The organism is Bradyrhizobium sp. Leo78, from assembly GCF_059512425.1.
The window spans coordinates 1-90,316 of record NZ_JCAMOT010000035.1; the positions used below are offsets into that span (position 1 = coordinate 1).

Annotated in this window: 88 protein-coding genes, 2 tRNA genes and 2 pseudogenes; 78 read left to right on the forward strand and 14 right to left on the reverse strand. The window is 63.3% G+C overall.

Features of this window, described 5'->3' with window-relative positions:
* Nucleotides 1–356: 356 nt before the first annotated feature.
* Nucleotides 357–818 carry an Arc family DNA-binding protein gene (locus tag AC5ZG1_RS32575; protein WP_456644931.1) on the reverse strand — a complete coding sequence of 154 codons (462 nt, stop codon included), beginning with the start codon at nucleotides 816–818 and terminating at the stop codon, nucleotides 357–359.
* Between the two features lie 292 nt (nucleotides 819–1,110).
* On the opposite strand from AC5ZG1_RS32575, the gene AC5ZG1_RS32580 reads away from it, so the two are divergent.
* Complete coding sequence (locus AC5ZG1_RS32580) at nucleotides 1,111–2,352, forward strand: site-specific integrase (RefSeq protein WP_496135286.1); 1,242 nt, start codon at nucleotides 1,111–1,113, stop codon at nucleotides 2,350–2,352.
* A 57-nt stretch (nucleotides 2,353–2,409) separates the two neighbouring features.
* Here AC5ZG1_RS32580 and AC5ZG1_RS32585 read toward each other — a convergent pair.
* The 4 genes and pseudogenes from AC5ZG1_RS32585 to AC5ZG1_RS32600 form a co-directional block, all read right to left on the reverse strand.
* A tRNA-Gly gene (locus AC5ZG1_RS32585) sits at nucleotides 2,410–2,483 on the reverse strand.
* A gap of 353 nt (nucleotides 2,484–2,836) precedes the next feature.
* Nucleotides 2,837–3,109 (reverse strand): tetratricopeptide repeat protein, encoded by a 273-nt coding sequence (locus AC5ZG1_RS32590; protein WP_496135322.1) that lies wholly within the window; start codon nucleotides 3,107–3,109, stop codon nucleotides 2,837–2,839.
* Nucleotides 3,110–3,265 (reverse strand): annotated as a pseudogene (locus tag AC5ZG1_RS32595) (tetratricopeptide repeat protein); the annotation flags it as partial.
* Nucleotides 3,266–4,308: 1,043 nt separating this feature from the next.
* Nucleotides 4,309–4,434, reverse strand: a pseudogene (locus tag AC5ZG1_RS32600) (winged helix-turn-helix domain-containing protein); the annotation flags it as partial.
* A gap of 406 nt (nucleotides 4,435–4,840) precedes the next feature.
* Here AC5ZG1_RS32600 and AC5ZG1_RS32605 point away from each other — a divergent pair.
* The 8 genes from AC5ZG1_RS32605 (at nucleotide 4,841) to AC5ZG1_RS32640 (ending at nucleotide 14,765) form a co-directional block, all read left to right on the forward strand.
* On the forward strand, nucleotides 4,841–5,797 hold the full coding sequence (locus AC5ZG1_RS32605; RefSeq protein ID WP_496135287.1) for a helix-turn-helix transcriptional regulator: 957 nt from the start codon (nucleotides 4,841–4,843) through the stop codon (nucleotides 5,795–5,797).
* A 182-nt stretch (nucleotides 5,798–5,979) separates the two neighbouring features.
* Nucleotides 5,980–6,216: a hypothetical protein gene (locus tag AC5ZG1_RS32610; RefSeq protein ID WP_496135288.1), complete on the forward strand. Its 237-nt coding sequence runs from the start codon at nucleotides 5,980–5,982 to the stop codon at nucleotides 6,214–6,216.
* Between the two features lie 15 nt (nucleotides 6,217–6,231).
* Complete coding sequence (locus AC5ZG1_RS32615) at nucleotides 6,232–6,552, forward strand: hypothetical protein (protein WP_496135289.1); 321 nt, start codon at nucleotides 6,232–6,234, stop codon at nucleotides 6,550–6,552.
* Nucleotides 6,553–6,802: 250 nt separating this feature from the next.
* A complete protein-coding gene (locus AC5ZG1_RS32620) occupies nucleotides 6,803–7,360 on the forward strand; it encodes a TetR/AcrR family transcriptional regulator (protein ID WP_496135290.1) in 558 nt (185 codons plus the stop codon).
* A 39-nt stretch (nucleotides 7,361–7,399) separates the two neighbouring features.
* The gene (locus AC5ZG1_RS32625) at nucleotides 7,400–8,596 is read left to right on the forward strand and encodes an efflux RND transporter periplasmic adaptor subunit (RefSeq protein ID WP_496135291.1); all 1,197 of its coding nucleotides are present in this window, start codon (nucleotides 7,400–7,402) and stop codon (nucleotides 8,594–8,596) included.
* Nucleotides 8,597–8,600: 4 nt separating this feature from the next.
* Nucleotides 8,601–11,750, forward strand: coding sequence for a multidrug efflux RND transporter permease subunit (locus tag AC5ZG1_RS32630; RefSeq protein WP_496135292.1), 3,150 nt, complete (start codon nucleotides 8,601–8,603; stop codon nucleotides 11,748–11,750).
* Between the two features lie 156 nt (nucleotides 11,751–11,906).
* Entirely contained in the window at nucleotides 11,907–13,229 is a 1,323-nt protein-coding gene (locus AC5ZG1_RS32635) for a glycosyltransferase (protein ID WP_496135293.1), read from the forward strand.
* 213 nt (nucleotides 13,230–13,442) lie between these two features.
* Nucleotides 13,443–14,765, forward strand: a complete 1,323-nt coding sequence (locus AC5ZG1_RS32640; protein WP_496135294.1) for a glycosyltransferase — start codon at nucleotides 13,443–13,445, stop codon at nucleotides 14,763–14,765.
* Between the two features lie 54 nt (nucleotides 14,766–14,819).
* Here AC5ZG1_RS32640 and AC5ZG1_RS32645 read toward each other — a convergent pair whose 3' ends face one another.
* The gene (locus AC5ZG1_RS32645; protein ID WP_496135295.1) at nucleotides 14,820–15,590 is read right to left on the reverse strand and encodes an IclR family transcriptional regulator domain-containing protein; all 771 of its coding nucleotides are present in this window, start codon (nucleotides 15,588–15,590) and stop codon (nucleotides 14,820–14,822) included.
* A 104-nt stretch (nucleotides 15,591–15,694) separates the two neighbouring features.
* Between AC5ZG1_RS32645 and AC5ZG1_RS32650 the strand changes: the two genes are divergently transcribed.
* The 5 genes from AC5ZG1_RS32650 to AC5ZG1_RS32670 all read left to right on the forward strand — a co-directional run bounded on the left by AC5ZG1_RS32650 (nucleotide 15,695) and on the right by AC5ZG1_RS32670 (nucleotide 19,812).
* Nucleotides 15,695–16,186 (forward strand): MaoC family dehydratase, encoded by a 492-nt coding sequence (locus tag AC5ZG1_RS32650; protein ID WP_496135296.1) that lies wholly within the window; start codon nucleotides 15,695–15,697, stop codon nucleotides 16,184–16,186.
* Nucleotides 16,187–16,199: 13 nt separating this feature from the next.
* Entirely contained in the window at nucleotides 16,200–16,649 is a 450-nt protein-coding gene (locus AC5ZG1_RS32655) for a MaoC family dehydratase (protein WP_130225623.1), read from the forward strand.
* A 38-nt stretch (nucleotides 16,650–16,687) separates the two neighbouring features.
* Nucleotides 16,688–17,650: a tripartite tricarboxylate transporter substrate binding protein gene (locus AC5ZG1_RS32660; protein ID WP_496135297.1), complete on the forward strand. Its 963-nt coding sequence runs from the start codon at nucleotides 16,688–16,690 to the stop codon at nucleotides 17,648–17,650.
* Between the two features lie 306 nt (nucleotides 17,651–17,956).
* Nucleotides 17,957–19,186 (forward strand): CaiB/BaiF CoA transferase family protein, encoded by a 1,230-nt coding sequence (locus AC5ZG1_RS32665; protein ID WP_496135298.1) that lies wholly within the window; start codon nucleotides 17,957–17,959, stop codon nucleotides 19,184–19,186.
* Between the two features lie 239 nt (nucleotides 19,187–19,425).
* Nucleotides 19,426–19,812 carry a hypothetical protein gene (locus AC5ZG1_RS32670; RefSeq protein ID WP_155255130.1) on the forward strand — a complete coding sequence of 129 codons (387 nt, stop codon included), beginning with the start codon at nucleotides 19,426–19,428 and terminating at the stop codon, nucleotides 19,810–19,812.
* A gap of 211 nt (nucleotides 19,813–20,023) precedes the next feature.
* On the opposite strand, the gene AC5ZG1_RS32675 is transcribed toward AC5ZG1_RS32670, so the two are convergent.
* The gene (locus AC5ZG1_RS32675; protein WP_028163341.1) at nucleotides 20,024–20,695 is read right to left on the reverse strand and encodes a TetR/AcrR family transcriptional regulator; all 672 of its coding nucleotides are present in this window, start codon (nucleotides 20,693–20,695) and stop codon (nucleotides 20,024–20,026) included.
* Nucleotides 20,696–20,894: 199 nt separating this feature from the next.
* On the opposite strand from AC5ZG1_RS32675, the gene AC5ZG1_RS32680 reads away from it, so the two are divergent.
* The 5 genes from AC5ZG1_RS32680 (at nucleotide 20,895) to AC5ZG1_RS32700 (ending at nucleotide 27,454) form a co-directional block, all read left to right on the forward strand.
* Nucleotides 20,895–22,127, forward strand: coding sequence for an acyl-CoA dehydrogenase family protein (locus AC5ZG1_RS32680; RefSeq protein ID WP_456644948.1), 1,233 nt, complete (start codon nucleotides 20,895–20,897; stop codon nucleotides 22,125–22,127).
* 49 nt (nucleotides 22,128–22,176) lie between these two features.
* Nucleotides 22,177–23,235 carry a phosphotransferase family protein gene (locus AC5ZG1_RS32685; RefSeq protein WP_496135299.1) on the forward strand — a complete coding sequence of 353 codons (1,059 nt, stop codon included), beginning with the start codon at nucleotides 22,177–22,179 and terminating at the stop codon, nucleotides 23,233–23,235.
* 254 nt (nucleotides 23,236–23,489) lie between these two features.
* Nucleotides 23,490–24,401: a DMT family transporter gene (locus AC5ZG1_RS32690; protein WP_496135300.1), complete on the forward strand. Its 912-nt coding sequence runs from the start codon at nucleotides 23,490–23,492 to the stop codon at nucleotides 24,399–24,401.
* Nucleotides 24,402–24,919: 518 nt separating this feature from the next.
* Nucleotides 24,920–26,323: an adenylate/guanylate cyclase domain-containing protein gene (locus tag AC5ZG1_RS32695; RefSeq protein ID WP_496135301.1), complete on the forward strand. Its 1,404-nt coding sequence runs from the start codon at nucleotides 24,920–24,922 to the stop codon at nucleotides 26,321–26,323.
* Between the two features lie 261 nt (nucleotides 26,324–26,584).
* On the forward strand, nucleotides 26,585–27,454 hold the full coding sequence (locus AC5ZG1_RS32700) for a class II fructose-bisphosphate aldolase (protein ID WP_496135302.1): 870 nt from the start codon (nucleotides 26,585–26,587) through the stop codon (nucleotides 27,452–27,454).
* 1,061 nt (nucleotides 27,455–28,515) lie between these two features.
* Here AC5ZG1_RS32700 and AC5ZG1_RS32705 read toward each other — a convergent pair.
* A complete protein-coding gene (locus tag AC5ZG1_RS32705) occupies nucleotides 28,516–29,301 on the reverse strand; it encodes an SDR family NAD(P)-dependent oxidoreductase (protein WP_496135303.1) in 786 nt (261 codons plus the stop codon).
* A gap of 150 nt (nucleotides 29,302–29,451) precedes the next feature.
* Here AC5ZG1_RS32705 and AC5ZG1_RS32710 point away from each other — a divergent pair, with 150 nt between their 5' ends.
* Both AC5ZG1_RS32710 and AC5ZG1_RS32715 read left to right on the forward strand, forming a co-directional pair.
* The gene (locus AC5ZG1_RS32710; protein ID WP_028163348.1) at nucleotides 29,452–30,159 is read left to right on the forward strand and encodes a histidine phosphatase family protein; all 708 of its coding nucleotides are present in this window, start codon (nucleotides 29,452–29,454) and stop codon (nucleotides 30,157–30,159) included.
* A 74-nt stretch (nucleotides 30,160–30,233) separates the two neighbouring features.
* Nucleotides 30,234–31,001, forward strand: a complete 768-nt coding sequence (locus AC5ZG1_RS32715) for an SDR family NAD(P)-dependent oxidoreductase (RefSeq protein ID WP_208827317.1) — start codon at nucleotides 30,234–30,236, stop codon at nucleotides 30,999–31,001.
* 107 nt (nucleotides 31,002–31,108) lie between these two features.
* On the opposite strand, the gene AC5ZG1_RS32720 is transcribed toward AC5ZG1_RS32715, so the two are convergent.
* A complete protein-coding gene (locus AC5ZG1_RS32720) occupies nucleotides 31,109–32,329 on the reverse strand; it encodes a serine hydrolase domain-containing protein (protein ID WP_496135304.1) in 1,221 nt (406 codons plus the stop codon).
* Nucleotides 32,330–32,482: 153 nt separating this feature from the next.
* Here AC5ZG1_RS32720 and AC5ZG1_RS32725 point away from each other — a divergent pair.
* From AC5ZG1_RS32725 to AC5ZG1_RS32780, 12 genes are all read left to right on the forward strand, one after another.
* Nucleotides 32,483–32,558, forward strand: a tRNA-Trp gene (locus tag AC5ZG1_RS32725).
* A 218-nt stretch (nucleotides 32,559–32,776) separates the two neighbouring features.
* Complete coding sequence (gene secE / locus AC5ZG1_RS32730; protein ID WP_016840554.1) at nucleotides 32,777–32,968, forward strand: preprotein translocase subunit SecE; 192 nt, start codon at nucleotides 32,777–32,779, stop codon at nucleotides 32,966–32,968.
* 20 nt (nucleotides 32,969–32,988) lie between these two features.
* Nucleotides 32,989–33,519, forward strand: a complete 531-nt coding sequence (gene nusG, locus AC5ZG1_RS32735) for a transcription termination/antitermination protein NusG (RefSeq protein ID WP_028168538.1) — start codon at nucleotides 32,989–32,991, stop codon at nucleotides 33,517–33,519.
* Between the two features lie 223 nt (nucleotides 33,520–33,742).
* Nucleotides 33,743–34,171, forward strand: a complete 429-nt coding sequence (gene rplK / locus AC5ZG1_RS32740) for a 50S ribosomal protein L11 (protein ID WP_028168539.1) — start codon at nucleotides 33,743–33,745, stop codon at nucleotides 34,169–34,171.
* 6 nt (nucleotides 34,172–34,177) lie between these two features.
* Nucleotides 34,178–34,870, forward strand: a complete 693-nt coding sequence (rplA, locus tag AC5ZG1_RS32745; protein WP_028168540.1) for a 50S ribosomal protein L1 — start codon at nucleotides 34,178–34,180, stop codon at nucleotides 34,868–34,870.
* Nucleotides 34,871–34,969: 99 nt separating this feature from the next.
* Nucleotides 34,970–35,926 (forward strand): 2-hydroxyacid dehydrogenase, encoded by a 957-nt coding sequence (locus AC5ZG1_RS32750; protein WP_496135305.1) that lies wholly within the window; start codon nucleotides 34,970–34,972, stop codon nucleotides 35,924–35,926.
* Between the two features lie 537 nt (nucleotides 35,927–36,463).
* Entirely contained in the window at nucleotides 36,464–36,982 is a 519-nt protein-coding gene (gene rplJ / locus AC5ZG1_RS32755) for a 50S ribosomal protein L10 (RefSeq protein ID WP_028168542.1), read from the forward strand.
* Nucleotides 36,983–37,036: 54 nt separating this feature from the next.
* Nucleotides 37,037–37,414, forward strand: a complete 378-nt coding sequence (gene rplL, locus AC5ZG1_RS32760; protein WP_027520973.1) for a 50S ribosomal protein L7/L12 — start codon at nucleotides 37,037–37,039, stop codon at nucleotides 37,412–37,414.
* Nucleotides 37,415–37,869: 455 nt separating this feature from the next.
* Nucleotides 37,870–41,988 (forward strand): DNA-directed RNA polymerase subunit beta, encoded by a 4,119-nt coding sequence (gene rpoB, locus AC5ZG1_RS32765; RefSeq protein WP_130225568.1) that lies wholly within the window; start codon nucleotides 37,870–37,872, stop codon nucleotides 41,986–41,988.
* A gap of 199 nt (nucleotides 41,989–42,187) precedes the next feature.
* Nucleotides 42,188–46,387, forward strand: coding sequence for a DNA-directed RNA polymerase subunit beta' (gene rpoC / locus AC5ZG1_RS32770; protein WP_028168544.1), 4,200 nt, complete (start codon nucleotides 42,188–42,190; stop codon nucleotides 46,385–46,387).
* A gap of 179 nt (nucleotides 46,388–46,566) precedes the next feature.
* Entirely contained in the window at nucleotides 46,567–48,621 is a 2,055-nt protein-coding gene (locus AC5ZG1_RS32775; RefSeq protein ID WP_496135306.1) for an FAD-dependent oxidoreductase, read from the forward strand.
* A gap of 152 nt (nucleotides 48,622–48,773) precedes the next feature.
* Nucleotides 48,774–50,810: an ABC transporter ATP-binding protein gene (locus tag AC5ZG1_RS32780; RefSeq protein ID WP_496135307.1), complete on the forward strand. Its 2,037-nt coding sequence runs from the start codon at nucleotides 48,774–48,776 to the stop codon at nucleotides 50,808–50,810.
* A 4-nt stretch (nucleotides 50,811–50,814) separates the two neighbouring features.
* On the opposite strand, the gene AC5ZG1_RS32785 is transcribed toward AC5ZG1_RS32780, so the two are convergent.
* Entirely contained in the window at nucleotides 50,815–51,993 is a 1,179-nt protein-coding gene (locus tag AC5ZG1_RS32785; protein WP_496135308.1) for an FAD-dependent oxidoreductase, read from the reverse strand.
* Between the two features lie 155 nt (nucleotides 51,994–52,148).
* Between AC5ZG1_RS32785 and AC5ZG1_RS32790 the strand changes: the two genes are divergently transcribed.
* Nucleotides 52,149–53,372: a GNAT family N-acetyltransferase gene (locus AC5ZG1_RS32790; protein ID WP_496135309.1), complete on the forward strand. Its 1,224-nt coding sequence runs from the start codon at nucleotides 52,149–52,151 to the stop codon at nucleotides 53,370–53,372.
* Between the two features lie 43 nt (nucleotides 53,373–53,415).
* On the opposite strand, the gene AC5ZG1_RS32795 is transcribed toward AC5ZG1_RS32790, so the two are convergent.
* On the reverse strand, nucleotides 53,416–54,423 hold the full coding sequence (locus tag AC5ZG1_RS32795) for an NAD(P)-dependent oxidoreductase (protein WP_456644962.1): 1,008 nt from the start codon (nucleotides 54,421–54,423) through the stop codon (nucleotides 53,416–53,418).
* Between the two features lie 97 nt (nucleotides 54,424–54,520).
* Here AC5ZG1_RS32795 and AC5ZG1_RS32800 point away from each other — a divergent pair, with 97 nt between their 5' ends.
* The 34 genes from AC5ZG1_RS32800 (at nucleotide 54,521) to AC5ZG1_RS32965 (ending at nucleotide 77,771) form a co-directional block, all read left to right on the forward strand.
* On the forward strand, nucleotides 54,521–55,144 hold the full coding sequence (locus AC5ZG1_RS32800; RefSeq protein WP_496135310.1) for a TetR/AcrR family transcriptional regulator: 624 nt from the start codon (nucleotides 54,521–54,523) through the stop codon (nucleotides 55,142–55,144).
* 935 nt (nucleotides 55,145–56,079) lie between these two features.
* Entirely contained in the window at nucleotides 56,080–56,451 is a 372-nt protein-coding gene (gene rpsL / locus AC5ZG1_RS32805) for a 30S ribosomal protein S12 (protein WP_028168167.1), read from the forward strand.
* 15 nt (nucleotides 56,452–56,466) lie between these two features.
* A complete protein-coding gene (gene rpsG, locus AC5ZG1_RS32810; protein WP_028168166.1) occupies nucleotides 56,467–56,937 on the forward strand; it encodes a 30S ribosomal protein S7 in 471 nt (156 codons plus the stop codon).
* A gap of 30 nt (nucleotides 56,938–56,967) precedes the next feature.
* Nucleotides 56,968–59,040 (forward strand): elongation factor G, encoded by a 2,073-nt coding sequence (fusA, locus tag AC5ZG1_RS32815; RefSeq protein WP_028168165.1) that lies wholly within the window; start codon nucleotides 56,968–56,970, stop codon nucleotides 59,038–59,040.
* Nucleotides 59,041–59,080: 40 nt separating this feature from the next.
* Entirely contained in the window at nucleotides 59,081–60,271 is a 1,191-nt protein-coding gene (gene tuf, locus AC5ZG1_RS32820) for an elongation factor Tu (protein ID WP_028168164.1), read from the forward strand.
* 83 nt (nucleotides 60,272–60,354) lie between these two features.
* Entirely contained in the window at nucleotides 60,355–60,663 is a 309-nt protein-coding gene (gene rpsJ, locus AC5ZG1_RS32825; RefSeq protein WP_002712302.1) for a 30S ribosomal protein S10, read from the forward strand.
* A gap of 54 nt (nucleotides 60,664–60,717) precedes the next feature.
* Complete coding sequence (gene rplC, locus AC5ZG1_RS32830) at nucleotides 60,718–61,437, forward strand: 50S ribosomal protein L3 (RefSeq protein WP_130225562.1); 720 nt, start codon at nucleotides 60,718–60,720, stop codon at nucleotides 61,435–61,437.
* A 1-nt stretch (nucleotide 61,438) separates the two neighbouring features.
* Nucleotides 61,439–62,059 (forward strand): 50S ribosomal protein L4, encoded by a 621-nt coding sequence (gene rplD, locus AC5ZG1_RS32835; protein WP_028168162.1) that lies wholly within the window; start codon nucleotides 61,439–61,441, stop codon nucleotides 62,057–62,059.
* On the forward strand, nucleotides 62,056–62,355 hold the full coding sequence (locus AC5ZG1_RS32840) for a 50S ribosomal protein L23 (protein WP_028168161.1): 300 nt from the start codon (nucleotides 62,056–62,058) through the stop codon (nucleotides 62,353–62,355). Before rplD ends, AC5ZG1_RS32840 begins: the two co-directional genes overlap by 4 nt.
* A 13-nt stretch (nucleotides 62,356–62,368) precedes the next feature.
* Nucleotides 62,369–63,202, forward strand: a complete 834-nt coding sequence (gene rplB, locus AC5ZG1_RS32845) for a 50S ribosomal protein L2 (RefSeq protein WP_028168160.1) — start codon at nucleotides 62,369–62,371, stop codon at nucleotides 63,200–63,202.
* Nucleotides 63,203–63,214: 12 nt separating this feature from the next.
* Nucleotides 63,215–63,493, forward strand: coding sequence for a 30S ribosomal protein S19 (gene rpsS, locus AC5ZG1_RS32850; RefSeq protein ID WP_027583256.1), 279 nt, complete (start codon nucleotides 63,215–63,217; stop codon nucleotides 63,491–63,493).
* A 10-nt stretch (nucleotides 63,494–63,503) separates the two neighbouring features.
* Complete coding sequence (gene rplV, locus AC5ZG1_RS32855) at nucleotides 63,504–63,890, forward strand: 50S ribosomal protein L22 (protein WP_028168159.1); 387 nt, start codon at nucleotides 63,504–63,506, stop codon at nucleotides 63,888–63,890.
* A gap of 20 nt (nucleotides 63,891–63,910) precedes the next feature.
* Nucleotides 63,911–64,612 carry a 30S ribosomal protein S3 gene (gene rpsC / locus AC5ZG1_RS32860; protein ID WP_028168158.1) on the forward strand — a complete coding sequence of 234 codons (702 nt, stop codon included), beginning with the start codon at nucleotides 63,911–63,913 and terminating at the stop codon, nucleotides 64,610–64,612.
* A 30-nt stretch (nucleotides 64,613–64,642) separates the two neighbouring features.
* The gene (gene rplP, locus AC5ZG1_RS32865; RefSeq protein WP_028168157.1) at nucleotides 64,643–65,056 is read left to right on the forward strand and encodes a 50S ribosomal protein L16; all 414 of its coding nucleotides are present in this window, start codon (nucleotides 64,643–64,645) and stop codon (nucleotides 65,054–65,056) included.
* Nucleotides 65,057–65,061: 5 nt separating this feature from the next.
* A complete protein-coding gene (gene rpmC / locus AC5ZG1_RS32870) occupies nucleotides 65,062–65,268 on the forward strand; it encodes a 50S ribosomal protein L29 (RefSeq protein WP_028168156.1) in 207 nt (68 codons plus the stop codon).
* Between the two features lie 10 nt (nucleotides 65,269–65,278).
* Nucleotides 65,279–65,527: a 30S ribosomal protein S17 gene (rpsQ, locus tag AC5ZG1_RS32875; RefSeq protein WP_027583261.1), complete on the forward strand. Its 249-nt coding sequence runs from the start codon at nucleotides 65,279–65,281 to the stop codon at nucleotides 65,525–65,527.
* 81 nt (nucleotides 65,528–65,608) lie between these two features.
* Complete coding sequence (gene rplN, locus AC5ZG1_RS32880; protein ID WP_028168155.1) at nucleotides 65,609–65,977, forward strand: 50S ribosomal protein L14; 369 nt, start codon at nucleotides 65,609–65,611, stop codon at nucleotides 65,975–65,977.
* Nucleotides 65,977–66,291 carry a 50S ribosomal protein L24 gene (rplX, locus tag AC5ZG1_RS32885; protein ID WP_028168154.1) on the forward strand — a complete coding sequence of 105 codons (315 nt, stop codon included), beginning with the start codon at nucleotides 65,977–65,979 and terminating at the stop codon, nucleotides 66,289–66,291. Before rplN ends, rplX begins: the two co-directional genes overlap by 1 nt.
* Nucleotides 66,284–66,841 (forward strand): 50S ribosomal protein L5, encoded by a 558-nt coding sequence (gene rplE / locus AC5ZG1_RS32890; protein ID WP_028168153.1) that lies wholly within the window; start codon nucleotides 66,284–66,286, stop codon nucleotides 66,839–66,841. Before rplX ends, rplE begins: the two co-directional genes overlap by 8 nt.
* Before the next feature lie 47 nt (nucleotides 66,842–66,888).
* The gene (rpsN, locus tag AC5ZG1_RS32895) at nucleotides 66,889–67,194 is read left to right on the forward strand and encodes a 30S ribosomal protein S14 (RefSeq protein WP_028168152.1); all 306 of its coding nucleotides are present in this window, start codon (nucleotides 66,889–66,891) and stop codon (nucleotides 67,192–67,194) included.
* Nucleotides 67,195–67,207: 13 nt separating this feature from the next.
* Entirely contained in the window at nucleotides 67,208–67,606 is a 399-nt protein-coding gene (gene rpsH / locus AC5ZG1_RS32900) for a 30S ribosomal protein S8 (RefSeq protein WP_028168151.1), read from the forward strand.
* A 14-nt stretch (nucleotides 67,607–67,620) separates the two neighbouring features.
* Nucleotides 67,621–68,154 carry a 50S ribosomal protein L6 gene (gene rplF, locus AC5ZG1_RS32905; protein ID WP_028168150.1) on the forward strand — a complete coding sequence of 178 codons (534 nt, stop codon included), beginning with the start codon at nucleotides 67,621–67,623 and terminating at the stop codon, nucleotides 68,152–68,154.
* An 11-nt stretch (nucleotides 68,155–68,165) separates the two neighbouring features.
* Complete coding sequence (rplR, locus tag AC5ZG1_RS32910) at nucleotides 68,166–68,525, forward strand: 50S ribosomal protein L18 (RefSeq protein WP_028168149.1); 360 nt, start codon at nucleotides 68,166–68,168, stop codon at nucleotides 68,523–68,525.
* Nucleotides 68,526–68,585: 60 nt separating this feature from the next.
* Nucleotides 68,586–69,158, forward strand: coding sequence for a 30S ribosomal protein S5 (rpsE, locus tag AC5ZG1_RS32915; protein WP_027583269.1), 573 nt, complete (start codon nucleotides 68,586–68,588; stop codon nucleotides 69,156–69,158).
* Between the two features lie 38 nt (nucleotides 69,159–69,196).
* Nucleotides 69,197–69,391 (forward strand): 50S ribosomal protein L30, encoded by a 195-nt coding sequence (gene rpmD, locus AC5ZG1_RS32920; RefSeq protein ID WP_028168147.1) that lies wholly within the window; start codon nucleotides 69,197–69,199, stop codon nucleotides 69,389–69,391.
* Nucleotides 69,392–69,411: 20 nt separating this feature from the next.
* A complete protein-coding gene (gene rplO, locus AC5ZG1_RS32925) occupies nucleotides 69,412–69,900 on the forward strand; it encodes a 50S ribosomal protein L15 (protein WP_028168146.1) in 489 nt (162 codons plus the stop codon).
* A gap of 140 nt (nucleotides 69,901–70,040) precedes the next feature.
* A complete protein-coding gene (gene secY / locus AC5ZG1_RS32930) occupies nucleotides 70,041–71,372 on the forward strand; it encodes a preprotein translocase subunit SecY (RefSeq protein WP_456644965.1) in 1,332 nt (443 codons plus the stop codon).
* A gap of 79 nt (nucleotides 71,373–71,451) precedes the next feature.
* Entirely contained in the window at nucleotides 71,452–72,333 is an 882-nt protein-coding gene (locus AC5ZG1_RS32935; protein WP_496135311.1) for an adenylate kinase, read from the forward strand.
* 187 nt (nucleotides 72,334–72,520) lie between these two features.
* The gene (gene rpsM, locus AC5ZG1_RS32940) at nucleotides 72,521–72,889 is read left to right on the forward strand and encodes a 30S ribosomal protein S13 (protein ID WP_028168143.1); all 369 of its coding nucleotides are present in this window, start codon (nucleotides 72,521–72,523) and stop codon (nucleotides 72,887–72,889) included.
* A gap of 114 nt (nucleotides 72,890–73,003) precedes the next feature.
* Nucleotides 73,004–73,393, forward strand: coding sequence for a 30S ribosomal protein S11 (gene rpsK, locus AC5ZG1_RS32945; RefSeq protein ID WP_006021048.1), 390 nt, complete (start codon nucleotides 73,004–73,006; stop codon nucleotides 73,391–73,393).
* A gap of 111 nt (nucleotides 73,394–73,504) precedes the next feature.
* Nucleotides 73,505–74,536, forward strand: a complete 1,032-nt coding sequence (locus AC5ZG1_RS32950; RefSeq protein WP_035692244.1) for a DNA-directed RNA polymerase subunit alpha — start codon at nucleotides 73,505–73,507, stop codon at nucleotides 74,534–74,536.
* Between the two features lie 177 nt (nucleotides 74,537–74,713).
* Nucleotides 74,714–75,130 (forward strand): 50S ribosomal protein L17, encoded by a 417-nt coding sequence (gene rplQ / locus AC5ZG1_RS32955; RefSeq protein ID WP_028168141.1) that lies wholly within the window; start codon nucleotides 74,714–74,716, stop codon nucleotides 75,128–75,130.
* A gap of 284 nt (nucleotides 75,131–75,414) precedes the next feature.
* The gene (locus tag AC5ZG1_RS32960) at nucleotides 75,415–76,206 is read left to right on the forward strand and encodes an SDR family NAD(P)-dependent oxidoreductase (protein WP_496135312.1); all 792 of its coding nucleotides are present in this window, start codon (nucleotides 75,415–75,417) and stop codon (nucleotides 76,204–76,206) included.
* Nucleotides 76,207–76,442: 236 nt separating this feature from the next.
* Entirely contained in the window at nucleotides 76,443–77,771 is a 1,329-nt protein-coding gene (locus tag AC5ZG1_RS32965) for a chloride channel protein (protein WP_496135313.1), read from the forward strand.
* Between the two features lie 26 nt (nucleotides 77,772–77,797).
* On the opposite strand, the gene AC5ZG1_RS32970 is transcribed toward AC5ZG1_RS32965, so the two are convergent.
* Nucleotides 77,798–78,811, reverse strand: a complete 1,014-nt coding sequence (locus AC5ZG1_RS32970; protein WP_496135314.1) for a zinc-binding alcohol dehydrogenase family protein — start codon at nucleotides 78,809–78,811, stop codon at nucleotides 77,798–77,800.
* Between the two features lie 110 nt (nucleotides 78,812–78,921).
* Here AC5ZG1_RS32970 and AC5ZG1_RS32975 point away from each other — a divergent pair, with 110 nt between their 5' ends.
* The 3 genes from AC5ZG1_RS32975 to AC5ZG1_RS32985 all read left to right on the forward strand — a co-directional run bounded on the left by AC5ZG1_RS32975 (nucleotide 78,922) and on the right by AC5ZG1_RS32985 (nucleotide 82,094).
* On the forward strand, nucleotides 78,922–79,299 hold the full coding sequence (locus tag AC5ZG1_RS32975) for a winged helix-turn-helix transcriptional regulator (protein WP_130225555.1): 378 nt from the start codon (nucleotides 78,922–78,924) through the stop codon (nucleotides 79,297–79,299).
* A 69-nt stretch (nucleotides 79,300–79,368) separates the two neighbouring features.
* A complete protein-coding gene (locus AC5ZG1_RS32980) occupies nucleotides 79,369–80,760 on the forward strand; it encodes a DegQ family serine endoprotease (RefSeq protein ID WP_130225554.1) in 1,392 nt (463 codons plus the stop codon).
* A complete protein-coding gene (locus AC5ZG1_RS32985) occupies nucleotides 80,757–82,094 on the forward strand; it encodes a replication-associated recombination protein A (protein ID WP_496135315.1) in 1,338 nt (445 codons plus the stop codon). Before AC5ZG1_RS32980 ends, AC5ZG1_RS32985 begins: the two co-directional genes overlap by 4 nt.
* Nucleotides 82,095–82,116: 22 nt before the next feature.
* Here the strand turns inward: AC5ZG1_RS32985 and AC5ZG1_RS32990 are convergent, their stop codons facing one another.
* A complete protein-coding gene (locus AC5ZG1_RS32990; protein WP_456644969.1) occupies nucleotides 82,117–82,917 on the reverse strand; it encodes an LON peptidase substrate-binding domain-containing protein in 801 nt (266 codons plus the stop codon).
* A 316-nt stretch (nucleotides 82,918–83,233) separates the two neighbouring features.
* Between AC5ZG1_RS32990 and AC5ZG1_RS32995 the strand changes: the two genes are divergently transcribed.
* The 6 genes from AC5ZG1_RS32995 to AC5ZG1_RS33020 all read left to right on the forward strand — a co-directional run bounded on the left by AC5ZG1_RS32995 (nucleotide 83,234) and on the right by AC5ZG1_RS33020 (nucleotide 89,171).
* Nucleotides 83,234–84,439, forward strand: a complete 1,206-nt coding sequence (locus AC5ZG1_RS32995; protein WP_028168135.1) for an RluA family pseudouridine synthase — start codon at nucleotides 83,234–83,236, stop codon at nucleotides 84,437–84,439.
* Between the two features lie 440 nt (nucleotides 84,440–84,879).
* A complete protein-coding gene (locus AC5ZG1_RS33000) occupies nucleotides 84,880–85,653 on the forward strand; it encodes an ATP12 family chaperone protein (RefSeq protein ID WP_496135316.1) in 774 nt (257 codons plus the stop codon).
* A gap of 89 nt (nucleotides 85,654–85,742) precedes the next feature.
* A complete protein-coding gene (gene fliK / locus AC5ZG1_RS33005) occupies nucleotides 85,743–87,281 on the forward strand; it encodes a flagellar hook-length control protein FliK (RefSeq protein WP_496135317.1) in 1,539 nt (512 codons plus the stop codon).
* Nucleotides 87,278–87,544, forward strand: coding sequence for an EscU/YscU/HrcU family type III secretion system export apparatus switch protein (locus AC5ZG1_RS33010; RefSeq protein ID WP_496135318.1), 267 nt, complete (start codon nucleotides 87,278–87,280; stop codon nucleotides 87,542–87,544). The genes fliK and AC5ZG1_RS33010 overlap by 4 nt, the downstream gene beginning before the upstream one ends.
* A 68-nt stretch (nucleotides 87,545–87,612) precedes the next feature.
* Nucleotides 87,613–88,431 (forward strand): class D beta-lactamase, encoded by an 819-nt coding sequence (gene blaOXA, locus AC5ZG1_RS33015; protein WP_496135319.1) that lies wholly within the window; start codon nucleotides 87,613–87,615, stop codon nucleotides 88,429–88,431.
* A gap of 86 nt (nucleotides 88,432–88,517) precedes the next feature.
* A complete protein-coding gene (locus AC5ZG1_RS33020) occupies nucleotides 88,518–89,171 on the forward strand; it encodes a carboxymuconolactone decarboxylase family protein (RefSeq protein ID WP_496135320.1) in 654 nt (217 codons plus the stop codon).
* Between the two features lie 57 nt (nucleotides 89,172–89,228).
* On the opposite strand, the gene AC5ZG1_RS33025 is transcribed toward AC5ZG1_RS33020, so the two are convergent.
* Nucleotides 89,229–89,639 (reverse strand): DUF4260 domain-containing protein, encoded by a 411-nt coding sequence (locus AC5ZG1_RS33025; RefSeq protein ID WP_130225549.1) that lies wholly within the window; start codon nucleotides 89,637–89,639, stop codon nucleotides 89,229–89,231.
* Between the two features lie 146 nt (nucleotides 89,640–89,785).
* On the opposite strand from AC5ZG1_RS33025, the gene AC5ZG1_RS33030 reads away from it, so the two are divergent.
* A partial coding sequence (locus AC5ZG1_RS33030) for a carboxyl transferase domain-containing protein (RefSeq protein ID WP_496135321.1) occupies nucleotides 89,786–90,316 on the forward strand: 531 nt, incomplete at its 3' end.

Here is a 90,316-nt window from a genome sequence, read left to right on the forward strand (position 1 = left end):
GCGCCTTCGGGGCAAAGGTGAGAACCGCGACGATGGCGAAGCGCTAAGGTTTCGCCGGAGGGCATCAGGCCTCGGGCCTGCACTCCGGGCAGGTGTTGCCGATGGAATCGAGCACTTCCGCGATGGCGACAGCCGCAGCTTGCGCCGAGACGCCCGGCGGAGGTGCCGATAACCCGCGCAGAGCGGGCCTGCTGTTTCATTTTCGTCCGATTGTGACGGCGGTGATCACGCGCGGCTTTGGAGCCTCGGTGAACATGCATGGGTCGACATTCCCGGCCGCTGCCAATAGTGCCTCTATTTCGCGCGTCGTGAGGCGTAGCAAGATGGAGTTTCCTTTGCCGTCCTGTGGTGTCGGTTCACGCCGACGGATTTTTTTTGCTTTCAGAACCATATCCGTGCTCATCAAGGTAGGCGCGCAGGATCTTGCGGATGGCCTCCGTTCGCGTCAGGCTGAACCCTTGGTCGCGCTGATCGGATATGAAGCCATCGAGATCAACGTCTCGGATGTCGAACAAGATGCTATCCAGCGCGAGCGCGGCAGCCTCGAATCGCTTCGACATTTGGATTAGGCCTTCCTCGCTGAGCATGATTGCGTCGTTGAGCTTACTAAGCTCGTTTTTGATTGTGGTCTCATCAGGCTCACCGCCGCGCGCGATGTGGATTTCCAGCGCGGTGACGACCTCGGCGTTCGTCGACTTGCCGTGAAGCTCGGCCATACGGCCAAGGCGCTTTCGCATTCCATCCGGAAGCCGAACAATGATCTTGTCCGAATCTCTATTGGTAGAAGTATCGGTCCGCTTTTTTACTCTCGCTGCCATGTTTCCCCAGTGCCATATTTTACTTGCGTCGGATATGGCACTGGGGTATATACCAGTCTAAGGAACATATCTAGAAAGAATTAGACATGCCCCGCCGTCCAGCCAACGTGAATCAAGCCGACGTGCAGCGGATCATCCGCGCATGCCAGCGCGAGAAGGTGCCGTTTCGCCTCACGCTTCAGCCGAACGGGGCTGCAGTGTTTGATGCCCCCGCCAAGCAGACCGAGACATCTGAGGCTGAGACATCTGAAGACATTCGGAAGCTGTTGTGACAAAGCCGCCCCGATCCGCCTTGCCACTGCCCAGGTATGTGGAGCGCAAGCCGCTTAAGAGCGGCGGGTGGGGTTATTTCTTTCACGTGCCATCATGGGCCAAGAAGGCGGGCTGCACGATGCAGAACGAACGGCTTGGTGCAGACTATGCTGCGGCGGTCTCGCGATGTGAGACCATCCTACTGCCCGCCTTCGATGAATGGCGCACCGGCGGGGCGAGCATCGCTCCTACAGCGTCGCAAGCCGCGGCTGCACCGCAAACACTCGATTGGGTATTTGCGGAATACCGTTCCGACCGTCGCTACACCAAGCTCGACCCAAAGACTCAGCGCAATCACGAAACCGGATTCAAGCTGGTCGGCGGCTACATCCTGAAGGATGGCAAGCGCCTTGGCGAGAAACGCCTGACCACGATCGACACGGCCCTCGCTGACGATCTCTACGACAAGTTGCTGGTCGTCAAGGTCGCCAGCAAAGATGGCGTGGTGGTCGAGCGCGAGCGCCGCACGACCGTCAACCATGCGATGAAGAGCTGCCGTCGTGCCTGGAACGTCTGCGCGCGACGCAATCCCGGAAAGGTGCCGCAGGTCAATCCGTTTGCCAAGATGGGCTTGCAGGGCTCGACGCGCGAGACACCGACCGCGACCTATAAGGAACTGCTCACGTTTCGTGCCAAGGCGGTGGAGCTTGGCCTGTCATCGCTGGCGACTGCTGCCCTGATCGCATGGGAATGGCTGCAGCGAGAGACCGACATCTTCGCTACGTTCGACGTCTCGCACTATCGACCGAAAGAGCACCCCAACATGGTGCGCGTGATCGATGAAAAGACGCGCGCCGAAAGCTGGGTTCCTTTGCTCGATGATGCTGGTGTCGCTCTCTATCCGGAGTTGATGGACGAACTCGACGCTATCAAGCGCCAGCGCATCGGCGGCCTCATGCTGCGGCGGGACTGGGGTGAACGCGGCCCGTGGCCGACATGGCCAAAGCCTGACATGCCAGACTTCACGCACATGAGCCGAAAGGTGAAAGAGGTCATCCGGGCCGCCAACGTGCGCGACGAGCTTTCATTCGCCTCGTTCAGGCACGGTGGCCTAACCGAGACCGGCGACGCCGAACTGACCGATCGCGAGATCTTGGCGCAGAGCAGGCATACCACGGTCAAGGTGTTGCCGAAGTACGTCAAGCGCACCACGAACCAGATTGCCACCGGCACCAAGAAGCGACGCGCCGTGCGAACGAAAGCCGGACATTTGTCCGAATGAGCATCAGCCAGCTTGTCCGAATGAAATATTGGGAGCGTCGTAAGTGATTGAAAACATTGGAGCGGGTGAAGGGAATCGAACCCTCGTATTCAGCTTGGAAGGCTGCTGCTCTACCATTGAGCTACACCCGCATATGAACGATCCACTATCACGCCGGAAGGGCTGCCTCAACCACCGTGAGGCGTTACGAACAGCCGGGTTCCGGCCGGTCCGCCTTGCGGCCTTAACAGGCGCGGATCGGCTCCCTATATTGCGTGTCCCATCAACAATGAAAGGAGGTGATCCAGTGTCTTATCTCAAGCGCTGTCACCTCGCTGGGATCGCCCGCTAAGCAGTCCAAAGCTTGGCATCGGGGCGCTCTCAGCCCTGGACCAGCGAGCACGAGAATCGGGCGCGGCGGAAGCGATTCCGCCGCGTCTTTATTATTGCTGGATTGTCGCGCCAGACCACGGAAAGACACCGACGACAACGCTTTGCGCTCTCGTCAGCGTTCCGGCAATCCGAGCTCGAGCAGCGTCTGCATGGTTTGCTCGCCCATCGCGAGAAAAGCCGCGCTGGCATTCCGAGTTGGCAGTCCGATGTTGAGCGCCGTCGAATCGGGCCTCAACGCCATGGCCTTTGCCATCGCCGTCCTTGCCTCGTCCGGCTGGCCCAGGCGCTGATAGGCTACGGCTAGCAGCATATAGGGGCGTCCCGACGCCGGTGTGATGGCGATCGACCGCTGCAGCCAGGACACCGCTTCCTCGTTGCCGCCCATGAGCAGGGCGGTCCATCCCGCCCCGAGCATCCAGGTCCAGCGCGAAACTTCCGGCGTGTCGAAGCGGTCGGCCTGCTTGAATGTTGCCAGTGCGTCCTCGAAGCGCCCCAATTGAAGCTGCGCCAGGCCGATGTGGTAGAGAACGAGCCGTTCCACGGATCAAAACTCAACGCTTTCGCGCAAGCCACCAGACTTTCAACGAACTCGTTGGTCGCAGTCAGGAAGCGGCAATAGGCTTCCAGCACCGGAATGTAACGTGGCGTCGTCTGCCGCGCGCGCTCCAGCAGCGATCCGGCGTTGCGCTCCGCCGCCGCACGTTCGGCCGGCGCGTACCACGTCATCTGAATCCCGCGCAACTGAAGCGCGGCCAGCGCGATCTGCAGCTCGGTATTGACGGGCTCGGCGGCGAGCGCTTTTTCCAGCATGGTCTGCGCGGCGGCAAAACGTTCGCGTGTCGTTCGATTGATCGAGGCCGTGGCTTGCTCGATCGCAACTTTGGCGTCGCCGGTCGCGGCTGGATGGGCGCCGGATTCCAGAAGCGCGTTAAGGCGCCGTGCCAGCGCATGACCTGCTCCCGCGGCGAGCCGCGATTGCTGCAACTGAATGTCCAATTCGGTGGCGTCGACCGAAGCCGTAGCGACCGCCTGGACCTCGCCGGTGTTGGTCTGGATCAGGCGTGCCCGCAAGATCCACGATTGCGGGCCTCTCTCCAGTTCGCCATTCAGTACGAAGTCCGACTGTGCCGAGGACGTGGACGTGGGCGCCGCTGCCACTGCGACGGCCCCAGGGGCGACCACGCGGATATTGTCGACCCTGGCCAAGCCATCGGTCAGGCGGTCGGTTACAGCCGCCGCCATGCCGGCCCCTCGGGGGTCGTTGCTCGCATCGACGATCGGCGTTAGCGCAATGGTCGGAGGCGACCGTTTGAACATGAGATCGGGACGGAAGGTCGGAGCGGCCACCGCAAACCCGACAATCACGCAGAGGGCCGCTGCGGCGGCCGCAGCCACCGGCCGGCGCAGGCCGAATAGTCGCCGCGGTGTTGCAATCTCGCTCGTGGGTTCCGCGCTTGCGATTGGCTCGGCGCTTGCCTGCACGGGAACGGCAGGTGCTGGCGGCTCAATCGACACCTCGGCGGCGAACAGGTAGCCGCGGCCGGACACGAGCTTGATCGTCTGGCGCCGGTCATCGCCCAGCGCGGTGCGAATCTCGCGGATGCATTGGAACAGGCTGTCTTCGCCGACATGGACGTTCGGCCAGACCGCCTCCATCAGCTCTTCCTTGCTGAGGACCCGGCCCGGATTGGCGGCGAACAGGTGCAGCATCTCAAGCGGTTTCGGCCTGAGCTTGACCACCTCGCCATCCGGACCGCGCAGTTCGGCGCGCTCCCGATCGAGCTCAAATCCGGCAAAACGAAACACCCAGCCCTCAAAAATGCCCCAAGCCGCCAGAAATGTCGGAAAATCGGCTCCTTTGGCGGCTCATTCAGAAAATATCAGAAAAACTTCAGAATGCCACGGGCGCCGCATCAGGACGCCTGGCCGCCATCATGGGACCAATGCGCCCCGCCTTTTCGGTTGCCGTGGGGCTGCGCGCCGGCGGGCGGGCGGGGCGAGACGGTGTTCCGGAAAAGTATGGGATCGGTTCGGGGCCCCCCGGGTACCGGCACACCGATCTCGCCCCGTTTTGAGACAACGACGTTTTTCATTCCTTTTGGACGACGAGACCCCTGTGCTCAGCTTTACGACCGACGACATCGATCCCGAGCATCGCTTCGATCACTGGCGCGAGGTGCGCGGAAAGGGCCTGTTCGGTGTCACGATCGAGCTGCCGGCCGAGCGCCGCGCCGACTTTCAGGGGCGATTTTCCGCTGATGATATCGGAGGCGCGATCGTTTCGCGGATGCATGCCTCGTCCTATTGGGTCAGCCGGACCAGCGGCGATATCGCGCGCACGCCGGCCGACAGCCTGTGCATTGCGTGGCAGACGCGCGGGGCCGGCTGGATGGATGTCGGCCGGGGGCGGGGGCATCGTGTGGCCGACGGCGACATCGTCATCAACCATTCCGACACTCCCTTCGAGGGGACGCCGGAGCGCTCCGACGGATTCGATTTTCTGATGCTGAAGATCCCCTTAAGTGGCGATCTTCTGCTGGGCGCGCCGGCTCATGATCTTTTCGCGGCGACGCTGTTGCAGAAGAGTCCTTTCTTCAGGGCACTCTCCGCGCTGTTTCATGCGTTGACGCAGGAGCCGCGCGATGTCGTCGATCCGTCGGCAGAGATCACGCATGTCGCAAGATTGGCCATGCTGGCGCGGGGCCGTCTTTTGCCTGGAATGCCCGAGTGTCGCGCGGCGCTGCGTTCGGGCTTCTACTATGCCGCGCGCGACATTCTCGTCCGCAATCTCCACCAGCCGGGCTTGTCGCCCGCGGCCGTCGCGCAAGAGCTCGGAATATCGCTGCGGCAGGTTCATGTGTTGTTCGAGCCGACGGGGCTCTCATTTTCGCGCACGCTGACGGCCCTGCGGGTGCGCAAAGCGGGCGAACTGCTGGCAATGGCGCCGTCACGGCCCGTCGCGGATGTCGCCTATGCCTGTGGTTTCGATAGCCTTGCAACATTTTATCGCGCCTTCCGAAACTACTACGGCATGACGCCGCGCGACATGCGCATTCACGCGAATTGCGAGTGAGGGGCTGTGGCCGCTTGGCTGCAGCCGCGCAGAGTCATGGGGACGCTTGCCGGTCAAAATCGAGGGCGTGCGCGCATTGAGAAGACAGCCTGTTACCGCTTCTGTAAACGCGGGCAGGCATTTGGATTTTCGGATCATTCCCGAAAGAGGAATGGCCGGGCCGTTCAGGGAGCTCTTTTCGCTTGCTGACCATCAGGGTTTTCATCACCAAAATATTTTTAAAGTCTACGCTTGCGGCAGGCATCGGGGGTTTTCATGGCGATCGACGCCGCTTCGCAACTTCGCCTGGCGCGTCGTCGGTTGCACTTGAACTGCTGTCCTTCCTCGGAGTCCGGCCGCTCGGCAATCCATGTGCGCCAGGTGCGCTCCGTAAATTGATCGGAAAGGAAGGCCAGTGTATCACGCTGCGCGAGATCTGAGCGCAGGGAAGAGAAATGGCGGCAGGGGATTTGGACGTTCTGATTCGGTCGATGGCAAAGAAGCAGGCCAAGGCGATCACTGATGCCGCCAGGAAGCACCATGGCCGTCTGATGGGAATGGCCGTCAAGGCCAAGGACAAAGAAACCAAGGAACGCCATAAACACCTCGCCAAGAACACGCTCGCGTCGGCAGCGGCGGCGGCGAGAAGGCTGCAAATCACGGCGGAGAATGTGGCCGACAGCTATGCGCGATCGATGAAGAAGGCCGCCGAAGAAAAGCCGCCGGCGGCAAGGCCGGTCAAGGCGGCTAAGCCGGCCAAAAAGAAAAAGGGCTGACTTCGGACCCATCGCGGACGTCGCGAACTCGCGCCGGTCCGGCGAGCCCGGGGCGGCGTCCGATCGACGGATGGCGCCAAGGAATACCCGGCGAACACAGAATACTTAAATATTTCAATCGGTTGTGCGCGAGTTGGCCGTCTTTGAGGCCGGCACGACAACCGGTACCTACCAATATCGTCTGATATCAGCAAATCTTTACTTGAATTAAAACACGAACGTTCGTACTCGAACGGTTACGGAGCGCAGATTGTCCAGGACACGCAAAATCACGACCGACGATATCCTCGATGCCGCGGAGCGGGTGGTTATCCGTCTCGGGGCCGCGGGGCTCTCGATCGATGCGGTGGCCCAGGAAGCTGGCGTCAGCAAGTCGCGGGTCGTCTACGACCATAGGTCCAAGAGCGCGCTGCTGGAGGCGTTGATCGACCGCCGCGTCAAGGTAGAGCTTGAGCGCATCGAAGCGAGCGTGGCGGAGAACGCCGGCGCGCCGCATCCCGAACTGTTCGGCCGGATCGCGGTCGCCGAGCGGATTCCCGACGATCGGGACAAGGCGGTCGCGCTCGCGATCAGCGCCTCGATGTCGAGCGAGGAGAATATCCAGCAGCAGATGCGCGACTGGACCCTGGCCGACCTGCGCGCGATGGCCGCGGGCCTGCGGCCGAAAGCGGCGCTGATGGCCTACCTGGCGCTGACCGGCTTTTACTGCACCGAACTCTTCGGCTTCCACCAGTGGGACGCAGCCGAGCGATCCGAAATCCTGGCGGGCATCAGGACGATTTACACGTCCTATCCCGACGAAAGCTGATGCCGCCGACAACTGGCTGACACTCAAGGAAATCAAGACATGTACAGCAGCAGACCTCTGCCGCGCGTGAGGACTTATCTGGCAGCGGCGGCGTTCCTTGCGCTAACGATCGGTGGGGTTGCCGCGCAGCAAGGCGCGGAACTGCCGTCGCCTGCGGTCAGCGTGATCGAACTCAAGGCGCATCCCGTTCCGGTCGTGAACGAGCTTCCGGGCCGCATCGCTGCGACGCGCATCTCCGAGGTTCGCGCGCGTGTCTCCGGAATCCTTCAGGCGCGCGTGTTCACGCAGGGCACTCCGGTCAAGGAAGGCGACGTCCTGTACCGCATCGATCCGAAGCTGTTCCAGGTGCGCGTGGCGAGCGCCGAAGCCTCGCTGCGGCGTGCCAAGGCCGTTCAGCAAAATGCGAGACAGCAGTTCGAGCGCCAGAAGATCCTTCACGAGCGCGACGCCACCAGCGGCGTGAATCTGGATACGGCAACTGCGACCCTTGCCCAGGCCGATGCCGACGTCGCATTGGCCGAAGCCGCGCTCGCCGAGGCGAAGATCAATCTCGATTACACCGAGGTTCGCGCGCCGATCAGCGGCATCATCGGCGGCGCCCTGGTCACCGAGGGCGCGCTCGTCACCGCCGATGGAACGCAGAATCTGGCACTGATCCAGCAGGTGGATTCCGTCTATGTCGACTTCACGCAGTCGGCGCAGGACCTGCTCACGCTCAAGCGCGCCGTTGAGGAAGGCAAGCTCGCGAGCCCGGCGCCGGGAGAGGCTCGGGTCGAACTCGTTTTCGACGACGGCGGCCTCTATTCGGAAGCAGGGCGATTGCTGTTCGCCAGCGCCAGCGTCGATTCCACCACCGGGCAGGTCACTCTGCGCGCCGAATTCCCGAACCCGAAACACGACCTGTTACCGGGCATGTATGTTCGCGTGCGCATTGCGCAGGCGGTTCGCGAGGGCGCCATCACCATACCTCAGCGTGCCGTGACCCGGGCGCGCGACGGCAAGGCGCAGGTCTACCTCGTATCGGAAGGCGGGATTGCGGAGACGCGTGACGTCGAACTTGGACAGGCACTCGGTTCGGAATGGATCGTCGAGTCCGGCCTGAAGGAAGGCGAGCGCGTTGTCGTCGATGGCGTGCAGAAGGTGCGGGTGGGCGGCAAGGTTGTCCCGGAGCCATGGAAGCCTGCCGATCGGGAAGCAGAAATCTCCGCCGACCAGCCGACCAGCCGGGCGAGGTGATCCGATGGCTCAGTTTTTCATCAGGCGGCCGGTCCTTGCCTGGGTCTTCGCCCTGTTCATCTGCATTGCCGGTGTCATCGCGATTCCGCTGCTGCCGGTCGCGCAGTACCCCAAGGTCGCGCCGCCGCAACTGACGATTTCGACCTCGTATCCAGGGGCCTCGCCGCAGGAAATCTATCAGGGCGTCACGCGCCTGATCGAGGAGGAACTGAATGGCGCCGCCAGATTGATGTATTTCGAATCGACGTCGGACACGTCTGGCTCGATCAGCATCAACGTATCTTTCGAAGCCGGCACCAGCATCGAGCAGGCGTCGGTCGACGTGCAGAACAGGCTGCGGCGAATTCAATCGCGACTGCCGGCGGCGGTGGCCGCGCAGGGCGTGACCGTGGAAGAGGCTTCGGCCGGCTTCCTCATGATCGTGTCGCTCACGTCCACCGATGGCAAGCTCGATGAAGTCGCGCTCGGCGACTACTTCAGTCGCAACGTGCTTGGCGAACTGCGCCGCCTTGGCGGAGTAGGGCGCGCGCAGTTGTTTGCCGCTCAGCGCGCGATGCGCGTCTGGATCGATCCGGACAAGATGGTCGGCCTCGGGCTGACCGCCGCCGACATCAACGGCGCAATCATGGCGCAGAACGCGCAGGTCGCGGCCGGGCAGATCGGCGCATCGCCCAATCCGGTCACCACCGACCTGACGGCGACCGTTCTCGTCAAGGGACAGCTCGCCAATACCAAAGAATTCGGCAACATCGTGCTGCGGGCAAACCCTGATGGCAGCACGGTTCGGCTCAAGGATGTTGCCCGCCTCGAGCTCGGCGCGGAGAACTACAACTTCTCCAGCCGCCTGAACGGTCAGCCGAGCGCCGCTGTGGGCATCCAGCTTTCCGCAACCGGCAACGCAGTCGCGACGTCGCGTGCGGTCCAGGCGAAGATGGAGGAATTGTCGCGGTTCTTCCCGCAGGGCGTGAAATATTCGGTGCCGTACGACACCAGTCCCTTCGTGTCTGCCTCGATCAAGAAGGTCCTGGAGACGCTGCTCGAAGCGGTCGTGCTCGTCTTCGTGGTGATGTTCGTCTTCCTGCAGAACTTCCGCTACACGCTGATCCCGACGCTGGTGGTGCCGATCGCATTGCTCGGCACCGGCGCGGTCATGCTGGCGGCGGGCTTTTCGATCAACGTCCTGACCATGTTCGCGATGGTGCTGGCGATCGGCATCCTCGTCGATGACGCCATCGTCGTCGTCGAGAACGTCGAGCGCATCATGGCGGAGGAGGGGCTTTCACCGAAGGACGCCACCACGAAGGCCATGAAACAGATCACGGGCGCCATCCTCGGGATCACGCTCGTTCTGTCTTCCGTCTTCATCCCGATGGCGTTCTTCCCTGGTTCGACAGGCATCATCTATCGCCAGTTCAGCCTGACCATGGTGGTTTCGATCCTGTTCTCGGCATTTCTGGCGCTGTCGCTGACCCCGGCGCTTTGCGCGACCTTCCTCAAACCGATCAAGCCTGGTCATCATGAGAAGAAGGGGATTGGTGGCTGGTTCAATCGCAAATTCGAAGCCTTGACCGATCGCTACACCGACGCTGCCGGCGGCATCGTGCGGCGGGCCGGGCGCATGATGGTGATCTATCTCGCTTTGGTCATTGGCCTCGGTTACTTCTTCGTCAGCCTCCCCACCGCCTTCCTCCCGAACGAGGATCAGGGCTTTCTGGTCGTTGATATCCAGGGCCCGCCCGAAGCCAGCGCCAACCGGACACTGGCGTCGATCAAGCAGATCGAGGAGATTTTCAAGACGGAGCCTGCCGTGCGCGATATCGTGGCCATTCAGGGCTTCAGCTTCTCGGGCAACGGCGCCAACGCCGCCTTGATGTTCGTCACCCTCAAGGACTGGAGCGAGCGCGGCGCGGGCCAATCCGCCCAGGCGATCGCCGATCGCGCCAACGGGCAATTGTTTGCGCTGAAGGACGCCACCAGCTTCGCGCTTTCGCCGCCGCCGATCGACGGCTTCGGCACGACAGGCGGCTTCGCCTTCCGCCTTCAGGATCGCAATGGCCTCGGTCAGGCGGCGCTCACGGACGCGGCGGCCGAGCTGATGGAGAAGGCCGGCAAGAGCCCGGTGCTCGCAGGCCTTCGCATCGAGGGGTTGTCGGACGCGGCGCAGGTTCTTCTTGTTATTGATCGCGAGAAGGCCAACACCTTCGGCGTGACCTTCGCCGACATCAACAACACGATCACGGCCAACCTCGGATCGTCCTACATCAACGACTTTCCGAACGCCGGCCGTATGCAGCGGGTCATCATCCAGGCGCGGGATCACGGCCGCCTGCGGGTGGAGGATCTCTTGAAGCTCAACGTCCGCAATGCGGGCGGCGGCATGGTGCCTTTGTCCTCGTTTGCCATGGCCCAGTGGCAGAAGGGATCTCCGCAGATCGTTGGCTACAACGGCTACCCCACGGTGCGCATCGCGGGCGAGCCGGCTCCAGGCAATTCGTCGGGCGCGGCGATCGCCGAGATGGAGCGCCTCGCTTCGGAGCTGCCGAACGGCATCGGCTCCGAATGGACCGGTCAGTCGCTGGAAGAGATCAAATCGGGATCGCAGGCGCCGATCCTGTTCGGCCTCAGCATCCTCTTCGTCTTCCTGCTGCTCGCCGGCCTCTATGAAAGTTGGTCGATCCCGCTCTCGGTCATGCTCGTCGTGCCGCTCGGCGTGATCGGCTGCGTCCTGGCCGTGATGCTCCGGGGAATGCCGAACGACCTCTACTTCAAGGTCGGACTGATCGCGATCATCGGCCTGTCGGCGAAGAACGCCATCCTGATTGTGGAGTTCGCCAAGGACTACTACGCGGAAGGCAGATCGCTGGCTGATGCCGCGGTCGACGCCGCTCGCGTCCGCTTCCGACCGATCATCATGACGTCGCTCGCCTTCACGCTCGGCGTCGTGCCGCTCGCCATCGCATCAGGCGCCAGCGCGGCCAGCCAGAACGCCATCGGCACCGGCGTTCTCGGCGGCATGATCTCCGCGACGGTTCTCGCGATCTTCTTCGTCCCGGCCTTCTTCGTGTTCGTTCTGCGGCTGCTGCGGACCAGAAGGCCGGCCGCGAACGACGACGCGGTAGCCGAAGCTCCGCTTGCGAAGCCTTCCGAAGCGTAGCGGTCAGTGCGGTGCAACTTCATTTCAGCCGTAACCATTCGGTCGCCGTTCGAAGCCGAAGCGTAGCGACGCTTCGCCAAAGTCCTCCGTGAGTCGGCCGGGCCTTCTCGAGGCGAGAAGGTCCCACCGCGCCGATCGTTCACGCTGGAGGATCACATGAAAGTTCTCATCGCCTGCACGCCCGCAACCGGCCATCTCAATCCGCTGCTGGCGGTGGCCCACGGCCTCATCGACGAACGACACGATGTTACATTCCTGACCGGCAGCATGCTGCGGCCGCGAGTGGAGGCCATCGGTGCAAGATTCCGGGCGCTTCCCGCCGACGCCGACCTCGATCTTCGGGACATGGATGCGGCCGTGCCGGAGCTCAAGAATGTCGAGCCGGGGCTGCAATGGCTGAGCATCGCCCTTCAGCGCTTCTTTGTCGATACCATGCCGGCGCAACTCGCCGGATTGCAGCAGCTCGTGCGCGAAATCCAGCCCGATGTCGTCGTGGCCGACGACATGTTCTTTGGCGTTCTTCCGATGCTGCTCGGTCCGCGCGCAAACCGTCCTCCCGTGGTGCTATGCGGAACCTCGATCCTGCACGCGACTCGTGAGGACGGTGCGCCTCTCTTCCTTGGACTGCCACCTGCAGCCACACAGGCCGATCGTGACAGCTATGCCGTCATCGCCAAGGAGTATGACAGCGTGGTCAACGAGCCCGCGACGCGCCGCATAAATGAGCTCTTGGCCGGACTGGGCGCTGGGCTGTTGTCGATGCCTCTCTTCGAGTCCGTCGTCGTGCTGGCCGATGCCTATCTGCAACTATCGGTGCCGAGCTTCGAGTTTCCGCGCAAGCTGCCGCCCACGGTCCATTTCGTCGGTACGCCCCCGATCATTCCGAACCAGGCGCCGGTGCCGTCATGGGCCGGTGAACTCGACCGCTCGCGCAAGGTGGTGCTGGTCACGCAGGGAACGTTCGCCAATTTCGATTTCGGGCTTCTCGTCGCACCGACGCTCAAAGCCCTTGCGGACGAGCCGGATCTGCTGGTGGTGGTGACCACCGGCGGTCGTCCCGTCGACACGATCCCCGGTGCGATTCCCTCCAACGCCCGCGTGGCCAGCTACCTGCCGTTCGAGTGGATCCTGCGCAAGGCGGATGTACTCGTCACCAATGGCGGCTATGGCAGCGTCAATCAGGCCATGAGCTATGGAATCCCGATCGTGGGCGCCGGGCTGACCGAGGACAAGGCCGATGTGAACGCACGCATCGCGTGGTCCGGCGTCGGTATCAATCTGGCGACCAATCAGCCGGATCCGAAGGCCCTGCGCGAGGCGGTCCGGGCCGTGCTCGAACAGCCGGGCTACCGCACGCGGGCCGCGTCGATGGCCGCTGAGTTCGACAAGCGCGATACGCGATCGCTGATCGTCCGCATCATCAACGAAGCGGCGACCGGAAGGAAAGCGCCCGCGCGTCGCAAGGCCGCGGCTGCGTAACTTCGCGCCGCATCCGTTCGATATCGCTCGGGGGGTGCTCGCGAATGCGACGTGAGTTGCCCTCCGCTGACTCAATCCTATTTCAGCCGTAACCATTCTCTCGCCGTTCGAAGTCGAAGCGTAGCGATGCTTCGCCAGAGTCCTCCTTGAGCCGGCCGGGCCTTCTCAAGGCGAGATGGTCTTCCGCGCCGATGTTCATGCTGGAGGATCACAATGAAAGTTCTCATCGCTTCGACGCCTGCAACCGGCCATCTCAATCCGCTGCTTGCAGTCGCCCGCGGCCTCATCGACGAGCAACACGAGGTTACATTCCTGACCGGCAGCGTGCTGCGGCCGCGGGTAGAGGCCATCGGTGCCGGCTTCCGGGCGCTTCCCGCCGGTGCCGACTTCGATCTGCGCGTGATGGATGAGGTCGTTCCCGAGCTCAAGACTATCGCGCCGGGACCGCAATGGCTTCGCATCGCCATGGAACGGCTGTTCGTGGACGCCATACCGGCGCAACATGCCGGATTGCAGCTCGCGTTGCGCGACGTCCGGCCCGACGTCGTCGTGGGCGATGACATGATCTTCGGCGTGCTTCCGATGCTGCTCGGTCAGCGGGCAAACCGGCCTCCCGTCGTTCTCTGCGGGACTTCGATCCTGCACTGGACCCGCGATGATGGCGCGCCACTTTTTCTTGGGCTGCCGCCCGCTGCCACCCAGGCTGACCGCGACAAGTATGCGGTCATCGCGCAGGAATTCGACGGGATCGTCAACGAGCCCGTGGCGGAGCGCCTGAACGGTGTATTGGCGAAGTTTGGCGTGGGGCCGCTGTCCATGCCGATGTTCGAATCCGTTGTCGCGCTCGCCGATGCCTATCTGCAATTGTCGGTGCCGAGCTTCGAGTTCCCGCGCAAGCTCCCGCCCACGGTTCATTTCGTGGGTACGCCTCCGATCATCCCGAACCAGGCGCCGGTGCCGCCGTGGGCCGCCGACCTCGATGGCTCGCGCAAGGTGGTGCTGGTCACGCAGGGGACGGTCGCCAATCACAATTTCGGTCTTCTCGTGGCGCCGACGCTCAAAGCCCTTGCAGACGAGCCGGATCTGCTGGTGGTGGCGACCACCGGCGGTCGCCCCGTCGATACGATTCCCGGCCCGATTCCGTCCAATGCCCGCGTCGCCAGCTACCTGCCGTTCGAGTGGATCCTGCGCAAGGCGGATGTGTTCGTCACCAATGGCGGCTACGGCAGCGTCAATCAGGCCATGAGCTATGGAATTCCGATCGTCAGCGCCGGGCTGACCGAAGACAAGGCCGATGTGAACGCGCGCGTCGCGTGGTCCGGCGTCGGCATCAACCTGGCGACCAATCAGCCGGATCCGAAGGTCCTGCGCGAGGCGGTTCGGACGGTGCTCGAAAAGCCGGGCTACCGCATGCGGGCCGCCTCGTTGGCCGATGAGTTCGCCAAGCGGGATACGCGATCGCTGATCGTTCGCATCATCAACGAAGCGGCGACGGGGAAAAAAGCGCCCGCGCGCCGCAACGCCGCAGCGGCCTAACTTCGCATCCGTGGATATCGCCGCGAGGGATCAACGCCAATCGTTGATCCCTCGCTATCGCGCGGAAACCATCTGGCTGCGAATGTCCTGCGCGGTCTTCTTCAGCGGGATCAGGTATTTCTTCTTGGCGGCGGCCTCGCTCATCGTGCCCGAGATCATGTTGATACTGATGGCGGCGACGACTGCGCCGATCTGGTCGCGGAGCGGCACCGCGATGCCGCAGATGGCCGGGTCAAGTTCGCCATCGACCCAGGCGTAGCCTTCTTTCTCGACGCGGCCGAGGATTGCGCCGATCCGCTGCGGATCGGTCTCCGTGCGCGGTGTCACCGGCTTGAAGTCGCCGCTCGCAAGATAGGCGGCGCGTTTCTCCGGTGGAAGCGCTGCGAGCAGCACTCGGCCGAGCGAGACGAGATGCGCGGGCAGGCGACTGCCGATGCCGAGATTGGTGGACAGAATCCGCCGCGCAGGCAGCCGCAGCGCATAGACGATCTCGCGTTCGTCGAGCACGGCCAGCGCGCAGGATTCGCCGATCTCGTTGCGCAGATCCTCCAGCGCGCGCTGGGCGTAGCCCCAATAGGGCAGCGCGTTGAGATACGACAGGCCTAATCCCAATGCCCGCGGCTTGAGCGAGAAATAGCGGCCGTCGGAGGCGCAGTAGTTCAACGTGACGAGCGTCGCCAGGATCCGCCGCGCGGTCGCACGGCTGAGGTCGGCGATCTGCGCGGCTTCGGCGAGCGTGTGGCGGCCCGGAGGTTTTCCGAGCGCTTCGACGATCGAAAAGCCGCGCGCGATCGAGCGCACGAATTCATCACTGTCCTTGCCCATGGCGCATGCGTGGTTGGCCCTTGCCAGGTTCGGCCGGGTGGTTTAGGGATGGTTCGTATAACGAACGAACAGTTCGCCAGGCGAACAATAGGGGAGTGGAGCGGATGGCGCAAGCCTCAGGCGCACGAAGCGGAGACTTCGAGACCGATTTCTGGAAGGACGCGACATCGCGCAAGGTCTGGGACGAGATCGTGCCCGGCGAGCCGCGCAAGACCTTGCCGTACAAGCTGACGCAGGAGGCGATCGCTCTGTTCTGCAAGGCCGTCGGCGAGACCAATCCGCTCTATCTCGACGAGGCCGCGGCGAAGGCCGGCCCTTATGGCGGCCTGGTCGCACCGCCTTCGATCCACATCCTCTTGATGTTCGCCTGCACGCCCACCGATGACTGGATGCGAAGCCCGGGCACCGTGAATGCCGGGCAGTCATGGAGCTACAACATTCCGGCACGGCCGGGTGACACCATCACGTTGCAGGCGCGCGCGCTCGACAAGTTCATCCGGCGCGAGCGGCTGTTCGTCGTGCACGACAACGTCTTCTTCAATCAGCATGGCGACGTGATCTGTTCGGGTCGCGGCCAGACCATTCGTCCGATGTGAGGAGCGGCAAGCGATGACAGTCAGTTTCGATCAGCTCAAGGCCGGCGACGGCATCGAGGGTCCGAGGTTCGCGGTGTCGCGGGAGTCGATCCGGTTATTCTGCGACGGCTCGCTCGATTACAATCCGCTGCACCTCGACGACGAATATATGAAGGGCAATTTCGGCAAGACCAATTTCGGCGGCATCATCATGCACGGCATGAACAATTTCGGCCTGCTCACGCGCATGCTGACCGATTGGGCAACGCCGCCGAGCGCTATTCATCGTCGCCTCGAGACCCGCTGGCTCAAGCCGGTGCGGCCCGGCGATACGATCCAGCCCACCGGCGTCATCAAATCCAAACAGGTCACGACCAAATCCCGCTGGGTACTCATCGATGTCATGGTGAAGAACCAGAATGGCGAGCAGGTCGCCATCGGCGAAGCCATGGTGGAGTTTCCGGTCGCAACCGCGGCAGCCTGATGCCGGCGGCTTGCGCGAATGCGCGCGAGGATAGGACGATGAGAAGGCTGGTCGCGATCGCTTGCTCACTGCTTTTCCTTGGCCCTGCGCCGATGGCATCGGCGCAGGATCTGCCAAGGTCGATCAAGATCGTCGTGCCGTTCCCGGCGGGAGGGACGACCGACATTCTCGCGCGCTATGTGGCGCAATCGCTCGAGATCAGGCACGGCATCACCGTGGTCGTCGATAACCGCGCCGGGGCATCAGGCGTGATCGGCTCGCAGTCGGTCGCGGCGGCGCCGCCCGACGGCAGCGTGCTTTTGCTCACCGCGACACATCACGTCATCAACCCGAGCCTGCGGAAGAGTTTGCCTTACGATACCCGCACCGCATTCTCGGCCGTCGCCGTCATCGCGACCGCGCCAAATGCATTGGTGGTCGGTCGGGATTTCGCGGCCAAAAACGTCGGCGAATTGATCGCGATGGCGAAGGCGCAGCCGGGCAAGCTGTCATTTGCTTCCTCCGGCGTAGGCGGCGCCAACCACCTCTCGGGCGAATTGTTCAAGCAGATGGCGGGCGTCGATATCGTGCACGTTCCCTACAAAGGAGCGGCCCCCGCGATGAACGATCTGATCGGCGGCCATGTGCCGATCATGTTCGACACGTTGCCGACGGTGATCCCTGGAGCTGCGGCCGGAACGCTGCGCGTGCTCGCGGTGACGGGCAGGGAGCGCGCGGCGACGCTGCCGGACGTGCCGACGCTCGATGAAGCAGGCCTGAAGGGTTTCGAGGCCACGGCCTGGTTCGGCCTCTACATGCCGCAAGCGGGCGAATCCGCCGTCTACAGCAGGCTGGTGACCGTGATCCGGGATGTGCTTGCCGATCCCGCCATCAAGGAGAAGTTCGCAAGCCAGGGCGTCGAGCCGGGCAAACTGTTCGGCAGCGAATTCGCAAAATTCGTTGATGCCGAAATCACGAAATGGGGTCGCGTGGTTGCGGCCGCCAATCTGCAGCCGGAATAGTCAAACCCGCGGCGAGACCGTGCCACGTCCGCCGCGACCCTGCTCGCACGTCAAGGCCTGCACCGGCCTCCCGGCCCTGTGTCAGCCGATCCCGCCGCACGCGTCCTCTGCTTTCAAGCTATTGAAAATACACGAAAAATTTATCACGAGACGCGGATCGCGCTGGTCGCCTGAAGATAGGCGGATAGCTTCATGCCGAGAGCGCAGTACTCGCCGTTGGAAAATAGTGTATCCGCTGTTCGACAGCGCGGCCGGACCTTACGTTCCCGCGCCACAAGAGCATAAGTTTCTGCGGAGGAAGTTTTCATGTCGGCTCTGCCACTCTCGGGCATCAAGATTCTCGACCTGACGCGTGTGCTCGCGGGTCCCTTGTCGGCGCAGATGCTGGGCGATCTCGGCGCCGAGGTGATCAAGATCGAGCGTCCCGGCACCGGCGACGACGCGCGCGCCTTCGGTCCGCCTTATCTGGAGGACCCCGATGGCAAGGAGAACAACAACAACTCGTTCTATCTCTGCGCCAACCGCAACAAGAAATCGGTCACGGTCAATATCGCCAAACCGGAAGGGCAGGAGATCATCCGTGAGCTCGCCAAAGGCGTCGACGTGATGATGGAGAACTACAAGGTCGGCGATCTCAAGCGCTACGGGCTCGATTACGAATCGATCAAGAAGATCAACCCGCGCATCATCTATTGCTCGGTGACCGGCTTCGGCCAGACCGGCCCCTATGCGCCGCGCGCCGGCTATGACGCGATCTTTCAGGCGATGGGCGGGCTGATGAGCGTCACCGGCCATATGGATGGCGAGCCCGGCGCCGGCCCCATGAAAGTCGGCCCCTCCATCGTCGACTACATGACCGGCATGAACACTTCGATCGGAATCCTGTCCGCGCTCTACCATCGTGATGCCAGGGGCGGGGAGGGGCAGCATGTCGACGTCTGCCTGTTCGACACCGTGATCGCCTCGCTCTCGCACTACGCGCAGATCTATCTCGTCAACGGCAAGACGCCGCCGCGCCGCGGCACCTGGGGCAATGGCGGCATGCCGGCCGGCGTGTTCCGTTGCACCGACGGTGAACTGATGCTGGTGGTCGGCAACGACGCGCAATTCGAGCGCACCTGCGCCGTGCTCGGCGAGCCCGAGCTCGCCAAGGACCCGCGCTTTATCAAGAACAACAACCGCGTCGCGCACGGCAAGGAGATCATGGCGATCTTCGCCGGCCTGTTCCTCAAGAAGCCGGTCGCCTACTGGTTGGAAGAGCTGGAGAAGGCCGGCGTGCCGTCCGGCCCCGTCAACGATTTCGCGCAGATGTTTGCCGACGAGCATGTCCGCTCGCGCGGCATGGAGGTCAAGGTTGACCACCCCTTCGAGCATTCGCTGTCGCTGATCCGCAACGCGCTGACGTTCTCAGGCACGCCGATCAAGGACTACCGCGCACCGCCGCTGCTCGGCGCGAACACCAAGGAAGTGCTGTCGGGCAAGCTCGGCTATGACGAAGCCAAGATCGAGGGCTTGAAGGCGAAGGGGATCGTTTAGGCGTTACGGCAGAGCGTAGCCCGGCTGGAGCGAAGCGCAATCTGGGATCTGTCGGGCATCGCGCAGGCTTTCCCCGGGTTGCGCTTCGCTCCACCCGGGCTACGACCGCTGGGAGCGGTGCGCGCCCGTTGCTGGCCTGGGCAAACGTCATATTGTGCCGCGAAATTGAAAGACAGATTTCGTCGAAGGGTATCTAATAAGCCGCCTTTGTATCTGTAATTGTGAGGGGAGAATGACCGATGCAGCTCGCTCGCTCCGCTTTACCTTTACTTGCGGCGCTTCTTGCAAGTCCAGCCATTGCGCAATCCTTTCCGCCAGGATCTGCGGTTTATAACTGGCACTATACTTGTCCCACCAACAATCCCGACGGCACCTGCCGGTTTTCGATTTTGGCGGCCAACTACGCAGGGAATAACGTCGCCGACGTTCAGGCCGTGCTGGCCTATCAAACGGTCGGAGCGCAGCAGATTCCGTTCTACCATTTCCGGATCACGTTCATGGGCAACAAGAAACCGGATCTGGTGATGATCCAGGCCAACGCCGCGGTTGCGTTTGCAGCGTACGGCATGGCCCAGGCCAGTGGCACGGGTCCGATCGCGTCTGAGACTGCCTCTGTGTTGAATTAGCGAACGGCAGCAAGAGCATGATGGCTCTTGTTTGAATCGGCGTGGGCCGCCGTTCTTCACCTCTCCCATAGGGAGAGGTCGGCGCGCAGCGCCGGGTGAGGGGTTACGGTCCCTCGATAGAGCGAGATCCCCTCACCCGAATTGCTGCGCAATTCGACCTCTCCCCGCTGGGGAGAGGTGAGGCGCCAGTTCGACCTGATCCCATTCCGCTTTAACGCGCGTCGCGTGCGAGCATGCGCGCCGGCGTCTTGCTCGCGGCATCACCCGTCGTCAGCGCCATCGCTGCGACCGATACCACGCGCTCGATGATCCCTTCGACGTCGTCGACGTCGCATTTGCCTTCCGACAGCTTCGTCAGCCGCTCGCTGTCGCGCACGGTTTGCTGCGCCATGGCGAGCGCGAAGTGCAGGCCCCAATAGAGTTCGACATCGCTGTGTCCCGGGAGCGAGCGGCGCATCGCCGTGATGAATTTGCGCAAATGATCGATCTCGCGGTTTCGGATGCGGCGGATCGGCGGCACTGACTCGATCGAGACCCGTATCATGAAACGTGCCGCGGTCGAGCGCTGGTTCTCCGGGCCCAGACAGCCGCGCAAGGTCGGGCCGACGAGGGCGCGCAGTATCGCGTCGATTGAGGCGCGCCCATCGCCTGCTTCCTCGGCAGCCTGCAACAGCCTGAGCCGTTCGCGGTTGAGCTGGATGCTGCGGGTGACGAACAGTTCCGCGATCAATTCATCCTTAGAGCCGAAGTGATAGTTCACCGCGGCGAGGTTGACGTTCGCCTCCGCGACAATGTCGCGCAGCGTGACGTCGCCGAAGCCGCGGTCGGCATAGAGCCGCTCGGCGGCGGCGAGGATGGCGGTACGGGTCTGGTCGCTGGCCATTTGGATCACCCCCGTCGAGGGAGTTGCATTTCAAACATTTGTATGAAACTATCGTTTGAAGGCTGGAAAATGTCAATCCGCTGATATGCGCGATGGCGTTCTGGCACACCACAGTCGTTGTCGTCCGCGGTCGGGCCTTGCGGCGCGCGGGCGGCGGGAAGACAGTGCGGCCCAAAGTCTAGGAAACGAGGAGCGTCCCATGGATTTCACGATGTCGGACAAGCAGAGGGAATGGCTGAACCGCGTGCAGTCGTTCATGACCACGCATGTTCGCCCGGCGGTGCCGATCTACAGGAAGCAGGACGAGGAGGGGCCGCGCTGGAAGGTGATCCCAATCCTCGAGGAGCTGAAGAAGAAGGCCAAGGCCGAGGGTCTCTGGAACATGTTCCTGCCGCCGTCCTCGCATGATGACGACGAATTTCACGGCGCGGGATTGACCAATCTCGAATACGCGCTGCTCTCCGAGGAGATGGGCCACATCACCTGGGCGTCCGAAGTCTTCAACTGCTCGGCGCCCGATACCGGCAACATGGAAGTGCTGTTCCGCTATGGCACCAAGGAGCAGAAGCGGCAGTGGCTGCGGCCGCTGCTCGACGGCGAGATCCGCTCCGCCTTCCTGATGACGGAGCCCGCGGTGGCTTCGTCCGATGCCACCAACATCGAGACCCGCATCGAGCGCGACGGCGATCACTATGTGATCAACGGCCGCAAATGGTGGTCGTCGGGCGTCGGCGATCCCCGCTGCAAGATCGCGATCCTGATGGGCAAGACCGATCCTTCGGCGGCCCGGCATCAGCAGCAGTCGCAGATCCTGGTGCCGCTCGACACCCCCGGCATCAAGGTCGAGAAGATGCTGCCGGTGTTCGGCTTCGACGACGCGCCGCACGGCCACGCCCAGGTGCTGCTCGAAAACGTGCGCGTGCCGGCGTCGAACCTCTTGCTCGGCGAAGGCCGCGGCTTCGAGATCGCGCAGGGCCGCCTCGGCCCCGGCCGTATCCATCACTGCATGCGCACCATCGGCAAGGCCGAGGAGGCGCTGGAGAAGATGGTGAAGCGGCTGATGTCGCGCACCGCCTTCGGCAAGAAGATCATCGAGCACTCGGTGTGGGAGCAGCGCATCGGCGAGGCCCGCACCAATATCGAGATGACGCGCCTCTTGTGCCTCAAGGCCGCCGACATGATGGACAAGGTCGGCAACAAGACCGCTCAGCTCGAGATCGCCATGATCAAGGTTGCGGCGCCGAACATGGCGCTGAAGATCATCGACGAGGCGATCCAGGCCTATGGCGGCGGCGGCGTGTCCGACGATGCAGGGCTGGCGAAGGATTATGCCGGCATTCGCACGCTGCGGCTGGCCGACGGTCCGGACGAGGTGCATAACCGCGCCATTGCCAGACTTGAACTTCGGAAGTATGCAAACACTACACACTGACCGGGAACGCCCAGATGGCGCTCCCCAAAAAGAGTGAGGGAGCGTCATCGTGGCGGACGGCGTCAGGAAGGACGAAGAATTTTCCGGGACCCGGGAAGTCGAGGAACGGCATCGCATCGACGAGGCAAGCCTTGCCCGCTGGATGCAGGAGCATGTCGACGGCTTTCAGGGACCGCTGAAAGTCCTGCAATTCAAGGGTGGTCAGTCCAATCCGACCTACAAGCTCGAGACGCCCGGTCGCGCTTACGTGATGCGGCGCAAGCCGTTCGGTAAATTGTTGCCGTCCGCGCACGCGGTCGATCGCGAGTTCCGCGTGATCGCCGCGCTCGGCAAGCAGGGCTTTCCGGTCGCCAAGGCCTACGCGCTCTGCACCGACGATTCCGTGATCGGCGCCACCTTCTACATCATGTCCTTTGAAGAGGGCCGGGTGTTCTGGGATCCGACATTGCCGAGCCAGCAGCCGGAGGATCGGCGCAATATCTTCACCAGCAAGATCGAGACGCTGGCCAACCTCCACGTCTTCAATCCCGAAACGATCGGGCTTGGCGATTTCGGCAAGCCGGGCAATTATTTCGCGCGCCAGATCGATCGCTGGACCAAGCAGTACCGCGCATCCGAGACGCAGCACATCGAAGAATTCGAGAAGGTGGCCGAGTGGCTGCCGAAGACGGTGCCGCAGCAGGAGCGGGTCTCGATCGTCCACGGCGATTACCGCCTCGACAACATGATCTTCCATCCGACCGAGCCGCGGGTGCTGGCGGTGCTGGATTGGGAATTGTCGACGCTCGGCGATCCCATGGCCGACTTCACCTATCTGTTGATGCAATGGACCATGTCGGGGCTTGCCGACGCCGATCTCAAGGCGCTGAACATTCCGAGCATGGAAGAGGCCGCGCAGATCTATTGCAACGTCACCAACATGGCGGTGCCTGATCTCAACTGGTACTTCGCCTATAACCTGTTCCGCCTCGCGGGCATCACGCAGGGTATTGCGGGGCGGATCCGCGACGGCACCGCCGCGAACGCGAAGGCGATCGAATCCGCCAAGCGCACGGTGCCGCTGTCCAAGGCATCCTGGGAATACGCGCAAAAGGCGGGCGCGACGTGAGAGAGGATATTGTGGCGCGATCGCTTCGGACCACGCCACGTTGAATAGAGGCGAGCGGTAACTCTGCTTTCACCTCTCCCATAGGGAGAGGTCGCCGCGCAGCGCCGGGTGAGGGGTTACGGTCCCTCGATAGAGCGAGATCCCCTCACCCGAATTGCTGCGCAATTCGACCTCTCCCCGCTGGGGAGAGGTGAGGGACCTTCGACACGGTACCGATCGAATTTCATCACTTCTAGCCAACTCGGCATTTTCCCTTGGCGCTTTCCCCCAACGTCCGCGGAAGCCTGTTGATGGCGGTGGCCACGGCGGGCTTCACGATCAACGATGCGATCACCAAGTTCGTGTCGTCAGAGATGAACTTCGGCCAGGTGATGCTGGTGCGAGGCATCTTTGCTGTCGTGCTGATCACGGCGCTGGCCTTCCATCAGGGCGCGCTGCGATCGTTTCGGACGCTGCTGGTCAAGCCGGTCGCGCTGCGGGTAACAGGCGAAGTCGGCGGAACGGTCTCGTACCTTGCGGCCCTCTCGCATCTGCCGCTCGCGAATATCTCCGCGATCCTCCAGGCGCTGCCGCTGCTCGTCACGCTCGGCGCCGCGCTGGCATTCGGCGAGCCCGTCGGCTGGCGGCGCTGGCTTGCGATCATCGCCGGCTTCGTCGGCGTTCTCATCATCGTTCGGCCGGGCGCCGAAGGCTTCAACCAGTTCGCGCTGTTCGCCGTGATCTCGGTGATCTTCTGCGCGTTGCGCGATCTCGCGACCAGGCAGATACCGGCGCCGATTCCGTCGCTGTTCGTCACGCTGCTGACGACAGTCATGGTGACGACGACCGGCGCCATTATCCTCGTCCCGCTCGGCGGCTGGACTCCGCCATCCGCCGGTGCGCTTGGCCTCCTGGCGATGGCTGCGGTTCTTGTCCTGATCGGCTACCAGTGCGTCATCATGGCGCTGCGCACCGGCGACATCTCCGCCGTGGCGCCGTTCCGCTACCTCGCGCTGCTATGGGCCATGCTGCTCGGCTATCTCATCTTCGGCCACGTGCCCGACGTCATGATGATCGCGGGTGCATCGATCATCGTGCTGTCCGGCCTCTACGCCTTCTACCGCGAGCACAAGCGCAAACGCCCGGTGGCCGCAGGCGCATCCGGCCCGCCGCCGGATGGGCTGTGACAACCGCCGTCATTCCGGGGCGCGCGAAGCGCGAACCCGGAATCCATTTCTGCACCCGCACCCGCGGCTCGATGGATTCCGGGCTCATCGCTTCGCGATGCCCCGGAATAACAGCCCCGTCATTGCGAGCGCAGCGAAGCAATCCATGCCTCCACTTGGTGCGCTATGGATTGCTTCGCTGCGCTCGCAATGATGTTGTGGTTGCTTTGGGTGTGACAAATCAACGGGACGGGCAAATCAGCAGAAACATGTCCAGCTCTCGCGCAAAAAACATTCCGCTGTCGCGGTCGGGCAAATCAGTGACCTAACTCCGCGCGTCTCTCATCGAGGTCGCGTGCTGACCCGGAACGCACCTCCCGCGATGCCTGGTTGATACGGCTACCGAGCATATTGCGGATATCCATCCTCGCGAGTCGGCCTTCAGCCTTAGCTGATGACCTGAAACTTATGTATCACTAGACTGATGGTTGATTGCGTCCGTAATTGTGCTGCAGCCGCCCGCTCGAAGGAGACCGCCCGTGACCACGCTTGTCGAGCGCCTCGACTTGCCCGCCGCGTTGCTCCGTGCGCGCAGTCGGCGCGACACCGAAACTGACACCGTTCAGTTTGCGCAGGCCGCGCTCGCGGCGGCTAAGCAGGAGGGCCTGCGGCTCGCGGTGCGGGCGCGCTATGTCGCGCTCGCCGTAATCGCCTGCCTGTTGCCGATTATCAACCCGGCATGGGAGCAGCTATATTATGTGGCGCTGCTGGGCCTGTTCGCGCTGATCGGCTGGGCTCAGGTCAGGGTTGGGCGGGTCGGCGTGTCGAGGCCGGAGCTCGCGCTGCTGTTCTGCGACCTCGCGCTGCTGACGTTCGTCATCGTGGGGCCGAATCCCTTCGGCTCCGGGCACTGGCCGGCGGCGATGCAACTCCATTTCGGCAACTTCATCTATTTTTTCGTGATTCTATCGGGCGCGACGCTGGCCTATTCTTGGCGAACGGTCATCGCGGTCGGAACATGGACCTCCGCCCTCTGGATCATCGGCATTGCCTGGGTGTGGTGGCAGCCTGATCGCGATCCCGCGCTGACCGCCCGCATCGCCGCGGCGATCGGCAGCGATCACAGGCTGTTTCAACTGATCTCGCCCAACTCGATCGTGTTCGGCGAGCGCATCCAGGAGATCGTCGTGTTCATGATCGTCGCGGTGACGCTCGCCGTGGCGGTGCGCCGCAGCAATGATCTCCTGATCCGGCATGCCGCGGTGGAGCGCGAACGCGGCAATCTCGCGCGCTACTTCTCGCCGAACGTAGTCGAGGAGTTGTCAGGGCATGACGAGCCACTGAAGCAGGTGCGCACGCAAAACGTCGCGGTGCTGTTCGTCGACATCGTCGGCTTCACGGCCTTTGCCGACGCGCGCACGCCGGACGAGGTCGTGCGCACCTTGCGCGAATTCCACGCACTGATGGAGCAGGAGGTTTTCCGTCACAGCGGCACGCTAGACAAATATCTCGGCGACGGGCTGATGGCGACCTTCGGCACACCGTTTGTCGGAAAGGCTGACGCCATTAACGCGCTACGCTGTGCGCAGGCGATGATGGCGGCAGCGGATCGATGGAACAACCAGCGCAAAACGGCCGGCGAGATTCCGATCCGCGTCAGTTTTGGCCTGCATTATGGGCCGGTCGTGCTCGGCGACATCGGAGTGACTTGTCTCGAATTCGCGGTCATCGGTTCGACCGTGAACGCCGCCAGCCGGCTCGAAGCCTTGACCCGCGCGCTCGGCTGCGCGCTGGTAGCGAGCGACGATCTCGTCAGGCAGGCCAGGATCGAACTCGACAGTGCAGAGGCGGTCTTTCGTCCACTGATGGCCCAGGTCCCGCAGACCATCCGCGGGCTCGAGCAGCCGATCGCGGTCTGGACGCAGGCAGGCGCGGAGGAGTGATAGATCGCGGTGATCGCAACAGGCTTGACGCGTGCGGAGCCTCGGTCGCATGAAGCCAGACTGCTATCCCACGAGATCGATGTTGATCAGCCCAGAAAACAGCTGGCTGCTTCCGGCCCAGCAGCTCGTAACCGGCCAAAATGGATTGAGCGCCCCTGCATTCAAATGCCCGTGACTTCGCGTCGAGAGAGGCAAGAGGAGACCCAGCTATGCGAGTATGGTGCAGAGCACTACGCAGCAACTTCTATGAGGAGGCTCTCGATGCAACGGTTGCGGGATGCTTTGGAGCAGAGTCAGAAAGACGGTGTCGCGATCGGCCATTTCAACGTCGGCGATTGGGTTCTATTGAAGGCGGTGTCGGCAGCCGGGCAGGAACTTAAGGTCCCGGTGGTGGTCGGTGTATCCGAGGGCGAGCGGGAGTTTTTCGGACTCGCGGAAATTGCGGCTCTGGTGCGGAGGTTGCGTGAGGAATGCGACTGCCCAATATTCCTTAACTCAGATCATACGCATTCCCTGGCAAAGGCCGTCGAAGCGGTCAGGGCTGGATTTGACGCTATCGTCTTCGATCTTTCCGCGCTGCCATTCGAGCAGAATGTACGGCAAACAAAAGAAGCGGTCGAAGCTCTCAAAGCAATCAATCCCGACGTCCTTGTCGAGGGAGAGATCGGCGACATTGGAACCGGTTCTGAGATACATGAAGAAGCTCCCGACTTGTCGAGGGGCTTAACCTCTCCTGCAGAAGCGAAACAGTTTGTCGACTCTACAGCGGTCGACATCCTCGCTCCGGCCGTGGGCAACATGCATGGGATGCTAAAGAGCATGGTGCAGGGACAAACACGGAAGCGGTTGGATATCCAGAGAATCGCCGAGATCAAGAGCGCGGCCCGAGTGCCGCTTACCCTGCATGGCGGATCGGGAACCGACGACGAAGACTTGCGGAAGGCAATCGCCGCTGGGATCAATATCATCCACATCAATACTGAATTGCGGGTGGCCTGGAGACGCGGCTTGGAGGAGGGGTTGGCCCAACAGCCCCACGAAGTGGTCCCTTATAAGATCCTGCCGTTCGCAGTGGAATCGGTGAAAAACGTAGCTCGCTCACGCTTGAGCCTGTTCAACGGCGATAAGTAGCCGTCGTGTGCTGCGCCGCTCGAACGGTGGACGGGAAACGCATTCAAGTTCTCCGGTTGGCATCGGTGCTTGTCGCTTGCCCAGTGCCCGACGGGCAAATCAAAGTCGCGATCTTGCTTCGCGTCGGTGCAGGGAGATCCGAGGCGAGCCCGGGAATCTGGCGCGCGTGGAATCCAATTTGTTGAATGATCTCAAGCTGATTTGGGGCGTCCAGCCATCGGGTGAAAAATATTCCGCTTTCGCCGTCGGGCAAATCAGTGATTTAACTCCGCGCGTCTCAGCGCGGATGAGGGGCGGTTCGCGATCGTCACGAACGTTGCGGTGAGATGCGGTGGACGCGATGCGTGCGACTGACGAGCGCAGGTAACGCGGACGGCGAAGTCGTGTGGTCCTGGCGCCCCGACGCTGGCGCTAAGCTCGCGAGCAGCAAGAGCTGCCGCGGACGACGGTGGCAAAAGAGCCCGGTCACCGGGGAGAGCACGAAGGAAACCGTAACACCATCGCGCAGGGAAAGCCGGAATGCTTCGGTTGAACCTGTGGTCCTACCCCCGTGCTTTTTGTTGCACGGGACCCATGGGTGCAACCGGCACCCGGCTTTCCCTGCGCCCTCTGATATCGAGGAGGGTGGAAAGTGAAGCAAAGCTCGGGCAAATCATGCCGCGAGAATGCGAACTCATATCCGCTGTTTGAATCAGACGTAGGATGGGTAGAGCGAAGCGAAACCCATCATTCGCGCGGCTTGCTCCATCGCGATGGGTTTCGCTTCGCTCTACCCATCCTACGGGTCCGCTGTTTGAAATTTGAATCAGAACCCATCCCCTGCGCGCGCGTGACGACTGTGGAGAGAGCGTGCGACACAACGCTTTCCCGGTGCCGATTGATGCGCCCTCTCTTCTTGTGGGAGAGGGTACTCCGGCGCCGGCAACGAACTCACTTGGGTGAGGGGTCTCTCTCCACGCGCACCGTCGCCCGCGGAGACAACCCCTCATCCGTCGCGCATTTCATGCGCGACACCTTCTCCCACAAGGGGAGAAGGGAAGAACGCGCGTCACCCACGCAACCTAAATCGGCTTGCCCGTGTACGGCATCGACGCCGTGAGGCCGCCATCGACCGGGATCGCCTGGCCGTTGACGTACGACGCTTCATCGCTCGCAAGGAACAATCCCATCGCGGCGAGCTCGTGCGGCTGGCCGGGGCGCTTGAGCGGATTGAGCTGGCCGATCTTGTCTGAGGTGCCGCGCTCCTTGGCGCGGTCGAACACCGGCTTGGTCATGCCGGTCTCGATCAGGCCGGGGCAGACCGCGTTGATGCGCACACCGGTGCCGGACAACGAATAGGCGGTGGTCTGCACCAGGCTGATGACGCCGGCCTTGCTGGCGCCGTAGGGATGGCCACTGGCGCCGGCTTTCAATCCGGCCACCGACGCGGTGCAGATGATCGAACCATATCCCTGCCTGGTCATATGCGGGATCGAATGCTTGATCGCGAGGAACGGTCCGATCAGGTTGATGCGCAGCACCTCCTGCCAGTGCTCGACCGTCTGGTCGGCGAGGGGCACCAAGCCGCCGCTGATGCCGGCGTTGGCCCAGATCGCATCGAGCTTGCCGTATTTCGAGAGCGCCTTGTCGATGAAGCCCTTCACGTCGGCCTCGGAGCCCGCATCCGCCATCACGGCCTCGACGGTGCCGCCGGCATCGCGGACGAGCTTTGCGGTCTCGTTCACGCCCTCGGTGCGGTCGACCGCGATCAGCTTTGCACCTTCCTTCGTGAACAACAGAGAGGCAGCGCGCCCGATGCCGCTTCCGGCGCCAGTAATGATGACGGATTTGCCTTCGAGGCGGCCCATATGTTTCTCCCTGATAGCTTTGCGTGTCGGCGCCTGCCGCTTCGCGGAATTCAAACAAGATTTCAAACGCCAGAGTCACTTCAGACAAGTCACTTGAGACGTTATGTACTCTGACGTACGACACACGCACACTATTCAAGGGGTCTTGTGATGTCCAATGCCGACAAGTCAAAGGTGGTCACGACACGGTGGTGGTGGGTGCGGCATGCGCCGGTGCGCAGCGACGGCGGCAATATCTACGGTCAGAAGGACATTGAATGCGACACCAGCGATCGCGAAGTGTTCGATGCGGTCGCGAAGATCCTGCCGCGCACCGCAGTCTGGTACGCAAGCAACCTCATGCGCACGCATCAGACCGCGGAGGCGATCTGGGCTGCCGGCTTTCCGAAGCCGGTTAGCATGACGAAGGAAGCCGCCTTCGCCGAACAGCATCTCGGCCGGTGGCAGGGCATGAACCGCGCCGCGTTCCTCGCCAGCCGCCCGGTCGGCAGCCATTGGTTCGCCGACATCAACGAACCCGCGCCCGACGGCGAGAGTTTCATGGATCTCTACACCCGTGTCTGCCGTGCGATCGTGCGGATCAATGTCGCGGAAGCCGGCAAGGACGTGATCGCGGTCGGTCATGGTGGCACGATCAAGGCCGCCGTTGGTCTCGCGCTCGGCGGCCAGCCGGAGCGGGGGCTTGCCTTCGACATCGACAATTGTTCGGTGACGCGGCTCGATCATATTGCAAGCGCCGACACCAGCCTCTGGCGGTTGCCGATGGTGAACCAGCAGCCATGGATCGCGGACGCAAAGCATGCCGCGATGCATCAGCCGGCCGGCCCGGAAGTCGTGCCGGAGAACAAGCTCGCCTGACCCGATGATATCGGTGACGGTGAACGCTGCTTAGCTCGAGATCAATATCAAGACTTCACATCTGGGAGAGAAACATGAGCTTGTTCGACATGAAGGGGAAAGTCGCCGTCATCACCGGCTCGACGCGCGGCATCGGCCGCGCCATTGCCGAGCGCATGGCCGAGCATGGCGCGAAGGTGGTGATCTCCTCGCGCAAGGCCGATGTCTGCGACGAGGTGGCGAAAGAGATCAACGGCAAGTTCGGCAAGGGCACCGCAGTCGCGGTCGCGGCGAACATCTCGAGCAAGGAGAACCTTCAGAATCTCGTCGACGAAAGCAACCGCGCCTTCGGCAAGATCGATGTACTGGTCTGCAACGCTGCGTCGAATCCCTATTACGGTCCGCTGGCCGGCATCTCCGACGATCAGTTTCGCAAGATCCTCGAGAACAACATCGTCGCCAACAACTGGCTGATCTCGATGGTGGTGCCGCAGATGATCGAGCGCAAGGACGGCTCGATCATCATCGTGTCCTCGATCGGCGGCCTGAAGGGCTCGACCATCCTTGGCGCCTACGCGATCTCGAAGGCGGCCGACATGCAGCTCGCGCGCAATCTCGCCTGCGAATACGGCAAGCACAACATCCGCGTGAACTGCATCGCGCCCGGCCTGATCAAGACCGACTTCGCCAAGGCGCTGTGGGACAATCCGGAGAACCTGAAAGCCTCGACCGCGCGCTCGCCGCTGCAGCGCATCGGCATCCCCGACGAGATCGCCGGCTGCGCGGTGCTGATGGGATCGAAGGCCGGCGACTTCATGACAGGCCAGACGGTGGTGATCGACGGCGGCGCGACGATCAGTTGAGGCCTTCTTCGTCATTCCGGGGCGCGCGCAAGCGCGAACCCGGAATCCAGAAGTTGCGGCTCGAGATTCCGGGTTCAGCCCTGGCGGGCTGTCCCGGAATGACGGTGTCAGTCCAGCGCCGCGTACACGCCGTTCCTGACCAGCGTGCGGGTATAGTCGCGCTGGCCTGGGCCTTGCGACATGAACACCGCAAACAGCTCCTCGACCGGATCGATCCAGAAGAAAGTGCCGGCGACCCCGCTCCAGAAGAACTGCCCGACCGAGCCCGGAAATGGCGCGATGCCCTGATGGGTGCGCACCGCAAAGCCGAGACCGAAGCCGTGCCCGGGCGGGACCAGCGTGCCCTGGATCTTCACGTGCGGACCGAGGTGGTCCGACGCCATCAGCTGCAACGTCTTGCGGCCGATGATCCTGTTGCCGTCGAGCGAGCCGCCGCTCAGCAGCATCTGCGAGAAGCGGGCATAGTCCATCGTGGTCGACACCAGCCCGCCGCCGCCGGATTCCATCGCCGGCTGCTCCAGCATGTTGAAGAGCTGCACCTTCTCGCCGCTCCAGGGATCGCTCGGGAACGCCTCGGCAAGCCGGGTTGCATTCTCCTCGCCGGTGTAGAAGCCGGTCTCGGTCATCTGCAGCGGCGCCAGGATGCGCTCGGTCAGGAAGGCGCCCAGCGTCTTGCCGCTGACGACTTCGATGATGCGGCCGAGGATGTCGGTGGAGCGGCTGTAGTTGAACTCGGCGCCGGGCTGGCAGATCAGCGGCATGCTGGCGAGCAAGGTCGCGTGCTCGGCGTTGGTGATCTTGCGGCTGCGCAGCCGCGACTGCTGGTAGAGCTGCTGCACCAGGCCGTTGCCGGTGTGGTCGTAAGTGAGACCGGAGGTGTGGCGGAGCAGGTCCTGGATCGTCATCTGGCGGCTCGCCGGCACCAGCTCGAGCTTGCCGCCACTCTCGACGCCGACCTTGGTCTCGGCGAATTCCGGGATGAATTTCGCGACGGGATCGCTGAGCAGGAAGTGGCCGTCCTCCAGCAGCATCATGATGCCGACCGAGACGATCGGCTTGGTCATCGAGAAGATGCGGAAGAGGGTGTCATGCGCCATCGGCGCCCCCTCGGGGGCCTGCTGGCCGATGGTGTCGAACCAGCCGATCTGGCCGCGGCGGGCCACCAGCACGGTGGCGCCGGGGATGGTTCCCTTGTCGACCTCGCGCTTGAAGGTGTCGGACATCCGCTGCAGCCGGACGCTGGAGAGGCCGAGCTGCTCGGGCTTGGCGGAGGGCAGGGGTGGCGTCTGCGGGGCGGATGTCGGCCTGGTGGCGATTTGCGCGGTCATGGTCTCTCCCGTTGCTTCTTGTTGTCGCGGCGACGGGGCGAAGTCTGGCCGAGAAGTGCAATCTTGAACAGGGCGTTTACCGCTTCGCCCTTGCATTCGGGGCATGCCCTGTGCTTCAAACGGCGCGAACCGGCGGCGACGCTTCGGTTCCTTAGGAGTGTAGCTCAATTGGTAGAGCACCGGTCTCCAAAACCGGGGGTCGCAGGTTCGAGCCCTGCCACTCCTGCCAGTGTGTGCATATCTTGACCTTTCACCGCTGCCGCAGTACATACCCGCCACCTGCAGCCGGCCCGCGATTAAAAGGCGGATATCCGGCGCGGCTTTGATATCCCCCGAACAACCGAGCCTGTTAACCGGCTCATCCTTCGCGAGAGGGCTGGGCGCTCAAGGGCTGTTCGGATTCCTGAAACACTTGAATCGTCTGACGACGGACGCGGACTTTAAAGAATGGCTTTCAGCCCGTTCAAATTCCTGCAGGAAGTGCGCTCGGAGACCGCCAAGGTCACCTGGCCGACCCGCCGTGAGACGACGATCACCACGATCATGGTGTTCGTGATGGTCGCGCTGGCGTCGATCTTCTTCTTCGCCGCGGACCAGATCATCCGCTATCTTATTACCCTCATCCTGGGCATCCACTGATGAGCACGTTAACGCAATCCATGGACAAGCGCTGGTACATCGTCCACGCCTACTCGAACTTCGAGAAGAAGGTGGCGGAATCGATCCGCGAACAGGCCAAGCAGCGTGGGCTGGAGGAGCTGTTCGAGCAGGTGCTGGTGCCGACCGAGAAGGTCACCGAGGTTCGCCGCGGCCGCAAGATCGACGCCGAGCGCAAGTTCTTCCCCGGCTACGTGCTGGTGAAGATGAAGCTTACCGACGAAGCCTTCCACCTGATCAAGAACACGCCGAAGGTGACGGGCTTCCTGGGCGCCGAAAACAAGCCGATGCCGATCTCGGAATCCGAGGCCATGCGGATCCTGCACCAGGTGCAGGAGGGCGTGGAACGGCCGAAGGCGTCGGTGTCGTTCGAGATCGGCGAGAATGTGCGGGTGGCCGACGGGCCGTTCGCCTCGTTCTCGGGCGTGGTGGAAGAAATCGACGAGGCGCGCTCGCGCGTGAAGGTCGCGGTCTCGATCTTCGGCCGCGCCACCCCGGTCGAACTGGAGTTCGGTCAGGTCGAGAAGGTCTGATTGTGTCGTCATTGCCGGGCTTGACCCGGCAATCCATCTGCCTTTGAAGGAAGGCTTCTTGCGAAGATGGATGGACGCCCGGGTCGAGCCCGGGCACGACAAGAATGGAGGCGGAGACGCTTCCGAAAGGACGTGGGAGGACGGGCGCGGTCGCCAGCCGCACCGGGTCCGAACCACGGAACCTGAACCCGCCGGACAATGTCCGGCACAACAGGAGTGATACATGGCAAAGAAAGTGACCGGATACCTGAAGCTTCAGGTCCCGGCCGGTGCGGCGAACCCGTCGCCACCGATCGGTCCCGCGCTTGGTCAGCGCGGTCTCAACATCATGGAATTCTGCAAGGCCTTCAACGCCCAGACGCAGAAGGAAGAAAAGAACACCCCGATTCCGGTGGTCATCACCATCTATGCGGATCGTTCCTTCACCTTCGAGATGAAGACGCCGCCGATGTCTTACTTCTTGAAGCAGGCTGCCAAGATCCAGTCCGGCTCGAAGGCGCCGGGCCGCGACAAGGCCGGCCAGGTGACCAAAGCGCAGGTGCGCGAGATCGCCGAGAAGAAGATGAAGGATCTCAATTGCAGCACTGTCGAAGCGGCCATGAAGATGGTCGAGGGCTCCGCCCGTTCGATGGGCCTGGAAGTTGCGGGGTAAGGCGCCATGGCAATCGGAAAGCGTTTGAAGAAGGCCCGCGAAGGTATTGACCGCGAAAAGCTTTACCCGCTCGCGGACGCCATCAAGCTGGTCAAGGAGCGGGCCAAGTCGAAGTTCGACGAAACCATCGAGGTCGCGATCAATCTCGGCGTCGATCCGCGTCACGCCGACCAGATGGTGCGCGGCGTGGTGACCCTGCCGAACGGCACCGGCCGTACGCTCCGCGTCGGCGTGTTCGCTCGCGGCGCCAAGGCGGATGAGGCCAAGGCGGCGGGTGCCGACGTCGTCGGCGCCGAGGACCTGGTCGAGAAGGTGCAGGCCGGCAATATCGACTTCGACCGCTGCATCGCCACCCCCGACATGATGCCGCTGGTCGGCCGTCTCGGTAAGGTGCTCGGTCCGCGCGGCATGATGCCGAACCCGAAGATCGGCACCGTGACTATGGACGTCACCGGCGCCGTGAAGGGCGCCAAGGGCGGCTCGGTCGAGTTCCGCGTCGAGAAGGCCGGTATCATCCAGGCCGGCGTCGGCAAGGCCTCGTTCGCCGAGGACAAGCTGGTCGAGAACATCAAGGCGCTCGCGGACGCCGTGGTCAAGGCCAAGCCGGCCGGCGCCAAGGGCACTTACGTCCAGCGCGTGGCGGTATCCTCCACCATGGGCCCGGGCGTGAAGGTCGAGCCGGGCACGCTGCTCGGCTAACCACCGGCAAGGCCTACTAATATAGAGAGGGCGGGATCGGGCAGCCGGTTCCGCCTTTTGCTTATGCGGCGTGGCGCAGCTTTCCAGAGAAGAACAACAATGCCGGATAAAGTCCTGATCTATTCGCGCTTTCCCAAAGCCCAGCTCCAGCGCTTCGGTGAGCGCTATGAACTGCTGAACGCGGCCGGCAAGCGGCCGAACGAGGCGTTCTCGGCCGCGGAACTCGCCGACATCCGGGCGCTGATCACCGCGGGCGGCAGCGGACGGCTCGGGGCCGACGCCATGGACATGATGCCGAAACTGGGCGCGATCATCTGCTACGGCACCGGTTATGACGGCATCGATCTTGCTGCCGCGGCGAAGCGCAACATCGCGGTCGGCAACAGCCCCGGCGCGAATGCGGCCTCGGTGGCCGACATCGCGATGACGCTGATGCTGGCGGCGGTCCGCCGGCTGCCGGTCGCCGACAATTACGTGCGGAGCGGCGACTGGGCAGGGGCAAAACCATCGCCGATGATGCGGCCGCAGGCGGGCATGCGCGGCCGCAAGGTCGGCGTCTACGGCATGGGCGAGATCGGCCGCAAGATTGCCGCGCGCGTCGCCGCCTTCGAGACCGAGGTCGGCTATTTCAGCCGCAGCCGGCACGACGTGCCGTATCAGTATTTTTCGAGCCTCGAGGCGCTGGCCGACTGGTGCAGCGTCCTGATGATTGCGGTGCGAGCCGGGGCGGACAACAACCATGCCGTCAATGCCGACATCCTGCGTCGGCTCGGCAGCGACGGTCTGGTCGTCAACATCTCGCGCGGCTCCGTGATCGACGAGGCCGCGCTGGTTGCGGCACTGTCGGACCAGATCATCGCCGGCGCCGGCCTCGACGTCTACGCGATCGAGCCGCATGCGCCGGACGCGCTCACCGCGCTACCGAACATCGTGCTGACCCCACATATCGGCGGCCACACTCTGGAATCGCATGTGGCGATGCAGGACTGCGTGCTGGCCAATCTCGATGCATTTTTCGCCGGCAAACCGCTGCCTTATCAGGTTCAGCTCGCCTGATCTGTCCGCGGCCCGAATTTTGCTCTTGGCAAGTGAGGGCGGAGCCGCTAAGAGACTGTTTCCGGGCGTGCTGGCGGTTGCTGGCGTGCCTGTGCTCGCATTCCGAAAACTTGGCTCAATAGGAGAGTTTTCCTTCCAGGCGTCCACTTGGACTGCTCGAAAGGAAGCGAACCCGTCGGCCCGGTTGGGATGAGGGCAGGGGCTTTGGCTTGAGCCTTAGCCTTGATCCTGTCCGAGACTGCAGGCGCCCGCGACAAACTTCGGTTTTTCAACGGCTTAATCGTATGGCCTGCATAGACGGGTGAAAACTGGATTTTGCTTCGCGCAGAGCCTTAAGCGGGCCTTGCGGAAGCTGGTTTGGTTCGAACCTCGACAGCCCGCGGTCGAAAGGCCGACGGGAGGGCAGGCTTCTAAGAATGTCGTCTTGCCCGGCGTGTCCCTCGGACTTCGGTCCCGAGGCATAAGGTTTGGGTGGGACGATGGGTGCAACCCGGCGGTCCCGCGCAAGCGAAGGCCGCCAACCGGAGAGAGCTTGCTGTGGAACGAGCGGCAAAGAAAGAGGCGGTCGAACAGCTCAACGAGGTCTTCAAGACCACGAGCGTTGCGATCGTTGCTCACTATTCCGGCCTCACCGTCGCCCAGATGCAGACCCTGCGCAAGCAGATGAAGCAGGCGGGCGCGTCGGTGAAGGTCTCGAAGAACCGTCTCGCCAAAATTGCTCTTGAAGGCACTGACGTCGCTGCCATCGGCACCCTCCTCAAGGGGCCGACCGTGATCGCTACCTCCAACGATCCGGTTGCGGCGCCAAAGGTTGCCATCGATTTCGCCAAGGCGAACGAGAAGTTCGTCATTCTTGGCGGCTCGATGGGTAAAACCGTCCTGAATGTCGATGGCGTCAAGGCGCTTGCCTCGCTGCCGTCGCTGGACGAACTGCGCGGCAAGATCGTCGGCCTCATCGTGGCCCCGGCGACCAAGCTCGCCCAGCTCTCCAATGCGCCCGCGGCCAAGCTCGCGCGCGTCATTCAGGCTCATGCCTCAAAGGGCGAAGCGGCCTGACCCTTCGCAAAACTCAAACCCTGGTTCGAACCAAACGTTTAAGGAAACAGATCAATGGCTGACTTGCAGAAAATCGTCGACGACCTCTCGAGCCTCACCGTGCTCGAAGCGGCCGAACTCGCAAAGCTCCTGGAAGAGAAGTGGGGCGTGTCCGCCGCTGCCGCCGTTGCGGTGGCCGGTCCCGCCGCTGGTGGCGCTGCCGCGGCTCCGGCTGAAGAGAAGACCGAGTTCACGGTCGTGCTCGCTGCCTCCGGTGACAAGAAGATCGAGGTCATCAAGGAAGTCCGCGCCATCACCGGCCTGGGCCTGAAGGAAGCCAAGGACCTCGTCGAAGGCGCTCCGAAGCCGGTCAAGGAAGGCGTCAACAAGGAAGAAGCCGACAAGATCAAGGCCCAGCTGGAGAAGGCTGGCGCGAAGGTCGAGCTCAAGTAACCCGAGGGTTACTGAGCGAAAATCCCGGGCGGCCGCGCGCAATCCGGGACAGGCCATGCAAAAGATGTGCGACGGGTTGTCGCGTTATGCATGGTACACAAAAAAGTGTGGGGATTCGTGGGTTTAACCCTCGAATCTCCATGATCGCCGTCCCATATCGGGGTGGCAGCGGAAACACGGTTGGCGGCGGGGGCGGCAGGGCTTCCACGGGAACCGTTGGGAGACAGGCAGATTTCGGGCTTTTTCAGTCCGTGAAGCGACGAGTTTTGACGGGCGGGTGCGTCAAGCGCCCCGCGCGTCCTTTTGCGTTTTGAAGGTTACAAGAACGAATTGAGGATTTGGTTCCTGAATTTGGCCCTTGTTCCTTCCAGGCGAATCGAAATTCAACCCGGGTGCGGTGGCAATCGCGCTCCGGAAGGTACGCCCCAAAAGGGCGGCGAAAATGAGAGGCCCCGATGGCGCAGCAGACATTCACCGGTCGCAAACGCGTACGCAAGTTCTTTGGTCACATCAAGGAAGTCGCGGAGATGCCGAACCTCATTGAGGTTCAGAAGGCGTCCTATGATCAGTTTCTGATGGTCGATGAGCCCCAGGGCGGGCGGCCGGACGAAGGCCTGCAGGCCGTGTTCCGTTCGGTGTTCCCGATCTCGGACTTCTCCGGCACCTCGATGCTGGAGTTCGTGCGCTACGAGTTCGAGCCGCCGAAATATGACGTCGACGAGTGCCGCCAGCGCGGCATGACCTTCGCTGCGCCGCTCAAGGTGACGCTGCGCCTCATCGTGTTCGATATCGATGAGGAGACCGGTGCCAAGTCGGTCAAGGACATCAAGGAGCAGGACGTCTACATGGGCGACATCCCGCTCATGACCATGAACGGCACCTTCGTCGTCAACGGCACCGAGCGCGTCATCGTCTCCCAGATGCACCGTTCGCCGGGCGTGTTCTTCGACCACGACAAGGGCAAGACCCACTCCTCGGGCAAGCTCCTGTTCGCGGCGCGCGTGATCCCCTATCGCGGCTCCTGGCTCGACATCGAGTTCGACGCCAAGGACATCGTGTTCGCGCGCATCGATCGCCGCCGCAAGATTCCCGTGACCTCGCTGATGTACGCGCTCGGTCTCGACGGGGAACAGATCCTTTCGACCTTCTACAAGAAGATCAGCTACAAGCGTACCAAGGAAGGTTGGCGCGTGCCGTTCGACGCCAACCGTTTCCGCGGCTATTCCACGGTCAACGACCTGATCGACGCCGATACCGGCAAGGTCGTGCTCGAGGCCGGCAAGAAGCTCACCGTTCGCCAGGCCCGCCTGCTGCAGGAGAAGGGCCTCAAGGCGTTGCGTCTGTCGGATGAGGAGTTGGTCGGCAATTACCTCGCCGAGGACCTCGTCAATCCGAAGACCGGCGAGATCTACGCCGAAGCCGGCGAGGAGATCACCGAGAAGCTCCTGAAGTCGCTCAACGAGCAGGGCTACAAGGACCTGCCGCTGCTCGACATCGACCACGTCAACGTCGGCGCCTATATCCGCAACACCCTGTCGGCTGACAAGAACATGACGCGCGAGGACGCGCTGTTCGACATCTACCGCGTGATGCGTCCGGGCGAGCCGCCGACGCTGGATTCGGCGCAGGCCATGTTCCAGTCGCTGTTCTTCGACTCCGAGCGCTACGACCTCTCCGCGGTCGGCCGCGTCAAGATGAACATGCGCCTCGAGCTCGATGCGCCCGACACCCATCGGACGCTGCGCAAGGAAGACATCCTTGCCGTCATCAAGACGCTCGTCGACCTGCGCGACGGCAAGGGCGAGATCGACGACATCGACCATCTCGGCAACCGTCGTGTGCGCTCGGTCGGCGAACTCATGGAGAACCAGTACCGCATCGGCCTGCTCCGCATGGAGCGCGCGATCAAGGAGCGCATGTCGAGCGTCGATATCGACACCGTCATGCCGCAGGACCTGATCAACGCGAAACCGGCGGCGGCCGCGGTGCGTGAATTCTTCGGCTCCTCGCAGCTCTCGCAGTTCATGGACCAGACCAACCCGCTCTCGGAGATCACCCACAAGCGGCGCCTGTCGGCGCTTGGCCCGGGCGGTCTGACCCGCGAGCGCGCCGGCTTCGAGGTGCGCGACGTGCACCCGACGCATTACGGTCGTATCTGCCCGATCGAGACGCCGGAAGGTCCGAACATCGGCCTGATCAACTCGCTCGCGACGTTTGCGCGCGTCAACAAGTACGGCTTCGTCGAGACGCCTTACCGGAAGATCAAGGAGGGTCGCGTCACCGACGAGGTGGTGTACCTGTCGGCGATGGAGGAGGGGCGCTACCGCGTCGCGCAAGCCAACGTGCCGCTGGATCCGAAGGGCCGCTTCACCGAGGACCTCGTGGTCTGCCGTCACGCCGGCGAAGTGTTGCCCGTGACCCCTGACAAGGTCGACTACATGGACGTGTCGCCGAAGCAGCTCGTTTCGGTGGCCGCCGCGCTGATTCCGTTCCTCGAGAACGACGACGCCAACCGCGCGCTGATGGGCTCGAACATGCAGCGCCAGGCGGTGCCGCTGGTTCGCGCCGAGGCGCCGTTCGTCGGCACCGGCATGGAAGGCGTGGTTGCCCGCGACTCCGGCGCCGCGATCGCGGCCCGCCGCTCGGGCGTGATCGACCAGATCGACGCCACCCGCGTCGTCATCCGCGCCACGGAAGATCTCGATCCGACCAAGTCGGGCGTCGATATCTACCGTCTGATGAAGTACCAGCGCTCCAACCAGTCGACCTGCATCAACCAGCGTCCGCTGGTGAAGGTCGGTGACATCGTCAAGAAGGGCGACATCATCGCTGACGGTCCGTCGACCGATCTCGGCGAGCTCGCGCTCGGCCGCAACGTGTTGGTCGCGTTCATGCCGTGGAACGGCTACAACTTCGAAGACTCGATCCTGCTCTCCGAGCGGATCGTGAAGGATGACGTCTTCACCTCGATCCACATCGAGGAGTTCGAGGTGATGGCGCGCGACACCAAGCTGGGTCCTGAGGAAATCACGCGCGACATTCCGAACGTTTCGGAAGAGGCGCTGAAGAACCTCGACGAAGCCGGCATCGTCTATATCGGCGCGGAAGTGCGCGCCGGCGACATCCTGGTCGGTAAGATCACGCCGAAGGGCGAAAGTCCGATGACGCCGGAAGAGAAGCTGCTCCGCGCCATCTTCGGCGAAAAGGCCTCGGACGTCCGCGACACCTCGCTTCGCGTGCCCCCGGGCGTGCAGGGCACGATCGTGGAAGTTCGCGTGTTCAACCGCCACGGCGTCGACAAGGACGAGCGTGCGCTGGCGATCGAGCGGGAGGAGATCGAGCGTCTCGCCAAGGACCGCGACGACGAGCAGGCGATCCTCGATCGCAACGTCTACAACCGTCTCGCCGAGCTGCTGGAGAACCGCCAGGGCATCTCCGGTCCGAAGGGCTTCAAGAAGGACACCAAGATCACCCGCGCGGTGCTCGATGAGTATCCGAAGTCGCAGTGGTGGCTGTTTGCCTCGCCCAACGACAAGTTGATGGCCGAGATCGAGGCGATGCGGAAGCAGTACGACGAGTCGAAGAAGGGGCTCGAGCAGCGCTTCCTCGACAAGGTCGAAAAGCTGCAGCGCGGCGACGAACTGCCGCCCGGCGTGATGAAGATGGTCAAGGTCTTCGTCGCGGTGAAGCGCAAGATCCAGCCCGGCGACAAGATGGCCGGCCGCCACGGCAACAAGGGCGTGGTGTCCAAGATCGTTCCGATCGAGGACATGCCGTTCCTTGAGGACGGTACGCATGCGGACATCGTGCTGAACCCGCTCGGCGTGCCCTCGCGCATGAACGTCGGCCAGATCCTCGAGACGCATCTCGGTTGGGCCTGCGCCGGCCTCGGCAGGCGCATCGGCCAGACCATCGACGCCTATTATCAGAAGCAGGATCTCAAGCCGCTGCGCGAGACCCTGAAGAGGATCTATGGCGACGATGAAACCATCCGCTCGCTGAACGACAACGAGTTGATCGAGCTCGGCCGCAATCTGAGTCACGGCGTGCCGATCGCGACTCCGGTGTTCGACGGCGCCAAGGAGGCCGACATCGAGGAGATGCTGAAGCTTGCCGGCTTCGACGCCTCCGGCCAGTCGACCGTCTATGACGGCCGCACCGGCGATCCCTTCGATCGCAAGGTGACGGTGGGCTACATCTACATGCTGAAGCTGCACCATCTGGTGGACGACAAGATCCACGCCCGCTCGATCGGCCCGTACTCGCTGGTTACCCAGCAGCCGCTGGGCGGCAAGGCGCAGTTCGGCGGCCAGCGCTTCGGCGAAATGGAGGTGTGGGCGCTGGAAGCCTATGGCGCGGCCTACACGCTGCAGGAGATGCTGACCGTGAAGTCGGACGACGTCGCCGGCCGTACCAAGGTGTACGAGGCGATCGTGCGCGGCGACGACACGTTCGAGGCCGGTATCCCGGAGTCGTTCAACGTGCTGGTCAAGGAAATGCGCTCGCTCGGCCTCAACGTCGACTTGCACAATTCCAAGGTGGGACCGGCACCGACGTCGGAAGCGGCCGAGTAATTTCGTGAAGGCGGCGGTGACGCCGCCTTCGCCGCCGTCATCGTCCGCCAACGGGTCCGGCCAAACGCCGGTCCGGTGACAAGCTCCGGCGGACGATCCAGTAACCCGCGGCTGCGGTGATTACTGGATGCCCCGCCTTCGCGGGGCATGACAGAAAAGGAATGCATGGGCCGACGAAAGTCGGCAGACGGAGAAGACCATGAACCAAGAGATTATGAATCTTTTCAATCCGACGACGCCGGCCCAGGTCTTCGACCAGATCCGGATTTCGATCGCGTCCCCGGAGAAGATTCTGTCCTGGTCCTACGGCGAGATCAAGAAGCCGGAGACCATCAACTACCGCACTTTCAAGCCGGAGCGGGACGGGCTGTTCTGCGCCCGCATCTTCGGGCCGATCAAGGACTACGAGTGCTTGTGCGGCAAGTACAAGCGGATGAAGTACAAGGGCATCATCTGCGAAAAGTGCTCGGTCGAAGTCACGCTGTCGCGCGTCCGGCGCGAGCGCATGGGCCATATCGAGCTCGCGGCGCCCGTCGCCCACATCTGGTTCCTGAAGTCGCTGCCGTCGCGCATCGGCCTTCTGCTCGACATGACGCTGAAGGATCTCGAGCGCATCCTGTACTTCGAATACTACGTCGTGCTCGAGCCGGGTCTGACCGCGCTCAAGGACCGTCAGCTCCTGTCGGAAGATGAGTACCTGAAGGCGCAGGACGAATACGGCCAGGACAGCTTCACCGCCATGATCGGCGCCGAGGCGATCCGTGAATTGCTGAAGGGCCTCGAGCTGGAGAAGCTCGAGCTCTCGCTGCGTGCCGAGATGCAGGAGACCGACTCCGACATCAAGCACAAGAAGCTCGCCAAGCGGCTGAAGATCGTCGAGGCCTTCCGCGTCTCCGGCAACAAGCCGGAATGGATGATCATGACGGTCATTCCGGTGATCCCGCCGGACCTGCGCCCGCTGGTGCCGCTCGATGGCGGCCGCTTCGCGACGTCTGACCTCAACGACCTCTACCGCCGCGTCATCAACCGCAACAACCGCTTGAAGCGGCTGATGGAGCTGCGCGCGCCCGACATCATCATCCGCAACGAGAAGCGCATGCTGCAGGAGGCCGTCGACGCGCTGTTCGACAACGGCCGCCGCGGTCGCGTCATCACCGGCGCCAACAAGCGCCCGCTGAAGTCGCTCGCCGACATGCTCAAGGGCAAGCAGGGCCGCTTCCGCCAGAACCTGCTCGGCAAGCGCGTCGACTATTCGGGCCGTTCGGTGATCGTGGTCGGTCCCGAGCTGCGCCTGCATCAGTGCGGCCTGCCGAAGAAGATGGCGCTCGAACTGTTCAAGCCGTTCATCTATTCGCGGCTTGACGCCAAGGGCCTGTCGACGACCGTGAAGCAGGCGAAGAAGCTGGTCGAGAAGGAGCGGCCCGAGGTCTGGGATATCCTGGACGAGGTGATCCGCGAGCATCCGGTGCTCTTGAACCGCGCGCCGACGCTGCATCGTCTGGGCATCCAGGCGTTCGAGCCGGTGCTGATCGAGGGCAAGGCGATCCAGCTTCACCCGCTGGTCTGCGCCGCGTTCAACGCCGACTTCGACGGCGACCAGATGGCCGTGCACGTTCCGCTCTCGCTCGAAGCGCAGCTCGAAGCGCGCGTCCTGATGATGTCGACCAACAACATCCTGCACCCCGCGAACGGCCAGCCGATCATCGTGCCCTCGCAGGACATCGTGCTCGGCCTCTACTACGTCTCGATCATGCGCGAAGGCCTGCCCGGCGAGGGCAAGGTGTTCGGCGACATGGCCGAGCTCGAGCATGCCCTGCACTCGAAGGTCATCCACCTCCACACCAAGATCAAGTACCGGTGGGAGGGCCTCGACGAGGAAGGCAAGAAGAGCAAGCGCTGGATCGAAACCACCGCGGGCCGCGTCATGCTCGGCAACCTGCTGCCGAAGCACCCGAGGACTTCGTACGACATCATCAACAAGCTGATGACCAAGCGCGAGATCTCCGGCGTGATCGACCAGGTCTACCGGCACTGCGGCCAGAAGGAGACGGTGATCTTCTGCGACCGCATCATGGCGCTCGGCTTCTACAACGCCTTCAAGGCCGGCATCTCGTTCGGCAAGGACGACATGGTCGTGCCGGCGTCGAAGTGGAAGATCGTCGACCAGACCCGTACGCTGGCGAAGGATTTCGAGCAGCAGTACAATGACGGCCTGATCACCCATGGCGAGAAGTACAACAAAGTCGTCGACGCCTGGTCGAAGGCTGGCGAAGAAGTCGCCAAGGCGATGATGAAGGAGATCTCCTCGACCAAGAAGACGGCCAGCGGGGCGGATGCCGACATCAACTCGATCTACATGATGGCGCATTCCGGCGCGCGTGGTTCGCCGGCGCAGATGCGCCAGCTCGCGGGCATGCGCGGCCTGATGGCGAAGCCGTCGGGCGAGATCATCGAGACGCCGATCATTTCCAACTTCAAGGAAGGCCTCTCGGTGCTCGAGTACTTCAACTCGACCCACGGCGCCCGCAAGGGCCTCGCGGACACCGCGTTGAAGACCGCGAACTCCGGGTACCTGACCCGCCGTCTGGTCGACGTGGCGCAGGACTGCATCATCACGTCCAGCGACTGCGGCACCCATCTCGGCATCAAGATGCGCGCCATCATCGATGCCGGCACGGTGGTCGCCTCGCTCGGCTCGCGCATCCTGGGCCGCGTGGCCTGCGATGACGTGCGCGATCCCGCGACCAACGAGGTCCTGATCGCGCGCGGAACGCTGATGGAGGAGTCCCATGTGGACGCCGTCCAGAAGGCCGGCATCCAGGAGGTGAAGATCCGTTCGGCGCTGACCTGCGAGCTCATCAACGGCATCTGCGCCAAGTGCTACGGACGCGATCTCGCCCGCGGCACCCCGGTCAACCACGGCGAGGCGGTCGGCGTGATCGCGGCGCAGTCGATCGGCGAGCCGGGCACGCAGTTGACGATGCGCACGTTCCACATCGGCGGCGCGGCGCAGATCAACGAGCAGTCGTTCGTGGAGTCGAACTTCGACGGCAAGATCGTGATCAGGAACAAGGCAATCGCCCGCAACAGCGAAGGCCACCTGGTCGCGATGGTCCGCAACATGGTGGTTGCGATCGTCGATGCCGACGGCACCGAGCGTGCGACCCATCGCATCCAGTACGGCTCGCGCATGCATGTCGACGAGGGCGATATGGTCAAGCGCGGGCAGCGCATCGCCGAGTGGGATCCTTACACCCGTCCGGTGCTGACCGAAGTCGAGGGTACGATCGGGTTCGAGGACCTGGTCGAGGGCCAGTCGATCTCGGAGACGCTGGACGAATCCACCGGTATCGCCAAGCGCGTCGTCATCGACTGGCGATCGACGCGTGGCGGCGCGGATCTGCGCCCGGCCATCGTGGTCAAGGGCAAGGACGGCAAGGTGATGAAGCTCGCGCGTGGCGGCGATGCCCGCTACATGCTGTCGGTCGACGCGATTTTGTCGGTCGACGTCGGTGCGCAGGTGAAGCCCGGCGACATCCTGGCGCGTATCTCGACCGAGAGCGCCAAGACCCGCGACATCACCGGCGGTCTGCCGCGCGTTGCCGAACTGTTCGAGGCGCGCAAGCCGAAGGATGCGGCGATCATCGCGGAAGTGGCGGGCACCATCCGCTTCGGCCGCGACTACAAGAACAAGCGCCGCATCTCGATCGAGCCGACCGACAAGACCGAGGAGCCGCGCGAGTACCTGATCCCGAAGGGCAAGCACATCCACCTGCAGGACGGCGACATCGTCGAAAAGGGCGACTTCATCGTCGAAGGCAATCCGGCACCGCACGACATCCTGGCGATCAAGGGCATCGAGGAACTCGCTGCCTATCTGGTCAACGAAATCCAGGAGGTCTACCGGCTGCAGGGCGTGCTCATCAACGACAAGCACATCGAGGTGATTGTCCGTCAGATGCTGCAGAAGGTTGAGGTCACCGATCAGGGCGACACCGACATGATCTCGGGTGAGCAGGTCGACAAGATCGAGTTCGACGCGCTCAACACCAAGGCCAAGGAAGAGGGCAAGAAGCCCGCGACCGGAACGCCGGTGCTGCTCGGCATCACGAAGGCGAGCCTGCAGACCCGGTCGTTCTTCTCGGCGGCCTCCTTCCAGGAGACCACTCGCGTGCTCACCGAAGCCGCCGTCAACGGCAAGGTGGACCCGCTGGAAGGCCTCAAGGAGAACGTCATTGTCGGCCGGCTGATCCCGGCAGGCACGGGCGCCTCGATGGCGCGGATCCGCGAAGTCGCCATGAAGCGCGACAAGCTGATCCTCGACGAGCGCGAGAAGCAGGCGGCGATCGTGCCGTCCGCGCCCGAAGCGGAGCCGCTGGCGCTGCCGCCGGCGGAGTAATACCCCGCAAAACTACGGTACTCACGAAAAGGCCGGCTTTTTGCCGGCCTTTTTGCTGCTCTCCTCTTGTGCTGCGCTGCAGGAATGCGCTTTGTTCATCTTTCCTTCAGACAGAAAAGCGCTTCTGCTAAGAGCGGCTACGGCCGGGTGCTTCGCCCGCCCGGAAGAACGGAATCCCCATGCTTGATCTCGCAATCGTTGGTGGCGGCCCCGGCGGGCTGATGAGCGCCTGGTACCTGAAGAGGAAGCTCGGCGACCTCTGCCGCGTCACCATTTACGAGGCGTCGGACCGGCTCGGCGGCAAGATCGTCACGCGCAAATTCGATACCGCACCCGCGACCTACGAGGCCGGCGTCGCCGAGATCTACGATTATTCGATGACCGGCCCGGATCCGCTGCGCGAACTGATCCAGCATTTCGGCCTGCAGACCATCCCGATGGATGCCGAGCAGGTCCAGCTCGACGGCGAGCTCTTGAACGACGTGCGGGGCATGCGCCGCAAATATGGCGCGACGACCGCCGAGGCGATCGAAGCGTTCCGCAAGCGCTGCACCGAGATGATCTCGCCGGTCGAATACTACGAAGGCGTCGGCGCGCATGACAACGAGCATCCCTGGGCCCACAAGACCTGCGAGCAACTCCTCGACGAGGAGGTCGAGGATCCGACCGCCAAGCGCTTCTTCAAGGTGATGGCCCGCTCCGACATCGCGACCGAGAGCCACAACACCAACGGGCTCAATGCGCTGAAGAATTTCGTGATGGATATCGACGGCTATATCGGCCTGTACTCGATCCAGAACGGCAATGAGCAGCTCATCGAATGCCTGCGCTCGGAAGTCGATGCCGACATCCAGCTCAATCACCGGGTGCTGAAAGTCGGCAAGGCCGGCAACGGCCGCTACCGCCTCAACATGATGAACGGGAAAGGGCCGGAGACGCGCGACTTCGACCTCGTGCTGGTCTGCCTGCCGCATTCCTGGCTCGCCACGCTCGGCTGGGACGGCGAGGAGTTGCGCCAGTCGATGGTCAAGCACATCGCCTATTTCGACCGCCCGGCGCACTACCTGCGCGTCTCGATCCTGTTCGACGAGCCGTTCTGGGGCGAGAAGATCCCGGGCTCCTGGTTCATGTCGGAAGCGTTCGGCGGCTGCTGCGTCTACAACGAAGGCTCGCGCCATGATGTCGGCCGGCACGGTGTCCTGAACTGGCTGATCGCGGGCTCGGACGCGCTGGCCTTTGCCAATCTGACCGACCAGGAACTGATCGATGCTGCGTTGAAGTCGCTGCCAGCTTCCCTCGGCAATGCGCGCGAGCATTTCCTCGAGGGCAAGATCCACCGCTGGCTGAGCTCGGTGAACGCGCTGCCCGGCGGCCTGCCGGCGCGCGACGTCATGACCAACCATCGTCCCGAGCCCAAGGAGCATCCCGGCATCGTCGTGGTCGGCGACTATCTGTTCGATTCCACGCTGAACGGCCTGCTCGATTCGTCCGATGCGGCGACCGACATCATCCTGACCGAGATGATCCGGCTGCGCCATGCCCGCGCCCAGGCCGAGCGGCCGCTGTCGGACAAGATCGACCGCGATTATTTCGAGAATTATCGCGGGCAGGGTCCCTACAGCGAGGCGTGGCGCCACTTCACCGATCCCGCGCTGCTGATGGAGATGATCCAGCTCGTCTGGGGCAAGGCGAAGGGTTACAGGCTCTTGGTGGCGGGCTCGGCGAGCGGCGAACTGGTCGGCGCGCTGCGCGAGCGCGGGGTCGATGCCTGGGGTGTCGAGAACAACCGCTTCATCCACGGCAAGACACCGAAGGCGCTGCAGGAGTACAACAAGCTCGGCTCGATCGTCGACCTGCCGTTCGAGGACAACGAATTCGACTTCGTGTTCGAGACCAGCCTCTGCCATCTCGGCGGAAAGCAGGTGGTGCGCGCGGCGCGCGAATTGCATCGCGTGGTCAAGACCGGCCTCGTGTTCGGCTCGGTGACTTCGGACCTCGCGCCCGGCCTGATCGACCGCTACGATCTGTTGCGTGGCGTCAAGAAGCTCGCCACCTGGTGGGAGTGGTCGGAACTGTTCTTCGGCAACGGTTTTGATCTCGCCGCCCACCGTCGCGACTGCACCGAGGCGCTGTGGACCGCGGCGCGCGCCGCCAACAAGGGGCCCGGCCACTGGTACGGCGACTCCGACGCGTTGCGCTATTCGTTCTTCGATAAGGTCGAGGACGAGGATTGACCCAAGGATTGACCTGAAGATTGACCGGTGCACCGGCCGGTTCAATTGCTTTGCCCAATCCTTGCTGATCGCATAGAATCGTTGGCATAGCGCGTATCGCGCTGTCGCGCTCGATTTGCGGTCATGCCGGCCGTGCAGTATCGGTTGGTTTCATGGCATCGAAGCCCCCATCATCTGACGGTCACAATCCGGTTGCGACGGATGAACTCGAGCTGAAAAAGAAGCTCGGGGCGAATGCCGATTCCGCTACGTCCAGGCCCGGCGGCAAGCCTTCGTCGACATCACCGCTTCCCGACGATGATGACGAAGCCGACGCCGAGAACGAAATCGAGCTCGATGACGATGATGAGGACGAGGACCTCGTCGTCTTCACCGCCAAGGAAGCCGCCGGCGCGCTTGCCACGATCTACGGCTTCGTCAAGCCGTATCTGGCCAACTACAAGCGGATGCTGGTCTTCGTCAGCTTCGGCCTCGTGGTCGAGACGTTGTTCAACGTCATCATGCCGCTCAGCCTGAAGTTCCTGATCGACGATGCGCTCGGCGAGGAGGATTTCCAGGCACTCTACAAGATCCTCGGCGTGCTTGCCGCCGCCGGGATCATCACCTCCATCATCGCGGTCTGGTACGAACGCTGGGACGCGCGGCTTGCCGCCTGCATTATCTCCGACGCGCGGACCAAACTGTTCGAGCACGTCCAGAACCTGCCGTCGTCCTATTTCGCCCGCACCAAGCGCGGCGAGATCCTGTCGCGCTTCTCGATCGACCTTTCGGCCTTCGAGGGCTCGGTCAAGAGCTTCGCCAACAGCGCCGCCTTGCCGTTCCTTGAGCTGATCGCCGGCATCATCCTGATGCTGTTCCTGAGCTGGCAGCTCGCCGTGGTCGCACTACTCGTGTTTCCGATCACCCTGATCGGGCCGCGGATCCTGACCCCGAAGGCGGTGCAGGCCAATTACGAGCAGAAGCTGAACGAGGCCGCGCTGCTCGGCACCGTGCAGGAGAATGTCGCAGCCCAGGCCGTGGTGAAGGCGTTCAACCTGCAGCGCCGCGCGCTCGGCTGGTTCACGATGCGCAACAACGACGTGCGGCTGAAGGCAGCTTCCGCCATGTTCCTGTCGACCATGGTGGAGCGCACCGTCACCATCGCGGTGCTGCTGTTGCACCTCGTGGTGCTCGCGATCGGCGCCTATCTCGCCACCAAGGGCCAGATCACCATCGGCACCTTCGTCACCTTCGAAAGCGCATTCTGGGAGGTGTCCTACAACATCGCGCACCTGATGCACTTCATCCCGGTATCGATCCAGTCGGCGGCGGCGGTGCAGCATATGCAGGAACTCCTGGACGAGCCGACGCGCGGCGCCGACCGGCCGGGCGCGCCGGACCTGCCGCGCATCACCAATGACATCACCTTTGAGCGCGTGACGTTCCAGTACGAGGGCAGTCAGGAGCCGGTGCTGGATAATTTCAGCCTCAAGCTCAAGGTTGGTCAGCGTATCGCGATCGTCGGCCCCTCGGGCTCCGGTAAGAGCACGCTGCTCAATCTGATCCTGCGGCTTTACGTGCCGGACGAGGGCCGCGTCACCATCGACGGCGTCGATATCCGCAAGGTGACGCGTGAATCGCTGCGGCGAAGCATGGCGGTCGTGTTCCAGGAGAACATGCTGTTCAACATGTCGATCCGGGAGAACATCCGCCTCGGCAAGGAAGGGGCGAGCGATGAGGAAGTCGTGGACGCCGCGCGCAAGGCCGAGATCCATCGCTTCATCATGAGCCTGCCGCAGAAATACGACACCGTGGTCGGCGAGCGCGGCGACACGCTCTCAGGCGGCCAGCGCCAGCGCATCGCGATCGCGCGTGCCATCATCCGCAATCCGTCCGTGCTGCTGCTCGACGAAGCGACCTCGGCCCTCGACCAGACCACGGAGGCCGCGATCAACAGCACGCTGTTCAGGGTTGCCGCGGGCCGCACCATGATCTGGTCGACGCACCGGCTGACGTCGGTGGTCGACATGGACGAGATCATCGTGATCTCCGGCGGCAAGGCGATCGAGCGCGGCACCCATGCCGAGCTGCTCGCCGCAAACGGCGTCTACCGCAAGCTCTGGGACGATCAGGGCCACGTCGCACACAATGCCGCTGCGCAGGCGGACGACGACGATGAAGACGATGATGAGGACGACGACGAGGAGTGATCCCTCAGCTTGATGTCGCGATCCGGCCTTGCCGGCCGGGGCGAAACGCGCTGGCGGTGGAGTAGCGGACGCCCTGCGCGAAGCGGACCACGAAGCGGCCCCAGCGTCCGGCGCGCCAGGTCAGGCCATGGTCGATCGACAGCGAGCGAAGGTGGTAGGCCTTGGCAAGCGATCGTGCCTCGCAGGCCTGCTTGACCGGATCGTCGTAGAACGCCTGGATCTTCGGCACGTCCATGCCGTCGCTCGAAAGCCACGCCGGGATGTGGACGTTGCACAGCCGCTCGACGTCGGTGAAGACCTTGTCGCTACCGGTGCCGGCGGCTGGGCAGGAGGTCGAGAACGCGTCGCCGACCAGCACGATACCGGGCTGCAGATATCCTTCGGTGACGTAGAGGTCGGCGGGCCTGATCCTGATCGGCCCGGAGACCATGAAGCCGCCGGTCATGCGGGCAAGCCCCGGCATCGTCGCGAGCATGGTGGCTTCCGGCGCCTGCCTGAACTGCTGCAGCCACGGGTCGGTCATGTCGCGGTAGACCATGAGATTGGCGCGCATCGTTCCGCCGATCGGGAACAATGTAAGATAGGCCATGCGCGCGCTCGGCCGGCCCGGCCAATAGGTCAGTGCCGGAAAATCGAACGCCGCGCGGCCGACCGGCACGACGTCGAAGCCAAGCGTGATCGAATGGCACGCGCTGATGATGCGGCGCTGCATGCCGAGCGTGTGGCGCAGGCCGGTGTTCAGGCCGTTGGCGAGCACGATGAGCCGTGCCGAGATCTCCTCATTGTTCGACAGCACGATCTTCTGCCGCTCGGCGCTGTTTGAAACAGCGTAGGCCTTGGCATGGATGATCTCGACATCACCTGGAATCTGCGCGCGTATGGTGTTGACCAGCGTATCATAGAGGATGCCGTGCTGATCGCTGGGCTTCTTGGCGACGACGTAGCCGAACCGCGCCTCCCACACCTGGCCGTCCAGCGTCGTGGCGCGCAGCGTCTCTTCGGCAAGGCCGGTCCTGCGCAACAGCTCGAGTTGATCTCCGCCGAGCTTCTCGCAGCGCAGCTCAGGCGGATAGCTCAGATGCGGGTCGATCAGGCACGCCGAGATGCCCGCGCGTCCGAGCATCGCCGCGGCGGTCGAACCGGCGAGCCCGCCGCCGATGATGGCAACATCCGTGTAGCGCATGCGTCTTGCCTCTGATCGCAAGGCTCCATGCATGGCCGAGAATCGCAAAGGAACCCTGAACTGGTGCTTCACAATCCAGTCAGTCCCGCGTCCGCTTAATTGAAAAGCAATGTCCCGCAAACACGATGGCGCGCGGTCGAAGAGTGCGGATTTCCATGATCTCGGTAACGATTGATTCACCCAGGCTGGACATCGCCCCGCAATGGGACGAGCTGGTGCGGCGTGCGTCGTCGAACGTGTTCATGAATCCGGCCGCGCTTGCGGCGGCCGTTGCGACCGACTTTGCCAGGATCCGCGTGCTGCTGGCCTGGGAGCAGGGCGCTTCGCAGCGGAGGCTCGTAGGCATCTGGGCGCTACAGGTGCGGCAGGCCGTGCGATTGTGGCCAAAGGTGTCGGAAGCGCTGCCCTACACTTATGCTTTTCTCTCCAGCCCGGTCGTCGATCCGGCCTTCGCCGATCAGGTCATTCCCGCGTTCCTCGCCGCCATCGAACAAGACCCGCTGCTGCCCGATGTCCTCAGCCTCACGTCGTTCGACGGGGAGTGCCCGAGCTACGCGGCCATGTCAAAATGGTTGGCCGCGCGCGGCATCGAGCCGTTGATCGTTGCAACGAGCAGCCGGCCTTTCGTGACGAAGGAATTCGGCGTGAAGCGTAGCGGCTCGACGCGCAAAAAGCTGCGTCAGGACTGGAATAGGCTGTCGGCGCTTGGCGCCGTCGATGTCGTCAACGACCGGTCGCCCGGCGCGGTCCGCCAGGCGTTCGAGACGTTTCTGGCGATGGAAAAGGCAAGTTGGAAGGGTGAGCGGGGCACGGCAGTGTTATCGGATGCCCGCGATGCCGCCTTCACCAGGCAGTTGGTGCACAATCTGGCCGACCGCCAAGCCTGCTCCGTCGCCTTGCTGCAGGTCAACGGCGAGGTCGCGGCTGCGCAGGTGCTGATGTATGGCGGCGCGGCCGCCTACACTTGGAAGACCGCATACGATGCCCAGTTCGCGCGATATTCACCCGGGCATCTCCTCGTCGACAAGGTGACCGATCAGCTGTTCGCGCAGCCCGAGATCGAGGCGATCAATTCCTGCGCCGCCGAAGACAGCTTCATGGCGCAGCTATGGGCCGGCCGCCGCACCATGCTCGACATGCTCATCGATGTCAGTGGAACGAAGTCGCTGGGCTACCGGATGGAGGCGGGCCGGCTGCTCGGCTACCATTTTCTGCGGCGTCTGCGGGACCGCCTGCGGCAGCGTCGTCGGACATCCTCCGCCAAGGCGCCGCAGGGCACCGCGAGCAAGCCGGAAAAGGAAGCGGGCGCCGCGCTGCGCGCGCCAGCAAAGGCTGGGGTCCGTCGACACCAGGCGGAAGTCGAGGGCCTTGGCCATTGACCAGGCGTTGCAAGCCTTCTTGGCAAGACGGAATCGTTACTCGTCAGAACACATCCAGTGTCATGACCATTCCGCCGATCTTTTCGAGACGGGCAAAATAGGCTGCGGGCTCGAGGAGCTGATAGGGAAAGTAGAGGCCAGGGGGAGTTGCCGGATTGCCGTCGAGTCCGACGAGCCGTTCGAGAACCATGGCGACGCCTAGCCCCGTCAGCGGCATCTGTCCCTCAGGATGGACAATCGCATGACGGGTGCGGAGCGGTCGGCCCGCTTGATCCTCACCGGCAAGTTCGATGACGATCTCGGTCGACATCGGCTCTCCTCGGCGGCGAGTGGAGCTCACTCCAATCGCGAGACTGAATTGAACGTTTGGCGCGCCGGTCGCGGTCGCCAGGCCGACAACGTCATAGGGGGACAGTGCGGAGGCCTCCATCAGGGTGCCGTCGACGGCGCGGAACTTGGCCTTGGCATCGCCGCCAACGCGCCAGAGGTAGGCGCCGTCCCGACGAGCAAGCGCCGCCGGCATGGTCTTCGTTTGGCGCTCCAGGTCGGCGGCTGCCGCCGGACCGAAGGCATCCTGCTCATCGAGCAGCGCGCCGATAGCGATGTCGTGGACCCGACCGAACGCCTTGGCGAATTCGAGCGTGGGGACCGTCGTCGCGCCCACGAGCCATTCCGTGCCCAGAACGACCGGCGCGGCGTCCGGGTCGTGGATGTAGGCCGCTACTTCGGGGCCCATCTCGATAATGCCTGGAGAAATGCTGATGTGCGGCACGCTGCGTGACTGAGCGAAACGGAGCCCGGCGATCCTTTCGTCCGTAAAAAGGACGGCGACGGCGCTGACCGGGCGCTCAACGAGTCCAAGGCCATCAACGGCCAGGTCGAGCACCACACCCTCCGCACCGCCAATTTCGGTCGCGGCTTTCTTGGCCTTGGCGAGATCGCGGCCGCCGATCAGTAGCGGCTGATCGGGATGGGCGGCGCGCAGGAATCGGGCCGTCCAGCGGCCGACAATGCCGGAGCCGCCGATCAGGAGAATGGGAGCTGGCGACATTGCGGTGCCTCTCAATCCTAGCGAACATAACCTAACGTCGGTAAGTTACCATTAGTAAGTTACTGATGGTAGGTTCTGCAAGGGGGAGATCCGGACCGTGAAACACTCTTTGAGACCGAAAGCGCATAAGGCGCTTTCCGGTCGGCTCTCGAAGGCGGATCGACGGCGCCAGTTGCTCGATACGGCCCTCGTCATTATCCGCGAGGAAGGGGCCGATCGGCTGACACTGGGACACCTGGCCGCTCGTGCCGGAGTCTCCAAGCCAATCCCGTACGAACACTTCGGCACACGATCGGGGTTGTTGATCGAACTCTACAAGTCGCTCGACAGGGAGCAGGCGAATGCCCTGCGTGAAGCGTTAAGAAGCGTTCAGCGGAACTTGGGGGATACTGCCGACGTCCTCGCGACCGCCTATATCCACTGTTCGGCAGATACGAGTGGCGAATGGCACGCGGTGGGCGCGGCGCTGTCGGGCAGCGGGGAAATGGGCGCGGTGCACCAGGAGCTGATCGATGGGTACGTCCAGCTGTTCGTATCGGCGCTTGAGCCGCACAGCACGTTGCCGCCCGATGAACTGCAACGGCGCTGTGTCGGCCTTGTCGGGGCGGGCGAAGCGCTCTCGGTCATGATGATCGGTGGTCATTGCAGCGAGGAGGAAGCTGCTGAAGCATTTTCCTCGCTGATTCGAGGCGGACTTTGCGCACCCTCGCCGAAACCGTAACGCGATCGGGGTGAAGCTTTTTTTGACTTGTCGCGGCAGCGCGAGCGGCAGACCTTGGGCGACGTGGATATCAACGCACGCGCCTTGGTTGGATCGCAAGCTGCATCGGTCCGCGCGAATCGCTCGATCGGTGCGCCGTCGCCAGCTTCTCGAAGCGGAAATCTGGCGGACAGACATCCTGCAAATCGACCGGGATGGTCGAATGCCGGCCGGCCAAGCATGGCGGCTGCCGTGGAGTTGGCCACTCGCTGCCGATGATCGCAAGGCGGTACAGGGCAGGGGCTAAGCGCGTTCTTTGCGCCCGAAATGGCAAACAAGGCTTATTTTGCGCGAATCTTTGGTTGAGAGCCGCCTAAAAGCTGCTTCAGGCTATTTATGTCCGGATAAAATAGTCGGCCGACTCGCTCGGAAAGTGGGGCAGTAGACTTTGCGATTTTCACTCGCGCTGAGCGCGCGAAAGTGCCAAATCCATATGCAGCAGAGGCGTTTCTCGTATTGTCGTTTTGCTTGACTTCACTATCTACCGCTTATACAAGGCGCGAACTTAACGACAGGCGGTGAGCTACGCCAGCGTCGGAACGGAACACCCTATCAGACCTACTGGACTGAGGCGGGCACCAACCTCGACGAATGCCGCTCAAACGCTGTCGATGATAGCTAGGCAATGCCAGGGCGATTTTTGTTCTCTTGAGCGCGTTCTCTTGAGAGTGAACTCGGACGCATGACCTCGGTTTTCAGCCGGACAGCGAGAGCTGATCGGTCGTGATCGCGGTCCTCTGTGGCGTCAAGCGCTTTCCGCTCAGCAATGAGTGGTAGGCGCGATTTCGTTTTGCGCGAACGGTTTTCGTGTGAGGCGGCCGGACGGGCGGTTCGTTCCCGTGAAGAATTTGCGGAGCCAGTGAGGTTCCGCGCGAACTTGAAGGGTGAAGGCTGACATGCCGACGATCAACCAGCTGATCGCAAAACCACGGGAAGTGCAGAAGTCGCGCAAGAAGGTGCCGGCGCTGCAGCAGTCGCCGCAGAAGCGCGGCGTGTGCACGCGCGTCTACACGACGACCCCGAAGAAGCCGAACTCGGCGCTTCGTAAGGTCGCCAAGGTGCGTCTGACCAATGGGTTCGAGGTGATCGGTTACATCCCGGGTGAGGGCCATAACCTTCAGGAGCACTCGGTGGTCATGATCCGCGGCGGCCGCGTCAAGGACTTGCCGGGCGTGCGCTATCACATCCTCCGCGGCGTGCTGGATACCCAGGGCGTCAAGAACCGTAAGCAGCGTCGTTCGAAGTACGGCGCCAAGCGTCCGAAATAAGCGGGAACAGGTAAGATGTCGCGTCGTCACTCTGCAGAAAAGCGTGAAGTGCTTCCGGACCCGAAGTTCGGGAACATCATCATCACCAAGTTCATGAACTCGGTCATGTACGCCGGCAAGAAGTCGGTCGCCGAGAACATCGTCTATGGCGCGCTCACCATGATCGAGGCCAAGACCAAGCAGAACCCGCTCGGCGTGTTCGAGCAGGCGCTTGAGAACGTCATGCCGACCATCGAGGTGCGTTCCCGCCGGGTCGGTGGTGCGACCTATCAGGTGCCGGTGGAAGTCCGCTCGGTGCGCCGGCAGGCGCTCGGCATCCGCTGGCTGATTTCGGCCGCGCGTGAGCGTAACGAGAAGACCATGACGGAGCGGCTCTCGGCGGAGCTGCTTGATGCGTCGAACAATCGGGGGAACGCCGTCAAGAAGCGTGAAGACGTGCACCGGATGGCGGAAGCCAACCGCGCCTTCTCGCACTATCGCTGGTAAGGCGAACAACGGAATTTAAGGAACAGCCCCATGCCCCGCCAACATGCCATCGAGGACTATCGCAACTTCGGTATCATGGCGCATATCGACGCCGGCAAGACCACGACGACCGAGCGCATCCTCTATTATACCGGCAAGAGCCACAAGATCGGCGAAGTGCACGAAGGTGCCGCGACGATGGACTGGATGGAGCAGGAGCAGGAGCGTGGCATCACCATCACCTCGGCTGCGACCACCGCGTTCTGGAACGGCAAGCGCCTGAACATCATCGACACTCCCGGCCACGTCGACTTCACCATTGAAGTTGAGCGCAGCTTGCGTGTGCTCGACGGCGCCGTGTGCGTGCTCGATTCCAACCAGGGCGTCGAGCCGCAGACCGAAACCGTCTGGCGCCAGGGTGACAAGTACAAGGTTCCGCGCATCGTCTTCGCCAACAAGATGGACAAGACCGGTGCCGACTTCTTCAAGTGCCTGTCCGACATCGTCGACCGCCTCGGCGCCAAGCCGATTGCAATCCAGCTCCCGATCGGCGCCGAGAACAACTTCAAGGGTCTCGTCGACCTCGTGAAGATGAAGGGCGTCATCTGGAACGACGAGTCGCTTGGCGCCAAGTTCGACTATGTCGACATTCCGGCGGATCTCGCCGACCAGGCCAAGGAATACCGCGAGAAGATGGTGGAAGCCGCCGTCGAGCTCGATGACGACGCCATGGCTGCCTATCTCGACGGCAAGGAGCCGGACGAGGCGACGCTGAAGCGGCTGATCCGCAAGGCCGTGCTGACTGGTGCGTTCTATCCGGTGCTGTGTGGCTCCGCGTTCAAGAACAAGGGTGTGCAGCCGCTGCTCGACGCCGTCGTCGACTATCTGCCGTCGCCGCTCGACGTGCCCGCGATCAAGGGCACCGACGACAAGGGCAACGAGGTCGTTCGCAAGGCTGACGACAAGGAGCCGCTGGCGCTGCTCGCGTTCAAGATCATGGACGACCCGTTTGTCGGCACCATCACCTTCTGCCGCATCTATTCGGGCATCCTGCAGAGCGGCACCGGCGTGATCAACTCGACCCGCGAGAAGAAGGAGCGGATCGGGCGCATGCTGTTGATGCATGCGAACAACCGTGAGGACATCAAGGAAGCCTATGCCGGCGACATCGTCGCGCTGGCGGGCCTCAAGGAAGCGCGCACCGGCGACACGCTGTGCGATCCGAACCACCCGGTGATCCTGGAAAAGATGGAGTTCCCGGATCCGGTGATCGAGATCGCGATCGAGCCGAAGTCGAAGGCCGACCAGGAAAAGCTCGGTGTCGCGCTCGCGAAGCTCGCGGCGGAAGATCCGTCGTTCCGGGTGACGACCGACCACGAGTCCGGCCAGACTATCCTGAAGGGCATGGGCGAACTGCATCTCGACATCAAGGTCGACATCCTGAAGCGCACCTACAAGGTCGATGCCAATATTGGCGCGCCGCAGGTGGCGTTCCGTGAGCGCGTGACCAAGCGGGTCGAGCACAGCTACACCCACAAGAAGCAGACCGGCGGCACCGGCCAGTTCGCGGCCGTGACGCTGATCGTCGAGCCGAACGAGGCCGGCAAGGGCTACGAGTTCGAATCGAAGATCGTCGGTGGTGCGGTGCCGAAGGAATACATCCCCGGCGTCGAGAAGGGCCTCGAGAGCGTGCTGGGCTCGGGCGTGGTCGCCGGCTTCCCGGTGGTCGACGTCAAGGTGCAGCTGATCGACGGCAAGTATCACGACGTCGACTCGTCGGCTCTGGCCTTCGAAATCGCAACGCGGGCCTGTTTCCGCGAGGCGCTGCAGATGGGCAAGTCCGTCCTGCTCGAGCCGATCATGAAGGTCGAGGTGGTGACGCCGGAAGACTACACCGGTTCCGTCATCGGCGACCTGAACTCCCGGCGCGGCCAGATACAGGGCCAAGACATGCGCGGCAACGCCAACGTCATCAATGCGATGGTGCCGCTCATGAACATGTTCGGTTACGTGAACAATCTGCGCTCGATGAGCCAGGGTCGCGCAACCTTCACCATGCAGTTCGATCACTATGCCGAAGCGCCGGCGAACGTGTCGGCTGAAGTCCAGAAGAAGTTTGCCTGATTATCGTTGGTTGGCAGCTAACGATTGAACGGAGAGTCAAATGGCCAAAGCAAAATTTGAGCGTAACAAACCGCACTGCAACATCGGCACCATCGGTCACGTCGACCATGGCAAGACCTCGCTGACCGCCGCGATCACCAAGATCCTGGCGGAAACCGGCGGTGCGACGTTCACCGCCTACGACCAGATCGACAAGGCGCCGGAAGAGAAGGCGCGCGGCATCACGATCTCGACCGCTCACGTCGAGTACGAGACCCAGAATCGCCACTACGCCCACGTCGACTGCCCCGGCCACGCCGACTACGTGAAGAACATGATCACCGGCGCCGCTCAGATGGACGGTGCGATCCTCGTCGTGTCGGCTGCCGACGGCCCGATGCCGCAGACCCGCGAGCACATCCTGCTCGCCCGCCAGGTCGGCGTTCCCGCGCTCGTCGTGTTCCTCAACAAGTGCGACATGGTCGACGATCCGGAGCTGCTCGAGCTCGTCGAGCTCGAAGTGCGCGAGCTGCTCTCGAAGTACGACTTCCCCGGCGACAAGATCCCGATCGTCAAGGGGTCGGCGCTGGCCGCTCTGGAAGACAGCGACAAGAAGCTCGGCCATGACGCGGTTCTTGAACTGATGCGCAATGTCGACGAGTACATTCCGCAGCCGGAGCGTCCGATCGACCAGCCGTTCCTGATGCCGGTCGAAGACGTGTTCTCGATCTCGGGCCGCGGCACCGTGGTGACCGGCCGTGTCGAGCGCGGCATCGTCAAGGTCGGCGACGAAATCGAGATCGTCGGTCTGCGCGACACTCAGAAGACCACCGTCACCGGCGTCGAAATGTTCCGCAAGCTGCTCGATCAGGGCCAGGCGGGCGACAACATCGGTGCGCTGCTCCGCGGTACCAAGCGTGAGGAAGTGGAGCGTGGTCAGGTGCTGTGCAAGCCGGGTTCGGTCAAGCCGCACACCAAGTTCAAGGCTGAGGCGTACATCCTCACCAAGGAAGAGGGCGGCCGTCACACCCCGTTCTTCACCAACTACCGCCCGCAGTTCTACTTCCGCACCACCGACGTGACCGGTGTCGTGCATCTGCCTGAGGGCACCGAGATGGTGATGCCTGGCGACAACATTGCGATGGAAGTGCACCTGATCGTGCCGATCGCGATGGAGGAGAAGCTGCGCTTCGCGATCCGCGAAGGCGGCCGCACTGTCGGCGCCGGCGTCGTCGCCTCGATCCTCGAGTAAGAAGCGAACAGGGAATGGCGAGTGGCGAATAGGAGTTTCTATTCGCTACTCGCTACTCGCCACTCACCAAAGAAAGTACGGCAATGAACGGCCAGAATATCCGCATCCGTCTCAAGGCGTTCGACCATCGTATCCTCGATACGTCGACCCGCGAGATCGTGAACACGGCGAAACGTACCGGTGCCCAGGTTCGCGGTCCCATTCCGCTGCCGACCCGCATCGAGAAGTTCACCGTCAACCGTTCGCCGCACGTCGACAAGAAGAGCCGCGAACAGTTCGAGATGCGCACCCACAAGCGCCTTCTCGACATTGTCGATCCGACCCCGCAGACCGTCGATGCTCTCATGAAGCTCGATCTGGCCGCCGGTGTCGACGTCGAGATCAAGCTCTAAGTTTTTTGGATTGAAGTCCGCGCGAGCGGACGAAAGAGAACAGGAACCACGCCGATGCGCTCCGGAGTGATCGCACAAAAGGTCGGGATGACGCGGGTCTTCACAGAGGCCGGCGAGCATATCCCCGTGACCGTGCTGAAGCTCGGCAACTGCCAGGTGCTGGGCCACCGCACCACTGAAACGAACGGTTATGTCGCGCTGCAGCTCGGCTCGGGCTCGCGCAAGACCGTCTACATGCCGAAGGCCGAGCGCGGCCAGTTCGCCGTCGCCAAGGTCGAGCCGAAGCGCAAGGTCGCGGAATTCCGCGTTTCTGAGGATGCGCTGATCCCGGTCGGCGCCGAGATCCAAGCCGATCACTTCGTGGTCGGTCAGTTCGTCGACGTGACCGGCACCTCGATCGGTAAGGGCTTTGCCGGCGGCATGAAGCGCTGGAATTTCGGCGGTCTGCGCGCCACCCACGGCGTGTCGATCTCGCACCGTTCGATCGGTTCGACCGGTGGCCGTCAGGATCCCGGCAAGACCTGGAAGAACAAGAAGATGCCCGGCCACATGGGTGTCGATCGCATCACCACGCTCAACCTTCGCGTCGTCCAGACCGATGTCGAGCGTGGCCTGATCCTGGTCGAAGGCGCCGTTCCCGGCTCCAAGGGCGGCTGGATCAGGGTGCGCGACGCCATCAAGAAGCCGCTGCCGAAGGAAGCTCCGAAGCCCGGCAAGTTCAAGGTTGCGGGCGAGCAGGCTGCCGAGGCGCCGGCCGAGCAGGAGGGTGCGTGAGATGGAACTGAAAGTCACCACCCTGGAGGGCAAGGAAGCTGGCTCGGTCCAGCTTTCCGACGCCATTTTCGGCCTCGAGCCGCGCGCGGACATCATTCAGCGCTGCGTGCAGTGGCAGCTCAACAAGCGCCAGGCGGGCACGCACAAGGCCAAGGGGCGCGCCGAGATCTGGCGCACCGGCAAGAAGATGTACAAGCAGAAGGGCACTGGCGGTGCCCGTCACGGCTCGGCGCGCGTGCCGCAGTTCCGTGGCGGCGGCCGCGCCTTCGGTCCGGTGGTTCGCTCGCATGCGACCGACCTGCCGAAGAAGGTGCGTGCGCTGGCGCTCAAGCATGCTCTGTCGGCCAAGGCCAAGGACGGCGGCCTGGTCGTGCTCGACAGCGCTGATATCAAGGAAGCCAAGACCAAGGCGCTGGTCGGTCACTTCTCCGGCCTCGGGCTGACCAATGCGCTGATCATCGACGGCGCCGAGCTCAACAACGGTTTCGCGGCCGCGGCCCGCAACATTCCGAATATCGACGTGCTGCCGATCCAGGGCATCAACGTCTACGACATCCTGCGGCGCCAGAAGCTGGTCCTGACCAAGGCGGCCGTCGATGCGCTGGAGGCGCGCTTCAAATGAAGAATATCGATCCGCGCCACTACGACGTCATCGTCGCGCCCGTTGTGACCGAAAAGGCGACGCTCGCCTCGGAGCACAACAAGGTGCTGTTCAAGGTCGCTTCCAAGGCCACCAAGCCGCAGATCAAGGAAGCGGTCGAGAAGCTCTTCGACGTCAAGGTCAAGAGCGTGAACACGCTGGTGCGCAAGGGCAAGACCAAGGTGTTCCGCGGCAATTTCGGCTCGCAGTCGGACACCAAGCGCGCGATCGTGACCCTGGAAGAGGGCCACCGCATCGACGTGACTACCGGACTATAAGGGCGTAACGACGATGGCATTGAAAACTTATAATCCAACGACGCCGGGCCAGCGCCAGCTGGTGATGGTCGATCGTTCGGCGCTCTACAAGGGCAAGCCGGTCAAGGCGCTCACCGAGGGTAAGCAGTCGAACGGTGGCCGCAACAACACCGGGCGCATCACCGTGCGCTTCCGTGGCGGTGGCCACAAGAAGGCCTATCGCAATGTCGACTTCCGCCGCGACAAGGTGGACGTGCCGGCGATCGTCGAGCGGCTGGAATACGACCCGAACCGCACCGCCTTCATCGCACTGATCAAGTATCAGGACGGCGAGCAGGCCTACATCCTGGCGCCGCAGCGGCTCGCCGCGGGCGACACGGTCGTGGCCGGCAGCTATGTCGACGTCAAGCCGGGCAATGTGATGCCGCTCGGCAACATGCCGGTCGGCACCATCGTCCACAACATCGAGCTGAAGATCGGCAAGGGCGGACAGCTTGCGCGCTCCGCCGGCACCTATGCCCAGATCGTCGGCCGTGACCAGGACTACGTCATCATCCGCCTGAACTCGGGCGAACAGCGCCTGGTGCACGGCCGTTGCCGCGGCGCCATTGGCGCGGTGTCGAATCCGGATCACATGAACATCTCGATCGGCAAGGCCGGTCGTACCCGCTGGCTCGGCTGGCGCCCGCACAACCGCGGTGTCGTCATGAACCCGATCGACCATCCACATGGCGGCGGTGAAGGCCGCACCTCGGGCGGCCGCCACCCGGTGACCCCGTGGGGCAAGCCGACCAAGGGCAAGAAGACGCGGTCGAACAAGTCGACCAACAAATTCATTCTCCTAAGCCGCCACAAGCGGAAGAAGTAAGGAACGCCGGACATGGTTCGTTCAGTCTGGAAAGGCCCGTTCGTCGAGGCATCGCTGCTCAAGAAGGCAGATGCTGCACGCGCGTCCGGCCGTCACGACGTCATCAAGATCTGGAGTCGCCGCTCGACCATCCTGCCGCAGTTCGTGGGCCTGACCTTCGGCGTCTACAACGGTCAGAAGCACGTGCCGGTTTCGGTGAACGAGGAAATGGTGGGTCACAAGTTCGGCGAGTTCTCGCCGACCCGTACCTTCCATGGCCACTCTGGCGACAAGAAAGCCAAGAGGGCTTGAGGATTAAGCGATGAGCAAACCAAAGCGCGAACGTGTCCTCGCGGACAATGAGGCCAAGGCCGTCGCCCGGATGCTGCGCGTCAGCCCGCAGAAGCTCAACCTGGTGGCGCAGATGATCCGTGGCCGCAAGGCATCGGCCGCACTTGCCGACCTGCAGTTCTCGCGCAAGCGGATCGCGGTCGACGTCAAGAAGTGCCTGGAATCGGCGATTGCCAATGCCGAGAACAACCATGACCTCGAGGTCGACGATCTCGTCGTCGCAGAGGCGCATGTCGGCAACGGCCTCGTCATGAAGCGTTTTGCCCCGCGCGGCCGTGGCCGTTCGGGCCGTGTCTACAAACCGTTCTCGCATCTCACGATCGTGGTTCGTGAGGTCGAGGCCGAGGCGAGCGCTTAAGAGAAGCGCGGGAGAACAAGATGGGTCAAAAGATCAATCCGATCGGGCTGCGTCTCGGCATCAACCGGACCTGGGATTCGCGTTGGTTCGCCGGCAAGGCCGAATACGGCAAGCTGCTGCACGAGGACGTCAAGATCCGCGAGATCCTGCACAAGGAGCTCAAGCAGGCGGCGGTGGCGCGCATCGTGATCGAGCGCCCGCACAAGAAGTGCCGGGTGACGATCCACTCGGCGCGTCCGGGCGTCGTGATCGGCAAGAAGGGCGCGGACATCGACAAGCTGCGCAAGAAGGTCGCCGACATCACGGCTTCCGACGTCGTCATCAACATCGTCGAGATCCGCAAGCCGGAGCTCGATGCGACGCTGGTCGCCGAATCGATCGCGCAGCAGCTCGAGCGCCGCGTTGCGTTCCGCCGCGCCATGAAGCGCGCGGTGCAGTCGGCGATGCGTCTCGGCGCCGAAGGCATCCGCATCAACTGCTCGGGTCGGCTCGGCGGCGCTGAAATCGCGCGCATGGAATGGTACCGCGAGGGCCGGGTGCCGCTGCACACGCTGCGCGCCGACGTCGACTACGGCGTTGCCACCGCATTCACCACCTTCGGCACCTGCGGCGTCAAGGTCTGGATCTTCAAGGGCGAGATCCTCGAGCACGATCCGATGGCCCAGGACAAGCGGATGGCCGAGGGCGACAGCAGCCCGCGGTCGCGCCGCGACGCCGCCTAACGGCAAATGAGAGTTTGAGGGCTTAACGCCATGATGCAACCAAAGAAAACGAAGTTCCGGAAGGCGCATAAGGGCCGGATCCACGGCGTTGCGACTTCGGGCGCGACGTTGTCCTTCGGCCAGTTCGGCCTGAAGGCGCTCGAGCCGGAGCGCGTCACTGCGCGCCAGATCGAGGCCGCCCGCCGCGCGCTGACCCGCCACATGAAGCGCGCCGGCCGCGTCTGGATCCGCGTGTTCCCTGATTTGCCGGTGTCGAAGAAGCCCGCCGAAGTGCGCATGGGCTCGGGCAAGGGCGCGCCGGAATTGTGGGTGGCCCGCGTCAAGCCCGGTCGTGTGCTGTTCGAGATCGACGGCGTCACCAACCAGGTCGCGCGCGAGGCGCTGACCTTGGCCGCCGCCAAGCTGCCGATCAAGACGCGCTTCGTCGCGCGCATCGCGGAGTAACCGAGATGGCCCAGATGAAAGTCGAGGATATCCGCGCGATGAGCGAGGACCAGAGGGAGGACGCGATCCTCAATCTGAAGAAGGAGCGGTTCAACCTGCGCTTCCAGCGCGCCACCGGTCAGCTCGAGAACACCTCGCGGCTGAAGGAAGCGCGCCGCGACATCGCCCGTATCAAGACCATCGCCGCGCAGCAGCGCGCGAAGAAGAAGTAAGAGGCCGGACATGCCGAAACGTACGCTGCAGGGCGTGGTCGTCAGCGACAAGCAAGCCAAGACGGTGGTGGTGCGCGTCGATCGCCGCTTCACCCATCCGATCTACAAGAAGACGATCCGCCGTTCGAAGAACTATCACGCGCACGACGAGAGCGACCAGTTCAAGCCGGGCGACACGGTGTGGATCGAGGAAAGCAAGCCAATCTCGAAGTTGAAGCGCTGGATCGTGATCCGGGGCGAGCAGAAGCAAACGGCCTGACGCACATCCGGCTTCGAAGCCGGAGAATGTCAGGAAAATTTTGAGCGCGAGTGAAGCGCAGAAAGAGGACGAGGTGCATCAATGATTCAGATGCAGACCAACCTCGACGTGGCCGATAATTCAGGCGCACGCCGTGTCATGTGTATCAAGGTGCTTGGAGGCTCCAAGCGCCGCTATGCCACCGTGGGCGACATTATCGTTGTGTCGATCAAGGAAGCCATTCCGCGTGGCAAGGTGAAGAAGGGCGACGTCATGAAGGCGGTCGTGGTGCGGGTCCGCAAGGACATCCGCCGCCCCGACGGCTCCGTCATCCGCTTCGACCGCAATGCCGCCGTGCTGGTCAACAACCAGTCCGAGCCGGTCGGCACCCGTATCTTCGGGCCGGTGCCGCGCGAGCTGCGCGCCAAGAACCACATGAAGATCATCTCGCTTGCGCCGGAGGTGCTGTGATGGCTGCCAAGATCCGCAAGGGTGACAGGGTCATCGTGCTGACCGGCCGCGACAAGGGCCGCACCGGCGAAGTGTTCGAGGTGCGTCCGGCGGAAAACACCGCGCTGGTGCGCGGCGTCAACATGGTGAAGCGTCACCAGAAGCAGACCCAGAACCAGGAGGGCGGCATCATCTCCAAGGAGGCGCCGGTCCACCTCTCCAACGTCGCGTATGTCGGCAAGGACGGAAAGCCGACCCGCATCGGGTTCAAGATTCAGGCTGATGGCAAGAAGGTTCGCATTGCCAAGAGCTCGGGAGCAGAGATCGATGGCTGAGACCGCTTATGTGCCGCGCTTGCGCACGGAATACGACAGGAACATTCGCGGCCTGCTGACCGAGAAGTTCGGCTACGAGAACGCGATGCAGGTGCCGCGGCTGGACAAGGTCGTGCTCAACATGGGCGTCGGCGATTCCGTCAACGACCGCAAGAAGGCCGAGACCGCTGCCGCCGAGCTGACGCAGATCGCCGGCCAGAAGGCGATCGTGACTTATTCGCGGGTTGCCATCGCGACCTTCAAGCTGCGCGAGAACCAGCCGATCGGCTGCAAGGTCACGCTGCGCAAGGCCCGCATGTACGAGTTCATCGATCGCCTGGTCACCGTCGCGCTGCCGCGCGTGCGCGACTTCCGCGGGCTGAACCCGAAGAGCTTCGATGGCCGCGGCAACTATTCGCTCGGCATTAAGGAGCACATCATTTTCCCCGAGATCGACTTCGACAAGGTCTCGGAAGCGCGGGGCATGGACATCACCGTGTGTACCACGGCCAAGACCGACGACGAGGCTCGCGCCTTGTTGACCGCTTTCAATTTCCCGTTCCGGCAGTGAGACGCTGACGAACAGCCTCTCAAACGCGGAAACGTAAGGAGCCACGCATGGCAAAGAAGAGTGCAGTCGAGAAGAACAACCGGCGCAAGCGGATGGCCAAGAACGCCGCCGCCAGCCGCGCCCGGTTGAAGGCGATCATCGCCGACAAGACCAAGCCGATGGAAGAGCGTTTCGCGGCGACCCTGAAGCTTGCGGAAATGCCGCGCAACTCGTCGCCGACCCGGATCCGCAACCGTTGCGAGCTCACGGGCCGTCCGCGCTCGAACTATCGCAAGAACAAGCTGTCCCGCATCGCGCTGCGCGAGCTCGGCTCCAAGGGCCTGATCCCGGGCCTCGTGAAGTCGAGCTGGTAAGGAGGGTCGGAAGATGTCAACGCACGATCCGATCTCAGATCTCATCACCCGCATCCGCAACGCGCAGATGCGCTCGAAGTCCAAGGTCACGACCCCGGGCTCGAAGATGCGCCAGAACGTGCTCGAGGTGCTGAAGGCGGAAGGCTATATCCGCGGCTACGCCAGCGTCGAGCATTCGTCCGGCCGCAGCGAGCTCGAGATCGAATTGAAGTATTTCGACGGCGAGCCGGTCATCCGCGAGATCGAGCGCGTGTCGAAGCCGGGCCGCCGGGTCTACACGTCGGTGAAGAACCTGCCGCGCGTGAACAACGGTCTCGGCATCTCCGTTTTGTCGACGCCGAAGGGAATCATGGCTGACCACGAAGCGCGCGACGCGAATGTGGGCGGCGAAGTTCTCTTCACGGTGTTCTGAGGAAGGATTGAGCCATGTCACGTATTGGCAAGAGGCCTGTGGCGATCCCGTCGGGTGTGACGGCGACCGTCGACGGGCAGACGGTGAAGGTGAAGGGGCCGAAGGGCCAGCTTCAGTTCGTCGTGCATGACGACGTCGAGGTGAAGTTCGAGAACGGCCAGGTCAGGGTCGCTCCGCGTGTGAAGACCAATCGCGCGCAGGCGATGTACGGCACCGCGCGTGCCCAGGTCGCCAACCTGGTCGAAGGCGTCACCAAGGGCTTTGAGAAGAAGCTCGAGATCACCGGTGTCGGCTACCGCGCCGCGATGCAGGGCAAGAACCTGCAGCTCGCGCTCGGTTACAGCCACGACGTCGTCTACCCGATCCCGGAGGGCATCTCGATCGCGGTGCCGAAGCCGACCGAAATCACGGTCTCGGGCATCGATCCGCAGCGCGTGGGGCAGGTCGCGGCCGAGATCCGCGCCTATCGTCCGCCGGAGCCCTACAAGGGCAAGGGCGTGAAATACGCCAACGAATTCATCTTCCGCAAGGAAGGCAAGAAGAAGTAACGGAGCCGGTCATGTCACTGAAGGTTACCAATGCCCGGCGCAAGCAACGCGTGCGCTTGGCGCTGCGCCGTTCCGGGGGCGGGCGTCCGCGCCTGTCGGTGTTCCGCTCGTCCAAGCACATCTACGCCCAGGTGATCGACGATCAGAAGGGCGAGACGCTGGCGTCGGCCTCCTCGCTGGAGAAGGCGATGCGCGATGGCGGCAACACGGGTGCGAATATCGACGCAGCCAAGGCCGTCGGCAAGCTGCTTGCCGAGCGTGCCACGCAGAAGGGCGTCAAGGAAGTCGTGTTCGACCGTGGCGCCTATCTCTATCACGGGCGCGTCAAGGCGCTTGCCGATGCAGCCCGCGAAGGCGGACTGAGCTTCTGAGCAGGTTTCGAGCGGATATTAGGACTGAGGCATAAGCCTTTCTAGAGATTGGAAAACACCATGGCAGAACGCGAACGCGGCGGACGCGAACGGAGCAGGGAGCGCGAGGAGCGCGACAGCGAGTTCGTCGACAAGCTCGTGCACATCAATCGCGTGGCAAAGGTCGTGAAGGGCGGCAAGCGCTTCGGCTTTGCGGCGCTGGTCGTGATCGGCGACCAGAAGGGCCGGGTCGGTTTCGGCCACGGCAAGGCGCGCGAAGTGCCGGAAGCGATCCGCAAGGCGACCGAATCCGCCAAGCGCAACCTGACCCGCGTGGCGCTGCGCGAAGGCCGCACGCTGCATCACGACATCGCCGGCCGTCACGGCGCCGGCCGCGTCTACCTGCGTGCCGCGCCGGCCGGTACCGGCATCATCGCCGGCGGCCCGATGCGTGCGGTGTTCGAGACGCTCGGCATCCAGGACGTGGTCGCGAAGTCAATCGGTTCGTCGAATCCGTACAACATGGTCCGCGCCACCTTCGACGCGCTGAAGAACCAGGATTCGCCGCGCTCGGTCGCTGCGCGCCGCAACATCAAGGTGTCCACGCTGCAGGCCCGCCGCGTCGGTGGCGATGCCGAAGTGGTGGCTGAATAACTCGCGCTAAACCAGCGCGCTATCTGGAGTTTTAAGAGATGGCCCAGGCCGCAAAGACGATCAAGGTCGAGCAGATCGGCAGCCCGATTCGCCGCCATCATTCGCAGCGTTCGACGCTGATCGGCCTCAAGCTCAACAAGATCGGCCGGGTTGCCGAGCATCAGGACACCCCTGAGGTTCGCGGCATGATCAGCAAGGTTCAACACCTCGTCCGCGTCGTCGGCGAGGGTTAAGACAGACAAGGAGAAGGGCGATGAAGCTCAGCGAGATCGCCGACAATCCCGGTTCGCGCAAGAAGCGCATGCGCATTGGCCGCGGTATCGGTTCGGGCAAGGGCAAGACCGGCGGCCGTGGCGGCAAGGGCCAGACCGCGCGTACCGGTGTGCGCATCAAGGGCTTTGAAGGCGGCCAGATGCCGCTGCATCGCCGCCTGCCGAAGCGCGGGTTCAACAACATCTTCAGGCTCGATTTTGCGGAAGTTAATCTCGACCGCCTGCAGCAGGCGGTCGACGCCAAGCAGATCGACACTGGTGCGGTCGTGAACGCGGAAGCGCTGGTGAAGTCGGGCGTGCTGCGCCGCGCCAAGGACGGCGTGCGGCTGCTCGGCCGCGGCGAGCTCACGGCCAAGCTCAACATCGAGGTGCATGGCGCTTCCAAGTCCGCGATTGCGGCGGTGGAGAAGGCCGGCGGTACGGTGAAGATCCTGGCGCCCGCCAAGAAGGAAGACGGCGAGGCGGCGTAACATCTGCGTCATTGCCTGGCTCGCGCAGGCAGGGACGGCAGAGAACGTTGGACTTATCGAAGCCGAGCACCAAATAATGTCCGGTGTCCGCCGATGATCCCACGGGGACGTCGGCGGGGGCTCCGGGAGAAAGCCGAAACATGGTCTCAGCAGCGGAACAACTCGCGTCCAACCTCAATTTCGCAGCGCTCGGCAAGGCCGAAGAGCTGAAGAAGCGCATCTGGTTCACGCTGGGTGCGCTGCTTGTTTATCGGCTCGGCACCTACATCCCGCTACCCGGCATCGACCCCAACGTGTGGGAGCAGGTGTTCCGCTCCCAGGCCGGCGGCATCCTCGGCATGTTCAACATGTTCGCCGGCGGCGGCATCCACCGCATGGCGATCTTCGCGCTGAACATCATGCCGTACATCTCGGCATCGATCATCATCCAGCTCCTGACCACGGTCTCGCCGCAGCTCGAGGCCCTGAAGAAGGAAGGCGAGGCCGGCCGCAAGATCCTGAACCAGTACACGCGCTATCTCACCGTGATCCTGGCCGCGTTCCAGTCCTACGGCATCGCGGTGGGGCTCGAGGGCGCCGGCAACGTCGTCACCGACCCCGGCATGTTCTTCCGCCTTTCGACCGCGATCACGCTGACCGGCGGCACCATGTTCCTGATGTGGCTCGGCGAGCAGATCACCTCGCGCGGCATCGGCAACGGCATTTCGCTGATCATTCTGTCCGGTATCGTCGCGGAACTGCCGTCGGCGCTGGCCAACATGCTCGAACTCGGCCGCCAGGGCGCAATGTCGACCGGGCTGATCCTGGTCGTGATCGTGATGGCGGTCGCCGTGATCGCCTTCATCGTGTTCATGGAGCGCGCGCAGCGCCGCCTCCTGATCCAGTATCCGAAGCGTCAGGTCGGCAACAAGATGTTCGAGGGCCAGTCCTCCCATCTGCCGCTCAAGCTCAATACTTCGGGCGTGATTCCGCCGATCTTCGCGTCCTCGCTGCTGCTGCTTCCGACCACGGTAGCGAACTTCAACGCCGGCTCGGGCCCGGAATGGATGCAATGGATCACCACCCAGCTCAGCCATGGCCGGCCGCTATTCCTGGTGCTCTATCTTGCGCTGATCGTGTTCTTCGCCTTCTTCTACACGGCGATCGTGTTCAACCCGACCGAGACCGCCGACAACCTGAAGAAGCATGGCGGCTTCATCCCCGGCATCCGGCCCGGCGAGCGCACCGCAGAATATATCGACTATGTGCTATCGCGCATCACTGTGGTTGGCGCGATCTATCTTGCGATCGTATGTCTCATCCCGGAGATTCTGATTTCCTACGCCTCCGTGCCGTTCTACTTTGGCGGTACCTCGCTTCTGATCGTGGTCAGCGTGACCATGGATACGGTGGCACAGGTTCAGGGCTATCTGCTCGCCCATCAGTATGAAGGGCTGATCAGAAAGTCCAAGCTCAGGGGCCGTCGCCGCTGATAGAGCGGAACGCGGGCGGCGCAAAAGTCAAAACCAAGGGTGTGCGGATCGCGCTCACCAAGCCGGGGGGCGAAAACTCATGAGATTGATCCTTTTGGGGCCGCCGGGCTCGGGCAAGGGGACCCAGGCCCAGCGGCTGGTTCAGAAGCACGGTATTGTCCAGCTCTCGACCGGCGAGATGCTGCGCGCCGCGGTTGCCGCCGGCACGCCGATCGGGCTGCAGGCCAAGGACATCATGGCCGCGGGCGGGCTTGTGCCCGACGAGATCGTGGTCGGCATCATCTCCGATCGAATCGATCAGGCCGATGCTAAGAACGGCTTCATCCTCGACGGTTTTCCGCGCACGGTTCCGCAGGCCGAGGCGCTGGATGACCTCTTGAAGAAGAAGCGCCTCAAGCTCGATGCTGTGGTCGAGCTTCGCGTCAATGAGAGTGCGCTACTCGAGCGGGTAGAGAAGCGCGCCGCCGAGACGCGGGCGCGCGGCGAGGAAGTCCGCGCCGACGATACGCCGGAAGTGCTGACCAAGCGGCTGGCGAGCTACCGCGCCCAGACCGAACCCCTGATTCACTATTATTCCGAGCGCCGCAAGCTGCTTACCGTAGACGGCATGATGACCATCGAGCACGTTACGGGCGAGATCAACCGGATCCTGGAAGCGCTCGGCGCCACGGAACCCAAGGCTGCACGGCGTGCCGCTCCGGCGAAGCGTTCTGGGTCTGGAACCGCCCGGAAGGGAACCAAGGCGCCTGCCAAGAAGGCGGCCGCCAAGGCCAAGGGGGCTGGCAAGGCCAAGGAGGGGGCCGGCAAGGGAACCAAAAACGCCGCCACCTCGGCCCGGAAGGCCCGCAAAACGGTCTCAAAGGCCGCCAAGGCGAGGGGCGTCGGCAAGGCCAAGAAGACGGTAAGGCAGGCCGCCAAACGGCCCGCAAAAAAGCTCACGAAAAAGCGAGCTAAGCGCTAGGAGCGGTTGACGAAACCGACATGAATCCTTTAATAAGCCTCGCATCCAAGTCGGATAGTTTTATGACGATGCCGGGCCCCGAAGGAACGAGGGGAGGGCGTCGTGTTCGCGTTTGTGGACACCTGCCCGAGATAGCAGAGATCTAGGAAGCACCGATCCCAGGAGATCGGCGACAGGAGAGAAGGCCGTGGCCCGTATTGCCGGCGTGAATATCCCAACCAACAAGCGCGTGCTGATCGCGCTTCAGTACATCCATGGCATCGGCCAGAAGAACGCGGCCGACATCGTGGAGAAGGTCAAGATCCCGCTGGACCGTCGCGTCAGCCAGCTCACCGACCAGGAAGTGCTGCAGATCCGCGAAGTGATCGACCGCGACTATGTTGTGGAAGGCGACCTTCGCCGCGAGACCGGCATCAACATCAAGCGGCTGATGGACCTCGGCTGCTATCGCGGCCTGCGCCATCGCCGTGGCCTGCCGGTGCGCGGCCAGCGCACCCACACCAATGCGCGTACGCGCAAGGGGCCGGCCAAGGCGATCGCCGGCAAGAAGAAGTAAGTTTGCGAATAGCGATTGGCGTTGGCGAAGAGAATCATTCGCCATGCGCCATTCGCGTTTTGAGGTGTAGCCGCTGGCATTACGGCGGCGTTGAGATCATAGGAAAGGTTTGGAATGGGCAAGGAAGCCACCCGCGTACGCCGCCGCGAACGCAAGAACATCGCCTCCGGCATCGCGCATGTGAATTCGTCGTTCAACAACACCACGATCACCATCACCGACGCGCAGGGCAACACCATTGCCTGGTCTTCCGCGGGCACGATGGGTTTCAAAGGGTCGCGCAAGTCGACTCCGTATGCCGCACAGGTCGCGGCGGAGGACGTTTCCAAGAAGGCGCAGGAACACGGCATGCGCACACTGGAAGTCGAAGTCGCCGGTCCCGGTTCGGGCCGCGAGTCGGCGCTCCGCGCGCTGCAGGCCGCGGGCTTCACCGTCACCTCGATCCGCGACGTGACGACGATCCCGCACAATGGTTGCCGTCCGCGCAAGCGCCGGCGCGTCTGATTGTTGGTCGCGGGGCGGCTTTGCCGTCTCGCGATTGTTTTTGGAATTGACCGCGCGGACTAATCCGCGACGCCAGTAAGTTGATGTCGACTGGCCCAAATCGACTCACCAATGGGTGACACAGTGACGATCCAGAAGAATTGGCAGGAACTTATCCGACCAAACAAGCTGCAGGTGACGGCCGGCTCCGATGCCGCGCGGTTTGCGACCATTGTCGCCGAGCCGCTTGAGCGCGGCTTCGGCCAGACGCTCGGCAACGCGCTGCGCCGTATCCTGTTGTCCTCGCTGCAGGGCGCTGCCGTGCAGTCAGTGCACATCGATGGCGTGCTGCACGAGTTCTCCTCGATCGCGGGCGTCCGTGAGGACGTCACCGACATCGTCCTCAACATCAAGGACATCTCGATCAAGATGCAGGGCGAAGGCCCCAAGCGGATGGTCGTGAAGAAGCAGGGTCCGGGCGTTGTGACCGCCGGCGACATCCAGACCGTCGGCGACGTCGTGGTGCTCAATCCGGATCTCGTGCTCTGCACGCTGGATGATGGCGCCGAGATCCGCATGGAGTTCACGGTCTCGACCGGCAAGGGTTATGTGCCCGCCGAGCGCAACCGTCCCGAGGACGCGCCGATCGGCCTGATTCCGGTCGACAGCCTGTTCTCGCCGGTCCGCAAGGTCTCCTACAAGGTCGAGAACACCCGCGAGGGCCAGATCCTCGACTACGACAAGCTGACGATGACGATCGAGACCAACGGCGCGATCACGCCGGATGATGCCGTGGCCTATGCCGCGCGCATCCTGCAGGATCAGCTCAACGTGTTCGTCAACTTCGAGGAACCGCGCAAGGAAGTCGCGCAGGAGATCATCCCCGATCTCGCCTTCAACCCGGCGTTCCTCAAGAAGGTCGACGAGCTCGAACTGTCGGTGCGTTCGGCCAACTGCCTGAAGAACGACAACATCGTCTATATCGGCGACCTCGTGCAGAAGTCGGAAGCGGAAATGCTCCGCACCCCGAACTTCGGCCGCAAGTCGCTGAACGAGATCAAGGAAGTGCTGGCCCAGATGGGGCTGCATCTCGGCATGGAAGTGCCGGGCTGGCCGCCGGAGAACATCGACGAACTCGCCAAGCGCTTCGAGGATCATTACTGATCCGGGATCATTACTGAGCTTTCGTCGTTCCGGGGCGATGCGGGAGCATCTAACCCGGAACCTCGAAATTCCGGATCGCCGCTTCGCGACGTCCGGAATGACTGGGGCGAACACAGGAAGCCCACCTGGAAACATGTCCGACGAACCGTCGTGGCACAGAGAGTTAAGGAATAGATCATGCGTCACGGAAGGGTTCATCGGAAGCTCAATCGCACGGCCGAGCATCGGCGCGCGATGTTCGCCAACATGGCTGCGGCCCTGATCAAGCACGAGCAGATCGTCACCACGCTGCCGAAGGCCAAGGAGTTGCGCCCGATCGTCGAGAAGCTGGTCACGCTCGGCAAGAAGGGCGGGCTGGCGCTGCGCCGCCAGGCGATCTCGGAGCTGCGCGACGTCGACATGGTCAAGAAGCTGTTCGACACGCTGGCGCCGCGCTACAAGGATCGTCAAGGCGGCTACACCCGCATCATCAAGGCCGGCTTCCGCTACGGCGACAACGCCGCGATGGCCGTGATCGAGTTCGTCGACCGCGATGTCGACGCCAAGGGCAAGGATTCCGGCCCGGTGCAGGAAAAGGAAGCCGAGGCGGCGTAAGCTTTCTCCGGCCTGGTTTTCAGAAAGCGGCGCCACCGAGCGCCGCTTTTTCATTTCGGTCCGTAGGATGGGTAGAGCGCAGCGTAACCCATCATTCGCTCGGCTTGTTTCGTCGCGATGGGTTTCGCTGCGCTCTACCCATCCTACGATTCTACGATTCCGCTCGGCGACGCTTTCATTTTTGCACGGATACGTTGGCCCGACGTCAGCCATGCTGCATCAGGCAATTGCGTCCGTATCTCGGGCTCCCGATATCTCGGTGATCGAGTTTACGGAGATACAGCATGAAGATCGATCTTTCGGGAAAGACCGCGCTCGTCACGGGCTCGACTGCCGGCATTGGACTGGCCATTGCCCGCGGCCTGGCGGCAACCGGCGCGGAGGTGGTCGTCAACGGCCGCAACCAGCCCAAGATCGATGCCGCCGTCGCTGCGATTCAGAAGGCGGTCGCAGGCGCCAAGGCGCGCGGCATCGCCGCCGACGTTTCCACGGCCGCGGGATGCAAAGCGTTGCTATCGGCACAGCCCGATGTCGATATCCTCATCAACAATGCCGGCATCTTCGAACCGAAGAACTTCTTCGAGATTCCGGACGAGGACTGGACCCGCTTCTTCGAGGTCAACGTGATGTCAGGCGTGCGCCTGTCCCGTGGCTATATGCAGGGCATGCTGAAGCGCAACTGGGGCCGCATCGTCTTCATCGCCTCCGAATCTGCGCTCAGCATTCCGAAGGAGATGATCCAGTACGGCATGACCAAGACCGCGCAGCTTTCGATCTCGCGCGGGCTCGCTGAGCTGACCCGCGGCACGGCGGTGACCGTCAATTCGGTGATGCCTGGCCCAACCCTGTCGGAAGGCGTGGACACCTTCGTCAAGGATCTCGCCAGGCAGAACGGAGAGCCGGAGGAAGAGGCGATTGCGAACTTCGTCAAGCAGCACCGCCCGACCTCGCTCCTGCAGCGCTTCGCCAGCGTCGACGAGATCGCCAACATGGTGGTCTATGTTGCTTCGAAGGAAGCCTCCGCCACCAACGGCGCCGCACTCCGCGTCGAAGGCGGCATCATCAATACCATCTGAGGGGGCTCGCGCTCCGTCATTGCGGGCGTAAGCGAAGCAATCCATAGTACCGCTTGCTGAGGCATGGATTGCTTCGTCGCTGTCGCTCCTCGCAATGACGAGGGAGAGGGCGCGGGCTCAGTTATAGGGTGGGCAAAGCGTAGCGTGCCCCACCATGACGAGCACGGCGATAGAAGGAGGGCACGCTTTACGGATCCGCACTTTTGCCGGAGGCCCGGATTGCGTAAAACCGTTCCATGAAGTTGACCCTGTCCACCCGCCACCAGCGGCTGGTTAAGATCACCTCGGCGCGCTGGCAGCGACGTGCGATCTTTCTGCTCGGTGGCATCGTTGTTGGCGCGGCTGCGGTGCTGCTGGCACAGCTCGCCGATCTGGCGCAGCAGGCTTTCGCGATGCTGCTGTCCAAGTCGCGTTATGCATCGCTTCTGGTCACGCCGATCGGCTTTGGGCTGTCGGCGTTGCTGACGGCGAGGCTGTTTCCGAACGCCCAGGGCAGCGGCATTCCGCAGGCGATCGCCGCGCGTCATCTCACCAACCAGCAGGCGAGGGAGCGGCTCGTATCCATCCGGATCGCGGTCGGAAAGATCATCCTGACCCTCTTTGGCCTGCTATGCGGGGCTTCGATCGGCCGTGAAGGGCCAACGGTCCAGGTCGGTGCGTCCATCATGTTCGCAGTCGGACGCGTGTCGCCGCGGCGGCAGCCGGGATTGATCCTGGCCGGTGCCGCGGCCGGTGTTGCGGCCGCCTTCAACACGCCGCTCGCGGGCATCGTGTTTGGCATCGAGGAGATGAGCCGCGCTTTCGAAACGCGTACCAGCAGCCTGATCATCGCCGCGGTGATTGCTGCAGGCCTGACGTCGCTCGCCCTGGTGGGCAGTTATGACTATTTTGGTACGACCGCGGTGACGTTGAACCGGGGCATCGACTGGCTCGTCGTTCCCGTTTGCGGAGTCGTCGGCGGATTGATGGGCGGACTGTTTAGTCGCATCGTCATTATCATGGCGCGCGGCCTTCCCGGCTCTGTCGGACAGGCGATACGACGCCGTCCGGTGCCATTTGCGGTGCTGTGCGGCCTCGCGGTCGCGCTGTGTGGACTTGTTTCCGGCGACACCATCTATGGCACGGGCTACTCGGAGGTGAAGGCTGCACTTGAGAGCAGCGCGCCATTGCCTGACGACTTCGGATTATTGAAGTTCCTGGCCACCGCCTTGGCAGCCGTCAGCGGCATTCCTGGCGGCATCTTTTCGCCCTCGTTAGCGGTGGGCGCCGGACTGGGCTCGAACGTGGCATCCTTCTTTCACGGAACGCCACTGGCGGCGATCATGCTGCTCGGCATGGTCTCGTATTTCGCCGGTGTCGTGCAAGCCCCCATCACGGCGTTCGTCATCGTCACCGAGATGACCGGCGATCACACCATGGTGGTGCCGCTGATGACCGCGGCGTTGATTGCCTACGGCACCTCGCGATTGGTCTGCGAGGAAGGAATCTACCACGCGCTCGCCAAAGGCTTCATCGAGCGCTCAACGCCGGCTGCGGACGCGGCGCGTCCGCCGGTTCAGCCATGAGATGAGCGGACGCGCCAGGCGCAAGGCTACCACCCCTCCAGCACGATCTTGCCGCGGGACTTGCCGCTTTCGAGCAGCGCGTGCGCGCGCTTCAGATTGGCCGCGTTGATGGTGCCGAATGTCTCGGCGAGCGTGGTGCGCAATACGCCCTTGTCGATGAGGTCGGCGACATCGTTCAGCAGATGGTGCTGCGCGATCATGTCCGGCGTCTGGAACGAGGAGCGCGTGAACATCGATTCCCAGTGCACCGAGATCGCCTTGCCCTTGAACGCACTGACATTGAATTCCGGCGGGTCGTCGATCAGGCCGTACTTGCCCTGCGGCGCCATGAAGTCGGCGATCGCCTTGTAGTGCTGGTCGGTATAGGTGAGGCTGGCGACGAGGCCGACCGGCGGCAGCTTCAATTTCTCGAGCTGCTCCTTCATCGGTTTGCCATGATCGACCACCGCATGCGCGCCGAGCTCGAGGCACCATTTCTGCGACTCCGGCCGCGTCGCGGTCGCGACCACCGTCAGGCCGGTCAGCCGCCGCGCAAGCTGGATCAGGATCGAGCCGACGCCGCCGGCGCCGCCGACGATCAGCAGCGTACGCGGATCGAGGCTCTTGCCGGGCACGGCGCCCAGCCGGTCAAACAGCAGTTCCCAGGCCGTGATCGAGGTCAGGGGCAGGGCGGCGGCCTGAGCGAACGACAGCGTCTTCGGCTTCGCGCCGACGATCCGCTCATCGACCAGATGGAATTCCGAATTGGTGCCCTGGCGCAGGATCGAGCCCGCATAGAAGACCTCGTCCCCTCGCTTGAACAGGCTGACGTCGGGGCCGACAGCGTCGACTACGCCGGCCGCGTCGAAGCCCAGAATCTTGACCTCGCCCTCGGGCGGGGCGGCGCGCTTGCGCACCTTGTAGTCGACGGGATTGGCGGATATCGCCTTCACCGCGACCCGGATGTCGCGCCCTTTGGGCTCCGGTTTGGCGGCATCGAAATCGAACAGCGATTCTGCGTCCTCGATCGGCAGGGATTTCTTGTATCCGACGGCCTTCATTGCCTTCTCCCTTGTCTGGCTGCGATCTAACTCTCGCGCTGGCGCTCAGTTGGCAAGTACGGTAAATTCAGGGAACTAGTCCCTGTTTGGATACTATTGGAAGAAAGCTTATGAAACGGCGGAATTTTGCCCATCGGCCGGGCTGCGCGGTCGAGGCGACGCTCGACCTGATCGATGGCAAATGGAAGGGGGTCATCCTGTTCCATCTGTTGTCTGGGACCCAGCGGTTTGGCGAGTTGCGGCGGCGGATGCCCGGCATCACCCAGCGCATGCTGACCAAGCAACTCCGTGCGCTCGAAGAGGACAAGCTCATCATCCGCAAGGTTTATGCCGAGGTGCCGCCGCGGGTCGAATACACCGTGTCCGACATCGGCGAGAGCCTGCGGCCGGTGATCGAGATCCTCAAGCAATGGGGCGAGACTCACCGGGCGCAGCTGTCCTGTGCTCCCGCGCCCGATCCCATCGAAGCCGCGCAGACCGCCGCCTGAACGCAGCAATCGCTTCTCTCGCCACTGGCTCACGCCTATATCAAGACGATCAATTCCCGGGATTCTTGCATGATGCTCATTCGCCTAGCCGCCCTGTTGTTGATGTCTGCTGTCGCCGCGACACCGGCGCTGGCGCAGGACCGCCGCGTGCCGTCTTCGCCGGCCGAGCTAAAAATGTCCTACGCGCCGATCGTGCAGCGCGTGCAGCCGGCGGTCGTCAACGTCTACGCCGCCAAGACGGTGCAGACCCGCAATCCGTTCCTGGATGACCCGATCTTCCGCCGCTTCTTCGGCGTGCCCGGCCAGCCCGAGCAGATGCAGCGCTCGCTTGGCTCCGGCGTGATGGTCGATCCCTCCGGCCTCGTCGTCACCAACAACCACGTCATCGAGGGCGCCGACCAGGTGAAGATCTCGCTCGCCGACAAGCGCGAGTTCGAGGCCGAGATCGTGCTCAAGGACAGCCGCACCGACCTCGCGGTGCTGCGCGTGAAGGACTCGAAAGAGAAATTCGCGACGCTTGATTTCGCCAATTCCGACGAACTTCTGGTCGGCGATGTCGTGCTTGCGATCGGAAATCCCTTCGGAGTCGGCCAGACCGTGACGCACGGCATCATCTCGGCGCTCGCGCGCACGCAAGTCGGCATCACCGACTACCAGTTCTTCATCCAGACCGATGCGGCCATCAATCCCGGCAATTCCGGCGGCGCGCTGGTCGACATGACCGGGCGGCTCGCCGGCATCAACACCGCGATCTTCTCGCGCTCCGGCGGTTCGCAGGGCATCGGCTTTGCGATTCCCGCGAACATGGTGCGTGTTGTGGTGGCCTCCGCCAAGAGCGGCGGCAAGGCGGTGAAGCGGCCATGGCTTGGCGCGCGGCTGCAGGCGGTGACGCCTGACATCGCCGAGACGCTCGGGCTGAAGCTGCCAAACGGCGCACTGGTCGCGAACGTCGCGCCAAACAGCCCGGCATCGCATGCGGGGCTGAAGCCGTCGGACCTGATCGTTGCGATCGATGGCCAGACCATCGATGATCCCAACGCCTTCGACTACCGTTTTGCAACGCGTCCGCTCGGCGGTACCGCCCAGATCGACGTGCAGCGCGGCGGCAAGACCATCAAGCTCACCGTGCCGCTGGAGACCGCACCCGATACGGGGCGCGACGAGATCGTGCTGACCGCGCGCTCGCCGTTCCAGGGCGCCAAGGTCGCAAACATCTCGCCGGCGCTTGCGGACGAGCTGCATCTCGATGCCGGGGTCGAAGGCGTGGTGGTTACCGACCTCGCCGATGACGGCACGGCTGCCAATGTCGGCTTCCAGAAGGGAGACATCATCCTCGCCGTCAACAACCAGAAGATCGCGCGCACCGGCGATCTCGAGAAGGCCTCGAAAGCGACGTCGCGGATCTGGCGCATCACGCTGGTGCGAGGCGGCCAGCAGATCAACGTGACGCTCGGCGGATGAACGCGAAGCGTCAGCGCGAACCCAGCACCAATCTCTTTGCCGCGGCAGGGATGGAGCAGGATGCGCCGCGTCCGCTCCCCGATCGGCTCCGTCCGCACCAGCTTTCCGACGTCGTCGGCCAGGATCACATCCTCGGCCCCGATGGCGCGCTGACGCGCATGCTGGAGACGCGCACGCTGGGCTCGCTGATCTTCTGGGGCCCGCCGGGCACTGGCAAGACCACGGTGGCGCGGCTTTTGGCCGATGCGACCGAACTGCATTTCGAGCAGATTTCCGCGGTGTTTTCCGGGGTTGCCGATCTGAAGAAAGCGTTCGACGCGGCGCGCGCGCGGCGCGAGACCGGCAAGGGCACGCTGTTGTTCGTCGACGAGGTCCATCGCTTCAACCGCGCCCAGCAGGATTCCTTCCTGCCCGTGATGGAAGACGGCACGGTGGTGCTGGTCGGCGCGACCACCGAAAATCCGTCGTTCGAACTCAACGCCGCGCTCCTGTCGCGGGCACGCGTGCTGGTGTTCCATTCGCTCGACGCCGAAGCGATCGAAAAGCTCTACGCTCATGCCGAAGAGGTCGAAGGCAGGAAGCTGCCGCTGGATGCGGAGGCGCGCACCGTGCTGGTGCGGATGGCCGACGGCGACGGCCGCGCCGCGCTGACACTGGCCGAAGAGGTCTGGCGCTCTGCGCGGAAGGATGAGGTCTTCAACCCCGCCCAGTTGCAGGACATCCTGCAGCGCCGCGCGCCGATCTACGATAAATCCGCCGACGGCCATTACAACCTGATCTCGGCGCTGCATAAATCTGTGCGCGGCTCCGATCCGGACGCGGCGTTGTATTATTTCGCGCGGATGCTCGATGCCGGCGAGGATCCGCTGTTCCTGGCGCGGCGCGTGGTACGCATGGCGGTCGAGGATATCGGCCTTGCCGATCCGCAGGCGCTGGTGATCGCCAATGCCGCCAAGGACGCCTATGATTTTCTCGGCTCGCCCGAGGGCGAACTCGCGATCGCGCAGGCCGTGGTCTATGTCGCGACCGCGCCGAAATCGAATGCCGTCTACACCGCATTCGGTGTGGCGAAGCAGGTCGCGAAGGAGGGGGGCTCCCTGCTTCCGCCCAAGCACATCCTGAACTCCCCGACCAAATTGATGAAGTCGGAAGGCTACGGCGCCGGCTACCAGTACGACCACGATGCGCCCGACGCCTTCTCCGGCCAGGACTACTTTCCGGAAGCCCTGGGCCGTCAGACCTTTTACGATCCGCCCGACCGCGGCTTCGAGCGCGAAATCCGCAAGCGGCTGGACTATTGGGCAAGGCTGAGGAAAGAGCGGGGCGGGACGTAAGACCGCCCCGACTCTCAAATCGCTAGCTTGCCTTGGCGGGCGCGCCGGCACGCATCCAGCCGAGGATGGTTTCGAGACGCGCGACCACATCCGGGATCTCCAGGATCTGTTGCATCTTTTCGATGCCGACCTCCAGGACCTGGGCGAGGACGTCGGCGAGCACGCCCGGCTCTCGGGCGTAGCGGTAGAGCGACGGCGGCAGCACGGTGTTAGTGAAGCCTTGATACGCCTCGAAGATTTCGCGCGTGAGCGCGAAGGCTTCGGCATCGACCGCGCGTAGCTCTCCGATTGGGGCCACTTCAGCCGCCAGGAAATCATCCTCGACTGGCCTCACAATGGCGACACGTTCTGCACAAGAGACTTTCACCCGGAAGTCTCCGTTCGGAAGTTGTACGCGATGAATGATGTCCGCTATCACTCCAACCGAATAGAGCGCTTCGAAATCGGGATTGTCATCTTCGGCCCGTTTCTGGGTCACCACGACGATGCGCCCATCATTGGCCACCGCGCGATCGAGCGCCCGCCGCGTCTTGTCGCGTCCGACAAATATCCACGAGATCAATTGCGGAAAAAACACGACGTCGCGCATCGGCGCGACCGGGAAGGCTGCGTTGCCGCTGACGGAAGGCACAGATGATTTTTTCGGTGGGACCGCAACCGGCTGGCTTGACTGGATGGCCGCCGACAGCACGTTCCAGTCATGAAAGCCCAGGGTCTTGGCGACCAGTTCAAGGCTCTCGCTGTGGCTGACGGAAATAGATTTGGTCTTGAGCGCATCGCGCAGCGTCTGCGCCATGGCCTTGGCATCGCGGAAATCGCGCATGGATCGTCCTCTGCTGTAAGCGAACGAGAAATTGTCAGGTGCTTGCGTTGCTGACTCGTTCGCCGGGGCAAAGGAAGCCGGAAGCGGCTCGATACGTTCACCATACCCTGTTCGGGCGCAAGCAGCGGGTCGTATCCACCCGCGGAAAATATGCATGGCGTTCCCGACACTGTCAACGAGTATAGGTGGCTCGTTGCACGCGTCTCGTCAAACCGAGGTCACCTTTTGGAGGTTTTGCGCGGGATTTGCGGTGATTTCGCCGTGACGGCCAGCCGCATTTGCGCTACGCAACACTCGACCTCTGGAGCCGAACAGCATGAGCCGCCGCGTCAAGAGACCATTGTCAAAATCGGGCGATCGTGGTGATCGCCCGAAGGGCGCGCGGCCCTTTCGCAATCGTCACGAGGGCGATCGGCCGCCGATGCACCGCGCGGGCGCAAAGCCGCCGCGCTTTGCCCAGCCGCGGCGGGAGAAATCGGCCCCGCCCGTTGCAGCAGAGCCCGCGAAAGCTGCCGCCGAGCTGCCGTTGCCGACAAAAGTCCAGACCGTCACCGTGACCGCTGACGAGAACAACATGCGCGTCGACCGGTTTCTCGAGGCGCGGTTTCCCGGGCTGTCGTTCTCCCATATCCAGCGCATCGTTCGAAAGGGCGAGCTGCGCGTCAATGGCAAGCGCGCCGACAGCAAGGACCGGTTGGAGGAGGGACAGAGCGTACGCATCCCGCCGTTGAAGCTCGATGCCCCGAAGGTGGTTGGTCAGCTCTCCGAGGCCGCGACGAAGACGCTTGCCGCGCTGAAGGAGATGACGCTGTTCGAGGACGCCGACGTGCTGGTCCTGAACAAGCCCGCCGGGCTTGCCGTGCAGGGCGGCTCCGGCACCACGCGCCATATCGACCAGATGCTGGAAGTGATGCGCGACGCCAAGGGCCAGAAGCCGCGCCTGGTGCACCGGATCGACAAGGAGACCTCGGGCTGTCTCCTGGTTGCGAAAACGCGCTTTGCCGCCACGCATCTGACCGGCGCGTTTCGTTCGCGCTCGGCGCGCAAAATCTATTGGGCGCTGGTGGCCGGCGTGCCGAAGCCGAAGCAGGGGCGCATCTCGACCTATCTTGCGAAAGAGGAGGGCGAGGACGACACGATCATGCGGATCGCCGCCCATGGCGACGAGGGCGCGAGCCACGCCGTGACCTATTACGCGGTGGTCGAAACCGCTGCGCAGAAGCTGGGGTGGGTATCGCTGAAGCCGGTCACGGGACGCACCCACCAGTTGCGCGCGCATATGGCGCATATTGGTCACGCCATCGTGGGCGATCCCAAATATTTCAATCGTGAGAATTGGGAACTTCCGGGCGGGTTGCAGAACAGGCTGCATCTGCTTGCGCGGCGCATCGTGATTCCGCATCCGCGCGGCGGAGTCATCGACGTTAGCGCGCCGCTGCCGCCGCATATGCAGCAATCCTGGAACCTGCTGGGGCTTGACACCAGCCGGTTCGACCCGATCGAGAACGCGCCGGAAGAATAATTTATTTGCGGTTTCGCCCTGGCGTTCCAACATATGCTGTATGAAGCATTCTGCGCTCTTGCTCGCGCTTGCCTTGCTGCTCGCAGCGCCCCCTGCGTCAGCACAGTTCATTGCGCCTGGCAGTAACCCGAACCTGCTTCCGCCGCCTCCCTCGCCGCCGCCGCCCCCAAAGATTGTGGCGCCGACGACGCCGATGATGCGCGGCGAACCAGAAGCTCAGTTGCAGCCACTGCCAGGTCCCCGCGCGTCGGCCCGCAGATCATTCAGCGACCGTGTCAGAGGCTGCCTCGACGAGGGCGCGGCTGCTGGCCTGGATCCTGCCGATCGCGCCGCCTATTCGCGCAGTTGCGCCGCCCGTGACTGACGGCTGATCTGGCCAGCTTTATTTGCAGCGGCGCCTGCCTTATCCTGCTAGCAGACGAAGCCCAACGGAAGCTTGCATGCGCGAATTGTTCGATGAAGAGGCGGGACAATCCCCGCTGGATCCGCAGGAGGCAGCGCGCCGCAACGTGCGCGCGCCGCAGCGCAAGCGCTTCTATAAAGGCGCCGATGTCGCAGAAGACGAGGGCGGCTTTGCCGTGACGCTCGACGGCCGGCCGATCCGTACGCCATCGGGAAAGAAGGTGACGGCGCCCGCGCGCGCAATCGCGGACGCCGTCGCTGCCGAGTGGAACGCGCAAGGAGAGACGATCGATCCGCTGACCATGCCGCTGACGCGTTTCGCCAACAGCGTGATCGAGGGCGTGGTCGATCGCGTCGATGTGGTCGCTGCCGACGCCGCAAAATATATCGGCTCGGATCTGTTGTTCTATCGCGCCGGCCATCCGGAGGCGCTGGTCGCCCGTGAGGCCGAGCATTGGGACCCGATCCTGTTCTGGGCCGCAGATACGCTCGGCGCGCATTTCATCCTCGCGGAGGGCATCGTGCACGTCGCCCAGCCGGAAAGCGCGATCAAAGCCGCGCGCGAGGCGTTTCCGAGCGATCCATGGTCGGTGGCGGCGTTGCATGTGGTGACGACGCTCACCGGATCGGCATTGCTTGCGCTGGCCCTCACCCATGGTTTTAGGGACCCCGCCCAGATCTGGGCCGCCGCCCATGTCGACGAGGACTGGAACACCGAGCAATGGGGCGTGGACGAGGAGGTCGCCGCGCGCCGCGCCGCACGGCTGGTCGATTTCAATGCGGCCGCCAGCATCCTGAAGACGCTGAACTGAGGTCCTTTACCGCAACCGCCACCTGCTAAGTTAACGGGAGGTTTACGGCGCGTCGGTAGGCTCTAGCCTTCCAGCCGAGACCCTCCGACATGGCGTTGACCATCAATCCCGTGCTGCCGGTGCTTTCCGCCAAGGAGGTGGGCAGCGTCGCGCCCGATCTCGTTCTGCAGCCGGGAAGCGTGATCAATGCGCAGGTGCTGAAAGTGCTCTCCGCCGACCTGGTGCGGATCGCGATCTCGAGCCTGTCGATCGACGTGCTCTCGGAAGTTCCCTTGAAGGAAGGTCAGGCGCTGCAGCTCGCAGTGTCCCAGACCAAAGACGGGATCCGTCTTGCGATGCTCGGGCAGGGCGATGCCGTCGCCGACGACGCGGTGACGCTATCGCCCGACGCGCAGCTCGCCGCCGCCAATCCCTCGACCACGACCCAGTCCAGGAACGTGCTCACGCCGGTAGAGCGCGCGGCCGTCGCCAACGCCGCGCAAAATGCAGCGACGGTGCAGCAGGGCCTGGCGCCGCTGTTTGCCAATCTCGGTGCACTGGCCGCCGCCGGTAACCTGCCGCCAAGGCTGCAGCAGGCGATTGCGCAAGTGCTGACGCAGCAGACCCGGCTCGACCAGAACCTTGACGGCGGCGAGATCAAGAATGCGTTCGAGCGCTCCGGCCTGTTCTTCGAGGCGTCGCTGGCCGCCGGCACCGCATCGTCGGCCGCGGGCGCCCCGGATCTGAAGGCCGCGCTGATCGTGCTGCGGCAGACCCTGCAGTCGTCGCTCGGCACGGCGAATCCGGCGCCATCGGCCGCCACCGCCCAGGGACAGGCCGCGGCTCATCCCGTACTCACCCAAAATCTCGTGCCACCCGATATCGAGGTCGAGGAAATCCTGCTGCCGCAGGCGCGTCTTCCGGTCGCTGAGGACCTAGTGATGCCGGGCAGCCTCGGCCGAGGCCCATCGAATGCGGGCCCCTCCGCCGGTGCGACGCTGAATCTGCTGCAGGAACTCGGCAATTCCGCGCGTCTCACTGACATCGCGACCGATGTCACCGTTCACACCAACACGCCGCCACCGCCGTTCCGCGGCGCGCTGCCGACCGCCCAGCCCGTCGCCTCGCCATCCGTGGCGCCGGATATGCCGCTCGCCGCCGTCGCTCATCATCTGCTTGGCGACACTGATGCCGCGTTGGCGCGGCAGACGCTGCTGCAGGTGGCGTCCTTGCCGGACCGCATCGATCCCGCGAACCCACAGATCGATACCTCGTCGCCGCGCTGGCAGTTCGAAATCCCGTTCGCGACGCCACAGGGCACGGCGATGGCCCAGTTCGAGATTTCCCGCGACGGCGGCGGCGGTGTTGAGGCCGAGGCCGCCAAGCGCATCTGGCGGGCGCGTTTCTCGCTCGATGTCGAACCTGCGGGCCCGATCCATGCGCTGATCTCGCTGATCGGCGACAAGACGTCGGTGCGGATGTGGGCGGAACGCCCGGCGACCGCCGCGCAGCTTCGCGCCAGCGCGCCGCAGTTGAGCCAGGCGCTGAGCCGGGCCGAGCTTCTGCCCGGCGACATCGTGATCCAGGACGGCGCGCCGCCGCAGGCAGCACCGGCTCGCGCCGGCCATTTCCTGGACCGCGCGCTATGACCGTCGAGACCAAGAGCCAGCTTGCGGTCGCCCTGCATTACGATCACGGCGGTGCGCCGACGGTGGTTGCCAAGGGCAGGGGGGCGATTGGCGCCAAGATCGTCGAGCTTGCGAAAGCACACGACATCCCGATCGAGGAGAACGAGGTCCTGGCGGGCGCACTTTCCAATGTCGAGCTCGGCGACGAGATCCCCGTCGAGCTCTACAAGGCGGTAGCTGAAGTGCTGGTGTTCGTGCTGCGCCTCTCGGGCCGCGGCCGGTAAGGTTCTTGCCATCGTTTCATCACGATGGCATCCATCATGGCCTGCTCCTCAAGCCATCAGGTTCAGCCGTGATCAATCGCCGCCAAGCGCTCGGTCTCCTCACCGCCGCGTCCGTTTTGCCGACCCGCAGCTTTGCCAACGTGTCCTACCAGCGCAACGAGTTTCGCGACAGCCTGGCGCGGCGCTTCTTCGAGCTCGGCACCGAGGGGACCTTCGTCGCCTACAAGGTCGACGACTACCTGATCATCGCCAGCGACAAGCGGAGGTCGAGCGAGGGCAAATTGCCGGCCTCGACCTTCAAGATCCCGAACTCGATCATCGCGCTGGACACCGGCGTGGTCGAGGATCCCGACAAGGACGTGTTCAAGTGGGATGGCGTGACGCGCAGCATCGAGGCCTGGAACAAGGACCATACGCTGCGCTCGGCGATCGCCGTTTCCGCCGTGCCGGTCTATCAGGAGATCGCGCGGCGCATCGGCGAAGAGCGGATGAAGAAATATCTCGATCTGCTCGAATACGGCAACCAAGACATCGGCGGCGGCATCGACCAGTTCTGGCTGACGGGAAACCTGCGCATCGATCCGGTGCAGCAGATCGATTTCGTGGACCGGCTGCGGCGCGGCACGTTGCCGGTCTCCAAGCGCGCCCAGGAATTGACGCGCGACATCCTGCCGGTGACGAAGGTGGGAGATGCCACCATCCGCGCCAAGAGCGGCCTCGTCGGCGCCGAGGTCGGCAAGCCTTCGCTCGGCTGGCTGGTCGGCTGGGTCGAGAAGGGGTCCTCCGTCACCGTGTTCGCGATGAACATGGACTGCAAGAACGAGAGCCACATCGCCGCCCGCATGACCGTGGCGCAGCAATGCCTTGCAGATATCGTGGCGTATTGATGGCTGATGCGCGCCCGCACCGGCTGGTGCGCAAATCAATGCCAGACTAGCATCTCCGTACAACGAAAAATCGTACGGAGGAAACCATGCATTCTGCTTCAGTCTGGCTCTCGTCGCTCACACTTGCCGCCGCCGGCGGCTGGTTCGCGGCCACGATGTTTGCCGCGCCGGCGACCAGCAAGGAGCCGCGCTTTCCGCAGCTCACCATGGACCAGCTCGACGAAAAGCAGCGACCGCTCGGCGAGCAGATCATGAAGGTCTCGAGCGTCGGCATCGGCGGCCCCTACAACCCGATGATCCGCAGCCCCGTGCTTGGGCAGCGGCTGTTCGACCTGTTCTATTATTTGCGCTGGCAGACCTCGGTCCCGACCAAGCTCAATGAATTTGCAATCCTGATCATCGGCCGGCAATGGCGCTCGCAGGTCGAATGGTTCGCGCATGCACCGCTCGCGGCCAAGGCAGGCCTGTCGGGCGACATCATTGCCGAGCTGAAAGCCAACAAGCGACCGTCGCACATGGCCGAGGATGAGGCCGCGGTCTATGACTTCGTCACTGAGCTCACCACCACCAAGAAGGTATCCGACGAAACCTATGCGCGGACGAAGAAGGTGTTCAACGATCAGCAGATCGTGGATTTGACCGCGGTCGCCGGCAACTATGTCATGGTCGCGATGATGCTTGCCATGGCGGAGGAGACCGTGCCGCCTGGCAAGGAGGAGCCTTTCAAGGTGGGGGAGTGATGGAGCGGCGGCGAACGAAGGCGGTGAACGGCCGGGATCGTCCCGGCCGCCAAATGATCAGGTCTGAGGTGACTTCGCCTTTCCGATCCGTCCCATGTGAGTGAAGCCGAATCCCGCCTGATATTTCAGTCCGTAGCCGAGCGCGCGGTCGATGCCGATATGGGCGAGCCAGATCATTGCGATCGAGAGCACCAGCGGCTCGGCGGTGGCAAAGCCAACGGTCATCAGGGCCACGGGCGCCATGTAGCTGTGGGCGGCATTGTAGATGACCGCGCCCTCCTTGGGGCCGAATGCATAGCCGGCGAAGCTCAAATCGGGTGCCAGGAACAGGATCGCGTAGACCCACCACGAGCCGCCCCAGACCCCGTACAGCACCGTCATGCCCACAAACAGCGTCAGGCCTTCCAGCCTGAGCAATAGGCGAACGCCGCCCGTGACCGACCCGGCCTCGGCTGTCGTGTTATCCATGGTCTTTCTCCCCCAATTTGCGCTGATCAGATACCGCCGGTGCCCGGGATTCGGAGCAAGAAGGTGGTTTCCGGTTCAGAAAATGCCGTGTTAGAACCCCGCGCGGGTTCCAGCACCCAATCACTAGCTAATGCGGGCGGAAGCAAATGAAAGATATCCTCGACACCCTCGAAGAGCGGCGCGCCGGCGCCAAGTTGGGCGGCGGCGTCAAGCGCATCGAGGCCCAGCATGCCCGCGGCAAGCTGACCGCGCGGGAGCGCATCGAGCTGCTGCTGGACAAGGGATCGTTCGAGGAATTCGACATGTTCGTCGAGCACCGCTCGATCGAGTTCGGCATGGAGAAGACCAAGGTTCCCGGCGACGGCGTGGTCACCGGCTGGGGCACCGTCAACGGCCGCAGGACCTTCGTCTTCGCCAAGGACTTCACCGTGTTCGGCGGCTCGCTGTCGGAGACACACGCGCTGAAAATTACAAAACTCCAGGACATGGCGATGAAGGCGCGGGCGCCGATCATCGGCCTCTATGACGCCGGCGGCGCCCGCATCCAGGAAGGCGTCGCCGCGCTGGCCGGCTATTCCTACGTGTTCCGCCGCAACGTCGTCGCCTCCGGCGTGATCCCGCAGATCTCCGTCATCATGGGCCCGTGCGCCGGCGGCGACGTCTATTCGCCGGCGATG

Excerpts from the sequence above, each read along its gene's own strand:
- rpsK (WP_006021048.1), top strand. The coding sequence starts at position 73,004 with ATGGGCAAGGAAGCCACCCGCGTACGCCGCCGCGAACGCAAGAACATC.
- rplB (WP_028168160.1), top strand. The coding sequence starts at position 62,369 with ATGGCATTGAAAACTTATAATCCAACGACGCCGGGCCAGCGCCAGCTG.
- AC5ZG1_RS32705 (WP_496135303.1), bottom strand. The coding sequence starts at position 29,301 with ATGGGCCGCCTCGAAGGCAAATCCGTCATCATTACTGGCGCCGGAAGC.
- AC5ZG1_RS32750 (WP_496135305.1), top strand. The coding sequence starts at position 34,970 with ATGCCGGATAAAGTCCTGATCTATTCGCGCTTTCCCAAAGCCCAGCTC.
- AC5ZG1_RS32935 (WP_496135311.1), top strand. The coding sequence starts at position 71,452 with ATGAGATTGATCCTTTTGGGGCCGCCGGGCTCGGGCAAGGGGACCCAG.
- AC5ZG1_RS32655 (WP_130225623.1), top strand. The coding sequence starts at position 16,200 with ATGACAGTCAGTTTCGATCAGCTCAAGGCCGGCGACGGCATCGAGGGT.
- AC5ZG1_RS32680 (WP_456644948.1), top strand. The coding sequence starts at position 20,895 with ATGGATTTCACGATGTCGGACAAGCAGAGGGAATGGCTGAACCGCGTG.
- AC5ZG1_RS32645 (WP_496135295.1), bottom strand. The coding sequence starts at position 15,590 with ATGGGCAAGGACAGTGATGAATTCGTGCGCTCGATCGCGCGCGGCTTT.
- AC5ZG1_RS32980 (WP_130225554.1), top strand. The coding sequence starts at position 79,369 with ATGATGCTCATTCGCCTAGCCGCCCTGTTGTTGATGTCTGCTGTCGCC.
- rpoC (WP_028168544.1), top strand. The coding sequence starts at position 42,188 with ATGAACCAAGAGATTATGAATCTTTTCAATCCGACGACGCCGGCCCAG.
- fliK (WP_496135317.1), top strand. The coding sequence starts at position 85,743 with ATGGCGTTGACCATCAATCCCGTGCTGCCGGTGCTTTCCGCCAAGGAG.
- rpsN (WP_028168152.1), top strand. The coding sequence starts at position 66,889 with ATGGCAAAGAAGAGTGCAGTCGAGAAGAACAACCGGCGCAAGCGGATG.
- AC5ZG1_RS32985 (WP_496135315.1), top strand. The coding sequence starts at position 80,757 with ATGAACGCGAAGCGTCAGCGCGAACCCAGCACCAATCTCTTTGCCGCG.
- AC5ZG1_RS32960 (WP_496135312.1), top strand. The coding sequence starts at position 75,415 with ATGAAGATCGATCTTTCGGGAAAGACCGCGCTCGTCACGGGCTCGACT.
- AC5ZG1_RS32995 (WP_028168135.1), top strand. The coding sequence starts at position 83,234 with ATGAGCCGCCGCGTCAAGAGACCATTGTCAAAATCGGGCGATCGTGGT.
- tuf (WP_028168164.1), top strand. The coding sequence starts at position 59,081 with ATGGCCAAAGCAAAATTTGAGCGTAACAAACCGCACTGCAACATCGGC.
- AC5ZG1_RS33000 (WP_496135316.1), top strand. The coding sequence starts at position 84,880 with ATGCGCGAATTGTTCGATGAAGAGGCGGGACAATCCCCGCTGGATCCG.
- rplA (WP_028168540.1), top strand. The coding sequence starts at position 34,178 with ATGGCAATCGGAAAGCGTTTGAAGAAGGCCCGCGAAGGTATTGACCGC.
- rpoB (WP_130225568.1), top strand. The coding sequence starts at position 37,870 with ATGGCGCAGCAGACATTCACCGGTCGCAAACGCGTACGCAAGTTCTTT.
- rplK (WP_028168539.1), top strand. The coding sequence starts at position 33,743 with ATGGCAAAGAAAGTGACCGGATACCTGAAGCTTCAGGTCCCGGCCGGT.
- rpsE (WP_027583269.1), top strand. The coding sequence starts at position 68,586 with ATGGCAGAACGCGAACGCGGCGGACGCGAACGGAGCAGGGAGCGCGAG.
- AC5ZG1_RS32640 (WP_496135294.1), top strand. The coding sequence starts at position 13,443 with ATGAAAGTTCTCATCGCTTCGACGCCTGCAACCGGCCATCTCAATCCG.
- AC5ZG1_RS32970 (WP_496135314.1), bottom strand. The coding sequence starts at position 78,811 with ATGAAGGCCGTCGGATACAAGAAATCCCTGCCGATCGAGGACGCAGAA.
- rplQ (WP_028168141.1), top strand. The coding sequence starts at position 74,714 with ATGCGTCACGGAAGGGTTCATCGGAAGCTCAATCGCACGGCCGAGCAT.
- AC5ZG1_RS32990 (WP_456644969.1), bottom strand. The coding sequence starts at position 82,917 with ATGCGCGATTTCCGCGATGCCAAGGCCATGGCGCAGACGCTGCGCGAT.
- secE (WP_016840554.1), top strand. The coding sequence starts at position 32,777 with ATGGCTTTCAGCCCGTTCAAATTCCTGCAGGAAGTGCGCTCGGAGACC.
- rpsG (WP_028168166.1), top strand. The coding sequence starts at position 56,467 with ATGTCGCGTCGTCACTCTGCAGAAAAGCGTGAAGTGCTTCCGGACCCG.
- fusA (WP_028168165.1), top strand. The coding sequence starts at position 56,968 with ATGCCCCGCCAACATGCCATCGAGGACTATCGCAACTTCGGTATCATG.
- AC5ZG1_RS32575 (WP_456644931.1), bottom strand. The coding sequence starts at position 818 with ATGGCAGCGAGAGTAAAAAAGCGGACCGATACTTCTACCAATAGAGAT.
- secY (WP_456644965.1), top strand. The coding sequence starts at position 70,041 with ATGGTCTCAGCAGCGGAACAACTCGCGTCCAACCTCAATTTCGCAGCG.
- rplC (WP_130225562.1), top strand. The coding sequence starts at position 60,718 with ATGCGCTCCGGAGTGATCGCACAAAAGGTCGGGATGACGCGGGTCTTC.
- nusG (WP_028168538.1), top strand. The coding sequence starts at position 32,989 with ATGGACAAGCGCTGGTACATCGTCCACGCCTACTCGAACTTCGAGAAG.
- rpmC (WP_028168156.1), top strand. The coding sequence starts at position 65,062 with ATGGCCCAGATGAAAGTCGAGGATATCCGCGCGATGAGCGAGGACCAG.
- rpsS (WP_027583256.1), top strand. The coding sequence starts at position 63,215 with ATGGTTCGTTCAGTCTGGAAAGGCCCGTTCGTCGAGGCATCGCTGCTC.
- rplO (WP_028168146.1), top strand. The coding sequence starts at position 69,412 with ATGAAGCTCAGCGAGATCGCCGACAATCCCGGTTCGCGCAAGAAGCGC.
- AC5ZG1_RS32625 (WP_496135291.1), top strand. The coding sequence starts at position 7,400 with ATGTACAGCAGCAGACCTCTGCCGCGCGTGAGGACTTATCTGGCAGCG.
- rplF (WP_028168150.1), top strand. The coding sequence starts at position 67,621 with ATGTCACGTATTGGCAAGAGGCCTGTGGCGATCCCGTCGGGTGTGACG.
- AC5ZG1_RS32975 (WP_130225555.1), top strand. The coding sequence starts at position 78,922 with ATGAAACGGCGGAATTTTGCCCATCGGCCGGGCTGCGCGGTCGAGGCG.
- AC5ZG1_RS32790 (WP_496135309.1), top strand. The coding sequence starts at position 52,149 with ATGATCTCGGTAACGATTGATTCACCCAGGCTGGACATCGCCCCGCAA.
- rpsC (WP_028168158.1), top strand. The coding sequence starts at position 63,911 with ATGGGTCAAAAGATCAATCCGATCGGGCTGCGTCTCGGCATCAACCGG.
- AC5ZG1_RS32630 (WP_496135292.1), top strand. The coding sequence starts at position 8,601 with ATGGCTCAGTTTTTCATCAGGCGGCCGGTCCTTGCCTGGGTCTTCGCC.
- AC5ZG1_RS33020 (WP_496135320.1), top strand. The coding sequence starts at position 88,518 with ATGCATTCTGCTTCAGTCTGGCTCTCGTCGCTCACACTTGCCGCCGCC.
- AC5ZG1_RS32700 (WP_496135302.1), top strand. The coding sequence starts at position 26,585 with ATGCAACGGTTGCGGGATGCTTTGGAGCAGAGTCAGAAAGACGGTGTC.
- AC5ZG1_RS32590 (WP_496135322.1), bottom strand. The coding sequence starts at position 3,109 with ATGGGCGGCAACGAGGAAGCGGTGTCCTGGCTGCAGCGGTCGATCGCC.
- AC5ZG1_RS32950 (WP_035692244.1), top strand. The coding sequence starts at position 73,505 with ATGGGTGACACAGTGACGATCCAGAAGAATTGGCAGGAACTTATCCGA.
- AC5ZG1_RS32710 (WP_028163348.1), top strand. The coding sequence starts at position 29,452 with ATGTCCAATGCCGACAAGTCAAAGGTGGTCACGACACGGTGGTGGTGG.
- AC5ZG1_RS32720 (WP_496135304.1), bottom strand. The coding sequence starts at position 32,329 with ATGACCGCGCAAATCGCCACCAGGCCGACATCCGCCCCGCAGACGCCA.
- rpsQ (WP_027583261.1), top strand. The coding sequence starts at position 65,279 with ATGCCGAAACGTACGCTGCAGGGCGTGGTCGTCAGCGACAAGCAAGCC.
- AC5ZG1_RS33010 (WP_496135318.1), top strand. The coding sequence starts at position 87,278 with ATGACCGTCGAGACCAAGAGCCAGCTTGCGGTCGCCCTGCATTACGAT.
- rplL (WP_027520973.1), top strand. The coding sequence starts at position 37,037 with ATGGCTGACTTGCAGAAAATCGTCGACGACCTCTCGAGCCTCACCGTG.
- rplE (WP_028168153.1), top strand. The coding sequence starts at position 66,284 with ATGGCTGAGACCGCTTATGTGCCGCGCTTGCGCACGGAATACGACAGG.
- AC5ZG1_RS32635 (WP_496135293.1), top strand. The coding sequence starts at position 11,907 with ATGAAAGTTCTCATCGCCTGCACGCCCGCAACCGGCCATCTCAATCCG.
- AC5ZG1_RS32665 (WP_496135298.1), top strand. The coding sequence starts at position 17,957 with ATGTCGGCTCTGCCACTCTCGGGCATCAAGATTCTCGACCTGACGCGT.
- rpsL (WP_028168167.1), top strand. The coding sequence starts at position 56,080 with ATGCCGACGATCAACCAGCTGATCGCAAAACCACGGGAAGTGCAGAAG.
- AC5ZG1_RS32840 (WP_028168161.1), top strand. The coding sequence starts at position 62,056 with ATGAAGAATATCGATCCGCGCCACTACGACGTCATCGTCGCGCCCGTT.
- AC5ZG1_RS32670 (WP_155255130.1), top strand. The coding sequence starts at position 19,426 with ATGCAGCTCGCTCGCTCCGCTTTACCTTTACTTGCGGCGCTTCTTGCA.
- AC5ZG1_RS32780 (WP_496135307.1), top strand. The coding sequence starts at position 48,774 with ATGGCATCGAAGCCCCCATCATCTGACGGTCACAATCCGGTTGCGACG.
- rplP (WP_028168157.1), top strand. The coding sequence starts at position 64,643 with ATGATGCAACCAAAGAAAACGAAGTTCCGGAAGGCGCATAAGGGCCGG.
- rplV (WP_028168159.1), top strand. The coding sequence starts at position 63,504 with ATGAGCAAACCAAAGCGCGAACGTGTCCTCGCGGACAATGAGGCCAAG.
- rplD (WP_028168162.1), top strand. The coding sequence starts at position 61,439 with ATGGAACTGAAAGTCACCACCCTGGAGGGCAAGGAAGCTGGCTCGGTC.
- rpsH (WP_028168151.1), top strand. The coding sequence starts at position 67,208 with ATGTCAACGCACGATCCGATCTCAGATCTCATCACCCGCATCCGCAAC.
- AC5ZG1_RS32795 (WP_456644962.1), bottom strand. The coding sequence starts at position 54,423 with ATGTCGCCAGCTCCCATTCTCCTGATCGGCGGCTCCGGCATTGTCGGC.
- AC5ZG1_RS32785 (WP_496135308.1), bottom strand. The coding sequence starts at position 51,993 with ATGCGCTACACGGATGTTGCCATCATCGGCGGCGGGCTCGCCGGTTCG.
- AC5ZG1_RS32660 (WP_496135297.1), top strand. The coding sequence starts at position 16,688 with ATGAGAAGGCTGGTCGCGATCGCTTGCTCACTGCTTTTCCTTGGCCCT.
- rpmD (WP_028168147.1), top strand. The coding sequence starts at position 69,197 with ATGGCCCAGGCCGCAAAGACGATCAAGGTCGAGCAGATCGGCAGCCCG.
- rplX (WP_028168154.1), top strand. The coding sequence starts at position 65,977 with ATGGCTGCCAAGATCCGCAAGGGTGACAGGGTCATCGTGCTGACCGGC.
- AC5ZG1_RS32965 (WP_496135313.1), top strand. The coding sequence starts at position 76,443 with ATGAAGTTGACCCTGTCCACCCGCCACCAGCGGCTGGTTAAGATCACC.
- rpsJ (WP_002712302.1), top strand. The coding sequence starts at position 60,355 with ATGAACGGCCAGAATATCCGCATCCGTCTCAAGGCGTTCGACCATCGT.
- AC5ZG1_RS32650 (WP_496135296.1), top strand. The coding sequence starts at position 15,695 with ATGGCGCAAGCCTCAGGCGCACGAAGCGGAGACTTCGAGACCGATTTC.
- rplN (WP_028168155.1), top strand. The coding sequence starts at position 65,609 with ATGATTCAGATGCAGACCAACCTCGACGTGGCCGATAATTCAGGCGCA.
- rplR (WP_028168149.1), top strand. The coding sequence starts at position 68,166 with ATGTCACTGAAGGTTACCAATGCCCGGCGCAAGCAACGCGTGCGCTTG.
- AC5ZG1_RS33025 (WP_130225549.1), bottom strand. The coding sequence starts at position 89,639 with ATGGATAACACGACAGCCGAGGCCGGGTCGGTCACGGGCGGCGTTCGC.
- AC5ZG1_RS32715 (WP_208827317.1), top strand. The coding sequence starts at position 30,234 with ATGAGCTTGTTCGACATGAAGGGGAAAGTCGCCGTCATCACCGGCTCG.
- AC5ZG1_RS32615 (WP_496135289.1), top strand. The coding sequence starts at position 6,232 with ATGGCGGCAGGGGATTTGGACGTTCTGATTCGGTCGATGGCAAAGAAG.
- AC5ZG1_RS32775 (WP_496135306.1), top strand. The coding sequence starts at position 46,567 with ATGCTTGATCTCGCAATCGTTGGTGGCGGCCCCGGCGGGCTGATGAGC.
- AC5ZG1_RS32675 (WP_028163341.1), bottom strand. The coding sequence starts at position 20,695 with ATGGCCAGCGACCAGACCCGTACCGCCATCCTCGCCGCCGCCGAGCGG.